This window comes from Actinacidiphila bryophytorum, from assembly GCF_016916835.1.
Lineage (GTDB): Bacteria > Actinomycetota > Actinomycetes > Streptomycetales > Streptomycetaceae > Actinacidiphila > Actinacidiphila bryophytorum.
In genome coordinates this window covers 172128-259005 of the sequence record NZ_JAFFIX010000011.1, presented here as the reverse complement: position 1 = coordinate 259005, position 86878 = coordinate 172128, and the positions used below count along the sequence as shown (strand labels likewise).

74 protein-coding genes and 1 pseudogene (1 of these 75 running past the window's edge) are annotated in these 86878 nt (G+C 72.2%); 47 read left to right on the top strand and 28 right to left on the bottom strand.

The window, feature by feature from the left end; genetic code table 11:
• Window positions 1-106 precede the first annotated feature (106 nt).
• Window positions 107-1327 carry a DUF5925 domain-containing protein gene (locus JT723_RS18825; RefSeq protein ID WP_205045832.1) on the bottom strand — a complete coding sequence of 407 codons (1221 nt, stop codon included), beginning with the start codon at window positions 1325-1327 and terminating at the stop codon, window positions 107-109.
• Window positions 1328-1589: 262 nt separating this feature from the next.
• Between JT723_RS18825 and JT723_RS18820 the strand changes: the two genes are divergently transcribed.
• Entirely contained in the window at window positions 1590-1853 is a 264-nt protein-coding gene (locus JT723_RS18820) for a hypothetical protein (RefSeq protein WP_205045831.1), read from the top strand.
• Window positions 1854-1983: 130 nt separating this feature from the next.
• On the opposite strand, the gene JT723_RS18815 is transcribed toward JT723_RS18820, so the two are convergent.
• The 5 genes from JT723_RS18815 to JT723_RS18795 form a co-directional block, all read right to left on the bottom strand.
• Window positions 1984-3237, bottom strand: a complete 1254-nt coding sequence (locus tag JT723_RS18815) for a type ISP restriction/modification enzyme (RefSeq protein ID WP_205045830.1) — start codon at window positions 3235-3237, stop codon at window positions 1984-1986.
• 14 nt (window positions 3238-3251) lie between these two features.
• The gene (locus JT723_RS18810; protein ID WP_205045855.1) at window positions 3252-4001 is read right to left on the bottom strand and encodes a GntR family transcriptional regulator; all 750 of its coding nucleotides are present in this window, start codon (window positions 3999-4001) and stop codon (window positions 3252-3254) included.
• Between the two features lie 5 nt (window positions 4002-4006).
• Window positions 4007-5314 carry a homogentisate 1,2-dioxygenase gene (hmgA, locus tag JT723_RS18805; RefSeq protein WP_205045829.1) on the bottom strand — a complete coding sequence of 436 codons (1308 nt, stop codon included), beginning with the start codon at window positions 5312-5314 and terminating at the stop codon, window positions 4007-4009.
• Window positions 5315-5404: 90 nt separating this feature from the next.
• On the bottom strand, window positions 5405-6310 hold the full coding sequence (locus JT723_RS35190; protein WP_205045828.1) for an SGNH/GDSL hydrolase family protein: 906 nt from the start codon (window positions 6308-6310) through the stop codon (window positions 5405-5407).
• Window positions 6307-7740 carry an MFS transporter gene (locus JT723_RS18795; RefSeq protein ID WP_205045827.1) on the bottom strand — a complete coding sequence of 478 codons (1434 nt, stop codon included), beginning with the start codon at window positions 7738-7740 and terminating at the stop codon, window positions 6307-6309. The genes JT723_RS35190 and JT723_RS18795 overlap by 4 nt, the downstream gene beginning before the upstream one ends.
• A gap of 163 nt (window positions 7741-7903) precedes the next feature.
• Here JT723_RS18795 and JT723_RS18790 point away from each other — a divergent pair, with 163 nt between their 5' ends.
• The 5 genes from JT723_RS18790 (at window position 7904) to JT723_RS18770 (ending at window position 14391) form a co-directional block, all read left to right on the top strand.
• Complete coding sequence (locus JT723_RS18790; RefSeq protein ID WP_251513820.1) at window positions 7904-8545, top strand: TetR/AcrR family transcriptional regulator; 642 nt, start codon at window positions 7904-7906, stop codon at window positions 8543-8545.
• A 5-nt stretch (window positions 8546-8550) separates the two neighbouring features.
• On the top strand, window positions 8551-9177 hold the full coding sequence (locus tag JT723_RS18785; protein ID WP_205045825.1) for a TetR/AcrR family transcriptional regulator: 627 nt from the start codon (window positions 8551-8553) through the stop codon (window positions 9175-9177).
• A gap of 143 nt (window positions 9178-9320) precedes the next feature.
• Window positions 9321-11561 carry a molybdopterin-dependent oxidoreductase gene (locus tag JT723_RS18780; RefSeq protein WP_205045824.1) on the top strand — a complete coding sequence of 747 codons (2241 nt, stop codon included), beginning with the start codon at window positions 9321-9323 and terminating at the stop codon, window positions 11559-11561.
• A 194-nt stretch (window positions 11562-11755) separates the two neighbouring features.
• Window positions 11756-13243, top strand: a complete 1488-nt coding sequence (locus tag JT723_RS18775) for an aldehyde dehydrogenase family protein (RefSeq protein ID WP_205045823.1) — start codon at window positions 11756-11758, stop codon at window positions 13241-13243.
• Window positions 13244-13308: 65 nt separating this feature from the next.
• A complete protein-coding gene (locus JT723_RS18770; protein WP_205045822.1) occupies window positions 13309-14391 on the top strand; it encodes a Zn-dependent alcohol dehydrogenase in 1083 nt (360 codons plus the stop codon).
• A 65-nt stretch (window positions 14392-14456) separates the two neighbouring features.
• Here JT723_RS18770 and JT723_RS18765 read toward each other — a convergent pair whose 3' ends face one another.
• Complete coding sequence (locus JT723_RS18765) at window positions 14457-15002, bottom strand: DUF402 domain-containing protein (RefSeq protein ID WP_205045821.1); 546 nt, start codon at window positions 15000-15002, stop codon at window positions 14457-14459.
• Between the two features lie 39 nt (window positions 15003-15041).
• Window positions 15042-15710, bottom strand: a complete 669-nt coding sequence (locus tag JT723_RS18760; protein WP_205045820.1) for a TetR/AcrR family transcriptional regulator — start codon at window positions 15708-15710, stop codon at window positions 15042-15044.
• A 126-nt stretch (window positions 15711-15836) separates the two neighbouring features.
• Here JT723_RS18760 and JT723_RS18755 point away from each other — a divergent pair, with 126 nt between their 5' ends.
• A complete protein-coding gene (locus tag JT723_RS18755; RefSeq protein WP_240165803.1) occupies window positions 15837-16997 on the top strand; it encodes an acyl-CoA dehydrogenase family protein in 1161 nt (386 codons plus the stop codon).
• 96 nt (window positions 16998-17093) lie between these two features.
• Window positions 17094-17711, top strand: coding sequence for a TetR/AcrR family transcriptional regulator (locus tag JT723_RS18750; protein ID WP_205045819.1), 618 nt, complete (start codon window positions 17094-17096; stop codon window positions 17709-17711).
• 27 nt (window positions 17712-17738) lie between these two features.
• Here JT723_RS18750 and JT723_RS18745 read toward each other — a convergent pair whose 3' ends face one another.
• Entirely contained in the window at window positions 17739-18203 is a 465-nt protein-coding gene (locus tag JT723_RS18745) for a MaoC family dehydratase (RefSeq protein WP_205045818.1), read from the bottom strand.
• A gap of 66 nt (window positions 18204-18269) precedes the next feature.
• Window positions 18270-19439 carry an LLM class flavin-dependent oxidoreductase gene (locus tag JT723_RS18740; RefSeq protein WP_205045817.1) on the bottom strand — a complete coding sequence of 390 codons (1170 nt, stop codon included), beginning with the start codon at window positions 19437-19439 and terminating at the stop codon, window positions 18270-18272.
• 85 nt (window positions 19440-19524) lie between these two features.
• Between JT723_RS18740 and JT723_RS18735 the strand changes: the two genes are divergently transcribed.
• The 3 genes from JT723_RS18735 to JT723_RS18725 all read left to right on the top strand — a co-directional run bounded on the left by JT723_RS18735 (window position 19525) and on the right by JT723_RS18725 (window position 24033).
• Complete coding sequence (locus JT723_RS18735) at window positions 19525-20352, top strand: helix-turn-helix transcriptional regulator (protein ID WP_205045816.1); 828 nt, start codon at window positions 19525-19527, stop codon at window positions 20350-20352.
• Window positions 20353-20392: 40 nt separating this feature from the next.
• Window positions 20393-21139, top strand: coding sequence for an SAM-dependent methyltransferase (locus tag JT723_RS18730; RefSeq protein WP_205045815.1), 747 nt, complete (start codon window positions 20393-20395; stop codon window positions 21137-21139).
• Between the two features lie 143 nt (window positions 21140-21282).
• Complete coding sequence (locus tag JT723_RS18725; RefSeq protein WP_205045814.1) at window positions 21283-24033, top strand: penicillin acylase family protein; 2751 nt, start codon at window positions 21283-21285, stop codon at window positions 24031-24033.
• Window positions 24034-24533: 500 nt separating this feature from the next.
• Here the strand turns inward: JT723_RS18725 and JT723_RS18720 are convergent, their stop codons facing one another.
• Complete coding sequence (locus tag JT723_RS18720; RefSeq protein ID WP_205045813.1) at window positions 24534-25772, bottom strand: serine-threonine protein kinase; 1239 nt, start codon at window positions 25770-25772, stop codon at window positions 24534-24536.
• A gap of 248 nt (window positions 25773-26020) precedes the next feature.
• On the opposite strand from JT723_RS18720, the gene JT723_RS18715 reads away from it, so the two are divergent.
• From JT723_RS18715 to JT723_RS18700, 4 genes are read left to right on the top strand one after another with little or no spacing between them, the layout of a single operon-like run.
• Window positions 26021-26803, top strand: coding sequence for an SDR family oxidoreductase (locus tag JT723_RS18715; protein WP_205045853.1), 783 nt, complete (start codon window positions 26021-26023; stop codon window positions 26801-26803).
• Window positions 26800-28455, top strand: coding sequence for an AMP-binding protein (locus tag JT723_RS18710; RefSeq protein ID WP_205045812.1), 1656 nt, complete (start codon window positions 26800-26802; stop codon window positions 28453-28455). Before JT723_RS18715 ends, JT723_RS18710 begins: the two co-directional genes overlap by 4 nt.
• A gap of 50 nt (window positions 28456-28505) precedes the next feature.
• The gene (locus tag JT723_RS18705) at window positions 28506-29150 is read left to right on the top strand and encodes a TetR/AcrR family transcriptional regulator (protein WP_205045811.1); all 645 of its coding nucleotides are present in this window, start codon (window positions 28506-28508) and stop codon (window positions 29148-29150) included.
• Between the two features lie 19 nt (window positions 29151-29169).
• Window positions 29170-30153 carry an NADPH:quinone oxidoreductase family protein gene (locus JT723_RS18700; protein WP_205045810.1) on the top strand — a complete coding sequence of 328 codons (984 nt, stop codon included), beginning with the start codon at window positions 29170-29172 and terminating at the stop codon, window positions 30151-30153.
• Window positions 30154-30483: 330 nt separating this feature from the next.
• Here the strand turns inward: JT723_RS18700 and JT723_RS18695 are convergent, their stop codons facing one another.
• Window positions 30484-31698: an acyl-CoA dehydrogenase family protein gene (locus tag JT723_RS18695; protein WP_205045809.1), complete on the bottom strand. Its 1215-nt coding sequence runs from the start codon at window positions 31696-31698 to the stop codon at window positions 30484-30486.
• Window positions 31699-31703: 5 nt separating this feature from the next.
• Complete coding sequence (locus JT723_RS18690) at window positions 31704-32762, bottom strand: phosphotransferase family protein (RefSeq protein WP_205045808.1); 1059 nt, start codon at window positions 32760-32762, stop codon at window positions 31704-31706.
• 121 nt (window positions 32763-32883) lie between these two features.
• Here JT723_RS18690 and JT723_RS18685 point away from each other — a divergent pair, with 121 nt between their 5' ends.
• Window positions 32884-34200 carry a glucarate dehydratase family protein gene (locus JT723_RS18685; protein WP_205045807.1) on the top strand — a complete coding sequence of 439 codons (1317 nt, stop codon included), beginning with the start codon at window positions 32884-32886 and terminating at the stop codon, window positions 34198-34200.
• Window positions 34201-34263: 63 nt separating this feature from the next.
• Here the strand turns inward: JT723_RS18685 and JT723_RS18680 are convergent, their stop codons facing one another.
• Both JT723_RS18680 and JT723_RS18675 read right to left on the bottom strand, forming a co-directional pair.
• Complete coding sequence (locus tag JT723_RS18680; protein ID WP_205045806.1) at window positions 34264-35661, bottom strand: GntP family permease; 1398 nt, start codon at window positions 35659-35661, stop codon at window positions 34264-34266.
• Window positions 35662-35725: 64 nt separating this feature from the next.
• Window positions 35726-36238 carry a gluconokinase gene (locus JT723_RS18675; RefSeq protein ID WP_205045805.1) on the bottom strand — a complete coding sequence of 171 codons (513 nt, stop codon included), beginning with the start codon at window positions 36236-36238 and terminating at the stop codon, window positions 35726-35728.
• A 147-nt stretch (window positions 36239-36385) separates the two neighbouring features.
• Between JT723_RS18675 and JT723_RS18670 the strand changes: the two genes are divergently transcribed.
• Complete coding sequence (locus JT723_RS18670) at window positions 36386-37114, top strand: FadR/GntR family transcriptional regulator (RefSeq protein ID WP_205045804.1); 729 nt, start codon at window positions 36386-36388, stop codon at window positions 37112-37114.
• A 64-nt stretch (window positions 37115-37178) separates the two neighbouring features.
• Here the strand turns inward: JT723_RS18670 and JT723_RS18665 are convergent, their stop codons facing one another.
• The 4 genes from JT723_RS18665 to JT723_RS18650 are packed head-to-tail and all read right to left on the bottom strand — an operon-like array spanning window position 37179 to window position 39122.
• Window positions 37179-37505, bottom strand: a complete 327-nt coding sequence (locus JT723_RS18665; protein ID WP_205045803.1) for a DUF202 domain-containing protein — start codon at window positions 37503-37505, stop codon at window positions 37179-37181.
• Window positions 37502-37915 (bottom strand): YidH family protein, encoded by a 414-nt coding sequence (locus JT723_RS18660; protein WP_251513817.1) that lies wholly within the window; start codon window positions 37913-37915, stop codon window positions 37502-37504. Before JT723_RS18660 ends, JT723_RS18665 begins: the two co-directional genes overlap by 4 nt.
• Before the next feature lie 53 nt (window positions 37916-37968).
• Entirely contained in the window at window positions 37969-38121 is a 153-nt protein-coding gene (locus tag JT723_RS18655; RefSeq protein ID WP_205045802.1) for a hypothetical protein, read from the bottom strand.
• A complete protein-coding gene (locus JT723_RS18650; RefSeq protein WP_205045801.1) occupies window positions 38118-39122 on the bottom strand; it encodes a hypothetical protein in 1005 nt (334 codons plus the stop codon). Before JT723_RS18650 ends, JT723_RS18655 begins: the two co-directional genes overlap by 4 nt.
• A gap of 29 nt (window positions 39123-39151) precedes the next feature.
• On the opposite strand from JT723_RS18650, the gene JT723_RS18645 reads away from it, so the two are divergent.
• On the top strand, window positions 39152-39484 hold the full coding sequence (locus JT723_RS18645) for a hypothetical protein (RefSeq protein ID WP_205045800.1): 333 nt from the start codon (window positions 39152-39154) through the stop codon (window positions 39482-39484).
• A gap of 7 nt (window positions 39485-39491) precedes the next feature.
• On the opposite strand, the gene JT723_RS18640 is transcribed toward JT723_RS18645, so the two are convergent.
• On the bottom strand, window positions 39492-40031 hold the full coding sequence (locus tag JT723_RS18640; protein WP_205045799.1) for an NUDIX hydrolase: 540 nt from the start codon (window positions 40029-40031) through the stop codon (window positions 39492-39494).
• A 195-nt stretch (window positions 40032-40226) separates the two neighbouring features.
• Here JT723_RS18640 and JT723_RS18635 point away from each other — a divergent pair, with 195 nt between their 5' ends.
• Window positions 40227-42011 carry an acyclic terpene utilization AtuA family protein gene (locus tag JT723_RS18635; RefSeq protein WP_240165838.1) on the top strand — a complete coding sequence of 595 codons (1785 nt, stop codon included), beginning with the start codon at window positions 40227-40229 and terminating at the stop codon, window positions 42009-42011.
• A 79-nt stretch (window positions 42012-42090) separates the two neighbouring features.
• Window positions 42091-43062, top strand: coding sequence for a pirin family protein (locus JT723_RS18630; protein ID WP_205045797.1), 972 nt, complete (start codon window positions 42091-42093; stop codon window positions 43060-43062).
• A gap of 84 nt (window positions 43063-43146) precedes the next feature.
• Here the strand turns inward: JT723_RS18630 and JT723_RS18625 are convergent, their stop codons facing one another.
• Entirely contained in the window at window positions 43147-43599 is a 453-nt protein-coding gene (locus JT723_RS18625) for a hypothetical protein (RefSeq protein WP_205045796.1), read from the bottom strand.
• A 656-nt stretch (window positions 43600-44255) separates the two neighbouring features.
• Between JT723_RS18625 and JT723_RS18620 the strand changes: the two genes are divergently transcribed.
• From JT723_RS18620 to JT723_RS18590, 7 genes are all read left to right on the top strand, one after another.
• Window positions 44256-45602 (top strand): nucleotidyltransferase family protein, encoded by a 1347-nt coding sequence (locus tag JT723_RS18620; protein ID WP_205045795.1) that lies wholly within the window; start codon window positions 44256-44258, stop codon window positions 45600-45602.
• Window positions 45603-45696: 94 nt separating this feature from the next.
• The gene (locus tag JT723_RS18615) at window positions 45697-46377 is read left to right on the top strand and encodes an NAD(P)H-binding protein (RefSeq protein WP_205045794.1); all 681 of its coding nucleotides are present in this window, start codon (window positions 45697-45699) and stop codon (window positions 46375-46377) included.
• Window positions 46378-46467: 90 nt separating this feature from the next.
• Entirely contained in the window at window positions 46468-48606 is a 2139-nt protein-coding gene (gene glgX / locus JT723_RS18610; RefSeq protein WP_205045793.1) for a glycogen debranching protein GlgX, read from the top strand.
• Window positions 48603-50756, top strand: coding sequence for an AGE family epimerase/isomerase (locus JT723_RS18605; RefSeq protein ID WP_205045792.1), 2154 nt, complete (start codon window positions 48603-48605; stop codon window positions 50754-50756). The genes glgX and JT723_RS18605 overlap by 4 nt, the downstream gene beginning before the upstream one ends.
• Window positions 50757-50852: 96 nt before the next feature.
• Window positions 50853-52412: a glucose-6-phosphate dehydrogenase gene (zwf, locus tag JT723_RS18600; RefSeq protein ID WP_205045791.1), complete on the top strand. Its 1560-nt coding sequence runs from the start codon at window positions 50853-50855 to the stop codon at window positions 52410-52412.
• On the top strand, window positions 52409-53383 hold the full coding sequence (locus JT723_RS18595) for an NAD(P)/FAD-dependent oxidoreductase (RefSeq protein ID WP_205045790.1): 975 nt from the start codon (window positions 52409-52411) through the stop codon (window positions 53381-53383). The genes zwf and JT723_RS18595 overlap by 4 nt, the downstream gene beginning before the upstream one ends.
• Window positions 53384-53402: 19 nt before the next feature.
• On the top strand, window positions 53403-54638 hold the full coding sequence (locus tag JT723_RS18590) for a low temperature requirement protein A (RefSeq protein ID WP_205045789.1): 1236 nt from the start codon (window positions 53403-53405) through the stop codon (window positions 54636-54638).
• On the opposite strand, the gene JT723_RS18585 is transcribed toward JT723_RS18590, so the two are convergent.
• Together JT723_RS18585 and JT723_RS18580 are read right to left on the bottom strand one after the other, a co-directional pair.
• Window positions 54624-55610 (bottom strand): AMP-binding protein, encoded by a 987-nt coding sequence (locus JT723_RS18585; protein WP_205045788.1) that lies wholly within the window; start codon window positions 55608-55610, stop codon window positions 54624-54626. The two genes, JT723_RS18590 and JT723_RS18585, sit on opposite strands and share 15 nt — an antisense overlap.
• Window positions 55607-57580: an MFS transporter gene (locus JT723_RS18580; RefSeq protein ID WP_205045787.1), complete on the bottom strand. Its 1974-nt coding sequence runs from the start codon at window positions 57578-57580 to the stop codon at window positions 55607-55609. The genes JT723_RS18585 and JT723_RS18580 overlap by 4 nt, the downstream gene beginning before the upstream one ends.
• A gap of 233 nt (window positions 57581-57813) precedes the next feature.
• Here JT723_RS18580 and JT723_RS18575 point away from each other — a divergent pair, with 233 nt between their 5' ends.
• The 6 genes from JT723_RS18575 (at window position 57814) to JT723_RS18550 (ending at window position 61985) form a co-directional block, all read left to right on the top strand.
• Entirely contained in the window at window positions 57814-58260 is a 447-nt protein-coding gene (locus tag JT723_RS18575) for a nuclear transport factor 2 family protein (protein WP_205045786.1), read from the top strand.
• 102 nt (window positions 58261-58362) lie between these two features.
• Window positions 58363-58995 (top strand): nuclear transport factor 2 family protein, encoded by a 633-nt coding sequence (locus tag JT723_RS18570; RefSeq protein WP_205045785.1) that lies wholly within the window; start codon window positions 58363-58365, stop codon window positions 58993-58995.
• A gap of 84 nt (window positions 58996-59079) precedes the next feature.
• Window positions 59080-59502 carry a nuclear transport factor 2 family protein gene (locus JT723_RS18565; protein ID WP_205045784.1) on the top strand — a complete coding sequence of 141 codons (423 nt, stop codon included), beginning with the start codon at window positions 59080-59082 and terminating at the stop codon, window positions 59500-59502.
• 95 nt (window positions 59503-59597) lie between these two features.
• Window positions 59598-59972: a nuclear transport factor 2 family protein gene (locus JT723_RS18560; protein WP_205045783.1), complete on the top strand. Its 375-nt coding sequence runs from the start codon at window positions 59598-59600 to the stop codon at window positions 59970-59972.
• A gap of 16 nt (window positions 59973-59988) precedes the next feature.
• Window positions 59989-61566, top strand: coding sequence for a GMC family oxidoreductase (locus JT723_RS18555; RefSeq protein ID WP_251513814.1), 1578 nt, complete (start codon window positions 59989-59991; stop codon window positions 61564-61566).
• Window positions 61563-61985: a VOC family protein gene (locus tag JT723_RS18550; RefSeq protein ID WP_205045782.1), complete on the top strand. Its 423-nt coding sequence runs from the start codon at window positions 61563-61565 to the stop codon at window positions 61983-61985. The genes JT723_RS18555 and JT723_RS18550 overlap by 4 nt, the downstream gene beginning before the upstream one ends.
• Before the next feature lie 80 nt (window positions 61986-62065).
• Here the strand turns inward: JT723_RS18550 and JT723_RS18545 are convergent, their stop codons facing one another.
• On the bottom strand, window positions 62066-63094 hold the full coding sequence (locus JT723_RS18545) for an aldo/keto reductase (protein WP_205045781.1): 1029 nt from the start codon (window positions 63092-63094) through the stop codon (window positions 62066-62068).
• Between the two features lie 222 nt (window positions 63095-63316).
• Between JT723_RS18545 and JT723_RS18540 the strand changes: the two genes are divergently transcribed.
• The 13 genes from JT723_RS18540 (at window position 63317) to glgB (ending at window position 78848) form a co-directional block, all read left to right on the top strand.
• On the top strand, window positions 63317-63775 hold the full coding sequence (locus JT723_RS18540; RefSeq protein ID WP_205045780.1) for a nuclear transport factor 2 family protein: 459 nt from the start codon (window positions 63317-63319) through the stop codon (window positions 63773-63775).
• A 166-nt stretch (window positions 63776-63941) separates the two neighbouring features.
• Window positions 63942-65183, top strand: a complete 1242-nt coding sequence (locus JT723_RS18535) for an IS701 family transposase (protein ID WP_240165800.1) — start codon at window positions 63942-63944, stop codon at window positions 65181-65183.
• Between the two features lie 195 nt (window positions 65184-65378).
• Window positions 65379-66068, top strand: coding sequence for an NADPH-dependent F420 reductase (locus JT723_RS18530; protein ID WP_205045779.1), 690 nt, complete (start codon window positions 65379-65381; stop codon window positions 66066-66068).
• 92 nt (window positions 66069-66160) lie between these two features.
• Window positions 66161-67648 (top strand): MFS transporter, encoded by a 1488-nt coding sequence (locus tag JT723_RS18525; RefSeq protein ID WP_205045778.1) that lies wholly within the window; start codon window positions 66161-66163, stop codon window positions 67646-67648.
• Between the two features lie 60 nt (window positions 67649-67708).
• Window positions 67709-68266, top strand: coding sequence for a carboxymuconolactone decarboxylase family protein (locus JT723_RS18520; RefSeq protein WP_205045777.1), 558 nt, complete (start codon window positions 67709-67711; stop codon window positions 68264-68266).
• A 21-nt stretch (window positions 68267-68287) separates the two neighbouring features.
• Entirely contained in the window at window positions 68288-68755 is a 468-nt protein-coding gene (locus tag JT723_RS18515) for a TIGR03618 family F420-dependent PPOX class oxidoreductase (protein ID WP_307794004.1), read from the top strand.
• Between the two features lie 92 nt (window positions 68756-68847).
• Entirely contained in the window at window positions 68848-69537 is a 690-nt protein-coding gene (npdG, locus tag JT723_RS18510; protein WP_205045775.1) for an NADPH-dependent F420 reductase, read from the top strand.
• A gap of 210 nt (window positions 69538-69747) precedes the next feature.
• Complete coding sequence (locus JT723_RS18505; RefSeq protein WP_205045774.1) at window positions 69748-70584, top strand: type 1 glutamine amidotransferase domain-containing protein; 837 nt, start codon at window positions 69748-69750, stop codon at window positions 70582-70584.
• A gap of 87 nt (window positions 70585-70671) precedes the next feature.
• Window positions 70672-72348 (top strand): thiamine pyrophosphate-binding protein, encoded by a 1677-nt coding sequence (locus JT723_RS18500; RefSeq protein WP_205045773.1) that lies wholly within the window; start codon window positions 70672-70674, stop codon window positions 72346-72348.
• 49 nt (window positions 72349-72397) lie between these two features.
• On the top strand, window positions 72398-72994 hold the full coding sequence (locus JT723_RS18495) for a DJ-1/PfpI family protein (protein ID WP_033176909.1): 597 nt from the start codon (window positions 72398-72400) through the stop codon (window positions 72992-72994).
• Window positions 72995-73154: 160 nt separating this feature from the next.
• Window positions 73155-75131 carry an alpha-1,4-glucan--maltose-1-phosphate maltosyltransferase gene (locus JT723_RS18490; protein WP_205045850.1) on the top strand — a complete coding sequence of 659 codons (1977 nt, stop codon included), beginning with the start codon at window positions 73155-73157 and terminating at the stop codon, window positions 75129-75131.
• Complete coding sequence (locus tag JT723_RS18485; protein ID WP_251513811.1) at window positions 75128-76537, top strand: maltokinase N-terminal cap-like domain-containing protein; 1410 nt, start codon at window positions 75128-75130, stop codon at window positions 76535-76537. The genes JT723_RS18490 and JT723_RS18485 overlap by 4 nt, the downstream gene beginning before the upstream one ends.
• A 64-nt stretch (window positions 76538-76601) precedes the next feature.
• Window positions 76602-78848 (top strand): 1,4-alpha-glucan branching protein GlgB, encoded by a 2247-nt coding sequence (gene glgB / locus JT723_RS18480; RefSeq protein ID WP_205045772.1) that lies wholly within the window; start codon window positions 76602-76604, stop codon window positions 78846-78848.
• Between the two features lie 24 nt (window positions 78849-78872).
• On the opposite strand, the gene JT723_RS18475 is transcribed toward glgB, so the two are convergent.
• The 4 genes from JT723_RS18475 to JT723_RS18460 form a co-directional block, all read right to left on the bottom strand.
• Window positions 78873-80219 (bottom strand): helix-turn-helix domain-containing protein, encoded by a 1347-nt coding sequence (locus JT723_RS18475; RefSeq protein ID WP_205045771.1) that lies wholly within the window; start codon window positions 80217-80219, stop codon window positions 78873-78875.
• Between the two features lie 231 nt (window positions 80220-80450).
• The gene (locus tag JT723_RS18470) at window positions 80451-82271 is read right to left on the bottom strand and encodes an ABC transporter permease/substrate binding protein (protein WP_205045770.1); all 1821 of its coding nucleotides are present in this window, start codon (window positions 82269-82271) and stop codon (window positions 80451-80453) included.
• The gene (locus JT723_RS18465) at window positions 82264-83310 is read right to left on the bottom strand and encodes a quaternary amine ABC transporter ATP-binding protein (RefSeq protein ID WP_205045769.1); all 1047 of its coding nucleotides are present in this window, start codon (window positions 83308-83310) and stop codon (window positions 82264-82266) included. Before JT723_RS18465 ends, JT723_RS18470 begins: the two co-directional genes overlap by 8 nt.
• Window positions 83311-83776: 466 nt before the next feature.
• On the bottom strand, window positions 83777-84925 hold the full coding sequence (locus JT723_RS18460) for an isoafricanol synthase (RefSeq protein WP_205045768.1): 1149 nt from the start codon (window positions 84923-84925) through the stop codon (window positions 83777-83779).
• 336 nt (window positions 84926-85261) lie between these two features.
• Between JT723_RS18460 and JT723_RS18455 the strand changes: the two are divergent.
• Window positions 85262-86878 (top strand): annotated as a pseudogene (locus JT723_RS18455) (ATP-binding protein) (it continues 1308 nt past the right edge of the window).

Sequence of the window (86878 nt, the reverse complement as noted above, 5' to 3'; positions counted from 1 at the left end):
CGACTCCGACAACGCAGCGAGCGTGCGTGCCAGGCGTCGCGGGGCAGGCGGGACTTCCAAAACCCGGCCTAGTGCCCGCCTCCTGGTGCCCGCGGCGGCCCAATGGTCACAGATACAGGCCGTCGGCGGCCTGGGCGGGCACCGGCAGCGCGGCGTTCGTACCGCGGCGCAGGGCGTACAGCTCGGCCAGCGTCGCACCGTCGCGGCCGATGCCCTCCGCCGTGCCCAGCCAGCTGACGGCCTCCTCGCGGCTGAGCGGGCCGACCTCGATCCTGGCCAGGCAGCGGCCGGGGCGTACCACCGCGGGGTGCAGCCGCTCCAGGTCCTCGTTGGTGGTGATGCCCACCAGCACGTTGCGCCCCTGGCCGAGCAGGCCGTCGGTGAGGTTCAGCAGCCGCGACAGGGCCTGGCCGGTCTGGTGCTTGGCCTGACCGCGGATCAGCTCGTCGCAGTCCTCCAGGAGCAGCAGCCGCCAGCGCCCGCCCGCGCTGCCGTCGTCCTCGCCGATCGCGATGTCCATCAGGTAGCCGACGTCGTTGAACAGCCGCTCGGGGTCGAGGACGCAGTCGACCTGGCACCAGTCACGCCAGGAGCGCGCCAGGGTGCGCAGTGCCGACGTCTTGCCGGTGCCGGGCGGGCCGTGGAGCAGCAGCAGCCGGCCGGCGATGTCGTCCACGCTCAGCTTCATCAGGCTGTCCATGGCCTCGGCGACCGGCGCGGTGTAGTTGCCGCGCAGCTCCTCCCAGGTGGCGGCGGAGATCTGCCGGGTGGTGCGGTGCGGTCCGCGGCGCGGCGACACGTACCAGAAGCCCATGGTCACGCTCTCGGGCTGCGGCTCCGGCTCGTCCTCCGCGTCGTCCACCGACGACCTGAGCACCTGCTCCGCGAGGTCGTCGGTGACGGCGGCGACCGTGACGTCGGCGCCGCGGTTCCAGCGGGAGACCAGGATCGTCCAGCCCTCGCCCTCGGCGAGGGTCGCGCTGCGGTCCTTGTCGCGGGCCTGCCGCAGCACGGTGGCCTCAGGCGGCAGCAGGGTGAGCCCGGACTTGACGGTGTCCAGGGAGGCGCCCCGGGCGAACGGGTGCTCGCCGGAGGTGAAGCGGCTGAGGAAGAGCGCGTCCACCACGTCGGAGGGCGAGTCGCTGTCGTCCAGCCGCAGATGGACGGGAAGGGCGTGCTGCGGTGCGGTCGCTGCTGCGGGCAGGGGCACTGACTGTTCTGCGGGCAGCTTCGCCGCCCGGGCTGCGGGCTGGTGTGCGGACCGGCCCGTCCCTGCTCCTGCGGTGGGCGGCACTGGCCTCCTCGGTTCACGCGGTGTCGCGGACATGTGCCCATGATCGGGCACCCGCGGCCTTTCGGCCCAGTGTTTTTCGGTGCGGCTCCGCGCCGCCGCCGACCGTGGTCAGCGGCGGTGGCAGAACAGGAGTACGGTTCTGCCACTGTTCGACTCCAGCGCCACGAATTCGTCAACACCCTTGAGAAGAAGGTGAATCGGGCATCCGGGTCGGACGTGGGATGCGCACGTGACGCGGCGGGGCGATAGGGTTAGCCTGCCCGGGCCGGGTGCCCTCGTCAGGGTGGGGAGAGTCATGGAACAGATAGCGATGCACGGCAGGCCGCGAGTGCCTGCCATCAGTGCGGGAACGGGTGCGTCCAGTGCGCGTCTCGACCGGCATCTGGCCATACTGGCCGGGCCGGCCCTGCCGCAGCGCGAGACCGAGGAAGCGACCGTGCTGCTGCGGGAGCTGACGTCGCGCAACACCGCCCACACCACGGCGAACCGCGGTGCCAGGGTCTCCCTCTTCGCCCCGCTGCGGCGGCTGCGCAGATCGCTCTTCGGCAACCGCCGCTGAACGGTTTCCGCTGTTCGCGCCGCCCCCTGTGGTGCTTCGGCACGCCCTGGTCCCCGACGCCGCTCCAGCCTGCCCGCCTCTCCCCAGTCGGCCGGCCCCCGCGGTCGCGGACCCTCGTGTTCCGCTGCCCTCACACCAGCGCGAACTGCCCGTCAGGTCCCTCTTCACGGTGGTCGAGTACGGACGCCGGCCTGCGCCTGGCCGCCGGCACCGGTAGGACGCCCGCCGCTCGCAGCGCCGCCGCGCCCAGCGTGCGCCCCGTGCCGTCCGCCAGCCGGCGGGCCAGGGCCTGCCGTGCCTCGTCCAGGTCGGCGAGCAGCGTCAGGACGCTGACCACCTCCAGCAGGTCCGAGGTGGTCGAGCGGGTCCAGCGGGGCGGCCGCAGCGCCTCCAGCGATCCCGGTGCGCCGGGCGCGGTCCGCCGCTCCCACCACGCTTCGAGCACCCGCACCCCGCCGGCGGTACGGTCCCAGGCCGCGGGGGAGACCGGCGAGATCCGGCCCGCGCCGATCCGCAGCTCGCGCTGCTCCCGGTCGTACTCCAGATCCTCGCCTGCCGGGTCCGCGGGAAGCGGCGCCCTGACGTAGGGGCGGCTGCCGCCCGGCAGCCGCGGCGGTCCGCCCGGGCCGCGGCCCGCGGCCGGGTCGGTGAAGCGGGCGCCGCGGGTGTGCAGCCACAGCAGCTGCCCGCCCAGCGCAAGGCCGCGGCTCCACGCGCCCGGCTCTGCGGGCAGCGGCACCTCGCAGCCGCCGGGCCCGGTCCTGGCCGCCGCGGCGATCCAGGCCAGCACCTCCCGTGCGCTGACCTCGGTGGCCAGCCGCGCCGACAGCAGATCGGCCAGGCCGGGCGCGAGGTTGGGGTCCCGGCCGCCGGGCTGCCGGAACAGCGGCCGTATCCGGCCCGGGCGGCCCGCGGGGGCGCTGCCGTCGGGCAGCAGCGCGCTGAAGGCCAGGGCCGGTTCGTCCAGGTCCGGCAGCCAGGGCTGTTCGACGGCGAAGACCTGCTCCTCGTCCAGGACCCGCCACAACTCCGGCCGTGCGGCGTCGATCAGCCGGTGATCGGGTATCAGCCACTGCCGGTCGTAGGGGCCGTGCCGGATCTCGACCGGCTCGGGGCAGCGGCCCTCCTCCCGGGCCAGCGCGGTGGTCGCGGTGCGGTGGCCGGGCAGCTGGGCGACCCGGCTGTGCAGCCCGCGCGCCCGGGTGGGCTGCAGCAGCGCCGCGCGCTCCGCCTCCTCCGGCGCCGCGGTGAGCTGCGCCCAGCGGTCCCGCAGCGTGGCGGCGTCGGGTGCCATGGGCCAGCCGCGGCCGATCCGCAGCGGGCGCACGGACCACGGCATCAGGTCGTGCAGCAAAGGCGCGTCGTCGTCGCTCACCGCATGCATGCTACTGACGCCGCTCAGCGCGCCTCCATCGTCACGGTGAAGGAGAACCGGTCGCCCCGGTAGTGGATCCGCACCACGTCCACCGCCCGCCCCGACTCGTCGTAGGTGACCCCGGTGTAGTGCAGGATCGGGCTCAGCAGCGGCACCTGGAGCAGCCGGGCGGTCTCCGGGGCCGCCAGCCGGGCCTCCACGGTGTCGGTGATCCGGCTGATCCGCACGCCCAGCACGTCGCGCAGCACCTTGGTCATCGGCCAGCGCTCCAGGTCGGCCAGGTCGATGCGGGCGGCAAGCTCGGGGCGGACGAAGTTCTCTGCCCAGTTGGTGGGTTCGCCGCCCTCGTCGCAGCGCAGCCGCCGGTAGGCGACCGCCTCCGCCAGGTCGGGGAAGTGCTCGGCCACCTCGGGCGGCAGCGTCTCCCGGCCGTGCTTGAGGACCGCGGTGCGCCCGCCGGACTGCTGCGCCACGATCGCGTCGACCGACCCGAGCAGCTTGACCGGTGCGCCGCGCAGCGCCGCCGGCTCTATGAAGGTGCCGCGTCTGCGGTGGCGCGATATCAGGCCCTCCTCCTCCAGCTCCTTGAGCGCCTGGCGCATGGTGAGCACGCTCACGCCGTAGTGCCCGGCGAGGTCGTCCTCGGTGGGCAGCCGCAGCGGGTCGTCGGGGCGGCGGCCCAGTATCGAGGCGCGCAGCGACTGCGAGACCTGGTACCACAGCGGCAGTTTGCGGTTCAGGACCAGCGAGTCGGGGGCGAAGGCGGAGGGCACGGAGGTCACATCCTGAAGTTTCTCGCAAGCCCCTCCCACACCGCGTCATACGCCTGCTGCCGGTGGCCCGCCGCCAGGGCGAACTCGGTGGGCACGACCGGCCAGCGGGTCTCGAACATGAAGGCCAGCCCGTCGTCCACCCGCTGCGGCGCCAGCTCGGCGGTGCTGGCCCGGTCGAAGGTCGTACGGTCGGGGCCGTGCGCCGACATCATGTTGTGCAGCGAGGCGCCGCCGGGCACGAAGCCCTCGGCCTTGGCGTCGTAGGCGCCCTCGATCAGGCCCATGAACTCCGACATCACATTGCGGTGGAAGTACGGCGGCCGGAAGGTGTCCTCGCCGACCAGCCAGCGCGGGGCGAAGACCACGAAGTCGGCGCCGGCGAGCCCCGGGGTGTCGGACGGCGAGGTCAGCACGGTGAAGATCGACGGGTCGGGGTGGTCGTAGCTGAGCGACCCCAGCACGTTGAAGCGCCGCAGGTCGTACAGGTACGGCACATGGCTGCCGTGCCAGGCGACGACGTCGAGGGGCGAGTGGTCGTAGCGGGCCGACCACAGGTTGCCGCCGAACTTGTTGAGGACGTCGGTCTCCTCGTCCCCGTCCTCGTAGGCGGCGACCGGGGCCAGGAAGTCCCGGGCGTTCGCCAGGCCGTTGGCGCCGATCGGCCCCAGCTCGGGCAGTTGGAAGGGCCGCCCGTAGTTCTCGCACACGTAGCCGCGCGCGGTGCCGTCGGGCAGTTCGACCCGGAAGCGGACGCCGCGAGGGATCAGCGCGACATGTCCGGGCTCGGCGCGCAGCACCCCCAGCTCCGTCCGCAGCAGCAGCGCGCCCCGCTGCGGCACGATCAGGAACTCCCCGTCGGCGGAGGAGAACACCCTTTGCAGCATGGGGCGGTTGGCGGCGTACCAGTGGATGCCGATGCCCTCACGGCGCAGCACGTCGCCGTTGCCGCCGACGGTGACCAGGCCCTGCACGAAGTCGGTCGGCTCCTCGGGCAGCGGCAGCGGGCTCCAGCGCAGCCGGTTGGGGTCGGGCTCCACGTCCAGGAAGGGGCCGCTGCGCAGCGACCCGTTCGGCACCCGGTGGTAAGGGGGGTGCGCGGCGGACGGGCGGATCCGGTAGAGCCAGCTGCGCCGGTTGTGCGCGCGCGGTTCGGTGAAGGCGGTGCCGCTCAACTGCTCGGCATACAGCCCGAAGGGGGCGCGCTGCGGTGAGTTGCGCCCCACCGGCAGCGCGCCCGGCACCGCTTCGCTGCTGTGCTCGTTCCCGAATCCCGCCATGTAGTCGAGGTCTTTGCCGTCCAGGCCGATGTCCATGATCCGCTCCCCGCGTCGTCGTCCTGATTCCTATGCTGAACCATAGGAATCAGGACGGCAACCCCCGCCTGCGGCCTGTGGACAACCTGCTCAACCGGCCGTGATCTGCCTGCTCAGCGCTCGTATCGTGGCCGCCGCGATCACCGCGTGGCCGCGCGCGGTGGCGTGCACGAGGTCGGCCGAGTACAGGTCGCGGTCGCCGACCGCGGGGTGGTCGTACATCTCGACCAGCACCGCCCCGTGCCGCTGCGCGGTCTCGCGGACGATGCCGTTGAGCAGGGCGACGCCCTCCTCCAGCGGCCCGCCGCGCAGTTCCGGCACCGCGGCGGCCACGTTCGCCAGCGCGAAGGCGAAGAGCGTGCTGCCGGGGGCGGCGAGGCGGCCGAAGAGCAGGTCCATCTCGCGGGCGACCGCGGCGGGGGAGAAGCCAGGCAGCAGCAGGTCGTTGCCGCCGCAGACCACCGCGACCAGGTCGGGTGCGAAGGCCGCCGCCCGGTCCGCCTGTTCCGCGCGGACCTGGGCGGTGGTCAGGCCGCGCCGGCCGAGGTTCGCGTAGACGGTGCCGGGCACCGCGCTGTGCAGCGCCTCCGCGGTGCGGTCCGCCCAGGACGCCGTGCGGTAGCCGGGCAGCGGGTCACCCAGGCCCTCGGCGAGGCTGTCGCCCACCACGGCGAAGCGCTGCCAGGGCGCGCCTCGCAGCAGCTGCTCGCCCTCGCTTTCCGCCAGGCAGTGCGGGTCGGCCGCCTCCGCGGGATACGCGGCGGCCCGGCCTGCGGGCGCCCGGCCTGCGGGTGCCTGGCCTGCGGGCGCCTGGTCCGCGGTGGCCCGGTCGGCGGTGGCGCGGCCTGCGGGTGCCTGGCCTGCGGGTGCCTGGTCCGCGGTGGCCCGGTCGGCGGTGGCGCGGCCTGCGAGGGCCTGCCTTGCGGGTGCCTGGTCGGCGGTGTCCCGGTCGGCCTCGTCGGCCGGCCGCGGCTGCGTGCTCGACTCGTGGATCACGTCAGGACTCCTTCACCAGGGTGCGGGCCATGGCCAGGCCCGCCAGTGCGGCGACCGCGGCCACCAGGCCGCAGGTCAGGAAGACGTCGCGGTACGCCTGCGGCCCGGCGACCCCGTGCGCGGCGAGCACCGACGCGGTGGCCGCCACGCCCAGCGAGCCGCCCAACTGCCGGGCGGTGGTGGTCATGCCGACGCCCGAGGCGAACTGCTGCGGCGGCAGGGACCTGGCGGCGGCGGTCGACAGCGCCGTCAGTGCGGCGCCGAAGGACGCGCCGCCGATCAGGCCCATGGGCAGCCACAGCGACAGGAAGCGGGTGTCGGAACCCAGGTCCGCGAAGGCCCACACGCTCACGGCGGCGAACGCGGCCATGGACACCCCGACCACCGCGGGCAGTTGGTTGCGGCTTGGCCCGCTTGCCCACCGCGACGGCGGCGACGGCCGAGGTCAGCGCACCAGGGGTGACGGCGAAGCCGGCCTTGAGCACCGAGTAGTGCCAGACCGTGGTCAGGAACAGCGGGCTGCTCAGCAGCCACCCGAAGAGCGCGGCGCCGGTGAAGGCCGCGGCGACCGAGGCCACGGTGAAGGTGCGGTTGCGGAAGAGCGCTGTCTCCACCGCGGGCGCGGCATGGCGGGCGGAACGCAGCAGGGCGACGGCGATCAGGGCCGCCCCGCCCGCCACGCACCCCACGGTGGCCGCCTCGGCCCATCCCCAGTCGCTGCCCTTGGTGAGTCCCAGCACCAGCAGGGCGATGCCCGCGGTGACCGCCAGGGTGCCGAGCGGGTCGGGGAGTTGCCGCTGCGCTCCGCTGCGCTCGGGCAGGCCGCGTACTCCGGCGAGCACCAGGGCGGCGCCGACCGGCACGTTGATCAGGAAGACCGCGCGCCAGCCGAAGGCGTCGACCAGGATGCCGCCGAGCGCGGGACCCGCCGCGGTGGCCAGCGAACCGGCCGCACCCCAGGCGCCTATTGCCGCGGGGAGCCGCTGCGGCGGGGTCGTGGCCAGCAGCAGGCCGAGCGCGGCCGGGATCATGCCCGCCGCGGTCGCGCCCTGCAAGGCGCGGGCGGTGATCAGCCAGGGGAGGTCGGGCGCGCATGCGCACAGCGCCGAGGTGAGGGTGAAGCCGGCGAGCGAGGACAGGAAGAGCCGCTTGCGCCCGAAGGTGTCGGCGATGCGGCCCGCGGGGGTGAGCAGGGCGGCGAACAGCACCGCGTAGCTGCTGACGACCCAGGACAGGTCGGAGACCCGGTCGGCGGGGAAGCTCCGCGCCAGGTCGGGGAAGGCGACGTTGACGACGGTGGTGTCGAGGAAGGCGATGAAGGTCGCGCCCGCGCTGAGCAGCAGAACCAGGCCGGGGCGTACGCCGGCGGCGCCGGGTGACGGCCGGCCCGCGTCAGGCGGCGCGGCGGAGGTGGACGTGGGTGAGGACATGGCGGTCCTTGTCTTGGCGACAGAAACATACTGGTGGTATGAAACATACATACCGAAGGTATGTGAGTGTCAAGCACCGCCTTTGGCTAGGGTGGGCAGCGGACCGACGGGAGCGGGGGCAGGGCGGCGCCGGCAGCGGCGCCCAGGTGACAGGAGGGTGGCCGTGGCGACAGCGCATACGGCGGCGGAAGGCGTCGGACGGCAGCCGCGCGTACGCCCGACGCAGCGGGAGCGCTCCGACGCGACCGTCGAGGACCTGCTGACCGCCGCCCGCGCCCTCTTCGCGAGCGCCGGCTACGCCGCCACGTCCCTGGACGCGGTCTGCGAGCGGGCCGGTGTGACCAAGGGCGCGCTCTACCACCACTTCGCCGGCAAGAAGCAGCTCTTCAGCGCCGTCTACACGCGCGAGCAGGAGCGCCTCGCCGCCCGGATCACCGGCGCCTACCGGGCGGCCGCCGCCGACCCGTGGCAAGCGGTCTTCGAGGGGTGCCGGGCCTACCTGGAGGCCTCGCTCGACCCCGAGGTCCAGCGGATCACCCTCTTCGACGCGCCCGGCGCGCTCGGCTGGGAGGCGATGCGCGACCTGGGCGTCAACTGCCGCGAGCTGACGCAGAAGGGCATCGCCCGGGCCATCAGGAAGGGCGCCATCCCCGACCGCCCCGCCGACCCGCTGACCTCGATGCTCTACGGCGGCCTGAGCGAGAGCGCCATGGCCGTCGTCAGGGCGCCCGACCCGCAGGCCGCGCTGGACGAGGTGCTCACCGACCTGCGCAGGCTCTTCGACGCGCTCGCCGCCGGGAGCTGAGCCGGATGGCGGGTGCCGCGGGCGCGGCCGGCGCTACGGGCGCCGACGGCGGGCTGCTGCGCCGCGCCCCCGTGCAGCGGCGCAGCACCGAGCGCCTGGAGCGGATCCTCGACGCCTGCGCCCAACTGCTCGACGAGGCCGGCTACGAACGGCTCAGCACCAGGGCGGTCGCCACCCGCGCCGGTGTGCCGATCGGCTCGGTCTACCGCTTCTTCGCAGACAAACGCGCCATGGCCGACGCGCTCGCCCACCGCAATCTGGACGACTTCCTCGACCGGACCGCGGCGCGGCTGGCGCAGCCCGGCACCGCGGCCGGGTGGCGGGCGGCCGTCGAGGTGCTGGTGGACGAGTACACCGCGATGAAGCGCACGGCCCCCGGCTTCGCGCTGCTGGACTTCGGCGTGCCGGGCGAGAGCAACGACGACCTCGCCGAGCGGCTGCCCGCGCTGCTCGGCGACCGGCTCACCGCCGACCCGGCGCAGCCGCGGCTGCGGCTCGCCCTGGTGGTCGCGGTCGAGGCCGCCGACGCGGGGCTCCGACTCGCCTTCCGCACCGACCCGGACGGCGACCCCCGGGTCGTCGCCGAGACCAAGCAGCTGGTCCTGGCCTACCTCGCCACGGTGTTGGACTGACGCCCCGGCCCACCGGCACCCGGCGGCGGATCGCACGAGCAGGGGCGATGTCAGTACCGCCGAGTAGTGTCGTTGTCCGTACCGATCGGTAGTGTCGAGGACGAACGCGCGCCAGTGCCGCCGCCGTCCAGGGGGAGTCACCGATGACCCGTACCGCTCTGCGCATCTGCCCGCTGTGCGAGGCCACCTGCGGCCTCGTGCTGACCATCGACCAGGAGCGGGTCACGCACGCCCGCGGCGACCGCGACGACGTCTTCAGCGCCGGCTTCGTCTGCCCGAAGGGCGCCTCCTTCGGCGCGCTCGACACCGACCCCGACCGGCTCACCCGGCCGCTGGTGCGCAAGGACGGCCGCCTGGCCGAGGCGAGCTGGGCCGAGGCCTTCGCCGCGGTCGCGGCAGGCATCGGGGCCGTCACCGCGGAGCACGGCGGCGAGGCCGTCGGCGTGGTCCTGGGCAATCCCAACGTCCACACCATGGCCGGCGGCCTCTACCCGGCGCAGCTGGTCGCGGCGCTGCGCACCCGCAGCGTCTTCACCGCCAGCACCCTGGACCAGATGCCCAAGCACGTCAGCTGCGGCTTCCTCTTCGGCGACCCCAACGCGATCCCGGTGCCCGACCTCGACCGCACCGACCACCTGGTGCTGATCGGCGCCAACCCGCTGGTCTCCAACGGCAGCCTGGCCACCGCTGCGGACTTCCCCGGCAAGCTCAAGGCGCTGCGGCGGCGCGGCGGCCGGCTCACCGTGGTCGACCCCAACCGCACCAGGACCGCGGAGGCCGCCGACCGCCATGTGGCGCCCAGGCCCGGCACCGATGCGGCGCTGCTCTTCGCCATGGTGCACGTCCTCTTCGCCGAGGGCCTCGCCGACCCCGGCGAGGCCCTCGCGCCGCACCTGAGCGGAGCGGCGGAAGTCCGCGTCCTTGCGGAGGACTTCACGCCCGAGGCGGTCGCCGCCTATTGCGACGTCCCCGCCGAGGACATCCGCACCCTGGCGCGGGAGCTGGCCGCCGCCGAGAGGGCCGCGGTCTACGGGCGGCTCGGCAGTACGGCCGTCGAGTTCGGCACCCTGGCCAGCTGGCTGGTGGACGTGCTCAACGCGCTGACCGGGAATCTGGACCGGCCGGGCGGCGCCATGTTCCCGCTGTCGGCCACCGCAAGGGCGCCCAGGCCGCCGCGCCCCGGCAAGGGCTTCACGACCGGGCGCTGGCGCAGCCGGGTGTCGGGCCACCCCGAGGTCAAGGGCGAACTGCCCGCCGCCGCCCTTGCCGAGGAGATCGACACACCGGGGGAGGGCCGGCTGCGCGCGCTGGTCGTCGTGGCCGCCAACCCGGTGCTCTCCGCGCCCGACGGGCTGCGCACCGACCGCGCCCTGGCCGGGCTCGACTTCATGGTCAGCGTCGACCCCTACCTCAACGAGACGTCGCGGCACGCCCATGTCGTCCTGCCGCCGCCCCCGCCCGCCCGCAGCGCGCACTACGACTTCGCCTTCAGCACCCTCGCGGTACGCAACACCGTCCGCTACAGCCCGCCCGCCGTGCCGCTCGCCGCCGGCACGCCGGACGAGCCGGAGATCCTCGCGCGGCTGATCCTCGCCGTCCTCGGTCAGGGCGGGCCCGACGCCGACCCCGCCCTGGTCGACGACCAGGCCGTGGCGCGGCGGTTCGGCTCGGAGACCGCCGACCCGCACTCCCCGGTCCACGGCAGGGACGCCGCCGACCTGGCCGCGCGGCTCGGCGGGCGCACCGGCTACGAACGGCGGCTGGACATGATGCTGCGGCTCGGCCCGTACGGCGACGGCTTCGGGGCGCGCCCCGACGGCCTCACCCTGGCCGGGCTCCTCGACCGGCCGCACGGCATCGACCTGGGGCCGCTGGAGCCCCGGCTGCCCGCCGTACTGCGCACCGCCTCCGGCACCGTCGAGCTGGCCGCGCCGGCACTGGCCGCCGACGTACCGCGGCTGCGGGCGGCGGTGGCCGAGGGCGGCGACCGGCAGTCGCTGGTCCTGATCGGGCGCCGCCATCTGCGGTCCAACAACAGCTGGATGCACAATGTGCCGGTCCTGACCGGCGGCAGCAACCGCTGCACCCTGCAGATGCACCCCGAGGACGCCGCCCGGCTGGGCCTGGCGGACGGGGCGCAGGCCCGCATCAAGGGCGACGGCGGCGAGATCACCGCGCCGGTGGAGATCGCCGCCACCTTGCGCCGCGGTGTGGTGTCGCTGCCCCACGGGTGGGGCCACGACCGCAGCGGCACCCGGCTGACCGCCGCGTCCCGCGAGCCCGGCGCCAACGTCAACCAGCTGCTCGACGGCAGCCGCCTCGACCCGCTGTCTGGCACCGCCGTGCTCAACGGCTTCCCGATACAGGTGGAGCCGGCCGGCTGACGGCCCGGCATGTCGGGCGGCGTCTACGGCTGCGCCTTACCGCGCGGCGACCGGCTGCGCCTGGCAGCGGTTTCCGGTACGGGCGAGGCCCGCGGGTGACCCAGGGCACGCGACGGACCCTGGCGACGTAAAACTATCGGCGCTAGTTTGGGCGTCGGACGCAGTGGCGACTCGGAAGGCGGCAGGTGGACGGCATGGCTGACGGCGGCGGCACGGGCAGGGCGGACGGGGCGGACGGTACGGACAACAGGGACCCGGCCCCGGGGAGCGGCGGTGCGATCCACCGCGGCCACCAGGCGCTCTTCATCGGCGGCCAGTGGGTCCCCGCGGCCGGCGACGGCACGATCGACGTCATCGACCCGGCCACCGAGCAGGTCATCGGAACGGTGCCGGCCGGCACCGCGCTCGACGTGGACACCGCCGTACGCGTCGCCCGCGCCGCACTGCCCGGCTGGGCGGCCACCGCGCCCGCCGACCGTGCCGCGGTCCTGGCCGCGGCACGCGACCTGCTCGCCGCCCGCCGTGAGGAGGTCGCCGCCACGGTGTCGGCCGAGCTGGGCGCCCCGCCCGCCTTCGCCGCCGCAGTGCACGCCGGCCTGCCCACCGCCGTGCTGGCCTCCTACGCGGAACTGGCCGCGTCCCACCCCTTCGAGGAGCGGGTCGGCAACTCCCGCGTGCTGCAGGAGCCGGTCGGTGTGGTGGGCGCCATCACGCCGTGGAACTACCCGCTGCACCAGATCGTCGCCAAGGTCGCCCCCGCACTCGCCGCAGGCTGCACCGTGGTGCTCAAGCCCGCCGAGGACACCCCGCTGGTGGCCCAGCTCTTCGCCGACGTCCTGGCGGCGGCCGGGCTGCCCGCCGGTGTCTTCAACCTGGTCACCGGGCTCGGTCCGGTCGCGGGGCAGGCGCTCGCCGAACACCCGGGCGTGGACCTGGTGTCCTTCACCGGCTCGACGGCCGTCGGGCGGCAGATCGGTGCGACGGCGGGCGCGGCCGTCAAGCGCGTGGCCCTCGAACTGGGCGGCAAGTCGGCGAACGTGATCCTCCCGGGCGCCGACCTGGCCCGCGCCGTCAACGTCGGCCTGGCCAACGTCTTCGCCAACTCCGGCCAGACATGCAGCGCCTGGACCCGCATGCTGGTCGACGCCGAGCGCTATGACGAGGCCGTCGCCATCGCCGCGGCCGCCACGGCGAAGTACGTGCCGGGCGACCGGCTCGGCCCGGTCGTCAACGCCAAGCAGCGCGACCGGGTGCGCGGCTACATCCGGCGCGGGCAGGAGGAGGGCGCCAGGGTCGTGGCCGGCGGCCCCGACGCGCCGGAGGGCATGGCGACCGGCTACTACGTACGCCCCACCGTCTTCGCCGACGTGCAGCCCGACATGGCCATCGCCCAGGAGGAGATCTTCGGCCCGGTGGTCGTCATGATCCGCTACGAGGACGAGGAGGACGCGCTGCGGATCGCCAACGGCACGGTCTACGGGCTGGCCGGCGCGGTGTGGGGCGCCGACGAGGAGTCCGCCGTCGCCTTCGCCCGCAGGATGGACACCGGCCAGGTGGACATCAACGGCGGCCGCTTCAACCCGCTCGCGCCCTTCGGCGGCTACAAGCAGTCAGGGGTGGGCCGCGAACTGGGCGCGCACGGCCTGGCCGAATACCTCCAGACCAAGTCGCTGCAGTTCTGAGTCGCGCAAACCACCCCCCGACGAACCGCCCTGCCGACACACAGCCGAACCGATCAGGAGACCCCGTGGTCCGCGCAGCCGTCCTGCCAGCCGTCAACGCCCCGCTGGTCGTCGCCGAGATCGACCTGCCCGAGCCCGGCCCCGGCCAGGTGCGGGTACGGCTCGCCGCCGCCGGCGTCTGCCACTCCGACCTCTCGCTGTCCAATGGCACCCTGCGCCAGCCCGTTCCCGCGGTGCTCGGCCACGAGGGCGCCGGCACGGTCGTGGCCGTCGGCGAGGGCGTCGGCCATGTGGCACCCGGCGACAAGGTGGTGCTGAACTGGGCGCCCGCATGCGGCAGCTGCCACTTCTGCGGGCTCGGCGAGGTGTGGCTGTGCGCCAACTCGGGCAATGCCGCGGCCACGCCCTACGCGTCCCTCGCCGCCGACGGGAGCGCGCTCCACCCGGGCCTGGGCACCGCCGTCTTCGCCGAGGAGACCGTGGTGGCCGCCGCCGCGGTCCTGCCGCTGCCCGAGGGTGTGCCGCTCACCGACGCCGCCCTGCTCGGCTGCGCCGTCCTCACCGGCTACGGGGCGGTCCACCATGCCGCCGCGGTACGCCCCGGCGAGTCGGTCGCCGTCTACGGAGCCGGCGGGGTGGGCCTGGCGGTGCTGCAGTCGGCCAGGATCGCGGGCGCCGGGCGTGTCGTCGCCGTCGACGTCGCCGCCGGCAAGGAGGAGCTGGCCAGGGCAGCGGGCGCCACCGACTTCGTCGTCGCGGGCGAGGACACCGCGAAGCAGGTCCGCCGGCTCACCGGCGGGCACGGCGCCGACGTCGCCATCGAGTGCGTGGGCCGGGCCGACACGATCCGCACCGCCTGGTCCTCGACGCGGCGCGGCGGGCGTACGACCGTCGTCGGCATCGGCGGCCAGGACCAGAAAGTCACCTTCTCCGCGCTGGAACTGTTCTACTTCGGCCGGACGTTGTCAGGATGCGTGTACGGCAACTGCGACCCGGCGCAGGATCTCCCCGTCCTCGCCGGGCACGTACGCGAGGGCCGTCTCGACCTGTCAGGGATGGTCACCGAGCACATCGGCCTCGACGGCATCCCGGCCGCGTTCGAGGCGATGACCGCGGGCCGAGGCGGCAGGGCGCTCGTCGTCTTCTGAGCGCCCCGCCGCCCCGCTCGCTTCCGCCGCCCGGCGCCGGCCGCCCCGCCCCGCAGCGGCCCGGCCTACGCGCCCCTGCCGTCCACCATGCCCAGCCACTCCCGGTGGACCCCGCAGAAGGGTCCCCGGGCCGCGGCCATCTCCTCCATCAGCCAGTCCGCCGACTCCTGCGCCGCCGACACCACGTCGGCCGGGTAGCCGTACCGGACCCGGTGCTCGGCGAACTCGTCCTCGTCCACCAGGACGGGACCGGGCGCGGAGCGCCTGAGCAGCACGTCGAGGTCGAGGTCGACCATGGTGACCTGGTCCGGCGCGGGCCACTGCGGCGGCGTGGTGACGTCGCAGTAGATCTCGGTGCTGCGCGGCGCCGCGTTGAAGGTCGCCGTCCACCATGCCGCGCGCGGGAAGAGCAGCACATGAGCCTCGGGCAGTTCCACCGCGGGGTTGTGCCCCTTGCGCGTCACGCCGCCCGCCGGAAGCCCCAGCCAGACCCCGTGCTCGTCCTCGCCGAGCCGCCGCATGCGCAGGTTCCAGTGCAGAGCCCCGTCGTATTTGCGGTAGTCGACCTGTACGGGCCCGGCTCCCGCCGCCCCTGGTCCCGGTATCGCCATGCCGCCATCCTGCCAGCCGCCGCCCGCCCGCAAGGCGCGTCAGCTCTGCCCGTGTGCCCGCGTGTCCGTCCGCGCGTCCGCGTACTGGAGTGCCAGGCCGTCGAGCAGGGCGCGCAGCCCCGTCTCGAAGGCGCCCTCGTCGACGCGGTCGCGGTTCTGGGCCAGCAGGTGGGCCTGGCCCAGGTGCGGGTAGTCGGCGGGGTCGTAGGCGGTGGCGTCGCCGACGAAGCCCGCGGCGAAGGAGCCGAGGGCGGAGCCGGTGACGAAGTAGCGCATCAGGGCGCCGATGCGGGTGGCGTGGGCGGGGGGCCAGCCGGCGTCGACCATGCCGCCGAAGACGGCGTCGGCCATTCGCAGGCCCGCCGGGCGCAGGCCGGGTCCCGTGGCGAGGAAGGGCACGATGTGGGGGTGCTCGCTCAGGGCGGCTCGGTAGGAGCGGCCCCAGTCGAGCAGCGCCTGCCGCCAGCCCCTGCCGTCGCTGAACATCGACACGTCGACTTTGCCGATCACCGCGTCGGCGACGGCGTCGAGGATCGCGTCCTTGGTGGCGAAATGGTTGTAGAGCGAGGGCCCGCTGACGCCCAGTTCGGCCGCCAGCCGCCGGGTGGACAGCGCGGCAAGGCCCTCGGCGTCGACGAGCGCGAGTGCCGCCGCCACGATGCGGTCGCGGCTGAGCAGGGGCTTGCGGGGGCGGGCCATGCGGCACATAGTAGGGGCTGCCGACCGAAAACTAGCGGTGGTAGTTTCCAGGCTCGGGCACGTACGAGGCGCATACGAGACACGTACGAGGCACGTACGAGACGTGCGAGCACGCGCGGACGAGGGGTGGCTGACATGGCAGTGACGTTCGGGCTGTCCCCGGAGCAGGCCGACATCAAGGCGCTGGCCAGAGACTTCGCCGACCGCGAGATCGCACCGCACGCGGCGGGGTGGGACCGCGCCGAGGCCGTGGACCGGGCGGTCGTCAAGAAGCTCGGCGCGGTCGGCTTCCTCGGCCTGACCATCGGTGAGGAGTTCGGCGGCTCCGGCGGCGACCACCTCGCCTACTGCCTGGTCACCGAGGAGCTGGGCCGGGCGGACTCCTCGGTGCGCGGCATCGTGTCGGTGTCCCTCGGCCTGGTCGCCAAGTCGATCGCGCACTGGGGCAGCGAGCGGCAGAAGCGGGAGTGGCTGCCCCGGCTGACCTCGGGCGAGGCGCTCGGCTGCTTCGGCCTCACCGAGCCCGGCACCGGCTCCGACGCGGCGAACCTCACCACCCGCGCAGTACGCGAAGGTGACACGTACGTCATCACCGGCGGCAAGACCTTCATCACCAACGGGACCTGGGCCGACGTCGTCCTGCTCTTCGCCCGCACCGGCAGCGCGCAGGACGGGCACCGGGGCGTCAGCGCCTTCCTGGTGCCGACCGACACGCCCGGCCTGACCCGGCGGGCCATCCACGGCAAGCTCGGGCTGCGCGGCCAGGCGACGGCCGAGATCGTCCTCGACGGCGTCAGGGTCCCGGCCGACAGCATGCTCGGCCCCGCGGGCAAGGGCTTCTCGGTGGCGATGTCGGCGCTTGCCAAGGGCCGGATGTCGGTGGCCGCCGGGTGCGTCGGCATCGCGCAGGCGTGCCTGGACGCGGCGGTCGGCTACGCGGGGCAGCGCGAGCAGTTCGGGGTGCCGATCGCCGGGCACCAGCTGGTGCAGGAGCTGCTCGCCGACATCGCGGTGGACGTGTCCGCCGCCCGCCTGCTGACCTGGCAGGTCGCCGACCTGATCGACCGCGGGCTGCCGTTCGCGACCGAGTCGTCGCTGGCCAAGCTGCACGCCAGTGAGGCGGCGGTGCGCTGCGCGAACAACGCGCTCCAGGTCTTCGGCGGCTACGGCTACATCGACGAGTACCCGGTCGGCAAGCTGCTGCGGGACGCCCGGGTCATGACCCTCTACGAGGGCACGAGCCAGATCCACAAGCTGCTGATCGGCCGCACGCTCACCGGTGTGTCCGCCTTCTGAGCTCCTGAGGGGGCACCGCTCCCGGACTCTAAGCGCTTGCTCACCCCTCCAGGTAGGGTGTGACCCTGTCAACAGACCGGGTCAGAGGAGCGTGCGATGAGTGCGGAGGCGGCAACCGGCGAGGCGTGGGAGGACATCACTCCCGACGCCGCCAGGCGGCTGGTGGTCGCTGCGGTGCAGGCGTTCGCCGAGCGCGGCTACCACGCCACCACGACCCGGGACATCGCGGGCAGGGCCGGGATGAGCCCGGCGGCGCTCTACATCCACTACAAGACCAAGGAAGAGCTGCTCTACCAGATCAGCCGGGTCGGCCACCTGCGCTCGCTCGCCATGCTCGGCGAGGCGCGGGACGGGGAGGGCGGCGCGGCCGACCGGCTGGCCTCCGCGGTACGCGCCTTCGTCCGCTGGCACGCCGAGCACCACACCACCGGCCGGGTGGTGCAGTACGAACTCGGCGCGCTCGCCCCCGACCACTACGCCGAGATCGTCGTCCTGCGGCGGCAGAGCGAGGACGCGATCCGTACGATCATCGCCGACGGCGTGGCCGCGGGTGACTTCGACGTGCCCGAGGTGTCCGGGACGACGCTGGCCGTGCTGTCGCTGTGCATCGACGTGGCCCGCTGGTTCAACCCGGCCGGACGGCGTACGCCCGACGAGGTCGGCGCGCTCTACGCCGACCTGGTGCTGCGGATGGTCGGCGCGGGCCGGCGGTAGCCGGCGGCAGCGGGTGCCGGCCGGACGTCAGAGGTAGAAGCGGGCCACCGTCTCGGCCACGCACACCGGCTTGTCGCCGCCCTCGCGCTCGATCGTCACCCGGGTGACCAGCTGCAGCCCGCCGCCCGCCTCGGTCAGCTCCGCGACCACGGCGGTCGCCCGCAGCCGGGAGCCGACCGGGACGGGGGCGGGGAAACGCACCTTGTTGACGCCGTAGTTGACGCCCATTCGCACCCCTTCGACCCGGAAGAGCTGCGGGGTCAGCGACGGGATCAGCGACAGCGTCAGGAAGCCGTGCGCGATCGTCGTGCCGAACGGGCCCTCCGCCGCGCGCTCCGGGTCGACGTGGATCCACTGGTGGTCGCCGGTGGCCTCGGCGAAGGCGTCGATGCGCTTCTGGTCGATCTCCAGCCAGTCCGTCCAGCCGAGCTGCTCGCCGACGGCGGCCCGCAGCTCGTCGGGAGAAGCGAAGACGCGGGGCTGCTGGGACATGGTCAAGGCCTCCGGAGGACTAGGTTTCCAAGCGCTTGCTCAGCATGGTTCCGGCGACCGCGGCTGTCAACGGCGCCGCACACCGGCGACCGCGCCCGTCGCGCCGGGGGTGTCGGCTGTGTCCACCGTGTCCGGGAGCAGGGCGTCGAGCGCGGGCCGCAGGGCCACCAGCCGGTCCAGCTGGGCCAGCTGGGCGGGGATGTCGGGAGCCGCGACACGGAGCACCAGGTGCCGCGCGCCCGCGGCCACATAGCGGCCCAGCTGTTCGAGCACCGCCTGCGGTGTGCCGGCCGCGCTCGCCTGGATCGTCTCCATCACCTCCACCGGCTGCCCGTAGTTCGCCCTCGCGTACGTGTCCAGGGCCGCGCGCCCGCCGTCCGCCGCGTCGGTGACCAGGGTGTTCACGAACAGCGCCGGCGCCATGGGGGCGTCCCCACGGCCCGCGCCCGCCGCGGCGGCCCGGACCGCGGCCAGCCCCGTACGGTAGTCGGCCGGGTCCGGGGGATACGGCAGCCAGCCGTCGTAGAGCCGCCCCGTACGGGCCAGTGCGGCCGGAGTGGCGCCGCCCAGCCAGATCGGCGGGCCGCCGGGGCGGAAGGGGCGGGTGGCAGGCAGCACGTCGTCGAAGTGCAGCACCTGGCCGTGGAAGGAGAAGGGACCTTCCGCGGTCCACAGCCGGCGCCACAGCGCCACCGTCTCGTCCAGCCGCGTGAAGCGGTTCTCCCAGGGGGTGCCCGCCATCGCGTACACCGGCCGCCCGAAGCGGCCGGGGAAACCGGCGCCGACGCCCAGCACCAGCCGCCCGCCGGACAGCAGGTCGACGGAGGCGATGGTCTGCGCGGCCTGCACGGGAGTACGCAGCGCGGGCAGCAGCGCACCCGTGCCGAGCGTGACGCGGTCGGTCACCGCGGCGAGTGCGGCCAGCACGGTGAGCGCCTCAAGGCGCGGGGTGAGCAGCGAGTCGGTGGCCCACAGGGAGTCGAAGCCGGTGCGCTCGGCGCGCACGCCGAAGGCGACCGCCTCCCTGGGGTCGGTCCGCGCGCTCCACTGGACCTTGGTGCTGGGGACGAAGACACCCAGCTGTACGGTGTCGGCCGCGGTGCCGCCCGAGCCGGAGTCCGAGCCGGAGTCCGTGCCGGGTCCACAGCCGGGTCCAGAGCCGGGGCCTGTGCCAGCGCCGGGGCCGGAACCAGCCGCTGGGCCTGTACCGGAGTGTGTGCCGGAAGTGCTTGTCATGGTGCCGATCGTGGGCAGCCGGCGGCGTCGCCTCAATTCCCGGCAGGGAATGGCCGCTGCCCGCGCCCCGGGTTAGAAAGGACCGGTGAACGCCACCCGGACCCCCGCACCGGCCGCCGCGCAGCCCTTCCCGCAGGCCCTGCGGGCCAGCCGCAGCCGCCGCCACCTGAGCCAGCTGGAGCTGGCGCTGCGCGCGGGCACCACCCAGCGGCACATCAGCTTCATCGAGAACGGCAGGTCCGCGCCGGGGCGGGCACTGGTCGCCAGGATCGCCGACTCGCTCGCCCTGCCGCTGCGCGAGCGCAACGGCCTGCTGCTGGCCGCCGGATACGCCCCCGTCCACCCGCAGCGCGACCTGGCCGACCCCGCGCTCGCCCCGGCACTCGAAGCGCTCGACCACATCCTGACCGGGCACCTGCCCTACCCGGCGATCGTCGTGGACCGCTACGGCGACCTGGTCGGCGCCAACTCCGCCTTCGGGGTGATGACCGAGGGCGCGGACCCGGCGCTGCTGGGACCCCGGCAGAACATCCTGCGCCTTGCGCTGCACCCGGCGGGCATGGCGCCGCGCATCCGCAACTTCCCGCAGTGGGCGCGCCATGTCATCGAGGCGCTGCGCGAGGAGCAGCGGCGCAATCCCGACGACCGGCTGGCCGCGCTGCACGACGAACTCGCCGGCTATGTGCCGCCGCTGCCGGCTGCGCAAGGCGCAGCCGCGGGGCAGGGCGGTGACGCCCTGCTCGGCTTCACCGTGCCGATGGAGCTGGACTCGGCGAGCCGCGGGCTGCTGCGGCTGATGACGACCGTCGCGGTCTTCGCCACCGCCGCCGACGTCACCATTGCCGAGCTGAAACTGGAGGCCTTCCTGCCGGCCGACCGCGCGACGGCGGACGCGCTGCGCAAGGATGCCTGACGGACCGGCGACAGCGCCGGGCATGTGACAGAGGAGCCGTATGAGCCTGCGCCACCACGAGATCGCCGAGTCCCGGCACCGCATCCTCAACCCCATCACCGAGGAGAAGCTGATGCTGCTCGGTGACATCTGCCGGCTGCAGCCCGGGCAGCGGCAGCTCGACCTGGCCTGCGGCAAGGGCGAGATGCTCACCAGGTGGGCGCAGGCGCACGGCACCGGCGGGGTCGGCGTCGACCTCAGCGAGGTCTTCCTGACCGCGGCACGGGAGCGGGCGGCCGAACTCGGCGTATCCGAAAGGGTGAGTTTCGAACGCGGGGACGCGGCGAAATACCCGGCGGAGGCCGCCGGCTTCGACGTGGTGTCCTGCATCGGGGCCACCTGGATCGGCGGTGGCCTGGCGGGGACGATCGAGCTGCTGCGCCCCGCCCTGCGCCCGGGCGGGCTGATGCTGGTCGGGGAGCCGTACTGGACCGAGCCCGCCCCCGAGGGCGCGCTGGAGGCGATGGGGGCGGAGCCCGACGACTTCACCTCGCTGGTCGGCACGCTCGACCGCTTCGAGGCGGCGGGCATGGACCTGCTGGAGATGGTGCTCGCCGACGGCGACAGCTGGGACCGCTACGCGGCCGAGCAGTGGTTCGCCATCGCGGACTGGCTGCGCGACACCCCGGCCGACCACCCGGACGCGGCCGACATGCGCGAGTTCCTGGACCATGCCAGGCGTGCCCACCTGGAGTGGAACCGCCGGTATGTCGGCTGGGGCGTGTTCGTGCTGCGCGCGGCGGGCTGAGACCCGGCCCGCCGCCCCGGCTCGCGGTCCGGCAGCCGGAACGAGCCGAGTTGTGAGGAATACGAAAACCTGACGCATGTTCATCTTCCGGGGTCGGCGTACCGGCGGTAACCTCCGCGCACCGGCTTCCGGAAGGAGCAGACATGCCGCTACGGACCCCACGACGGATCGGCAGGATCGGCACGCTGAGAACGGCCACCGCAGGCGCCCTGCTGGCGCTCGCGGCGACCCTGGTGGCCCCGGTGCCACTGGCAGCGCACGCCGCAGACGCGGGCGACTACTGCGCAGGGCAGTGCGCCGACATCCTGCCGCCGGGCGAGAACGGCAACGCCACCCTTGCCGACATCCTGGCGAACAAGGCGTTCGGCACCAGGCCCGCGCACACCATGGACCAGCTCGGCCCCTACGCCGACCTGGCGAACGGCTACCAGAACCTCACCGACGCCACGATCACCTCCTTCTTCAACGACTCGTCCTTCGGCGTGCCGCAGGACCAGGTCGCCTCCGTCTCCAGCCCGCGGTCCGACGTGACCATCACCCGGGACAAGAAGACCGGCGTGCCGCACATCAAGGGCACCACCCGGCAGGGCACCGAGTTCGGCGCCGGATACGCGGCCGCGCAGGACCGGCTGTGGCTGATGGACCTCTTCCGGCACGTCGGCCGCGGCGAACTCTCCTCCTTCGCCGGCGGCGCCGCCGCGAACCGCGGCCTGGAGCAGGAGTTCTGGAAGCAGGCACCCTACACAGAGGCCGACCTGCAGGCGCAGATCGACCAGCTCGCCAACTCCAGCGGCGCGCGCGGCCAGCAGGCGCTCGCCGACGCGCAGGCGTACGTCGACGGGATCAACGCGTACATCACCGCGTCGAAGAACGGCCGGTACTTCCCCGGCGAATACGTGCTCACCGGGCACGTGGACGCCATCACCAACGCCGGCACCATCGACCCGTTCAAGCTCACCGACCTGATCGCCCTCGCCTCGGTCGTCGGCGCGCTCTTCGGCACCGGTGGTGGCGGCGAGGTGCAGTCGGCGCTCTCGCTGCTGGCCGCGCAGCAGCAGTACGGCGTCACCGAGGGCACCAAGGTCTGGGAGTCCTTCCGCGAACGCGACGACCCCGAGGCCACCGCCACCGTCCACGACGGCACCAGCTTCCCCTACGCGGGCAAGCCCGCCGCCGCCCAGGGCGAGGCGCTGCCCGACGCCGGGTCCGTCGTCCCCGAGCCGCTGGTCTACGACGCCACCGGCGGCGCCACACAGGCCACCACCGCCAGCCCCGGTGTGCTGCCGGGCAACCTCTTCTCCACCAAGAAGGGCATGTCCAACGCCCTCGTCGTCAGCGGCGCCCACACCGCCGGCGGCCACCCGGTCGCCGTGTTCGGCCCGCAGACCGGCTACTTCGCACCGCAGCTGCTGATGCTCCAGGAGCTGCAGGGCCCCGGCATCAGCGCCCGCGGCGCCTCCTTCGCGGGCCTGGGGATGTACGTCGAACTGGGCCGCGGCCAGGACTACGCCTGGAGCGCCACGTCGGCCTCCCAGGACGTCACCGACACCTACGCCGTCGAACTGTGCCAGGACGCCACGCACTACCTCTTCCACGGCCAGTGCGTCGCCATGGAGAAGCTGGAACGCACCAACTCCTGGAAGCCGACGCTGGCCGACTCCACCGCCGCGGGCTCCTACCGCATGCAGATATGGCGGACCGCGTACGGCCCGGTCGAATACCGCGCCACCGTCGGCGGCAAAGCCGTCGCATATACGCAGCTGCGCAGCTCCTACCGCCACGAGGCCGACTCGATCCTGGGCTTCCAGGAACTCAACGACCCCGGCTTCGTCCATGACGCGGCGTCCTTCCAGCGGGCGGCGCAGGACATCAACTACACCTTCAACTGGTTCTACGCCGACTCGCGGCAGACCGCGTACTACAACAGCGGAACCAACCCGGTGCGGGCGGACGGTGTCGACGCGTCCTTCCCGGTCTGGGCGCAGTCCGCGTACGACTGGCGCGGCTGGGACCCGGCGACCAACACCGCGTCCTACACGCCGCCTTCGCAGCACCCGCAGTCCGTCGACCAGGACTACTACGTCTCGTGGAACAACAAGCAGGCCCCCGGGTACACCTCGGCGGGCTTCGGCAACGGTGCCGTCCACCGCGCCGACCTGCTCGACGACCGCGTCAAGGCCCTGGTCCACACCGGCGGTGTCACGCGCTCCGCGCTCGTCAAGGCCATGGACGACGCCGCACTCACCGACCTGCGCGGCGAGGACGTGCTGCCCGAGCTGCTCCAGGTCATCAACAGCGCACCCGTCACCGACCCGCAGGAAGCCGCGGCCGTGCAGCAGCTGACCGCATGGAGCGCGGCGGGCGCCAAACGCCACGAGACGTCGGCGGGATCCCACACGTACGCGAACGCCGACGCGGTCCGCGTCATGGACGCGTGGTGGCCGCTGCTCGTGCAGGGCGAATTCCAGCCGGGCCTGGGCGGCGGCCTCTACACGGCGCTCACCGCCGACCTCACGGTCGACGAGTCGCCCTCCGCCGGGCACGGGCCGACCGGGTCGCACGCGGGCAGTGCGTTCCAGTACGGCTGGTGGAGCTATGTCGACAAGGACATACGCCAGGTCCTCGGTGCGCCGGTTGCCGGGCCGCTGGCCCGTGCGTACTGCGGCGGCGGGGAGAAGGCCGCGTGCCGGGACGTGCTGCTCAGCACGCTGAAGCAGGCGGCTGCCGTGCCGGCGGCTTCCGTGTACCCGGGTGACGACGGGTGCGGGGCCGGCGACCAGTGGTGCGCCGATTCGATCGTCCAGCGTCCGCTGGGCGGTGTCACGGACGACCGCATCAGCTGGCAGAACCGTCCGACCTACCAGCAGGTCGTCGAATTCCCCACCCACCGCTGACCCGCGGCCGGGGGTGGGCGTCCCCCCGACTTTCCCCCGCCCGGGGGCCGGTGATTGCCCCTTGCGGTGGGCGATCGCCTTCCCCCGGTCGGGGGTTGCGCGTGCAGTTCCCCGCGCCCCTGGGTGGGTGCCACTTGCGGTGGCGTTGCCTTCTTTCCGCCCGTTCGGGCTGGGCGCGCAGTTCCCCGCGCCCCTGAAAAACGCTCACCCTCGCAGGCAGACGCAGCCACAGGAAAAACGCTCGCCCCGCGGGACGGGGGCGCCCACCAGGGGCGCGGGGAACTGCGCGCCCCATCACGACGCACCGAAAGGTGCGAGCGCGCCGCAAGTGGCAACCCCCTGGGGGCGCGGGGAACTGCGCGACAAGCCACCGCGGCGGGGAAGGTGACCGCCCACCGCAAGGGGCAGGACCTCAAGGGGCGCGGGGAACGGCGCGATCAGCCCGCCACCGGGGGAAGGTCCCGGGATCGGGGGGAGGGGCAGGTCGGGGGGACCCCCGGTCAGAGGAGGGTGGCCGCGTGGAGGGTGAGGGCGGCGAGATCGGCGTGGCAGATATCGCTGTGCGCCCCCGACGGCGGACCGCCCGCGCAGACGACCGCGGATGCGTCGACGCTCACGCACGAGGCGGGAAGGTCCGCGGCCAGGGCCGCGGAAAGCGGCAGCGCGGGGGCACCGGGAAGACCGTGGAAACCGTCGTGCCCGAGCGCACCCCAGCGCTCGTCCCCGAGCAGGGACCTGTCGTCGCCGGCCAGCCGCGAGGCGATCGGGTAGAAGACGCCGAGTGCCTGGTCGTGGGAGGAGTGGCAGGCCACGACGGGTCCGCGGACGCGGGCCTGCATGCCGGCGAGGGCGCCGCCGGGGGAGTAGGCGGAGTGCGAGAAGGCGCCCTGGAGCAGGGTCACGGAGGCGACGTTGCGGGTGCCGGGCGGCAGCCCGGCGAGGGCGAAGGAGACCAGCCGGGCGCCGAAGCTGTGCCCGACCAGGTGCACCCGGGTGCCGGGTGCGCGCCCGGCGAGTTCGCCGAGCAGCGGCCCGAGCCCGGCTCTGCCGACGGTCCCGGCACGTCCTTTCATCGCGAAGTACGTGGCCTGGCGCAGCAGTTCCCTCGCGCCCGACCAGGCCTTCTTGCCCAGTGACCCGAGCCCGCCGAGGAGCGCCTGTCCTTCCAGCGCGTCGCCGAGTTCCGCGCATGCGGTGGCCGGGTCGCCGGTCAGCAGGTCGGGCGGTGTGTCGCCCGGGCCGACGTCCTGGGCGAGGAGCGCCGCGCCGGGCGAGGCGCAGCCGGTCAGTGTGCGGACGAGCGCGGCGAACTCCTCCAGCGCCGCCGGGTCCTCCGGCTGTTGCGTGAGGAGTTCCGCGATGCGGTCGGCCGCGTCGTCGTGCCCGGGCAGGACGCGCTTGAGCGTGGCGATGTCCGCGGCAAGCGGGTCGGCCGCGATGGCCGTGAGGTGCGGGAAGTCGGGGATGGGCTCGTCGGAGAAGCGCATGGAGGGCCAGTGGACTCCCGCATAGCCGAGGCGTACGTCCGGCCGGCCGGCGAGCAGCGCGGGGAAGGGCGCGAAGAAGCGGTCGTAGAGGGCGGAGGCGGTGGACAGGTCGTTGTTCCAGCCGTGTGAGAAGACCACGAGGTCGGTACGGCCGGCGGCTTGGCCGAGCAGGGCGTCCCGCTGCCGGGGGTCGGGGTCGCCGCTCGCGTCGAAGGTCAGGTCCCAGTACGGCTGCACACTGGTCACGGCCATGGCTCCCCCTTGCCCCGGCGCCTGCCGGAAGCTCCCTTCCGGCGGCAGCCGAAAGGCCCGCGATTGTCCGCTGTGCGCGCATCATCCCGGTGGGCCGGGGCGGCGTCCATCCCCCCGGCGGGTGAATACGCACCAGCTACGCCGCCGGGCGGTCCGGCCCTTCCGGATCGGGTGACCGACTGCTTAGTATGCCAGCACGGGGGCGGCCAGGAGCGGCCAGGAGTCGAGTCGAAGGAGACACGGTTGTGGTGGAGGCACTGCGCGACGCCCGAGTGGTGGTCACCGGAGCGGGCGGCGGTATCGGCGCCGCCCTGGCCCGCGCCTTCGCGGACCGCGGGGCCAGGGTGGTGGTCAACGACCTCGACGCCGAGGCCGCGCACAAGGTCGCGGACGGCATCGGCGCGGCAGTGGTCGCAGGCGACGCGTCGGGCGTCGTGCCCGCCGCCCGCACCGCGCTCGGCGGCCGTGTCGACATCTTCTGCGCCAACGCGGGCGTGGCCACCGGCGGTGGGGCGGAGGCCGACGACGCGGACTGGGAGCTGGCCTGGGACGTCAACGTCATGGCCCATGTCCGCGCCGCCCGCGCCCTGCTGCCCGAATGGCTGGAGCGCGGCAGCGGCCGCTTCGTGTCCACCGTGTCCGCGGCGGGCCTGCTGACGATGATCGGCGCGGCGCCGTACTCGGTCACCAAGCACGGCGCGCTGGCCTTCGCCGAGTGGCTCTCGCTCACCTACCGGCACCGCGGCATCGCCGTGCACGCGGTCTGCCCGCAGGGAGTGCGCACCGCGATGCTGGACGCCGCCGGTCCCGCGGGCGACCTGGTGCTCGCGCCGAACGCCATCGAACCCGAGGACGTCGCGAAGGCCGTACTGGACGGCATCGCACAGGAGCGCTTCCTGATCCTGCCGCACCCCGAGGTCGCCGGCTACTACGCGGCCCGCGCCGCCGAGCCCGAACGCTGGCTCGGCGGCATGAACAAGCTCCAGCGCGGTTACGAGGACCTGCGGGCGAAGGCGGGGGAGCAGGCATGAGCCGGTACGCCGACCAGCCGTGGCTGCAGTTCTTCACCGAGGAGCAGCGCGCGGAGACCCCCTACCCGCCCTCCGTCCTGCACGGCTTCCTCGCCGCCGCCCAGGCCCGCCCCGAGCACCGGGCGCTGGCGTACTTCGACGGCGGGCTGACCTACGGCGAACTCGACGCCCTCTCCGACGGCCTGGCCCGCCACCTCGCCGCCCGCGGCTTCGCCCCCGGCGACCGGCTCGCGGTGATGCTGCAGAACGTGCCGCAGTTCGTGGTGGCGCTGCTCGCGGCCTGGAAGGCGGGCGGCGCCGTCGTGCCGGTCAACCCGATGTACCGGCGGCAGGAACTGGCGCACGTCCTCACCGACGCGGACGCCGCCGCCCTGGTGTGCTCCGAACGCGCGTGGCAGGACTACGTACGGGCCACGGCCGCGTCCTCGCCGGTGCGTATCGCGCTCACCGCCTGCGAACTCGACCTGCAGACCCGCGACGACCCGCGCGTACTGACCCCGGGCCGGCTGCCCGCCGACGACGCGCAGGACCTGCTCGCCGCCGCCCGTGCCGCGGCAGGACCGCGCCCTGACGTGCCGCTGCCGGCCGCCGGCGACACCGCCCTGGTCAGCTACACCTCGGGCACCAGCGGGCGGCCCAAGGGCGCGCTGAACACCCACGGCAACATCTCCTACAACGCCCACCGCCAGGTGCGCATCCACGAACTGCCGCCGGACGCGGTGATCTTCGCGCTGGCCCCGCTCTTCCACATCACCGGCATGGTCTGCCAGCTGTCCGCGGCACTGGCCGGCGGGCACACCGCGGCGCTCGCCTACCGCTTCGAGCCCGGCGTCGTCCTCGACGCCTTCCGCGAGCACCGGCCCGCCTACACGGTGGGACCCGCCACCGCCTTCATGGCCCTGCTGGCACGGCCCGATGCCACCGCGGAGGACTTCGCGTCCTTCAAACTGATCTCCTCGGGCGGCGCCCCGCTGCCGCCGGCCGTCGTGGAGTCCTTCCGCGCCCGCTCCGGCGGCCTCTACCTCGCCAACGGCTACGGCCTCACCGAGTGCACCGCCCCCTGCGCCAGTGTCCCGCCCGGCTACGAGGCACCCGTCGACCCGGTTTCCGGGACCCTCGCGGTCGGCGTGCCGGGCCCCGGCACCATGGTGCGCATCCTCGACGACGACGGCGCCGAACTGCCCTTCGGCGAGGCCGGCGAGATCGCGGTGAGCGGCCCCATGGTCGTACCCGGATACTGGCGGCAGCCCGCCGAGTCCGACGCCGCCATCCCCGGCGGCGAACTGCACACCGGCGACATCGGCTTCATGGACACCGACGGCTGGCTCTACGTCGTGGACCGCAAGAAGGACATGATCAGCGCGTCCGGCTTCAAGGTCTGGCCGCGCGAGGTCGAGGACGTCCTCTACACCCACCCGGCCGTCCGCGAGGCCGCGGTCGTCGGCGTCCCCGACGCCTACCGCGGTGAGAGCGTCAAGGCGTACGTCAGCCTGCGCCCGGGAGCCGCCGCCGAACCCGGCGAGCTGATCGCGTACTGCAAGGAGCGGCTGGCCGCGTACAAATACCCGCGCCAGGTGGAGGTGCTGGCCGAGCTGCCCAAGACCGCCACCGGCAAGATCCTCCGCCGCGAGCTCAAGGCGGCGGCCGGATAGGGTCCATACCGGCCGGAATGCCGGTGGGCGGCACGAGAGAGGGGCAGGTCATGGCACGCAGCACGACGGGCGACGACGGCGGCACGGGAACGGCCGCGGGCACCGCTTCCGGCGGCGGCCCGGGCACGGCGGTGCCGGAACGGCTGCTCGCCGAGGCCACCCGGCTCTTCGCGGAACGCGGTTACGACCGCACCTCCGTCCAGGAGATCGTCGAGGCCGCGGGAGTGACCAAGGGCGCCCTCTACCACTACTTCGGCTCCAAGGACGACCTGCTGCACGAGATCTACGCCCGGGTGCTGCGGCTGCAGACCGAGCGGCTCGACGCCATCGCCGCCCGCGAGGGGGACGTACGCGAACGGCTCGCGGACGCCGCCGCCGACGTCGTGGTCACCAGCATCCAGAACCTCGACGACACGAAGATCTTCTTCCGCTCCATGCACCAGCTCAGCCCGGAGAAGCAGAAGGCCGTACGGGCCGAACGCCGCCGCTACCACGAGCGGTTCCGCTCACTGGTCGAGGAGGGCCAGCGCGACGGCCACTTCCGGCCGGGGCTGCGGCCCGACCTGGTGGTCGACTTCTTCTTCGGCTCCGTGCACCACCTCGGCACCTGGTACCACGCGGACGGTCCGCTGTCCGCAGAGCAGGTCGCCACCGAGTTCTCCGACCTGCTGCTGCACTCGGTGCGGCAGCCCTGACCCCACCGGGAGTCCCAGCGTGAAGGCATGGCGCGTCCACCACACCGGCGAGCCGCACGAGGCGATGCGGCTCGACGAGGTCCCCGTCCCCGAGCCGGGACCCGGCGAGGTGCTGCTGCGGGTACGGGCCGCCGGGGTCAACTTCCCCGACGCGATGCTGTGCCGCGGCGAATACCAGATCCGTCCGCCGCTGCCCTTCACGCCCGGCGTGGAGATGTGCGGCGAGGTCGCCGCGCTCGGCGCCGGTGTGACCGGCCTGGACGCAGGCGCCCGGGTCATCAGCCCCGCCGCGCTGCCGGGCGGCGCCTTCGCCGAATACGCCGTCGTGCCCGCCGCGGGTGTGCTGCCCGCGCCAGAGGCACTGGACGACGCCGAAGCCGCGGTGCTGCACATCGGCTACCAGACCGGGTGGTTCGGGCTGCACCGGCGTGCCGGGCTGCAGCCCGGCGAGACGCTGCTCGTCCACGCCGCAGCAGGCGGGGTCGGCAGCGCGGCCGTCCAGCTCGGCAAAGCCGCGGGCGCCACCGTCATCGGGGTCGTCGGCGGCCCCGACAAGGCCGAGGCTGCACGCGAACTCGGAGCAGACGTCGTCGTCGACCGCCACGCGGAGGACTTCGTCGCGGTGGTGAAGGAGGCCACCGGCGGTCGCGGCGCCGACGTCGTCTACGACCCGGTCGGCGGTGACGCCTACACCCGCTCCACCAAGTGCATCGCCTTCGAGGGGCGCATCGTCGTCGTCGGCTTCGCCGGCGGTACGGTGCCGTCCCCCGGCCTGAACCATGCGCTGGTCAAGAACTACTCGATCCTCGGGCTGCACTGGGGGCTCTACGCCGCGCGCGAGCCGGGCGCTGTGCGGGGGGCGCACGAGGAGCTGACGCGGCTTGCCGCGTCGGGAGCGGTACGCCCGCTCGTCTCCGCCCGGCTCCCCCTCTCCGCGGCCCCGGCCGCGGTCACCTCCGTCGCCGCCGGCCGCACCACGGGCCGCCTGGCCCTCCACCCCTGACCGGGGGCGCGCTTGCACCTTCCGGTGCGGTGGGGGCGGGTAGGTGATTGCCACTTGCTGTGGCGTTGCCTTTCTTCCGCCCGGCGCGGGCTGGTCGCGCAGTTCCCCGCGCCCCTGAAAAACGCTCACCCTCTCGCGCAGAGGGCGCCGCCTGAAAGCGCCAGCTCTGCGTGAGAGGGCAACCATCAGGGGCGCGGGGAACTGCGCGCAACCCGAGGAGCGGGAAAGAAGCAACGCCACAGCAAATGGCACCCACCCAGGGGCGCGGGGAACTGGGCGCGCAACCCGCCATCGGGGGAAAGACGCGACGCCACTGCAAGTGGCAGCCCCCTACGCGTAGCGGGCGAGCTCGCGCCTGGCGAGAGAACGGCGGTGGACCTCGTCCGGGCCATCAGCGAGCCGCAGGCTACGCGCACCGGACCAGAGCCGCGCCAGCGGGAAATCCTGGGAGACCCCTCCCGCCCCATGCGCCTGGATCGCACGGTCGATGATCCGCTGCACCCCGGCCGGCGTGGCGATCTTGATCGCCTGGATCTCCGTGTGCGCCCCCTGGTTGCCCACCGTGTCCATCAGCCACGCCGTCTTGAGCACGAGCAGCCGCAGCTGCTCGATCTCGACCCGGGAGTCGGCGATCCACTCCTGCACCACGCCTTGCGCGGCCAGCGGCTTGCCGAAGGCGATGCGGGCGTTGGCGCGGCGGCACATGAGTTCCAGGGCGCGCTCGGCCATGCCGATGAGCCGCATGCAGTGGTGGATGCGGCCGGGGCCGAGCCGGGCCTGGGCGATGGCGAAGCCGCCGCCCTCCTCGCCGATGAGGTTGTCGGCAGGCACCCTGACGTCCCGGAAGACGACTTCCGCGTGGCCGCCGTGGTCGGCGTCGTCGTAGCCGAACAGCCGCATGCCGCGGCGGATCTCCACGCCGGGGGTGTCCCGCGGGACGAGGATCTGGCTCTGCTGGCGGTGCCGGTCGGCGGCCGGGTCGGTCTTGCCCATGACGATGAAGACGGCGCAGTCGGGGTTCATGGCCCCGGAGATGTACCACTTGCGGCCGTTGACGACATAGGAGTCGCCGTCGCGTTCGATGCGGGTCTCGATGTTGGTGGCGTCGGAGGAGGCGACGTCGGGCTCGGTCATGGCGAAGGCCGAGCGGATCTCGCCGGCGAGCAGCGGCTCCAGCCACTCCTTGCGCTGGGCGGGGGTGCCGAACTCGGCGAGGACTTCCATGTTCCCGGTGTCGGGGGCCGCGCAGTTGAGTGCGGTCGGGGCCAGGAAGGGGCTGCGGCCGGTGAGTTCGGCGAGCGGGGCGTACTGCAGGTTGGTCAGGCCGGCCCCGTGCTCGCCGGGCAGGAAGAGGTTCCACAGGCCGCGCCGCCTGGCCTCGGCCTTCAGCTCTGCCACCACCGGGGGTACGGACCAGTGGGCGTCGGGTCCCGCCTGCTCGTGCTGCTCGGCGAAGACGGCCTCTGCCGGGTAGATGTGCTCGTCGAGGAAGGCGGCCAGTTCCGACCGCAGCTCCTCGGTCCTGGTGTCGAAGGCGAAGTCCATCGTGGTCAGTCCTCCTGGTGCGATGCCGCCCGGTCGCGGGCGTGGTCCTGGAGTTTGCTCAGCCCGCGTTCGATGAAGAGCGGGACGACGGTGCCGATGCGGTCGAACCCCGGGCCGAGGGTCTGGCCGAGGGTCCAGCGGTAGTGGATGCCTTCGAGGATCACGGCGATCTTGAAGTAGGCGAAGGCGGTGTACCAGTCGACGGCGGAGACGTCGCGGCCGGACCTGGCGGCGTACCGCTGGACGATCTCACCGGCGCGGGGGTGGCCGGGGGCGCCGCCCGCGGTGGGGACGGGGAAGCCGGGGATGTCGTGCTGCTCGCCGTACATGACGAGCAGTCCGATGTCGGTGAGGGGGTCGCCGAGGGTGGACATCTCCCAGTCCAGGACGGCGGTGAGCCGGTCGCCGCCGTCGAAGAGCACGTTGTCGAGCCGGTAGTCGCCGTGCACGACGGTCGGCGCGGGGGAGTGCGGCAGCGCCCTGCCGAGGCCCGCGTGGAGTTCGTCGATGCCGGGCAGGTCGCGGCTGCGCGAGGCGTCGAGCTGCTTGCCCCAGCGCCGCAGCTGCCGGTCGAGGAAGCCTTCGGGGCGCCCGAAGTCGGCGAGTCCGACGCTGCCGGGGTCCACGGCGTGCAGGTCGACCAGGGTGTCGACCAGGGTGAGCGCGATCGCCCTGGTCCGCTCGGGTCCGAGGGCGACCAGTTCGTCCTCGCCGCGGTAGGGGGTGCCCTCGACGAAGTCCATGACGTAGAAGGGGGCTCCGATGACCTCGGGGTCCTCGCACAGCAGCACGGTGCCCGGCACCGGGACGGGGGTGGGGGCCAGTGCGCTGATCACCCGGTGCTCGCGGCCCATGTCGTGGGCGGTGGCGAGCACATGGCCGAGCGGCGGGCGGCGCACCACCCAGGTGGAGCTGCCGTCGGTGACCCGGTAGGTGAGGTTGGAGCGCCCGCCCTGGATCAGCGCGGCCTGCAGTTCGCCGGTCACGAGTCCGGGGCGCCGCCGGTCGAGATGGCGGCGGAGCCGGTCCAGGTCCAGGCCCCGGGGACTGTCGGATTCACTCATGCGTGAATCGTACCGACTGGTCGGTATGTCGTCCAGTTCCCCGCCTGTGCCTGCCGTCCGCGTTGACGGGTAAGGGGTTTCACGCCTACGCTCCGGTCTTATGGGTGAACGTGATTCATATATGCAGACAGCGGACCCGGCGGGTCCATCCGACGCGTTCACGGTCGCCGAGGTGCGGCTGACCCCCATCCTCATCGCCGACCCGCCGCTGCTCAACACCCAGGGCGTCCACCAGCCCTACACCCCCCGGCTCATCATCGAGGTCGTCACCGCCGACGGTACGTCCGGGGTGGGCGAGACGTACGGCGACACCCGTTATCTGGACCTCGCCGCACCCCTGGCCGAGGCGCTGCCCGGCCACCGGGTCACCGATCTGAACGGGCTGTTCACCCTCGCGGAAGCGGTGTGCGGCGACCCCGCCGAGGTGTCGGACTCCGTCGACGTCGGCGGGCTGCGCGGGGTGCAGACCGCCGACAAGCTGCGTCTTTCGGTGATCTCCGGCTTCGAGGTCGCCTGCCTCGACGCGCTCGGCAAGCAGCTCGGCCTGCCCGTGCACGCGCTGCTCGGCGGCAAGGTCCGCGACGCCGTGGACTACAGCGCCTACCTCTTCTACCGGCTCGCCGAGCACCCCCAGGGCCAGGGCGAGGCCGACGACTGGGGCGCCGCCCTCGACCCGGCAGGTGTGGTCGCCCAGGCCCGCCGCTTCGCCGACCGCTACGGCTTCGGCTCCTTCAAGCTCAAGGGCGGCGTCTTCCCGCCCGAGCAGGAGATCGCCGCCGTCCGCGCACTGGCCGAGGCCTTCCCCGGCAAGCCGCTGCGGCTCGACCCCAACGGCGCCTGGTCGGTGGAGACCTCGCTGCGGGTCGCGGAGGAGCTGGGCGAGGTGCTGGAGTACCTGGAGGACCCGGCCAGCGGCACCGGGCGGATGGCGGACGTCTCGGCGGGCACGGATGTGCCGCTGGCCACCAACATGTGCGTGACGACCTTCCAGGAGATCAAGGAGGCCTTCGCGCGCGACGCCGTCCAGGTGGTGCTGTCCGACCACCACTACTGGGGCGGCCTGCGCAACACCCAGCAGCTGGCCGCGATCTGCCGCACCTTCGGCGTCGGCCTGTCGATGCACTCCAACACCCACCTGGGCATCAGCCTGGCCGCCATGACGCATGTCGCCGCCACCGTGCCCAACCTGGACTACGCCTGCGACTCGCACTACCCCTGGCAGACCGAGGACGTCATCACCGAGCGCCATGTCTTCACCGGCGGCGCGCTGGCCGTCAGCGACCTGCCCGGGCTCGGCGTGGAGCTGGACCGGGACGCGCTCAAGGCGCTGCACCAGCGCTGGCTGGACGACGACGGCACGATGCGGGACCGCGACGACGCCGCCGCGATGCGCAAGGCCGACCCCGAATGGCGCACCCCGGCCGTACCGCGCTGGTGACCCCGGGCACACAGGGGCGGCGGGCCGCAACGGCCCGCCGCCCCTTGCGCATGTGCGGACGCGTCACATCACCAGCGACAGCAGCATCACGAACCCGAGCGTGACCACCGAGATGACCGTTTCCATCACCGACCACGTCTTGAGGGTCTGCGGGACGTCCATCCCGAAGTACTCCTTCACCAGCCAGAAGCCGGCGTCGTTGACGTGCGAGAAGAACAGCGACCCGGCGCCGACCGACAGCACCAGCAGCGCGGTGTGGGTGGACGACATGCCCTCGGCCAGCGGTGCCACCAGGCCGGCCGCCGAGATGATCGCCACCGTCGCGGAGCCGGTCGCGACCCGGATCAGCACCGCGATCAGCCAGGCGAGGAAGAGGGCGGAGATGTGCCAGTCCTTGGACCAGTCCAGGATCATCTGGCCGACGCCGCAGTCGATCAGTGTCTGCTTGAAGCCGCCGCCCGCGCCGACGATCAGCAGGATGCCGGCGATCGGGCCGAGCGAGGAGTCCACCGTCGAGGAGATCCTGTCCTTGCTGAAGCCGGCGGCCCGGCCGAGGGTGAACATCGCCACCACCACGGCGGCCAGCAGCGCGATCAGCGGGGTGCCGATGACGTCGAAGACCCGGTAGGCCAGGCTGCTCTGGTCGTCGACGATGACGTCGGCCAGCGCCTTGGCCAGCATCAGCACCACGGGCAGCAGCATCGTGCACACCGTGGCGGCGAAGCTCGGCCGCCGATCGAGGTCGTCGGAGGCGCGGGCCGGCGTCAGGCGCTCCGGCGGCACCACGTCCACCCAGCCGGCCGCGACCCTGCCGAACAGCGGCCCCGCGATGGCCAGGGTGGGCAGCGCGACCAGCACGCCGAGCGCGAGGGTGGTGCCCATGTCCGCGTGGATCGCGCTGATCGCGGCCAGCGGCCCGGGGTGCGGCGGCACCAGGCCGTGCATCACCGACAGGCCGGCCAGTGCCGGGATGCCGATCCTGATCAGCGACTGGCCGCTGCGCCGGGCGACCAGCAGCACCACGGGGATCAGGATGACGATGCCGATCTCGAAGAAGAGCGGCAGCCCGACCAGGCCCGCGATCAGGGCCATGGCCCACGGCAGCCGCTTCTCGCTGGTCCTCGCCAGGATCGTGTCGACGATCTGGTCGGCGCCGCCGGAGTCGGCGAGCAGCTTGCCGAGGATCGCGCCGAGCGCGATCAGCGTGCCGACGCTGGCCACCGTGTTACCGAGCCCGGTGGAGTAGCTGGTGACGGTCTTGGCCAGCGGGGCGCCCGCCACACTGCCGAGCACTCCGGAGCCGATGGTCAGGGCGAGGAAGGCGTGCACCTTCCAGCGGGTGATGAGCAGCACGATGACGGCGATGCCGGCGAGCGCGGCCAGGGCGAGCCGGGTGTTGCCGGCGTCGGCTATCTGCGGGGGCGTGGCGGCGGCCAGCAGCTCGACGCTGAGTGCGGACACGGGTACTCCAAGGGGGGGACGGGGATACGGGGTTACGGAGGCGGCAGGGCGCGGCCCGGCCGGGTCAGCGGGGGACGGCGGCCAGGGCGCGTTCGGTGATCTGCTGCGGGCCGCCGTCGATCGTGACGACGGCGCCGGCCTCGTCGGGGGCCAGCGGTTCGAGCGCGGCGAACTGCGAGTCGAGCAGCCCGGGCGGCATGAAGTGCTGCATCCTGGCGGCCAGCCGGGCGGCGATCAGCTCGGGGGAGCCGTCGAGGTGGAGGAAGAAGACCGGGGTCGTACCGGCGCGCAGCCGGTCGCGGTAGCGGCGGCGCAGCGCCGAGCAGCTGACGACGCCGCCCAGGTCGCCGCGCCCGGTGATCCACTCGGCTATGGCGTCCAGCCAGGGCGCCCGGTCGGCGTCGTCCAGCGGGTGGCCGGCCGACATCTTGGCGATGTTGGCCGCCGGGTGGAAGTCGTCGGCCTCCGCGTAGGGCACACCGAGCCGTTCGGCCAGCAGGCCGCCGACCGTCGACTTGCCGGACCCGGACACTCCCATGACCACGATCACCGGCCGCGGTGCGGGTCCAGCCGTCATTGCGTGTGCCTCCACGTCATCCGTACGTATGTGCCGCGTGCCGCTTCCTGCGGTGCGTGTGGCGACCACTGAACACCTTAAGTACTACTTATTCAAGTGCCTGTGACGTAAAAGTCATATGACTGTGCCGACGCTTAGGCTGTCGTCATGTCACAGCAGGAATCCCGGCGGGACGGGCAGGACGAAGGCGGCGGCCTGCACTCCCGGGTCCTGGCCGAACTCGGCCCGGCCATCGCCTCGGGCGGGTATCCGCCCGGCACGGTGCTGCGCATCGACGAACTGGAGGCCCGCTACGGGGTCTCCCGCACCGTCGTGCGCGAGGCCGTCAGGGTGCTCGAAGCGATGCACCTGGTGGAGACCAGGCGCCGCGTCGGCATCACGGTGCGCCGCACCGAGGAGTGGAACGTCTTCGACCCGGCCGTCATCCGGTGGCGGCTCGCCGGCGCCGACCGCTCCCGCCAGCTGCGCTCGCTCACCATGCTGCGCACCGCCGTCGAGCCGGTCGCCGCCGGGCTGGCCGCGGCGGCCGCCTCACCCGGCCAGTGCCGCGAACTGACCGTGCTGGCAGCCGAGATGGCCGCCGCGGCCCGGGCCGCGGACCTGGACGCCTACCTCGTCCACGACATCGCCTTCCACCGGGTGGTCCTGGAGGCCTCGGGCAACGAGATGTTCGCCCGGCTCGGCGATGTCGTCGCCGAGGTGCTGACCGGGCGCACCGAGCACCATGTGATGTTCACCGCCCCCGACCCGCCCGCGGTCACCCTGCACGTGAAGGTCGCAGAAGCGGTACGCGCCAGGGACGCGCGGGCCGCGGAGGACCTGATGCGCGAGGTCTGCGTGGGCGCCCTGCGCGAACTGGACATCCTGGCGCCCTGACCGGCGGCCCGGGGGCTCGGCGCACCCGGGCCGAGCACTGCTCAGCGCACCCGGGCCGGGCCGGTCACCACACCACCGCGGCGCCGAAGACCGCGAGGGCCAGCATGCACACCACCACCGCCAGCGCGGAGGCGGCGGGCAGCAGGCCAGGGCGGGGCGCGTCGAGCTGGAGTATCCGGCGGTGGGCGAGCCAGAGGAAGACCAGGAAGACCAGCGCGGCCAGGCTCGCCGCCAGGGCCGCGGACGCGCCGCCGGTGTGCAGCACCTGGCGTCCCGCCAGGACCGCGGTGACCGCGCAGGACAGCGTCGTGCGCCGCCAGGCCAGCCGGGTGCGCTCCGGCTGGAGCCCGGGGTCCCGGTCGGTCTCGACCGGGTGGCGTACGGCGCTCATCCGGCCCAGCCGACGAGCACCACCGCGACCATGGCGACCGCGATCACCGCGACCAGCAGCGCGAGGACCGCGGGGAAGCGGGAGACCGGCAGGTCCGCGCCGCGCCGCATGGCGCGCTCGCACCGCACCCAGTGGTTGACCGCCCGCAGGGTGCAGGCCACACCCCCGGCCAGCAGGGCGAGCGCCAGCGTCACCCGCGCCCAGTGCGTCAGGTGGTCGGTGAGGAACTGGTCGACGGCGAAGCCGCCGCCGATCAGGGCCAGCGCGGTGCGGATCCACGCCAGGAAGGTCCGCTCGTTGGCGAGCGAGAACCGGTAGTCCGGTGTCTCGCCCTCGCCCTGGACCCGGCTCGGCGTGAACCACAGCCGCACCGCGTCCCGGCCGGCGCCCAGCTGGTCGAATACGCTCACCCGTCCACGCTATGCGCTGCCGTACGCCCCCACCCGCGGGGCACCGCCCGGCCTCACTTGCGGCGCTGCATCGCCGCGTAGACCAGCACCACCACGGCGACGGCCAGCACCACCGACACCACGACCACCGCCGTGTGGCCGCCGGAGGAGCCCTCGTGGCGCGGGGCGATGTCGGCGAGCAGGACGTCGGTGCGGAACGCTTTCACGCGGTGCCTCCTGTGGTGGCCCGGGGACCCGTCCCCAGGACGAGCATGAGCAGGACGGGGAATTCCAGGTAGGCGTGGTAGCTGGCGAGCGCGGCATAGACCGAGGTGCCCTGGTCGTAGTCGCTGACGAACAGCGCGGCAAGCGCCGCGCCCGCACCCAGGCCCAGTGCCCACGCCCTGCGGGCGTTCAGCACCGGCACCCGGCGCTCGAAGGCCGCGGTCGCGTCGGGGGCGTAACGCGGCATGAACCACACCCACACCAGGTAGTGCATGAGCGCCATGAAGGCGAAGACGGTCACGAAGCGCTGGTCGGTGCCGCCGTGCTGCCAGGCCGGCGGGGTGTAGGAGACCGACAGCCTGGCGGTCCACGCGGAGCCGGAGCCCATCACTCCGTCGAGGGCGCCGGACAGGATCAGCGCCGGGATCACCAGCACCCAGCCGACCTGGACCGCGCGGAAGGCCCGGCGTCCGCGCCGCATCTGCTGCGACCACTCCCACAGGAAGAGCAGCGGCACCACGTTGTGCAGATGGGTGAGCACCACGAAGTGGTAGTCGGGAAAGCTCAGCGACGCCGCGGCCGCCGCCACGATCACGGCGCAGGACGCGGCCAGGACCGCGGGGCGCTGCCGCAGCGCGTGGACGCAGGCGGCGGCCAGCAGGCCGTACGCGAGCAGGATCTCGCCGTCCCTGGTGGCGGTGCCGGCGGGCAGCACACGGCACAGCACGATGCCGCTGATCAGCGCGGCCAGCAGGCGCAGGAAGGGGCCGTGCAGCACCTGCTCGAAACGCCCTGCCATATACCGCAGTTCGAGCACGTTGTGCAGGATCCCGAGGGCCGCAAGACCCACCACCGCGGTGCCCGCGGGCATCCGCAGCGACAGCGCGAGCACCACCGCGGTGCACAGCAGGAAGCCCGCCACCGGGCCGTTGCCCACCCTGCCGATCCCCAGCGGGCGCCCGCCGAGGGCGCCCCCCACATCCGAACCGACCGCACTGGCCATGGCTTCCCTCCCCGTGACACGATCCCGCCGTGCCCTACCCCGCGGCCCTCGCCCTCACCGTCGTGACCGAGGTGCCCGTCTACGCAGCGGCGCTCCGCCTCACCTGCGCCACGGCGCCGGGCCGTACCGCGCCGGCCGCCGCCATGGTCAACTGTGTGACGCACCCGCTGCTGTGGTGGTTCCTGCGCCAGGTGCACGGCGGCGGCTACTGGGCCGCCTTCGCCGCCGCCGAGTCCGCGGTGGTGCTGGCCGAGGGCCTTCTGATGTCCCGTGCGCTGCGGCTGCGCGGCCCGCTGCCCTATGCTGCCTCCGCAGCCGCCAACGCGGTGTCCGTCCTGGCGGGCTTCCTGCTCCTGGCCTGAGCCGCCCTCAGGCCTGCCCCGCCGACCACGCCAGCAGCCGGCGGTAGGCCTCAAGGCCGTCGGGCACCCACTCCCACTCGGTGAGGCGCAGCGCCAGCTCCTCCTCGGTCAGGAAGCCGTACCAGTCGACCTCCGACGGCTGCGGCGACACCGGCAGATGGCAGCGCACCTGGTAGACGGCCGACCACCAGGTGTGCGGCCCTTCCTCGTACAGGAAGCGGAAAAGCGGCTCGGGCCGCGGCAGCCCGCTGACCCCCAGCTCCTCCTCGGCCTCGCGCAGCGCGGCCTCGTCGTAGGACTCGCCGGCGCCCAGCACACCGCCGACGAAGACGTCGTGGAGCGAGGGGAAGACCAGTTTGTGCGCGGTGCGCCGGTGCACGAAGATGCGGCCCGCGCCGTCCCGCACCAGGACGAAGGCCGCCCGGTGCCGCAGCCCGCGGGCGTACGCCTCCGCCCGCCGCACCTGCCCGACGACCCGGTCCTGCTCGTCGACGACGTCGATGATCTCGTCCGCGGACAGCTGCGCCGCCGCATCGCCCTCGCTCATGCCCCGATTCAACCACCCCGCCCGCAACCGCGGTGTGCGCGGTCTTGCGTACCGTCAACCGCGCCAAGGATGATCGTCCGCATCGGCGGCCCGGTACCGGAGTGACGGGAGAGACGGTTGACCGTACGGCGGGAACCCCTGCGGATCGCGAACTGCTCCGGCTACTACGGCGACCGGCTCTCGGCCGCCAAGGAGATGGTCGAGGGCGGCCCGATCGACGTGCTGACCGGCGACTACCTCGCGGAACTGACGATGCTGCTGCTGTGGAAGGCCAGGCAGCGCGACCCGGACACCGGCTACGCGCTGTCCTTCCTGGCCCAGATGCGCGACGTCCTGGGCACCTGCCTGGAGCGCGGCATCAAGGTCGTGGTCAACGCCGGCGGCCTCAACCCGGCGGGCCTGGCCGGGAAACTGCGCGACCTGGCCGCGGCGGCCGGCCTGCACCCCGCCGTCGCCCATGTCGAGGGCGACGACCTGCTCGCGCGGCTGCCCGAACTCCAGGCCCGCGGCCACGACTTCGCCCACCTGGCCACCGGCCGCCCGCTGGCCGGCTCCGGCGTGCAGGTGCTCACCGCCAACGCCTACCTCGGCGGCTGGGGCATCACCGAGGCCCTGCGGGCCGGCGCCGACGTCGTGGTGTGCGGAAGGACCACCGACGCCGCACTGGTCGTCGGCCCCGCCGCCTGGGCGCACGACTGGGCGCTCGACGACTGGGACGCGCTGGCCGGTGCGGTCACCGCGGGCCACATCATCGAGTGCGGCACCCAGGCCACCGGCGGCAACTACTCCTTCTTCACCGAGATCCCCGACCCCGTCCACCCCGGCTTCCCCATCGCCGAGGTCGCCGCCGACGGCTCAAGCGTCATCACCAAGCACCCCGGCACCGGCGGCGCGGTCACCGTCGGCACCGTCACCGCCCAGCTGCTCTACGAGATCGGCCGGCCGCGCTACCTCAACGCCGACGTCGTCGCCCGCTTCGACACCGTACGGCTCGCCCAGCAGGGACCCGACCGGGTCGCCGTCGGCCGGGTCATCGGCGAACCCGCGCCCGCCGACCTCAAGGTGTGCATCAACCACCAGGGCGGTTACCGGAACACCGCCACCTTCGTGCTGACAGGCCTCGACCTGGACGCCAAGGCCGACTTCGCCGAAGCCACCCTGCGCGACGCCACCGGAGGCCCGGCCGGCTTCGCCGCCTACGACCTGCGGCGCGAGCACGGCGGCGGCTGCGACCGGCTGACCCTCACGGTCAAGGACCCCGACCCCGAGGTGGCAGGCCGCCGCTTCTTCACCGCTGTCGCCGGCTCCGCGCTGGCCGGCTACCCGGGCCTGTACCTGGAGCACGCCACCGCACGGGCCACCGAATACGGCGTGTACTGGCCCGCGCTGGTCCCCGCCCACGAGGTCCGCGCGGTCACCGTACTGGCCGACGGCACCCGGCTGCCCGTGCCGTGCCCGCCCACCGCGCACCCCGGCTCGCCCGCCGCCCTGCCCGCGCCGCCCGGCGACGAGGCCGTGCCGCCCGAGCCGCAGCCGCCGGTCGCCGCCGTCCCCGGCAGCGGCCCGCGGCGCACCGGCAGGCCCGAGCCGTACGATCCCGGGCGGGCCAGGACGGTCCGGCTGCCGCTGGGCACCCTGCTGGGCGCCCGCTCGGGCGACAAGGGCGGCGACGCCAACGTCGGGGTGTGGGCACGCGACGACAGGACCTACCTGTGGCTGCGCGACTACCTCGACGTACCGCGGCTGCGGGCACTGCTCCCGGAGAGCGCGGAACTCCCCGTCAGCCGCTACGAGATGCCCAACCTGCGGGCCGTCAACTTCGTGGTGCACGGCCTGCTCGGCGACGGCGTCGCGGCGTCCACCAGTGCCGACCCGCAGGCCAAGGCGCTCGGCGAACGGCTGCGCGGCTGCCTGGCCGACATCCCCGAACATCTCCTGGACCTGCCGCTCGGCCCGTACGCCTCGCTGCCCGACGAGTGAGGTCCCGGCACCGCCCGGCGAGTGACGCCGCCGGGCCGGGCTGCCGCGCGCCGGGGCGGGGCCGGGGCATGATCGGGGCATGAGCAATCTCGATGTGAAGCCGTCCGCCACCGTCTGCGGTGGCCGCCAGGACGTGTCCGCCGCCCCGGTCCGTGAACTGCTCACCGCCCGCACCGTCCAGCTCGGCGAGAGCACCCAGGTGCGGCGGCTGCTGCCGAACCTGGGCCGGCGGATGGTCGGCGCCTGGTGCTTCGTCGACCACTACGGCCCCGACGACATCGCCGACGAGCCCGGCATGCAGGTCCCGCCGCACCCGCACACCGGCCTGCAGACGGTCAGCTGGCTGCACGAGGGCGAGGTGCTGCACCGCGACAGCCTGGGCAGCAAGCAGACCGTACGGCCCCGTGAACTGGGCCTGATGACCTCGGGCCGCGGCATCTCGCACTCCGAGGAGTCGCCCCGCGACCACGCCCGCTACCTGCACGGCGCCCAGCTGTGGGTCGCCCTGCCCGACACCCACCGCGACGTCCCGCCGGCCTTCGAGCACCACGCGGAACTGCCCACCGTCACCGGCGGCGGCGGGCTGCACGCCCGGGTCGTCCTGGGCGAACTCGACGGCGCGGTCTCCCCCGGCACCGCCTACACCCCGATCGCGGGCGCCGACCTGACGCTGGCCGAGGGCACCCACGCCCGACTGCCGCTGCAGCCCGACTTCGAGTACGCGGTCCTGGCCATGTCCGGTGAGGCGGAGGCCGACGGGGTGCGGCTGTCACCGGGCTCCATGCTCTACCTGGGCTGCGGACGCACGGAACTGCCGCTGCGCGCGGACGTGGACAGCTCGGTGATGCTGCTGGGCGGCGAGCCGTTCGCCGAACGCATCGTCATGTGGTGGAACTTCGTGGCCCGTTCAGGGGACGAGATCACCCGGGCGCGTACCGAGTGGGAGGCCGCGGCGGACCGCTTCGGCGAGGTCCACGGCTACGCGGGTCCGCGCCTGCTCGCCCCCGAGCTGCCCCCGACCCCGCTCAAGCCGCGCGGGCGGGAGCGCTGACCCGGCCGGCCCACGGCGCTGTGGGGGGCGGCGCGAGCGCCCGGGGGTGGCGCCCCCCGGGCGGCCCGATACCGCACCGGCGGTTCAGGTCAGCTCGGCGAGTCCGCCGCCTCCGGCGGCGTCGGTGATGGCTCGGATGCAGCGCCAGCCCTTGCGGCGGGCCTGCTCGATGCCCGTGGGGCAGCAGGGCAGGATGCGCGGGTTGCCGACAATGGTCAGTAATCGGCCCCCGCTGCACGGCTCGGAGTACACGAAGCACTGCGAGGGGTCGGCTCCGGTGCCCAGGATGGCCTCGACGACGGCCAGGGTCTTCGCTGTGCCGGGGCATATGCACGGGGGTCGCTCGGCGTCGGCGATGTGGTGGGAGATGGCGAGGTCCATGTCGAGTGGTACGGGCTGGTGGAGCCGGGTGATGGCGACGAGGAAGTCTCCCTGGGTGCGGTGGTGGTCGATGGCGGTGTGCAGGAGTTCCTGCGCGTCCAATGAGAGTGCGGAATGATCCAGATCGAAGAACACCATTCGTTTGGCAGAGTTCACTGAATGCAGCTCCCCCGTTGCGTCCGTCAGTTCATAGTGTTCGGGTCCCGATGTCGACCGCTCCGACGAAGGTACCAATTATGCGCTTCGCAGTGTTCCCTGGAATTGTATATTCCGCTTTAGTTTGTGTGAAAATTGACGTCGCGTGGGACGGGTGAGGCGCCGTACTACCGCAGTTGGGGACGCTGTGCAGGCCAGCCATCACACGGGGTGCGTACCTGACAACTTCACAGAATCGCAAGTGCCCATCCCATATGTCGGACCACTGGGCAACAATAGGTAATTGCGGTCGCGGTGGTGCGGTATGCACCGTCCTGGCGTTGATATTTGTGTTTGTGTGCGTGATGTCGAGGATCGCCGAAAAGGCGTTGGTTGGGCGCGGTCCGCTGGCGGAATTCGGACACCGGTGCCGGGGTCGTGGCCGCGGGTGATTCCCGCCGGTCGCGGGGGTCGGGCGGTGCCGCTACTTACAGGGGTACCGGCGGTGAACTGACTGCCGGGAGCCTGTGATTGGCCTGTGCAACTCCGCAGGCCCGCGCCCGTTTCCGGCGGCGGGGCCGGTGCGCGGCCGCGGTCCACCCCCCAGGACCGTGGTTGACAGGAATTGACAGAGGACGTTACATCGCATTCGACAACGCAGCGACGAAGGGGGCGTCATGGTGCGGGATGTGCAGGAGACCGTCGGCATCATCCTTGCCGGCGGGCGGGGCGAACGGGCCAAACCGATCACCTTGGAGTCCGCAGACCACATCCGCAGCAAGGCGCTGATCCCGCTGGCGGGCCGGCGCCTGATCGAATGGGTCGTGGACGCGTGCCGCGAGCAGGGCATCCGCCGCTTCTTCGTGGTCGCCCAGGGGTTGGAGAACCGCGGGCAGATCAAGGCGGTACTGGGCCACGGCGAGCGGCACGGCGTCGAAGTGCGCTACTCCAGGCCCCGGTTCGACCGCTACAACGTCGGCTCGGGCGCCGCGACACTGCACAACGTCGAGCAGTGGGACCTGCAGGGCAACGCCCTGGTCCTGCCCGTCGACTCGCTCTTCGACTTCTCCCTGCAGGAGATGCTCGACTCCCACCGGGAGCGCCGCGCGCTGGTCACGGTGGCCGCCGTGACGCGCGAACCGGAGGAGATCGCCGGGAAGTACGGCGTCATGGTCACCGGGTCCGACGGATGGGTGACCAGCTTCGAGGAGAAGCCCGACCTGGCGCGCATGCGGGAGATCTTCCCCGAGTCCGCGCGCACCGCGGTCCCCGGGCTGCCGACCAACGCCGGCATGTACCTCATCGACTGCGGTCGGCTGCGTGCGGTCGCCCGCCGCCCGCCGCTGCTGCGGCTGGCCCACCAGCGGCTCGACTGGGGCGGCGACCTGCTGCCCTGGCTGGTCAGGCACGGTGCGCCGGTGACCTTCCACTCGATCAGGTCGCTCGGCGACCTGGGCAACGTCCAGGACTACCTGGACACCCTCACCGACGTGCTGGCCGGCCGCTACCCGCAGATCAGCCGGATGCTGGGCGAACCCACCAGCGAGCGGCCGCGCTACTGGATCCACGAGAGCAGCCTGCGCACGACCGACGACCTGACCGGCACCACCCTCGCGCAGAAGATCGCCGAGGGCAGCGTGCACATCGGCGAAGGGGTGCGGATCGGACGGCACGTCACCATCGGCGAGGGCGTGAGCCTGGCCTACTGCGACATCGGTGACGGTGCGGACCTGCGGGAGGGCGCCCGGTTGGAGCGCACCTTCTGCGGTGACGCGGCCATGATCGGGCCGTGCGCCTGGGCCACCGACGCGTACATCGGGCCGATGGCCGAGGTCCAGTCCGAGGCGGGCCTGACGACCCGGCTGAACCGCTACACCGCGGTCGGCGACGGCGCCCGGCTCTCGGCCGGCAGCCGGCTGGAGGGCGTCAGGGTCTACCCCCGGCTCGCCGTCCCCTCGCTCGACCACGTGCCGGTCGGCACCGAACTCACCAGCTCCAACGACGTTCTGCGCTGGGTCTCCTGACATGTGGACACCCGCAGCCGGAACGCCGGTCCCGGCGCGTACGACACCACCCATGACACGTACGACGCCCCTTACGGATACCGAGGAGGAAGACGTGACGAACACCGTCGCGGTCATCGGCGGCACCGGCAGGACCGGCCGATTAGTGGTCCAGCGCCTGGTGCAGCAGCACAACGTGGTGCGCGCGGTCGGCCGCCGCGCCGGGCCGGTGCGCCCGGTCGCCGAGGGCGCCAGCTTCCACCGGGCCGACGTGCGCGACCCCGCGACGCTGGGCTCGGTGCTCTCCGACGTCGACGCGGTCGTCTACTGCGTGGAGCCCGGCACCGACGACAAGGGCCCCGACAGCCCGCGCGCGACCATGCACGACGGCCTGCTCAACGTCCTGGCCGCGGCGGGGCGGCGGCCCCGGGTGGTGCTGGTGAGCCAGATCCAGGTCACCCACCGCGGGCACCCGCTGGACGCCTTCGGTGGCCTGCTGTCGTGGCGGCTGGCCGGCGAGGAGGTGCTGCGCAGCTCCGGCCTGCCCTACACCGTGGTCCGCCCCGGCTGGCTGACCGACGAGACCGAGGGGGCGCCCGGCGTCCAGCTGCGGCAGGGCGACCGCGCCGCCGGCAGCCTGACCCGCGCCAACCTCGCCGAGATCTGCGTGCAGGCGCTGCGCAGCAAGAACGCGCCCGGCACCACCTTCGAGGCGTTCGACAGCCCCTATCCCTCCCCGGCCACGTGGGAGCAGACCTTCGGGGCGCTCGACCCCGACCGGGTGGCCGTCGCCTGACCCACCGGGAGATCCCTCCCTCGCCCCGCCGCCAGACCGCTCCTCCCTCTGCCTGCTCCATCCGTGTCGGCCCAGAGAGATGACAACCACATGACGACGAGCGACTTCAACGCACAGGCCGCCATAGGCGCAGACGGGGCAGTGACACCCGGCCATCCCCAGCCGCTGGGCGCCACCGTGACCGCGGAGGGCGTGAACTTCTCGCTCTTCTCGGAGCTGGCGACCCGGGTCGACCTGCTGCTGTTCGACAGCCATGACGCCGCCCAGCCCAGCCGGGTGATCACCATGGACGCCGAGCACCACCGCAGCTTCCACTTCTGGCACTGCCATGTGGCGGGCGCCCGCCCGGGCCAGGTCTACGCCTACCGGGTGGACGGCCCGAACGACGCCCGGGAGGTGGGAACCCGGTTCAACCCGCGCAAGGTGCTGCTCGACCCGTACGCGCGCGCCAACATCAACTCGCTGTGGGAGCGGACCTCGGCCCTGGGGCCCGAGGACAACTGCGCCCACTCGATGCGCAGCATGGTGGTGGACACCGCGTCGTACGACTGGGAGGGCGACCAGCCGCTGCGCACCCCGCAGGCGGACACGATCATCTACGAGATGCACGTGGGCGGCCTGACCGCGTCGCCGACCTCGAAGGTGGCCTCGCCCGGCACCTTCTCCGGGGTGGTGGAGAAGATCCCCTACCTGCAGGATCTGGGGATCACCGCGGTCGAGCTGCTGCCGGTGTTCGACTTCGACGAGCGCCAGGTGCTGCGGATCGGCCCGGACGGGCTGCCGCTGCGCAACTACTGGGGCTACGACCCCTTCGGCTTCTTCGCGCCGCACACCGGCTACTGCTCCGACCCGCACAACTTCACGCACATCACCGAGTTCCGCGACATGGTCAAGGCGCTGCACAAGGCCGGGATCGAGGTCATCCTCGACGTGGTCTTCAACCACACCAGCGAGGGCAACGAGCACGGCCCGACGATCAGCTTCCGCGGCCAGGCCAACGAGGTCTTCTACCATCTGTGGCCGGGCGACCGGCGGCAGTACATGGACTTCACCGGCTGCGGCAACGCCGTCAACGCCAACCACCCGGCGGTGGCGAAGTTCATCATCGAGTGCCTGGAGTACTGGGTCACCGAGCACCACGTGGACGGCTTCCGCTTCGACCTGGCCTCCGAGCTGTCCCGGGGCGCCGAGGGCTACGAGATGGACGTGCCCCCGGTGCTGTGGGGCATCGAGCTGTCCAGCATCCTGGCCGAGACGAAGATCATCGCCGAGCCGTGGGACGGCGGCGGCCTCTACCAGGTCGGCCGCTTCCCCGGCCGGCGCTGGTCGCAGTGGAACGGCCCCTTCCGCGACGAGATGCGGCGCTTCGTGCGCGGGGACCGCGGGCTGGTCGGCACCGTGGCCACCCGCATCGGCGGCTCGCACGACCTCTTCCACCGCACCGGCGAACTCGCCACCAACAGCATCAACTTCATCACCTGCCACGACGGCTTCTCGATGAACGACCTGGTGAGCTACAACCACCGGCACAACGAGGCCAACGGCGAGGCCAACACCGACGGCGCCGCGGAGAACTACAGCTGGAACTGCGGCGTCGAGGGGCCGAGCGAGGACCCCGTCGTCGAGGCGCTGCGGATCCGGCAGATCAAGAACCTCACCGCGCTGCTGCTGCTCAGCCGCGGGGTGCCGATGCTGCTGGCCGGCGACGAGTTCCGCAACACCCAGTTCGGCAACAACAACGCGTACTGCCAGGACAGCCCGGTCTCGTGGCTGGACTGGGAGCAGGCGGCCAAGGAGACCGAGATCCACGGCTTCTTCAAGGCGATGATCGAGTTCCGCAAGCGGCATCCGGCGCTGCGCAACCCGCAGTTCTTCTCCGAGCGCCGCAACGAACGCGGCCTGCCCGACGTGACCTGGCACGGCGTGTGCCTGGAGCGGCCCGGGTGGGACGACAGCGAGGCGCGCGTCCTTTCGTACACCCTCGCGGGGTTCGGCGACGCGCAGGACCTGCACGTGATCCTCAACATGTACGACCAGGCACTGGACTTCGAGCTGCCGCAGGTGCCCGGGCACCGGTGGGCGCGGGCGGTGGACACCGCCGGCGCGGGCGGGCAGGAGTACGCGCCGCCCGGCAGTGAGCCGTTGGTTCCCGAGTACACCTACCACGCGCAAGGCCGCAGCGTCGTCGTGCTGATCGCGCTGCCCGAACAGGAGGTCACCCCTCGATGAACGACCGTGACTCCCGGCGGACATACTCCGACACCATCGCCGGATACATCACCCGCTACGAGCCCGCCCACGAGCGGTTCGGGCTGCGGACCTCGGACGGACGACTGTTCACCGTGCACCTGGGGGACTCGCTCAGCTCCCAGGTCGTACGCAACCTCGGCGACCCTCCGCGCGACACCAGCGGCCAGAGCCGCGACATGCTCACCGAGGGGCGCTACGTCTTCGTGTACGGCATCCTCTACCAGTTCGAGGGCGGTGAGCGGATCGAGGCCCGCTCGCTGATCTTCCCCGAGGAGCGCCGCGGCCGGTACGTCTTCGAGCACCCCGACTGGTGGGTGCAGCAGGCCGGCGAGATCGCCGACTTCTACCTGCGCGGCCACTTCCCCGACGGGGTCTACGACTGGCGCAACTTCCGCACCAGGCTGACCCTGCACGGCACGCACGTCGCCGAGACCGCGGGCCAGGACGTGCGCCAGGAGACCGACACGATCTCCCGGCTGGTCTACGGCCTGGCGACCGCGTACATGCTCACCGGCCAGGAGCGCTTCCTCGAAGCGGCCGAGTCCGGCACCGAGTACCTGCGCGAGCACATGCGGGTCGACGACCAGCGCGAAGGCATCGTGTACTGGTACCACGGCATCGACATCACCCCGTCGGGGCAGCGCAAGGTCTACGCCTCGGAGTTCGGCGACGACTTCGACGCGATCCCGATGTACGAGCAGATCTACGCGCTGGCCGGCCCGACGCAGACGTACCGCATCACCGGCGACCCGCGCATCATGTCGGACATCGACCGCAGTGTCGCGCTCTTCCAGCGCTACTACCGCGACGACCGGCTCGGCGGCTTCTTCTCGCACCTGGACCCGATCACCTTCGACCCGCGGTCGGACTCGCTCGGCCCCAACAGGTCGCGCAAGAACTGGAACTCCGTCGGCGACCACGCCCCGGCCTACCTGATCAACGCCTACCTGGCCACCGGGCGGCGGGACTTCGCCGAACTGCTGGAGGAGACGGCGGACTCGATCACCGCGCACTTCCCCGACGAACCCGACAGCCCCTTCGTCCAGGAGCGCTTCCACGAGGACTGGGCGCCGGACCGCACCTGGGGCTGGCAGCAGGACCGGGCCGTCGTCGGCCACAACCTGAAGATCGCCTGGAACCTCACCCGGATCAACAGCCTGGTCAGCAAGCCCGAGTACGCCCGGCTCGCCGCGCGCATCGCGGAGATCATGCCGGCCGCGGGCGGCGACCAGGACCGCGGCGGCTGGTACGACGTGGTCGAGCGGCGTCCCGACCCCGAGACCGGCGGCCACCGGCTGGTCTGGCACGACCGCAAGGCGTGGTGGCAGCAGGAGCAGGGCATCCTCGCCTATCTCATTCTCGCCGGCGTCACCCGCGACCCCGAGTACCGGCGGCTGGCGCGGGAGTCCGCGGCCTTCTACAACGCCTTCTTCCTGGACCACGACGACGGCGCCGTCTACTTCAACGTCCTCGCGAACGGCATCCCGTACCTGGTCGGCACCGAGCGGCTCAAGGGCAGCCACGCGATGGCGGGCTACCACTCGCTCGAACTGTGCTACCTGGCAGCGACGTACACCACGCTGCTGGTCAACTCCTCGCCGCTGACGCTGCACTTCAAGCCGCAGCCCGGCGCCTTCGCCGACCGCGTCCTGCGGGTCGCCCCCGACCTGCTGCCGGCCGGCTCGGTGGAGATCGCGCGGGTCTGGATCGACGACGAGGCCTACGAGGACTTCGACCCCAAGCAGCTGACGGTGCAACTGCCCGACAGCGACCGGGCGCTGCGGGTGCGGGTCGAACTGGAGCCGGCGCAGATGCCGCTGCGGATCTCGACCAGCACAGCGGACACCACCCTCAGCGTGCGGGTCGAGGGCGTCATCGACGACGAGAACCTGGAGAAGTTCCGCTCCAACCTGGCGACGGCACTGGCCTCGCACCCGCGGCGGGTCGAGTTCGACCTGTGCAAGGTCACCGAGATATGCCAGCCCGCCATCAACGAACTGCTCTTCCAGCGCGCCAAGGCGGGCCTGGACGTCGACTTCGTGATCATCGGCAACTCGCTGCCCGAGGTCACGGCGGCCCTGGTCGCCACCGACGCCTTCGTGCTCGACAACTCCCACACCTGCCGCTGACCGGCACCGGCACGCTCCACCGCGCGACCTGACCGCACCGGACGATCGGCCGCACCCGGACGACCCCGGCAACCGCGTTGCACGGAAGGGAACCCCATGACCGACGCTCTCCACTCCACGGCACCGCTCGACGGGTCCTCGGCGGACCCGTCGGGCGCCACCGCCGACCGCCGCGGGCGCAACGTCGCGGGGTCGTCCGGCCTGGTCATCTTCGGCGTCACCGGTGACCTGTCCCGCAAGAAACTGCTGCCCGCCGTCTACGACCTGGCCAACCGCGGCCTGCTCCCGCCGGACTTCGCGCTGGTCGGCTTCGGCCGCCGCGACTGGAAGGACGCGGACTTCGCCCAGGTCGCCTACGAGGCGGTCAAGAGCCACGCCCGCACACCGCTGCGCGACGAGGTGTGGCAGCGGCTCGCCGACTGCTGCCGCTTCGTGCAGGGCGACTTCGACGACGACGACGCCTTCGTCCGGCTCCGCGAGACCGTCGAGGAGCTGGGCAGGAAGCAGGGCACCGGCGGCGACTTCGCCTTCTACCTGTCGGTGCCGCCCCGCGCCTTCCCGCAGGTGCTGCGCCAGCTCAAGGCGCACGCACTGGCCGACCCGCCGCCCGGAGCATGGCGGCGTGCCGTCATCGAGAAGCCGTTCGGCCACGACCTGGCCGGCGCGCAGGACCTGGGCCGGATCGTGCACGAGGTCTTCCCGCCCAACGAGGTCTTCAGGATCGACCACTACCTGGGCAAGGAGACCGTCCAGAACATCCTGGCGCTGCGCTTCGCCAACACCATGTTCGAACCCCTGTGGAACCGCTCCTACGTCGACCACGTGCAGATCACGATGGCCGAGGACATCGGCATCGGCGGCCGGGCCGGCTACTACGACGGCATCGGCGCGGCCCGCGACGTCATCCAGAACCACCTGCTGCAACTGCTCGCGCTGACCGCGATGGAGGAGCCCGACTCCTTCCACCCCGACGCGCTCAGCGCCGAGAAGCTCAAGGTGCTCTCGGCCGTGACCCTGCCCGCCGACCTCGGCCGGCACACCGTGCGCGGGCAGTACACGCACGCCTGGCAGCGCGGCCAGGAGGTGCCGGGCTACCTGGAGGAGGACGGTATCGACCCCGCCTCGCGCACCGACACCTACGCTGCGGTCAAGCTGGAGATCAACAACCGCCGCTGGGCCGGTGTGCCGTTCTACCTGCGCACCGGCAAGCGGCTCGGCCGCCGGGTCACCGAGATCGCGGTGATCTTCAAGCCCGCGCCCTTCCTGCCCTTCGAGTCCTCCGCGACCAGCGAGCTGGGGCAGAACGCCCTGGTGATCCGGGTCCAGCCGGACGAGGGCGTCACGGTGCGGTTCGGCTCCAAGGTGCCGGGCAACTCGCTGGAGGTCCGCGACGTCGCCATGGACTTCGACTACCGCGACTCCTTCACCGAGGCCAGCCCGGAGGCGTACGAGCGGCTCATCCTCGACGTGCTGCTCGGCGACGCGAACCTCTTCCCGCGGCACCAGGAGGTCGAGCAGTCCTGGCGCATCCTCGACCCCGTCGAGCGCTTCTGGGACAGCCACGGCAAGCCCGCGCAGTACCCGGCGGGGTCCTGGGGGCCGGCCGAGGCCGACGAGATGCTCGCACGGGACGGCAGGAGCTGGCGGCGGCCATGACGACACCACACACGGCCGCCCACGCGGCCCGCACAGCCCATGCCCACCGGATCCCCCAGGAGACCGACGCCGCCGTGGTCGGCGGTGGCCCGGCCGGCCTGTCGGCGGCGATCTGCCTGGCCCGCTACAACCGCCGGGTGCTGCTGTTCGACACCGGGCGCGGCCGCTCGACCCACCACCAGATCAACCGCAACTACCTGGGCTTCCCCGGCGGGATCGCGACGGTCGACCTCAGGAGCGTCGGCCTGAAGCAGCTCGCCGACTACCCCGAGGCCACCGTCGTGCACCACACCGTGACCCATGTCGACGGCGACGCGCGGACCGGCTTCACCCTGCACAGCCAGGGCGGCTCCTGGCGGGCCAGGACGCTGGTGATCGCCACCGGCACCCTGGACCACTTCCCGCACTTCGAGGGCTGGGAGCCGTACGTCGGCCGGTCGATGTTCTGGTGCATCGCCTGCGACGGCTACGAGAACCGCGGCAAGCGCATCCTGGTCGTCGGCCACACCGACGCGGCGGCCGGCGAGGCGCTGCAGATGCGCAGCCTCAGCCCCCATGTGCAGCTGCTGACCAACAGCCACCACGAGGACTTCAGCCCGCTCTTCCGCGAACGCCTCGCGGCGGCCCGCATCCCGGTGCTGCACGACCAGCTCCGGCAGGCCGAGGGCGCGGACGGGCAGCTGCACGCGGTCACCACCCGCGGCGGCCTGCGGATCGCCCTGGACTCGCTGTTCAGCATCCAGGGCGCCACCCCGGAGACCCGACTCGCGGAACAGCTCGGCGTGGAGCTGGCCGCGACCGGCTACATCGCCGTCGACGTGGAGCAGAAGACCAGCGTGCCCGGCGTCTACGCGGCGGGCGACGTCACGTCGCTGCACTCGCACCAGGTGAGCGCGGCCGTCCACGAGGGCTCGCAGGCCGCCTCGGCCGCCAACTACTTCCTCTATCCGGAAAGCCTCAAAGCCGGCTGAGCGCCGCAGGAGGTACGACATGTCAGGCGGAACGAACGAACGGGTGACACGAAGACCCCGACCGGCCGCCCGGCTCCGGGCAGAGCACGCCGCCTCGTACGTCGAGGGCAAGCGGGTCAGCTGGGTCGAGCTGTTCTACGACCTGGTGCTGGTCTTCGCGATCACCAAGGTGACCCATGAACTCTCCGACGACGTCACATGGTTCGGGCTGCTGGACGCCTGGGTGGTCTTCACCCCGTTCTGGTGGTCCTGGGTGGGCGCCGGCATCCTGTCCAACCTCACCGACCTCGACCATCCGCTGCGCCGGGTGCGGCTGTTCGGGATGATCCTCATCACCTCGATGATGACCATCGCGGTGCCCATGGCGCTGGACGGCGACGGCCTGCTGTTCGCCGTGCTCTACCTGCTGCTGCGGCTGCTGCTGCTGTGGTGGGCGGTCGACGGCTTCGGCGCGCTGCGGCTGAACCCGTTCTCCATCTCGGCGGTCTTCACCGCGCCGATGCTGGTGGCCACCTCGATGCTGTCCACCCCGCACCAGCGGATCGCCTGGACCGCGCTGATGAGCGTGGAGCTGTCCACGACATGGCTGCTGCGCAAGCGGCTGAGCCACATCAGGGTGGACGTCTCGCACCTGCCCGAGCGCTTCGGGCTCGTGGTCATCCTGGCGCTCGGCATGGCGCTCGCGGACTCGGCCGAGAGCATCCCCAACAAGTTCACCACCTGGCACGCGGCGGGCCTGGTGAGCGTCTTCCTGCTGGTGACCGGCATGTGGTGGATCTACTTCGACATCACCCACGGCGCCATCTCGCACCGGCTGAGAACCGAGAACGACCACAGCCGGGTGGTGCGCGAACTGCTCGCCTACGGCCACTACGCGCTGTTCGCCTGCATCTGCGCGGTCGCGGTGGGCATCCGGCTGATCCTCGCCGACCCGCGCAGCCCCGCGGAGCCGGCCAGTGCCGTCCTGCTGTGCGCGGGAACGGGCCTGTACCTGGCCGCCTTCGTGTGGTCCCGCTGGGGGCTGCCGCGATCGCTGTCCTGGATCCGCTTCGCGGGGGCCGCGGCCGTCGTGCCGACCGGATTCCTGCTGCACCGCCAGTCGGGCCTGGCCCTGATGAGCGGGCTGGCGGTCCTGGTGTGCGTGGCCGCGGGCATCGAGTTCGTGATGCTGCGGGCCGAGGACGAGCTGGAGACGCCGCAGGAGGGCGGGCCCGTACTCGAGCCCGCCCCCCTCGACGGATCACGCCTGGGGTAAGGCCACCAGCGCAGCGAGGTAGCTGACGGAGGCGGTGCCCAGCGTGGCGGCCCGGCCGGCGGAGTCATCCGCCGCCGGGCCGCAGCACACCACCCGCTGCAGCGACGACAGGTCGGCGCCCGCCGTCGGTGCGGCGGCGGCCAGTTCGGCCAGCGTCGCCGGGCTCAGCAGCGCCGTCTCGACGCGGTGCCGCTCGATGGCATCGAGCAGCGGCTCGGGGTCGGAGCCGTCCGGCACCACCGTGGTGGCGCCCGACGCCAGGCTGTGGTGCAGCAGCAGTTCGGTCTCGCCGGACTCGGCCCACGGGGCCTCGGCCAGCACCCTTTCGCCCACGGCGAGCGGCAGGCTGTCGGCCAGGACCTCCAGCGCACCGGCGATCTCGGCGTGCGTCAGGCGTACGGTCTGCACGCCGCCGCCCTGGCTCACCCGGCGGGTGATGACCGCGGTGTCGGTGGCGGCGTCGATGGTCACCGCGGGGGCGGGGACGGTCGAGCCGAACAGGTCGACGATCGAGCGGCGCGAGTCGTTCGGGTGGAGCGTGAGGATCTCCTTGAGCGGGGACACGCCCGCGCCCAGGTTGCGCTCCGCGGTGCCCGCGACCGGCAGCAGGCTCTCGGCCGACACCATCAGGTGCACGCTGTTGCGCGCCAGGTGGGCGACGAGTTCGCCGACGGTCGCCTGCGCGCCGATCGGCGCCAGGGCCGCGCCGATCCGGCTGACGGCGTAGAAGACCGGCGCGTACGCCGGGTGGTTGGGGGCGAAGATGCAGACGGCGTCGCCCTGGGCGACCCCGGCCTGCGCGAAGCCGGCCGTCAGCTGGTCGACGGCCATCTGCAGCTCCGCGTAGGGGACTTCACGGCCGGTGCCGCCGTCGATCATGGCGATCACCTCGGCGCGTTCCGCGGTCCTGCCCAGGACGGCGTCCGGCACCGTGGCGAGAGTGCCGTCGGCGGACGAGAAGTGGGATGTCACAGTCGGTCTCCTATGTGAGGGGCGGAGGCGGGCTCCAGCAGGTCTCCCAGCTGGCGCAGGAACTCCTCCCAGCGTTCCTCGAACCGCGGGTCCCGCGGACTGAGGCCGGTCGTCATACGGGTGATCTGGGGGAGCAGTCGGGGGTAGTTGGCCAGGGCGAAACTCAGCAGCCCGAGCAGGTCGGCGTCGAGCCGGCCGGGCAGCGAGCCGCGCCGCTGGCGCTCGCGGATCTCCGCGATCCGGGCGTCGAGCACCCCGGCGCGGTCGCTCTCGTGCGGCACCTTCCGGTCGCCGTAGGCCAGCGCCTCCCGGGCCAGATAGGTGATCCAGGGCGCGTCCTGGTGCGCGACGCGGAAGTTGTGGACCCAGTACGAGCCCAGGCCCTCGGGCGCCTCCTGGTCCTGGTGGCGGCGCTCCCGGGTGACCTTCTCCAGGTCGTCCTGGAACTGCCGGTCGCCGACCCGGCCGCCGGTCATCAGGAACAGCGAGTACGCCACGCCCGCGGTGTGGCTCTGCACAGGACCCAGCAGGGCGTTGCCGGAGCGCGCGCCCTCCTGGCGCGGCAGCCGCGTCACCATGAAGGCCGCTGCCAGCGTCGCGGCGGCGGCCAGCGGCAGCACCTTGGCGAAGGCGGACGCGTAGTCGTGCGGGCTGCTGCCGTTGCCCAGGACCGAGAAGAAGACCAGGCTCTGCACCGCGACACCGGTGGCGTTGCCGACCTGCAGCGTGGTGGTCACGACACCGGCCCCGGCCCCGGCCTGGGCGGGGGACAGGGTGGAGATGATGGTGCCGATCAGCGGGGTCATCCCCAGGCCCTGCCCGAGGCCGGCGAGCAGCAGCGGCGGCGCCAGCTCCCAGCCCGACAGCCCGGTGCCGGCGGCTGCCGCCGTGGCGGCAGTGGCCAGCAGCCCGATGGCCGCCACCGTGTAGCCGAGGGTCAGCACATGCCGTCCCAGCAGCGGCGTCAGCCGGGCCGCGAGCAGCGAGCTGGTCAGGAAGCCGATCGCGTCGGGCGTGTAGACCAGCGCCGCGTGCAGCGGGGTGAAGTGCAGCCCGGTCTGCAGGTAGATCGCCAGCAGGATCATGAACCCGACGTAGGAGAAGGCGAACATCGCCGCGATCGGGACGCCCCGTGCGAAGCCCCGGTTGCGGAAGAGTTCGGCGCGGATCAGCGGGGTCCTGCCGCGCTCCGCCACCCGCCGCTCGTGCCGCATCAGCCAGAAGCCGGCCGGCACGACCGCGGCCAGGCTGACGAACATCCACACCGGCCAGCCCTCGGTGCGCCCCATCAGCAGCGGCACGGTGAACATCGCCAGGGTGACCGCGGACAGCACGGACCCTCCCCAGTCCAGATGGGTGCTGTCCTCCTGCGGTTCGTCGGCCGGCAGCACGAACCAGGTGGCGACGATCGTGACGACCCCGATCGGCAGGTTGACCAGGAAGGTCGGCCGCCAGCCGAGGTCGAGCGGGTTCCAGGCCAGCAGCAGGCCGCCGATGATCTGCCCGGCGATGGCGCCGATGCCGACGACCCCGCCGAAGACCCCCAGCGCCCGGCCGCGCTCCTTGCCGGGGAAGGCGATCTGGATGATCGCCAGGACCTGCGGGTAGAGCATCGCCGCACCGAGCCCCTGCAGGGCGCGGGCACCGATCAGCACATGGACGTCGGGGGCGGCGCCGCACAGCGCGGAGGCGGCGGTGAAGACGCTCAGACCGATGAGGAACATCCGTCTGCGCCCCAGCAGATCGCCGAGGCGGCCGCCGGTCACCAGGCAGCTCGCGTACAGCAGCGTGTAGGCGGTGACGACCAGTTCGACGGCGCCGAAGCTCGCGTGCAGATCCTCCTGTACCGACGGCATGGCGACGTTCACGATGGCCACGTCGAGAATGGCCATGAAGGCGCCCGCCATCACCACGCACAGTGTGATCCAACTGCGTCTGCTACCTCCGGCCTGCGAAGACTCATCGCTCATAACGAGAACTCCCTTGTCCGGACACAGGCCCGCGGCCGGTGATTCTCCGCGGGGTTCGCCCGAGTCTCGGCTGTGCGGGGGAGCAGCGTCCCGAACTTTCCGCAGTGTGCGTCAGGCAACCGCAAGTCGTCGCTTGGGCCGTATCGGCCCCGCTTCACTGATGCCGATGGCGGTCAGCGGCCTGTCCGTATCCGCCGCCGTCCCCCATCCCCGCAGTGCCGAGAGGAGATGCCGTGCCGCGCGACGAAGAGCAGGAAAAGCGCAATGTGGCGCTCGTGGAGAGAATGTACGAACTCTTCAACCAGGGCGATCTCGACGCCCTCAAGGAGGAGGTCTTCGCGCCCGATCTGGTATGGACGCTGCCGGGCCGCAACCCGGTCGGCGGAGTCAAGAACGGCCCCGACGAGGTCATCGCCTTCTTCGGCGGCCTGGTGGCCTCCGGGATCAAGGTCGACCTGGTGAGCATCGACGCCTGGGGCGAGAACACCGTCGTCGAGGTGCACCGAGGGCACGGCGAGTCCCGCGGGGCACGCCTGGACGCACTCAACTGCACGCACTACCGCATCCGCGACGGCCGGATCGCCGTGGTTCAGGTCTACCTGAGCGATCAGTACGCGGCGGACAACTTCTTCTGGGCCGCATACGACCTGGCGCCGATTCCGGACCGCTGGGCCAAGTGAGAAAGGCCGTGCAGACGGCCGTCACGAAGGCAGCGAAGAAGGCAGTGAAGAAGGCAACGCGCAACGCACCGCAATCCACTGGCTACTGAGGAAGGCGAAGACATGCCTGTCATCCGTACGACCATCCTTGAGGGTTTCGCCACGGCGGAGCAGCGTTCCGAGATCACCACCCGGCTGGCCGACACCCTCGTCGACATCTTCGGCGACGTCACCCGGCCGTACATCTTCTCCATCGTCGACGAGATCAAGCCCGGCGCGTGGTCCATCGCCGGCTCCGTCGCGAACGAGGAGATGATCGCGGGCGGCCGGCAGATCTCCCAGGAGTCGCTGGCCAAGAAGCTCACCGTCTCCCGGGTGGGCGCCGCCTACGACGCCCTCGCCACCGGCGACCGGGCGAAGATCGAGGAGTACTGGGACGCCGACATCACCTGGCTGGTCCCCGGTGAGACCTCGGTCTCGGGCACCAAGACCGGTCTGGACGACTTCCTGAACTTCATGAAGGAGGTCGGCGGTCTGTCCGGCAACTCCTTCAACATGGAGCGCACCGGTGTCTTCATCAGCGGCGACCAGAGTGTCGACCTGAGCCTGAACACGGCCACCCGCGCGGGTGACCCGAGCCGGACCCTGTCGATCGACGTGGCCCACGTGCTGCGCTGGCGCGAGGGCAAGATCATCGAGGGCCGCGGCGCCATCTTCGGCACCGGCACCACCGAGTACAACCAGTTCTTCGCGTGATCCCGCGGCCGGGCCCGGCCCTGGTGGCCGGGTCCGGGCCCGGCCGTGGTCCCAGGACGGCACGAACCCAGAGGGGAGACAGCAGTGTCCAACACGGATCTGGTGCTCAAGATGTACGAGTACTTCAACTCGGGCCAGCTGGACCGCATCCAGCAGGAGATCTTCCACCCCGACATCGCCTGGCGGATGCCCGGACACCACCCGCTGTCGGGTGAGATGAAGGGCGCCCCGCAGGTCATGGCCTTCTTCGGCGAGCTGTTCAAGGCCGGCATCGTCGTGGACGGCGTGCACTTCGGCGAGCTGGACGACGGCACCGTGGTCGAGAAGCACATGGGCCACGCCTCGGCGAGCGGCCAGGAGTACCTGTTCCCGACCTCCACCACGTACGGCATCAGGGACGGCCGCATCGCCGACGTCCAGGTGCACACCGCGGACCAGCACAGCGTGGACCGCTTCATGTGGTCGGTCTTCGCGCTGAAGGCGATCGACGAGCGCCTGGCGGCCTGACCGCACGCTGCTCCGGCTCCCGCGGGGGCCGGAGCGGCCTCGCGCGGGCCGCCCCAACCGGCACCACCGGCGGAGCTTACGAGACGGAGGCAGCAGTGGATATCAGAGACGTGGTGACGCGCTACTACGAACTGGCGAACCGGGGTGACTGGGACGCCTGGACCGACCTGTTCGCCGCTGACCAGGTGATGGACGAGCAACTGGCGGGCCATGTCGAGGGGCGCGAGGTGCTCCGCGAGATGATGCGGGGCTTCCCGGCCCTGTACGCCTCCTTCCAGAACGTCCCGCGGCACATCGTGATCGAGGACGACAACGCGGCCGTCGTGTCGCACATCTCGGCCGTCGCGCACTCGGGCGAGCCGGTCGAGGCGGACGTCGTCAACTACTTCCAGGTCGTCGACGGGCTCATCGTCTACATGGCCAACTACCACGACACGGTGCCCTTCCGCCCTGTCTTCGCGTCCTCATAAGGCACCGGGAGCGGCTGTGGAAGAGTTCGACTACATCATCGTGGGAGCCGGCACCGCCGGCTCGGTGCTCGCCCACCGCCTCAGCGCGGACCCGGACACCAAGGTCCTGGTCCTGGAGGCGGGCGGCAACCGCATACCGGCCAACGTGGACATCGCACCGCTGTGGTTCACCCTGCTGGGCTCCCCGGTCGACTGGGGCTACCAGAGCGTCCCGCAGCGGGGCCTGGGCGGCCGGTCGACGTACGAGCCGCGCGGCAAGATCCCCGGCGGCTCCAGCAACCTCTACATCATGATGCACGTCCGCGGCCACGCCTCGGACTTCGACGCCTGGGCCTACCAGGGCGCGGCCGGCTGGTCCTACCGGGACCTGCTGCCGTACTTCCGGCGGATGGAGGACCAGGAGGACCCCACAGGTCCCGACACCGGGACCGGCGGTCCGCAGATCGTCACCAACGCCGGTGCGCACGACCCGAACCCGCTCTCGGAGACCTTCATCCAGGCCTGCACCGAGCTGGGTTACCCCAGGACCGCGGACTTCAACGGCCCGCAGATGATCGGCGCCGGCTGGCACCACCTCAACGTCAGGGACGGCCGCCGGGTGGCCGCCCTGGCCTCCTACCTCGAACCCGCCATGAGCCGGCCGAACCTGACGGTACGCACCGGTGCGCAGGCGATGTCGCTGGAGGTCACCGACGGGCGCTGCACCGGGGTGACCTACCGCCAGCAGGACCTGCCGGACGTCGGCGAGGCGCGCGAGCTGGCGGGAGCGGCGCCGGGCGAACCCGGCGAGCACACCGTACGCGCCAGGGCCGAGGTGCTGGTGTGCGCGGGCGCCATCGAGTCGCCCAAGCTGCTGATGCTGTCCGGCATCGGCGCCCCCGACCAGCTGCGCCCGCTGGGCATCGACGTCACCGCGGCGCTGCCGGGCGTCGGGCAGAACTTCCACAACCACGTCCTGGTCGGCCTGATCGCCGAGACGGTGGAACCGGTGCAGCAGGGCCGGCAGAACCTGTCGGAGTCGGCGCTGTTCACCACCTCGCAGCCCGGGATGATCGCCCCCGACCTGCAACTGGCCTTCGTGCACGTGCCCTTCGACGTGATCGTCGGGCAGCAGCACCCCAACGCGGTGAGCATCCTGCCCGGTGTGGTGCGGCCCAACTCCCGCGGCTCGGTGGCGCTGGCCAGTGCCGATCCCTTCGCCAAGCCGCTGGTGGACCCGAACTACCTCGGTGACAGGTCCGACGTGGAGCGGCTGGTCCAGGCGGTCAGGATCAGCCGGGACGTCTTCGCCGCGCCGGCCTTCAAGGGCCTGCTCAAGGGCGAGCTGATGCCGGGCGCCGACGTGCGCACCGACCGGCAGCTGGAGCGCTTCGTCCGCGAACGCGCCGACAGCTACCACCACCAGGCGGGCTCGTGCCGGATGGGCATCGACGACCTGTCAGTGGTGGATCCGCAGCTGCGGGTGCACGGGGTGGCCGGGCTGCGGGTGGTCGACGCCAGCGTGATGCCGTCGGTGCCCTCGGGCAACTGCAACACCGCCATCGCCGCGATCGCCGAGCGCGCCGCGGACCTGATCAAGGGGGACCGCGCATGACTCTCGTCTGGTCTCACGTGGCGCTGAACTGCCACGACCAGCGGACCACCGAGCGTTTCTACGGTGAGTTCTTCGGCTTCCGCCGGGCACGTACGGTGTCGCTGGGCGAGGAGGAGATCATCTTCCTGCGCAAGGACGACGTCTACCTGGAGCTGTTCCACTCGGCTGTCGCGCCGATCGCCAAGGCCGAGGGCGACGGGCACGCGCACCAGGGGACCGCCCGCCATCTGGCCTTCCAGACCGACGACCTGGACGCCTTCCTCGACCGGATCGGCGACCAGGTGCCGGTGAGCCTGGGGCCGCTGCACTTCGACGACTTCATCCCCGGCTGGCGCAGCGTGTGGCTGACCGACCCGGACGGCGTCATCGTCGAGGTCAGCCAGGGCTACCGCGACGAGGAGACCGCCGCCTCGTCCTGAAAACCCGCGCGCCCGGTCCCGACCGGGGTGGTGGAAGGGCCTCTCCGCCACCCCGTGGGACCGGGCGCGCGACTGTTGTCTCAGCGCAGGCCGCGGCTGATGGTGCGCTGGTTGGCCGGCCCCATCACCCAGGCCGACGTGTCCTTGATGAAGTCGCCGGGGAAGCCCAGCTTGAACTCGGTCGCGTCCTCAAGGCGCTTGACCAGCTCGTCGGGGATCACCGTGTCCAGCGCCCCGAGGTTGTCCTTGAGCTGCTCCACCCGGCGCGCGCCGAGGATCGGGTGCACGGCGGAGGACTTGAGCATCGTCCAGGCCAGGGCCACCTGGGCCGGCGTCTTGCCCAGCTCGTCTGCGACCTTCTGGACCGCCGTGGCGACCGCGTGGTCGTGGGCGGACAGCGAACCGGCGGAAAGGCGGGTCGGCAGACCGGCGCCCGCGCTGCCGCTGGTGTACTTGCCCGACAGCACGCCGTTGCTCAGCGGGCTCCAGGCCGCGACCGAAAGGCCCAGCGCCTCGGCGGCCGGCAGCAGTTCGCGCTCGATGTCCCGGTTGAGCAGGCTGTAGGGGACCTGGAGCGCCGCGAACTGCGTCCAACCGCGCCACTCCGCAAGGGTGTTGGCCCGGGCGAGCACCCAGGCCGGCACGTCGGAGATGCCGACGTAGAGCACCTTGCCCGAGCGGACCAGGTCGTCGAGCGCCCGCATCGTCTCCTCGATGGGCGTCTCCTTGTCCCAGATGTGGACCCAGAAGACGTCGAGGTAGTCCGTGCGCAGCCGGCGCAGGCTGGTCTCCAGCGACAGCGTCATGTTCTTGCGGTGGTTGCCCGCCGCGTTGGGGTCGTTGCCGTCCCGCGACACCGTGTATTTGGTGGACAGGACGAACTGGTCCCTGCGGCCTTCGAGCAGTTCGCCGAGAATTGTCTCGCTTGCCCCGCCCCGGTAATTGACAGCGGTGTCGATGAAGTTGCCGCCCGCCTCGGCGAACGTGTTGAGCATCCTGCCGCTCTCTTCGGGTGAGGCGCCGACGCCGCCCTGCTCACCGAACGTCATAGCGCCCAGGAATACCTCCGACACCCTCAGACCGGTCCGGCCCAGCAGGCGATAACGCATGGAATATCCTCCTCGTGACTTTTCGTCGTACGATATGCGGATTGCCGCGAGTCGATAGGTCCGCACCGTCTCAGCGAGCGGACTACGTCAAGTCGGTGCCGGGGGAGGCGGGATGATTGACCTGCCGCAGTCCATCCAGTGCTGAGCCATGTCGTTGTCCTGCCGCGCGCGGGCACATCAGTCTGGCCACTGTACCGACGGAATCGACTGAGGAGGTTCGTCATGAGTGAAACCAGTGTGCCGCCTGTGTCTGCGGGTGAGCAGGCTGTCCGTGACCTGGTGAAGACCTGGTACGAGGCGCTCGACCGGCACGACCCGGTCGAGCAGGTGCTGCCGTACCTGGTCGAGGAGGGGCTGGAGATGGTGTTCCCCGAGGCGACACTGCGCAGCATCGAGGAGTTCAAGGGCTGGTACGAGGCTGTCACCCACCGGTTCTTCGACGAGATCCACGAGCTGGTCAGCGTCGACCTGACGCCTCTTGCGGACGGTTCCGGCGACGAGGTGAAGGTGGTCGTCAACTGGCAGGCGCACATCTGGGACCGGCCCGAGCCGCACAGCAAGTGGCTGGGCTTCGACGCCTACCAGACCTGGGTGGTCGTCAGCGATGAGCAGGGTAAGCCCCGGGTGAAGACCTACAGCGTGGACCGGCTGGCACCGATGTCGGGGTCGGCCGCCCTCTGAGGTGTCCCGGCAGGTCTGGTGGGCGGGATTCCCCTGGGGTCCCGCCCACCGGCAAATGGCAGTGGACTGAGTTAACTCTAGAATTGACAAATATTTACAGGAGTGGTTAAATGATTGCAGTCAAGGTAATCAACCGGTTATCGGCAGAGTCGGGGGTTGTCGTTCCATGACCGCGTACCTGCAATCTTCATCCGGGGGTCCTGACGGCCTCTCCGAATACTGTGCACGGCTCTTCTCGCAGTTCACGCGTTCGGATCAGCGGCGCTGGGGTGAGGTCTACATTCGCGGCCTGCTCGACGCCGACGGCCGCAAGACGCCGGCGAGGATCTCCGAACACGTGCTGGGCCACAAAGCCCCCCAGCAGCTCCAGCAGTTCGTGAGTCAGAGCCCGTGGGACTACTCCTTCGTACGCCGTCACCTCGCGGAGTGGGTGGCCTCGGCCATGCCGCCGGCGGTCTGGTCCGTGGACGAGGTGATGTTCCCCAAGAACGGCACCCACTCGGCAGGCGTGGGGCGGCAGTTCGTCTCCAGCGAGGGACGGACCGTCAACTGCCAGTTAGCCCTGGCGACCTCGCTGGTCAGCGAGGCCGGCAGCGTACCCGTCAACTGGCGCCTGCTGATGCCGCCGCACTGGGACGCCGACCCGGCGCTGCGCAGCGCGGCGCGCATCCCGGAGACCGAGCAGTATCGTCCCCGCTGGCAGCACGTGCTGGCGGCCGTCGACGAGATGGCGCGCGACTGGGCACTGGCACCGGCGCCGGTGCTCGTCAGCTGGAAGTACGAGGCCCAGGTCGGCCGGCTGCTGGGCGGTCTCGAAGCCCGCGGTCTGCCCTACCTGGTGGAGATCGGACCGGGCACCCCGGTCACCGGGCGCAGTCCCCGGCCGCGCGGCCGGGTCGCCTCCGCGGTGAGCGGACAAGAGGTACCCTGCACCGCCGCAGAACTCGCCCTCGCCGCCCGGCACCACAGCGGGCGGGCCACCCTGGCATGGCGCGAGGGCGTCGAAAGCTACGTCCGCAGCTCCCAGTTCATGGCCGCGCAGGTTCCGCATGCCGGCGACGCCATGACCTCCGAGGGGCACGTACGGCGGCTCGTCCGCCCCCGCCAGCTGCTCATGGAATGGCCCGAGGGCACCACGGAACCCAGCTCATACTGGCTGACCAACCTGGGTTCGCGCCGTATGCCCGAGTTGGTGAGCGCGGCCAAACTGCGCTGGCGCTCGCGGTACGACCTGGCGCGGCTGCGCGAGGAGTGCGGGCTGCTCGACTTCGAAGGCCGCTCGTTCCGCGGCTGGCACCACCACGTCACTCTGGCATCGGCGGCGCACGGCTTCCGGGTACTCGGACGGGTCGGCGACAGCCGCACCGCCGCCTCGGAGCGCCGGACGCTGGTGGCCTCTTCTTCATGAAGTAGGGGCGCCGACTTTACGCAGTACACGTCATGTTCGGTCTGGACGCATGCTTGCTCGGTGGTCCTGGTTCACTACTCCGAGTGCAGTTCGGCTGCACAACCACGGGGCCGTCCGACCCTCGACCGCTGTGTCCGACCGGCGTGCGACCTACGCCTATTCGGCAAGAGAGCATGAGAGAAGGATGGTGCAGAGATGCGTTTCGGAGTTCTGGGCACCGGGTGGGTCGGAAAGGCCATCGCCACCAAACTCATCGAGGTCGGGCACGAGGTGCGACTGGGCTCGCGCCACACCGACAGCCCCGTCGTCGCACAGTGGGTCAAGGAGAACGGCGACCGCGCGAGCGGCGGCACCCTGGCTGAGGCCGCCGAGTTCGCGGAGATCGTCTTCAACTGCAGCGCAGGCCTGGGCACCATGGAGGCCCTGGAGGCGGCGGGCGCCAACAACCTGGCTGACAAGATCATCATAGACCTTGCCAACCCCGTCATCGCCTCGGGCCGCATCGAGCCGCCCACCCTCGACATCGCCAACATCGACAGCCTCGGCGAGCGCATCCAGCGCCGCTACCCGGCCAGCCGGGTCGTGAAGACGCTGAACACCATCAACTTCAACGTGATGGTCAACCCCGACCTCGTCCCCGGCGACCACGTGGTCTTCGTCAGCGGCGACGACCAGGACGCCAAGGACCAGACGGCCGCGATCCTCGGCGAGTTCGGCTGGCCGGCCGACCGCATCGTGGACCTGGGTGACATCACGACCGCCCGCGGCGTCGAGATGTACATCGGGCTCTTCTCGCGGCTGTTCCTGAAGTACCGCCACGTCAACTTCAACATCACCATCGTGAAGGACCCGGACGCGGTGCCGATCCTCTCCCCCGACTCCTGACCGGCACCGCCGGACAGGTGCACGATCCCCGGCCTTCCGAGGCCGGGGAGTACCACTTCCATAACCGAAGATCCGAATACCGAGGCCCACACATGTCAGAACCCGTTTCCATGGACAGCAGGCGCTGGTACGTCCTCGCGCTGCTTGCCATGACGCAGTTCGTCGTCATCCTGGACATCACGATCGTCAATATCGCATTACCTGCGATCAAGGACCACCTCGACTTTTCCGAGAAGGGCCTTCCGTGGGTGGTCGACGCCTACATGCTCACTTTCGGCGGTTTCCTCCTCATGGGTGGAAGGGCCGCCGACCTCTTCGGCCGCAAGCGCATCTTCCTCAGCGGACTCGTCCTGTTCGGACTGTCCTCGCTGGCCTGCGGCCTGGCCAACAACGCGGGTGAGCTGATCACCGCCCGCGCCTTCCAGGGACTCGGCGGCGCGATCCTCTCGCCGGCCGCGCTCTCCCTGGTGGCCGTCACCTTCACCCGGGACGAGGAACGCAACAAGGCGATGGGCATCTGGGGCGCCGTGGCCGGCGCCGGCGGTGCCACCGGCGTCGTCCTCGGCGGTGTCCTCACCGACGGCCCGGGCTGGGAGTGGGTGTTCTGGGTCAACGTCCCCTTCACCCTCGGCGGCGCGCTGATCGGCACCCGGCTGCTCGTGGAGCACATCGACTCCTCGACCGTCCGCAAGTTCCGTGAGTTCGACCTGCTCGGCGCCATCCTGGTCACCGCGGGCCTGTCCGCACTGATCTACGGCCTGGTACAGATCGGCGAGTCCGGCTCCGGCTCGGCCAAGGCCGGGATCGCCCTGGGCGCCGCGGTGCTGCTGCTGGTCGCCTTCGTCATGACCGAACTGCGCACGCCCTCCCCGCTGGTGCCGTTCGGCATCTTCCGCAGCCGCTCGCTGACGGCCGCGAACGTGGTGATGCTGGCCTTCGCCGCCGGCGTCGTCGCGATGAACTTCTTCGTCACCCTCTACCTGCAGCAGGTGCTCGGCTACAGCGCGCTCGAAGCCGGCCTGAGCTTCCTGCCGATGGCCCTGGGCCAGATCGTGTTCTCCACGCTGGCCTCCAAGATGCTCGGCAAGATCGGACTGCCCCGGGTCATGCTGATCGGCCTGGCCGCCTCCGCGGTGGCCCTCGGCTGGTTCGCGCTGATGCGTCCCGACGGCTCCTTCCTGGTCGACGTCCTCGGCCCGGCCGTCCTGCTCTCCGTCGGCGGCGGCTTCAGCTTCGTGGCCGTCGTCGTCTCCGCCATCTCCGGGGTCCAGCCGATGGAGCAGGGCCTGGCCGGCGGTCTGATCAACATGTCCCAGCAGGTCGGCGGCGCCCTCGGCCTCGCCGTCCTGTCCTCGCTCGCCGCCTGGCGGACCGACCACCTGGCGGGCAACGGCCCGATCAGCTCCACCGACCTCAACAACGGCTTCCGGCTCGGCCTGATCGTGGCCGCCGTGCTGATCGCCGTGGTCGCGGCGGTGGGCCCGTACGCCGTACGCCCCAAGGCTGACGCCGCGGGCGGCGGCGGTGAGGCGGCACCGACCGAAGACAGCGAGTCGGCCGGCGAGACCGTCACCTCCTGAGCGCCGACCGGCTTCAGGACGGCTGAATCCCAAGGAACGCCCGAATCCCAAGGAGTAGCCATGCGCCTGGAAGAGCTCAACCCTCCCTACGAAGGCATCGACGCCGAGCGGATCGCCCAGTGGGTCCCGCCGGACGCCGAGGTCGAGCCGCTGCACACCGTGCGGATGTACCTGAAGAACCACCCGCTGCTGGCCGAGAGGATGCGGCCGCTGGCCTGGTTCCTGCTCGACCCGTCGATCAGTTCCCTCGACGTGCGGGCTCGTGAGCTGGCCGTCGCCCGCACCTGCGGGCGCACCAACTGCGAGTCCCAGTGGGGTGTGCACCAGGCCGTCTACGGCGAGGTCGCCGAGATCACCGCTGAGCAGCGGCTCTCGACGGTCAAGGGCTCGCCCGAGGACGACGTGTGGAGCGAGCGCGACCGGGTGATCCTGCGTGCGGTGGACGAGATCATCGACACCCACGGGCTCTCCGACGAGGCGTGGGCCGCGGTGCGCGCCCACCTGGACGAGGCGCAGACCCTGGAACTGCTCGTCCTGACCGGTTGGTACCTGCTCAACTGCATCACCACCAACGTCATCCAGACGCCGCTGGAACCCTTCGCCCTGCGCTTCCCGTAACCGCATGTCCGCGCAGCACCGATGAGACCGAGAACCCACGCACGAGAACGGAGGCGCCCCACAATGAGTGACAAGTTGTCCGACCCGGTTCGCGCTGCTCTCACCGCAGGGAACCTTGCGCACATGGTGACGATCAACCCGGACGGCAGCCCGCAGGTGGCCTGCGTCTGGGTGGCGCTGGACGAAGAGGACCGGGTGGTCTCCGCCCACCTGGTGGAACAGCAGAAGATCCGCAACCTGCGGCGCGACCCGCGGGTCGCGCTGTCCATGGCTCCGGGCGAGAAGAGCCCCGACGGGCTCGCGTACCACTTCGTGGTGCACGGGCACGCCGAGGTCATCGAGGGCGGAGCCCCCGCGGAGCTCAGCCGTATCGCGGTGCCCTACCTGGGTGCGGGAGTCCAGTGGCCGCCGGCGCAGTTCGCCGACGCCTCGGGCTTCGTCATCCGCATCACGGTGGACCGCGTCGCCGGCTTCGGCCCCTGGGAGTAGCCCTTGCGGACCGGCGGCGGTGCATCCGGGGAACCGGACGTACCGCCGCCGGCCCATTTCCGCACCACAGGACTATCCGAGGGAGACCCGGCATGCGGAACATCGGCATCATCGGTGGGACCGGCCCCCAGGGAAAGGGCCTGGCCCACCGGTTCGCCCGCGCGGGCCACCCGGTGGCCATCGGCTCCCGGTCCGCCGAGCGCTCCGCGCAGACCGCCCAGGAGCTGAACACCCGGCTCGGCGGCGGCACTTCGGTCCGCGGTACGACCAACGCCGGCGCCGCGGGCTCCTGCGACATCGCGGTGCTCGCGGTGCCCTTCCAGGGGTTCGCCGAGGTCCTCAGGAACCTGGAGGCCGACCTCGCGGACAAGATCGTCATCTGCTGTGTGAACCCGCTCGGCTTCGACCGGCAGGGCGCACACGGCCTGTACGTGCCCGAGGGCAGCGCCGCCGAGCAGGCGGCCGCCGCGCTGGGCGGCTCCGCGGTCGCCGCGGCCTTCCACAACGTCTCCGCGGTCCGGCTGCGCGACGAGCCGGGGCCACTGGACGACACCGACATCCTGGTGGCGGGCGACGACCCGGACGCCAAGAGCGCCGCCATGGAGCTGTCCGCGGCGGTGACCGGGCGCACCGGGATCGACGCCGGCGCGCTGCGCAACGCGCGGGTCCTGGAGCAGTTGACCGCCGTGCTGATCTCGGTCAACAAGAACTACCGGGTGAGCGCCGGTATCGCGCTCAGCGGCCTGGCCGCGGACGTAAGGGACCGCGCCGGCGCGGCCTGACCGGTGGGCGGGGACACGAGCGGCCGGGGGCGCAGCCTCCGGCCGCCGGCATGTGCGCAGGCCACCGGCCGACCTGACACAAAATGCGGCCGGACCTGACGTTTCCGGGCCATGCGGCCGATTTTCTTTCCTCAGCACTTCGGTCCGCTGATAGACATGCAGAGGAAATTGACTACCCGAATGACTGCCTGTCATGAAGGAGCTTCACGGATGGCGAAAAAGCGCATTCTCATCGTTCTGTCCGAGTACGGATTCTGGGGTGAGGAGCTGATCGGCCCGCTGGAGACATTCGACGAGGCCGGGTACGACATCACCTTCGCGACGCCGACCGGCAAGCGGCCGGTGGCACTGCCGCCGAGCATGGACCCCGAGTACATCGACCCGCCGCTCGGCCGCTCCGTCACCAGCACCGAGATGGCCGGCAAGGTCCGCGCCATCGACCGCTCCGAGCGGCTGGACAACCCGCTGGACCTGTCCGCCTGGCTCCCCGACCGCCCCTACCGCTCCCGCAACGACTTCCTGCGGGCCTGGGAGGGCTACGAGAACCACCGGGCGGAGGTGCAGGCGCAGATAGCCGACCGCTTCGACGCACTGCTCATCGTCGGCGGCAGCGGCCCCATCGTGGACCTGGCCAACAACTGGCGGGTGCACGACCTGATCCTGGCCTTCCACAACCTCGACCTGCCGATCGCGGCCGAGTGCTACGGCGTCGCGTGCCTGGCCTTCGCCCGCGAGCAGGACAACCGGGCCAGCATCATCAGGAACAAGCACGTCACCGGGCACTGCATCGAGTACGACTACAAGGACGGCACCGGCTTCATGGGCACCGACTTCGTGATCGGCCCGCCGCCGTACCCGCTGGAGTACATCCTGCGCGACGCCACCGCACCCGAGGGCGCCTACCACGGCAACTTCGGCAAGGAGACGTCGGTGATCGTCGACTACCCGTTCATCACCGGCCGTTCCACCCCCGACTCCTACCTCACAGGGCAGAAGGTCGTCGAGGTCCTGGAGCACGGGCTGCGCACCTGGGGCTTCACCGCCTGACATCCCCACCGGGGTTCACGCCCGGCGGCTGCGGCCACCCCGGGCCGCAGCCGCCCGCAACCGGCACACCGAGAAAGGCAGGAGTCCATGGCAGCCAGCCGACCCGCACGTGTGGCCTTGCTCGAACAACTGCAGGCCGACGGTGTCACCCACATGTTCGGCAACCCAGGCACGGTGGAACAGGGTTTCCTCGACGAACTGCGCAGCTTTCCCGAACTCCAGTACGTACTGGCGCTGCAGGAGGCCGCCGTCGTCGGCATGGCCGACGGCTACGCCCGCACCACCCGCAAGCCGGCTGTCATGCAGCTCCACTCCGGGGTGGGCCTGGGCAACGGCATCGGCATGCTCTACCAGGCCATGCGCGGCCACGCACCGCTGGTCGTGCTGGTCGGCGAGTCCGGCCTCGCCTACGACAGCATGGACGCCCAGATGGCTGCCGACCTGGTCGCGATGGCCGAGCCGGTGACCAAGTGGGCGACCCGGGTGGTCGACCCGCAGTCGGTGCTGCGGGTGCTGCGCCGGGCCATGAAGGTGGCCGCCACCCCGCCGTACGGGCCGGTGCTCGTGGTGCTGCCCGCCGACGTGATGGACGAGAACACCGAGGAGCCGGCCGTACCGACCTCGTACCTGGACACCGGCAGTGTGCCGGGCACCGGCTCCGTCGCCCGGGCCGCCCGGCTGCTGGCCGGGGCGCGGCACCCGATGGTGATCGCCGGCGACGGCGTCCACTTCTCCGGGGCGCAAGGGGAGCTGGCCCGCCTGGCCGAGCGCTGGGGCGCCGAGGTGTGGGGCGCGGACTGGGCCGAGGTCAACCTGCCCGCCGACCACCCCGCCTACCACGGGCAGCTGGGCCACATGTTCGGCGCCGTCAGCCGGCTGACGACGGCGCAGGCCGACGCGGTCCTGGTGGTCGGCACCTATGTGCTGCCCGAGGTCTACCCCGCGCTGGAAGGGGTGTTCGCGCCCGGCGCGAAGGTCGTGCACGTCGACCTGGACACCGGTGCGATCGCCAAGAACTTCCCCGTGGACCTGGGCCTGGTCGCCGACCCCAAGCAGACCCTGGGCCTGCTGACCGCCGCGCTGGAACGCGAGATGACCCCGCAGGACCGGGCCAGGGCCGCGGAGCGCATCCAGCTGTGGGGCCGGGAGAAGGCCGCCGCCCACGCCGAGGCCGTCGCCAAGGACGTCCGGGACGCCGAGACGCAGCCGCTGAGCATGGCGCTCTTCGCCCGGGAACTGGCCCGGCTGCTCCCCGAGGAGTCCGTCGTCTTCGACGAGGCGCTGACCTCCTCGCCCGCGCTGGGCCGCTACCTGCCGCCCAACGTGCCGGGCAACTGGATGTCGACCCGCGGCGGTTCGCTGGGCGTCGGCATACCCGGTGCGATCGGCGCCAAGCTGGCCCGCCCGGACGCCACCGTCTTCGGCTTCACCGGCGACGGCGGCAGCATGTACACCCCGCAGGCGCTGTGGACGGCCGCCCGCTACGACATCGCGGCGAAGTTCGTCATCTGCAACAACGGCCGCTACCACCTGCTGGACCAGAACATCGCCGAGTACTGGCGCAGCCAGGGCATCACCGCGCACGACTTCCCCGACCTGTTCGACCTGTCCCGCCCCGCCATCGACTTCGTGCGGCTGGCCGGCTCGCTGGGCGTACGGGCGGTGCGGGTGGAGAAGGCGCAGGAGGTCGTGCCGGCGATCGTGGACGCGCTCGCGCACGCCGGCCCGTTCCTGATCGACATGGTGATCGACCGCGACATCTGACGGCCGCGTCTCGTCGGTCTCATCGACCCTGCGTGAAGGAGTGGGCAGCGTGCGACTGAAAGGTCAGAAGATCGCGGTCCTGATGGAGAGCGACTTCTACGAACCGGAGATCTTCTACTACCAGCGCCGGTTCGCCGAGGAGGGCGCGGAGGTCCACTTCCTCACGCGCCTGTGGGGCAACGAGCGCATCGTCTTCCGCGGACACGAGTACCGGGTGCCGTTCGAGGTCAGCGAGTCCTTCGAGGAACTCGACGAGTTCGGGCTCAAGCAGTTCTCCGCGGTCATCGTGCCCTCGGGAATGGTGGCCGACCGGCTGCGCTACACCGAGGAGGTCGACGAACTCCCGCCCGCCGTGGCCTTCCTGCGCAGGGCCTTCGCCGACCCGGCGATCGTCAAGGGCATCATCTGCCACGGCATGTGGCTGGCCGCCCCGATACCGCAGGTCATCAGCGGGCGGCGGGCCGTCGTCCACAACAACCTGCTGGGCGACCTGAAGAACATGGGCGGGGTCTACCAGGACAGCGACGTCGTCGTCGACGAGGACCTGGTCACCGCACGCACCGGCAACCACTGCCACGTCTTCGCCCGGAAGATCATCGACCTGCTCGCCGAGCGAGCCGAGCGCCACCAGGCCTGGGCGGCCTGAACCGCGCCCTATCCGCCGCCCCGGTCACCGTACGACCACCGCACGACGCAAGGGACCGGACAGCAGGACAGCAGAAGAGGGGACCCCAGTCATGGCCACCGCGATCGACCGTACCGCGCTCACCACGTCGGGCCCGCCCGCGACCGCCGCGGACGCCACCCTGATCGGCCGCATTCCCGTCCTGGACGTCGCCCCCGTGGTCGACGGCGGACGGCGCCCGGCGAAGGCCGTGGTGGGCGAGGCGTTCGAGGTCAGTGCCACGGTCTTCCGCGAGGGCCACGACAAGGTCGGCGCCAACGTGGTGCTGCGCGGCCCGACCGGACGGCACGGCCCGTGGACGCCGATGCACGAGCTGGCGCCCGGCTCCGACCGCTGGGGCGCGCAGGTGGCGGCGCCCACCCCGGGCCGCTGGACGTACACCGTCGAGGCCTGGAGCGACCCGGTGGGCAGCTGGCGGCACCGCGCCCGGATCAAGATAGCTGCAGGCATCGACACGGAACTGCTGCTGGAGGAGGGGGCGCTGCTGCTGGAGCGCGCCGCCGCCGGGGTGCCCAAGACCAAGGGCAGGGCGGCCGTGCTCGACGCCGTCACCGCCCTGCGGCAGACCGGGCTCGACCCGGCGGAGCGGCTCGTCGCCGCGCTCGCGGAGCCGGTGGTGCGCATCCTGGACCGCTACCCGCTGCGGGAGTTCGTCTCGGCGTCCGCGCCTGCCGCGCTCCAGGTGGACAGGGAGAGGGCGCTCTACGGCTCGTGGTACGAGTTCTTCCCCCGCTCCGAGGGCGCGAGCGTCGACCCGGTCGGCCACCGGCCGCCGGTCAGCGGCACCTTCACCACCGCTGCCCGGCGGCTGCCCGCGGTGGCCGCGATGGGCTTCGACGTGGTCTACCTGCCGCCCATCCACCCCATCGGCCGCACCTTCCGCAAGGGTCCCGACAACAGCACCGAGGCCGGCCCCTTCGACGTCGGCTCGCCCTGGGCGATCGGCTCGCCCGACGGCGGCCACGACGCGGTCAACCCGGAGCTGGGGACCCTCGACGACTTCGACGCCTTCGTCGGCCGCGCCCGTGAGCTGGGCATGGAGGTCGCGATGGACTTCGCCCTGCAGTGCTCGCCCGACCACCCGTGGGTGGCGCAGCACCCGGAGTGGTTCACCACCCGGGTCGACGGGAGCATCGCCTACGCGGAGAACCCGCCGAAGAAGTACCAGGACATCTACCCGGTCAACTTCGACCTCGACTTCGACGGCCTGGTCGCCGAGACGCTGCGGCTGCTGCGCTTCTGGATGCGGCACGGGGTGCGGATCTTCCGGGTCGACAACCCGCACACCAAGCCGGTCGTCTTCTGGGAGCGGGTGCTCGGCGAGATCGCCCGCACCGACCCCGACGTGCTCTTCCTGGCCGAGGCCTTCACCCGCCCCGCGATGATGCGGACACTGGCGAAGATCGGCTTCCACCAGTCGTACACCTACTTCACCTGGCGCACCGGCAAGCAGGAGATCACCGACTACCTGACCGAGCTGTCGCAGGAGACGGCCGCCTACATGCGGCCCAACTTCTTCCCCAGCACCCCCGACATCCTGCACGCCTACCTCCAGCACGGCGGCCGGGCGGCCTTCGCGATCCGGGCGGTCCTGGCCGCGACGCTCAGCCCCAGCATGGGCATCTACGCGGGGTACGAGCTGTACGAGGGCGCCGCGGTCCGCGAGGGCTCGGAGGAGTACGCGCGCTCGGAGAAGTACGAACTCAGGCCGCGCGACTGGAGCACCAGCGACACCCTGGCGCCGCTGCTGACCACCCTGAACCGGCTGCGCCGCAAGCACCGGCCGCTGCAGCTGCTGCGCAACCTGCGCTTCCACGACACCGACAGCGACCAGGTCCTCGCCTACTCCAAGACCGCGGACACCGCGGACGGCGGCCGGGAGACGGTGCTCGTGGTCGTCAACCTCGACCCCCACACCACCCAGGAGACCACCGTGCACGTCGACTTCGGCGACGACCCGGACGTGGGGGAGCACTTCGACGTGCGCGACGAGCTGACCGGCTCGGTCTACCACTGGGGGCGGCACAACTACGTGCGGCTCGACCCGGACCGCCAGCCGGCCCACCTGTTCACGGTGCACCCCGGGAGCGGGCAGTGACCACGGCATCCGACCGCACCGCGTGCGCCCAGGACCCGCAGTCGGCGGGCGCCGCGCTGCGCACCCACCGGCTGCTCGGCCCGCTCGCTCCCGCGCTGACGCCGTGGCTGCTGAGCCGGCGGTGGTTCCCGCACGACGACGGCTGCGGGCACGACCTGCGACCCGTCGCGTGCAGCGTGCTGCACGAGGAGGACGGCCTGGCGCTGGTCCACGCGATCGTCGAGGACCGGCAGGCGGCGGGGCGGTCCCGGCGCTGGCAGCTGCTCGTCGGCGTCAGCCGGGTCCCGCCGCAGGCGGCGGACGCGCAGGTCTTCGGCCGGGCGGAGCAGGGAGCCTGGCACGGCTGGTCGCTGTACGACGCCACCGCCGACCCGCGGCTGATGACCGCCCTGGTGCGGCGCACCCTGCAACCCCGGGGCGGCGAACCGCGGTTGACCATGGCGGAGGACTTCGGCGACGACGCGCTGGACGGTCTCGCGCCGCGGGCGCTGCTGGCCGACCAGAGCAACACCAACGTGGTCTTCGGTGACCGCTTCATGTTCAAGCTGATCCGCAGCCCGCAGGAGGGCGTCCAGCCGGAGACCGAGATCCTCTCCGCGCTGACCCGGCTGCCCGGCCCCAACACCCCGCGGCTCGCGGGCTGGCTGCACACCGCCGACGGCGGCGCCAGGCCCACCGTGCTCGGCGTCCTCACCGAGTTCCTGCCCAACGACGGCGACGCCTGGCGGCTCGCCCTCACCCAGGCCGACCGCTTCACCCTGCACGCCAGGTCGCTGGGCGTCGCGGTCGCGACCCTGCACACCCGGCTCGCCGAGGCGCTCGGCAGCAGCCCGGCGACCGCGGGGCAGATCCGCGACCAGACCGCGGCCATGGGGGAGCGGCTGCGGGCCGCACTCGCCGAAGTGCCGGAACTGGCGCCGTACGAGAGCCGGCTGACCGCACTGCACAAGGACTACGGCCGGTGCGCGGGCGCCGCCGCGGGCGACGTCCAGCGGATCCACGGCGACCTGCACCTCGGTCAGATCCTGCACACCCCGGACGGCTGGCGCTTCATCGACTTCGAGGGCGAGCCGGCCCGCCCGCTGGCCGAACGAGCCCGCCCCGAGCACCCGTTGCGCGACGTCGCGGGGATGTTCCGCTCCTTCGACTACGCGGCGGCGCAGGTCCTGGCGTCCGGGCCGCCCGCGGACGCCGCCCGTGCACGCACCTGGTGCGCGGTCAACCAGCGGGAGTTCGCCCGCGGTTACACCGCGGCCGGCGGTATCGACCCCGGTCTGCACCCGGTGGCGATGCGCGCCTTCGAGGCGGACAAGGCGGTCTACGAGGCGCTGTACGAGGCGCGTCACCGGCCGGAGTGGCTGCCCATCCCGCTGGCCGCCATCGAGCGCGCCCTGTCGGGGTCCTGAGCCGGTCCCGAGCCACCCGCCGCGCGCCCACCCGGGTTCCACCGTCCCGTGAGGAGAACGCACCATGGCCGCACCGACCCGCCGCTCCACCGCCAGGCGCACAGGCAGAGCGGCACAGCTGTCCCTCGAACCCGCCCGGCCCGCCTCGCCGTTGCCTCCGCAGGAGGCGGCGGCCCTGGTCGAGGGCCGCCACCACGACCCGCACGCGCTCCTGGGCGCCCACCCGGTGCCCGGCGGTGTCCGCGTCAGGGCGCTGCGCCCGCACGCCGAGCGGGTGGTCGCCGTGGTGGACGGCGCCGGCCACGAACTGGCCGCAGAGGGCGACGGCCTGTTCGCCGGCGTCGTCCCGGCCGACGACGTCGTGCCGTACACGCTGCGGGTCACCACCGACGGGATCGAGCGCGAGGAGCAGGACGGCTACCGCTTCCTGCCCACCCTGTCCGACCTCGACCTGCACCTGATCGGCGAGGGCCGGCACGAGCAGCTGTGGAAGGCGCTCGGCTCGCGGGTCCGCACCGTCGCCGGCGTCGGCGGCACGACCTTCGCGGTGTGGGCGCCCAACGCGGGCGGCGTGCGCGTCGTCGGCGACTTCAACGGGTGGAGCGGGGTGGCGCACCCGATGCGCTCGCTGGGCTCGACCGGTGTGTGGGAGCTGTTCGTACCGGGCGTCGCGGAGGGTGCCCGGTACAAGTACGAGATCGCCACCCGCGACGGCCGGATGCTGCGCAAGGCCGATCCGATGGCCCGCTCGGCCGAGGTCCCGCCGGCGACCGCCTCGATCGTCCACACATCGGCGTACGCATGGCAGGACGGGGAGTGGATGGCGGCCCGCTCGGGCCGTGCGCACGACGCGCCCATGTCCGTCTACGAGGTCCACCTCCCCTCCTGGCGCCCCGGGCTGACGTACCGGGAGCTGGCGACCGAACTGCCCGCCTACCTGCTGGAGATGGGCTTCACCCACGTCGAGCTGATGCCGGTGACCGAGCACCCCTTCGGCGCGTCCTGGGGCTACCAGGTCAGCGGCTTCTACGCGCCCACGTCCCGCTTGGGCTCGCCGGACGACTTCCGGTACCTGGTGGACGCGCTGCACCGGGCGGGGATCGGGGTGATCATGGACTGGGTGCCGGCGCACTTCCCGAAGGACGACTGGGCGCTGGCGCGTTTCGACGGCGAGCCCCTGTACGAGCCGGCCGACCCGCGGCGGGCCGAGCACCCGGACTGGGGCACCCTCGAATTCGACTTCGGCCGCACCGAGGTGCGCAACTTCCTGGTTGCCAACGCCGTGTACTGGTGCGAGGACTTCCACATCGACGGCCTGCGGGTCGACGCGGTCGCCTCCATGCTCTACCTGGACTACTCGCGCGACGGGGACAACTGGCTGCCCAACGCCCACGGCGGCCGGGAGAACCTGGACGCGGTGGCCTTCCTGCAGGAGATGAACGCCACCGTCTACCGCCGCTGCCCCGGCGTGGTCACCGTCGCCGAGGAGTCCACCGCCTGGCCGGGGGTGACCCGGCCCACCGACCAGGAGGGTCTGGGCTTCGGCCTGAAGTGGAACATGGGCTGGATGCACGACTCGCTGGAGTACATGCAGCGCGAACCGGTGCACCGCAGGCACCACCACCACGAGATGACGTTCTCGATGGCGTACGCCTACAGCGAGAACTACGTGCTGCCCCTCTCGCACGACGAGGTCGTGCACGGCAAGGGCTCGCTGGTGCGCAAGATGCCGGGGGACTGGTGGCAGCAGCGCGCCAACCTGCGCGCCTACCTGGCCTTCATGTGGGCGCACCCGGGCAAGAAACTGCTGTTCATGGGCCAGGAGTTCGCCCAGGGCACCGAATGGGACCACGACACCGGGCCGCAGTGGCCGGTGCTGGCCGACGAGTGGCCGGCCGCCGCCGACCACCGCGGGGTCCAGCAGCTGGTGCGCGACCTCAACGGCCGCTACCGCGAGACGCCCGCCCTGTGGCGCGGCGACACCGACCCGGCGGGCTTCGACTGGATCGACAACAACGCGGCCGAGGACAACGTCTTCTCCTTCGTCCGCTACGACGAGGCGGGGCACCCGCTGGTGTCGATCAGCAACCTCGGCACCGCCCCGCGCACCCGCTACCGCGTCGGCCTGCCCGCCCGCGGCTCGTGGGAGGTGGTCCTGGACACCGACGACGTGCGCTACGGCGGCAGCGGGGCGCTCGGCGGCGCCACCGCCGTCGTCCCCGACGGCCTGCCCTGGCAGGGCCATCCCACCAGTGCGGAGGTCACGCTGCCGCCGCTGGCCACGGTGTGGCTGCGGCCGCCGGCCCGGTGAGGTCCGGCGGCCGCAGCGCCGGGGCTACTCGAACGCGTTGGACGTGCACTTGAGCTGGTTGCCGCCGCGCAGGCCCAGGTCCTGCAGCGCCCGCTGGAAGGCCGTCATGGCGGCGTCGGACTTCCCGCAGCTCTGGTAGAGGTCGCCGAGCCTGCGCCAGGCCAGCGCCGTCTGCCGGGACGGCGTGACCTGCCGCAGGTCGCGGGCCGCCGTCATCAGGGTCTCCTCGGCCAGCGCCTGGTCGCCCATGGACAGCTGCGCCTCCGCCAGCGTCGCCCTGGCCTGCACGGTCAGCCAGCGCGGCTCGTTGTGCAGCAGCCCAAGGGCACGGCTGGCGTGCCGCAGCGCGTCGTCGACCCGGCCGAGCCGGATGCTCGCCACCCCCAGGTCGTTCTCCAGCCGCGCCTGTTCCGCCGCGGTGCCCACCTGGACCAGGATGTCGTGGGCCTGCGTGAACAGGTCCCAGGAGCGCTCCACGTCCGGCGGGTCGGACTCCATCAGCAGCGAGCCGTGCATCGCGGTGAGCAGTGCCCGGTGCCGCAGGTTGTCGGTGGCGGCCATCAGGTGCAGCGCCCGCTCGGTCAGGGCCAGCGCGTCGGCGGTCGCGCCGCGCGCGTGCGCGACCTGGGCCGCGTTCCAGTAGACACCTCCCCTGGTGACCTGCGACTCGGCGTCCTCGGCCGTCGCCACGAGCCGGTTCGCCAGCAGGTGCGCCCTGGTGAGGTCGCCGCGCATGCTGTAGGTGCCGATCAGCATCGAACCGAGCTGGATGTAGTCGTCGGTCGCCTCAAGGCCGAGCTGGTCCAGCTGCTGCAGCGCCTTCTCGCCGACCTCCGCGCTGAGCGCCAGGTCGCCGCACTCCCGGTAGCAGCGGCACAGGGAGGCGGCGATCTGGCTCCACTCCTGCGAGCCGACGACGGTGGCCGGCGCCTCGTACAGGTCGGTCAGCAGCTGGACCGCGGCGGACAGCGACCCTATCTTCTCCAGCGCGAGCGCCAGCCCGATCTGCGCCCTGCGCACCGAGGAGTCGGCCAGCAGCGGCTTGTCGGCCAGGGCCTCGCTGAACGATTGCAGCGCCTCGCCGTTCTCCCCGTTGCGCAGCGCCATCTCGCCGAAGGCGATCTTCAGCTCAAGTTCCTTGATCCGATTGTCGTCCCTGCCGGACCGCAGATATTCGACCGAGCAGCCGAGACGGTCCGCCAGGGCCTGCAGGACCGCCTTCGACGGGGTGCGCTTGCCGGTTTCGATTAGGGACACATAGCTGACGGAGAACTCGTCACTGGCCAGATCCTGTTGATGGAGGCCACGAGCTCGGCGCAGTTCACGAAGACGGGGTCCGATACCGGTGCTGTCGTCCTGCGGTAGCTTCATGGACTCTCCAGCCGCTGAGCCGTGCATTGATGTGACCGTTACAATCAGTCATTTTTACCATGCCCGTCCGCGCGGCCGCCCAATAGGTCGCCACTTGGTTCCCGATCCATGACGCCGCGGACGGTCATCCTTTACACGGTAGTTGATTTTCGTTCAACTCGGAATAACTTCGTGTCAAGTGACTTTGCGGGGCGAACACGGGGTTGTTGTTCTACGCCGTTCGTTTCTTTTTCAGCCGCCGGCGCCCACCGGGGCCATGGTGTCGAGCACCCCCGGGTGGGCGGCGACCCACTGCCGGACGCCCTGGGCGGTGTTGCCCTGGCCCGCCGCCTGGATGGCGGCCTCCAGGGAGCCGAGCTGCGGCTCCGTCATGTGGAAGCCCCGCATCCACGAGCTGACCTCGGGAAGCCGGGCGGCGGAGGCCTTGTTGGCGAGGTCGTGGATGGAGTCGCCGGGACCCCACAGGGACTTCGGGTCGGACAGCTTGGTCAGGTGGTAGGTGCTGTAGGCCCAGTGCGGCGACCACAGCACGACGGCGACCGGCTTCCTGGCGGCGTAGTCGCGGGCGAGTTCGGCGAGCATGCCCGAGGTGGAGCTGCTGACCAGCCGGTAGTCCTTGTCCAGGCCGTAGCCCGGCAGCACCTTGTCCTTGAGCAGGCCCATCTCGCCGGCGCCGGGCTCGATGCCGACGATCCTGCCGCCGAACTCCTTGCTCCGGCCCTTGAGGTCGGCCATCGTCGTGACCCCCTTGACGTAGGAGGGGACCGCGACCTCCAGCGAGGTCCTTTCGTACCACTTACCCAGATCGGTGTAGTCCTTCCCGTACTGCTTCAGATACGCGGCATGCGTCGTCGGCAGCCAGGCGTCGGTGAGGACGTCGATGTCGCCGCGGGCGAGCCCTGTGAAGGCAGCACCCGGGTCGTACGTCTTGACCGCCGCCTTGAAGCCGCGGGCGTCGAGCGCGGCCTTCCACAGGTTGGCCGAGGCGATGGACTCGTCCCAGTTGAAGGACCCGATGGTGACGGTGCGTCCCTTGCCGACGTCGCTGCCCGCCGCGACGGGGGCGCTCGGCTGCCCGTCGCCGCCGAAGACGCCCGTGCCCGCGGCGACCAGCGCCAGCGCGACGACGCAGGACAGGCCCACCGCCGGGCGCGGCCGGTAGCGCAGCACCGCGAAGCCGCGCAGCCGGCCCCCGGTGCGGGCGCGGGCCGCGGTCCGCCGGCCGAGCGCCGAGACCTGCTCGCCCATCGCACCGGTGATCCGGTCCAGGTAGACCGCGAGCACGACGACGGACACGCCGCCCTCGAAGCCGAGACCGATGTCGACCTGGCTGATCGCGCCGAAGACGGTCGAGCCCAGCCCCTCGGCGCCGACCATGCCGCCGATGACGACCATCGACAGGGCCAGCATGATGACCTGGTTGACGCCCGCCATGATCGTCGGCAGCGCCAGCGGCAGCTGGACCCGCAGCAGGGTGCGGGCCGGTGCCGTACCGAAGGCGTCGGCGGCCTCGACCAGTTCGGGGTCGACCTGGCGGATGCCCAGCTCCGTCATCCGCACGCCCACCGGCATGGCGAAGACGATGGTGGCGATGACGGCGGGGACCGTACCGAGGCTGAAGAAGATGATGGCCGGGATCAGGTACACGAAGGCGGGCAGCGTCTGCATGACGTCGAGCACCGGGCGCACCAGTGCGCTCGCGACCCGGCTGCGGGCTGCCCACACCCCCAGCGGCACCGCCAGCAGCAGCGCCACCGCGGCCGAGACGACCACCAGCGACAGCGACTGCATCGCCTGGTCCCACTGCGCCACACCGTCGATGAGCGCGAACCCGGCGAAGGCCGCCAGTGCGGTGGGCAGGCCGCGCATCCAGAAGGCGAGCGCGGCCAGGATGCCGGCCATCAGCAGCGGCGAGGGGCCGCCGAGCACCCATTCCACCCCGTCGTAGAGGTGGTTGACGACGCTGCTGACCGCGTCGAAGAGCCAGGAGAAGTGCCGGGTGAGCCAACTGACGACGTCCTCGGCCCAGTTGCCGAGACGGATCCTAGGCACGGTGGGCCTCCTTCACCGGCTGGTCGCCGAGCGCGGCGAGCAGGGTGTCCCGCGCGATGACGCCGCTGAGCCGCCCCTCGTCGTCCACGACGGCCAGCGGCTGCCGGGTCCGCGACGCGGGAGTGAGCAGCTCGGCCAGCGGTGTGTCGGTGTGCGCGGTCACGCACTGCGGGTCGCTCAGGTCCACCGCCACCGGCGGCTTCTGCATGATCGAGGCGGCGGTGAGCACCCGGGAGCGGTCCACGTCCTGCACGAAGCTGGCGACGTAGTCGCTCGCCGGGTCGACGAGGATGTCCTGCGCGGTGCCGATCTGCACGATCCGGCCGTCGCGCATGACGGCGATCCGGTCGCCCAGCCGCATGGCCTCGTTGAGGTCGTGGGTGATGAAGACGATGGTCTTGCGCAGCCGCTGCTGGAGGGTGAGCAGCTGGTCCTGCATGTCCCTGCGGATCAGCGGGTCGAGCGCGGAGAAGGACTCGTCCATCAGCAGCAGGTCGGCGTCGGTGGCCAGCGCGCGGGCCAGACCCACCCGCTGCTGCATGCCGCCGGACAGCTCGTCGGGCCAGGAGCGCTCCCAGCCGGCCAGGCCGACCAGTTCCAGGGCCTGCGCGGCCCGCTCCTCGCGCTCCTGCCGCGGCAGCCCCTGCACTTCGAGGCCGTAGCCGGCGTTGTCCAGCACGCTCCGGTGCGGGAAGAGCGCGAAGTGCTGGAAGACCATGCTGATCCGGTGCGAGCGCAGGTGCCGCAGGTCCTTCGCGGCCAGCGACGAGACGTCCCTGCCGTCGAAGAGGACCCGGCCCGAGGTGGGCTGCGCCAGGCCGTTGAGGGTGCGCAGCAGCGTCGACTTCCCGGACCCCGACAGGCCCATCACGACGAAGATCTCGCCCTGCTGAACCTCGAACGAGGCGTCGATCACGGCGGCGGTGGTGCCTTCCGCACGCAACTCGTCGCGATCGGTGCCCGCCTGGATGCGGCGGACACCTTCCTTGGGCCTTCGTCCGAAGACCTTGAACACGTGCTCGGCTACGAGCTTGGACACAGCTGCCTTTCGGGCCGACGACAGGGCGGGGACCGGCCCCCCCGCGGTCCGCCCACCGAACCTAACGGGACGCCACCGCCGCTTTCAGGTGGCCGCCGGCGCCGCCCCCGCGGCGCCCCGCGCACCGGCTCCGCGGCCCTGAGGGCCGGTCACGGCGTGGAAAGCCAGGCGGGCGCGCGATCGTGGAACAGGTCACATCCGCGGCGCCGCTGGGCGCGGCTGACGCCCTGATTCAGTGGCTTATGCAACCTGTCGCCCGCGTGACGGCCCGGGTGCGCAGCGTGCCGGAGCGGCGACTCGGCACCGGACCGCCTTCGTTTGGAAGGCCCGTGACAGGGTCCGTGGGATGGGGTGGTTTGCGACGATATGACGGGTGTTGCATCGTAATGGAACCGTGCCCGGAATTTCTCCGAGCTGTGGCCCGCCCCGAGGGTTGAAGCGCGTCGCGCCGCGGAAGAAGGGCCGGTCAGACGGTGCTTCCGTGCTGCGGTGCGGCAGGGCCTGCGCGGTGCGGTGCGGCGGCGCCGCCCTCCGCCGCCAGTCCGCCCCAGGGGCGCCGGCGCCCGCCGCTCACCGCCGCGACGCCGGTCGCGTCGTACCGTGCGGTCGCCAGCGACCACGTCAGGTTGCCCGCCATGACATGGCGCATCCCGTCCACGTAGTGCGCCACGTGATCCCGCGTCTCGCGCCCGACCCCGCGCAGCACCAGGGCCTCGGGCAGCGCGGCGGCCAGCCGTACGAAGCGGTCGGTGCGCGCGTTGGCCAGGCCGCTGACGTGCTCGACGGACTCCTCGACCGTGCAGCCCTTGTGCGCGCGGTGCACGACCACGCTGTTGTTGACGTCGCCGGCCGCCAGCTCCTTGACCAGCGAGACGATGTCGTTGACGAAGATCACCACGTCGCCGGTGATCTGCCGCATCTCCCGCAGCGCCGGCAGGCGGTACACCTCGTCCGGCAGCGCGTAGCCGCCGCACCGCTCGGCGAAGTCCAGGCAGGGCCTGACCCCTATCGACTCCCGCCGCACATCGAGGAAGCGTTCGAGCGACGGCAGGCGGTCGGCCGTACGGTGCCGGGCCTCCGCCTCGTGGGCGGCCATGTACGCGCGCCAGTGCGCGCCGAAGCGCAGCCGCCAGCCCCGTTCGGCGCCCGCGGTGGAGCGCCGCCAGATGTCGCGGAAGGCGTGCACGAGCGGGCCGTCCCCGGGGCGCACCGCCTCCGCCGCCTTGTCCGCCGCCTCATCCGGTGCCATGGCGGCGGCGAGGTCGGCCACCAGCTGCCGGATCCGTGCGGGCCTGGTGCCCAGGTCGGCGTCGAACTGGTCGTCGAAGATGAAGAACCAGGCGTTGAAGTCCGCCGCCAGCTCCAGGTCCGCGGCCCCGGCGTCGGGGTAGAAGTAGGCCATCAGCCGGTCGAGGCGCAGGGCGTCGTACTCGGCGGTGGCGGCGTCCCCGGTGAGCAGGCCGGTGCCCTGCGCCCACTGCAGGGTGTGCTGCCTGGCCCGCTCGGCGTGCAGGTTCAGCCGGGCGGGGAAGGGGATCCTGACGGCCGCGGTCTGCCGGGTCGGATCCGCGGTGCGGCCCTGCGGTGTGCTTCCCCCAGCCGTCTCGTCCGACATGCGCCCTCCAGGGTGCCGCGAAGCCCGGTTGTCCGATGGGCGATGCCCGAGTGCCGTGCAGGAAGCGTAGGCGCAGCGTCCGCCGGCGGACCGTCGTCTGCGGGCGCCCGGAGGTGCGCGACCGGCGCACGCGGGCTCGTGTGCGCCCCCCGGGGCGACCCCCGAGGGCGCTACCGGAAGCCGGGAGGGTAGCGTTCCCCGGCCCCCGGCGGGCCGACTCCGGCCAAGCTGCCGGAGAAAGCCGCGCGGCAGACCACATATCGTGCGCACGTGCGTACGCTGTGCCTACCCGGAGGGACGGGTGCACGGGGACACCGCGCTTTCGAGGGACATGACATGGGGTACACCGCAGACCAACCGCCGCGGCACAAGCGGCTGCTGCTGGAGCGTGAGACCGAGATGGCAGCCCTGGAGGCGCTGCTGGCGGAGCTGAGTGCGCCGGCGCAGGGGGCGGCCGCGTCCGGCACCGGCGGACTGCTGGTCTTCGCGGGACCTGCGGGCCTCGGCAAGACCACGCTGCTCGGCGAGGTGCGCAGAAGGGCCGTCGCCCGCGGCTGCACCGTGCTGTCCGCCCGCGGCGGCGAGCAGGAGCAGGGCGTCGCCTTCCAGGTCGTACGCCACCTGGTGCAGCCCCTGCTGGCGACCGGCACCGAGCAGGAGCACCGGGAGGCGCTGGGCAGCTGGTACGACATCGTCGCCCCCGCCGTGGGCCTGGTGGCGGGCGCGAGCGGCGGATCGCCCGACCCGCAGGGCGTACGCGACGGCCTGGACTGGATCGTGACGCGCTTCGCGATGCAGCGCGCCCCGCTGGTGGTCGTGCTCGACGACGCCCACTGGGCCGACGCGGAGTCGCTGGCGTGGCTGACCGGCTTCGCGCCGCGGGTCACCGAACTGCCGATGCTGCTCGTCGTCGCCTACCGCCCCGACGAACTGCCGCGCGACGCCCTGGCGTTCGGCCGGCTGGCCGAGCGGCACGGCTCGCGCACCCTGGACCTGGCGCCGCTCACCCCGGGCGCCGTCAGCCGTATCGTGCGCGACACCCTGGGCGAGGACGCGGACGAGGCCTTCTGCCGGGAGACCTGGGCCGTCACCGGCGGCAACCCCTTCGAAGCCGTGGAACTCGCGGCCCGGGTCGCGGACCGCGGCCTGAAACCCCAGGCCGTCCACCTGCCGGAGCTGCGCGAGCTGGCCTCGGCGGTCAAGGGCGGCGGCCTGATCGAGCGCCTGGAGCGGCTCGGCACCTCCGCGGTCCGCTTCGCCTGGAGCGTCGCGGTGCTGGGCGCCGACGCCTCCCGCAGCCGCGCGGCCGGTGTCGGCGGGCTCGGCGAGGCGGAGTCCGCGGAGGCGGTGGCCGCGCTGCGCGAGGCCCGCATCCTGGCAGAGCCGCCCCGCGGCGGGCTCGAAGCGGCCGACAGCAGGCTGGAGTTCTTCCACCCGCTGGTGTCCACGGCCGTCTACCGGGCGATCCCCGCGGCCTTCCGGGTGGCCATGCACGGCCAGGCCGCCGCGGTTGTCACACAGTCCGGGCTCGGCGTGACCGCAGCCGCCCGGCACCTGCTGGAGACCCACCCGGAGAGCGACCCGTGGGTGGTGCAGCAGCTGTCGGAGGCGGCCCGCGAGTACCTGCGGGCCGGCGCCCCCGACGCGGCCAGGCGCTGCCTGGCCAGGGCGCTGCGCGAGCCGCCCGCGATGGAGGACCGCGCCCAGGTGCTCTTCGAACTGGGCTGCTCCGCCCTGCTGACCGAGCCCGCGATCACCGTCAACCACCTGCGGGCCGCCCTCGACGAACCCGTACTGGCCCCCGAGCTGCGGGATGCGATCGTCTACCGGCTGGCGCAGGCGCTCGGCCACTCCGACCGGATGGCGGAGGCGGCCAGGACCGTCGCGGAGGCCGCCCGCCGGGCCACCGACCTCAGGACCCGGCTGCACCTGCAGGCCGAGCAGTTCATGTGG

Excerpts from the sequence above, each read along its gene's own strand:
- JT723_RS18825 (WP_205045832.1), bottom strand. The coding sequence starts at position 1,327 with ATGTCCGCGACACCGCGTGAACCGAGGAGGCCAGTGCCGCCCACCGCA.
- JT723_RS18650 (WP_205045801.1), bottom strand. The coding sequence starts at position 39,122 with ATGGCCAGTGCGGTCGGTTCGGATGTGGGGGGCGCCCTCGGCGGGCGC.
- JT723_RS18515 (WP_307794004.1), top strand. The coding sequence starts at position 68,288 with ATGAGACCGAGAACCCACGCACGAGAACGGAGGCGCCCCACAATGAGT.
- JT723_RS18745 (WP_205045818.1), bottom strand. The coding sequence starts at position 18,203 with ATGTCCCAGCAGCCCCGCGTCTTCGCTTCTCCCGACGAGCTGCGGGCC.
- JT723_RS18685 (WP_205045807.1), top strand. The coding sequence starts at position 32,884 with ATGCAGACAGCGGACCCGGCGGGTCCATCCGACGCGTTCACGGTCGCC.
- JT723_RS18505 (WP_205045774.1), top strand. The coding sequence starts at position 69,748 with ATGGCGAAAAAGCGCATTCTCATCGTTCTGTCCGAGTACGGATTCTGG.
- JT723_RS18500 (WP_205045773.1), top strand. The coding sequence starts at position 70,672 with ATGGCAGCCAGCCGACCCGCACGTGTGGCCTTGCTCGAACAACTGCAG.
- JT723_RS18740 (WP_205045817.1), bottom strand. The coding sequence starts at position 19,439 with ATGACAAGCACTTCCGGCACACACTCCGGTACAGGCCCAGCGGCTGGT.
- JT723_RS18605 (WP_205045792.1), top strand. The coding sequence starts at position 48,603 with ATGAACGACCGTGACTCCCGGCGGACATACTCCGACACCATCGCCGGA.
- JT723_RS18725 (WP_205045814.1), top strand. The coding sequence starts at position 21,283 with ATGCCGCTACGGACCCCACGACGGATCGGCAGGATCGGCACGCTGAGA.
- JT723_RS18710 (WP_205045812.1), top strand. The coding sequence starts at position 26,800 with ATGAGCCGGTACGCCGACCAGCCGTGGCTGCAGTTCTTCACCGAGGAG.
- JT723_RS18550 (WP_205045782.1), top strand. The coding sequence starts at position 61,563 with ATGACTCTCGTCTGGTCTCACGTGGCGCTGAACTGCCACGACCAGCGG.
- JT723_RS18525 (WP_205045778.1), top strand. The coding sequence starts at position 66,161 with ATGTCAGAACCCGTTTCCATGGACAGCAGGCGCTGGTACGTCCTCGCG.
- JT723_RS18730 (WP_205045815.1), top strand. The coding sequence starts at position 20,393 with ATGAGCCTGCGCCACCACGAGATCGCCGAGTCCCGGCACCGCATCCTC.
- glgB (WP_205045772.1), top strand. The coding sequence starts at position 76,602 with ATGGCCGCACCGACCCGCCGCTCCACCGCCAGGCGCACAGGCAGAGCG.
- JT723_RS18775 (WP_205045823.1), top strand. The coding sequence starts at position 11,756 with ATGGCTGACGGCGGCGGCACGGGCAGGGCGGACGGGGCGGACGGTACG.
- JT723_RS18535 (WP_240165800.1), top strand. The coding sequence starts at position 63,942 with ATGACCGCGTACCTGCAATCTTCATCCGGGGGTCCTGACGGCCTCTCC.
- glgX (WP_205045793.1), top strand. The coding sequence starts at position 46,468 with ATGACGACGAGCGACTTCAACGCACAGGCCGCCATAGGCGCAGACGGG.
- JT723_RS18670 (WP_205045804.1), top strand. The coding sequence starts at position 36,386 with ATGTCACAGCAGGAATCCCGGCGGGACGGGCAGGACGAAGGCGGCGGC.
- npdG (WP_205045775.1), top strand. The coding sequence starts at position 68,848 with ATGCGGAACATCGGCATCATCGGTGGGACCGGCCCCCAGGGAAAGGGC.
- JT723_RS18520 (WP_205045777.1), top strand. The coding sequence starts at position 67,709 with ATGCGCCTGGAAGAGCTCAACCCTCCCTACGAAGGCATCGACGCCGAG.
- JT723_RS18705 (WP_205045811.1), top strand. The coding sequence starts at position 28,506 with ATGGCACGCAGCACGACGGGCGACGACGGCGGCACGGGAACGGCCGCG.
- JT723_RS18815 (WP_205045830.1), bottom strand. The coding sequence starts at position 3,237 with ATGCATGCGGTGAGCGACGACGACGCGCCTTTGCTGCACGACCTGATG.
- JT723_RS18530 (WP_205045779.1), top strand. The coding sequence starts at position 65,379 with ATGCGTTTCGGAGTTCTGGGCACCGGGTGGGTCGGAAAGGCCATCGCC.
- JT723_RS18820 (WP_205045831.1), top strand. The coding sequence starts at position 1,590 with ATGGAACAGATAGCGATGCACGGCAGGCCGCGAGTGCCTGCCATCAGT.
- JT723_RS18460 (WP_205045768.1), bottom strand. The coding sequence starts at position 84,925 with ATGTCGGACGAGACGGCTGGGGGAAGCACACCGCAGGGCCGCACCGCG.
- JT723_RS18765 (WP_205045821.1), bottom strand. The coding sequence starts at position 15,002 with ATGGCGATACCGGGACCAGGGGCGGCGGGAGCCGGGCCCGTACAGGTC.
- JT723_RS18475 (WP_205045771.1), bottom strand. The coding sequence starts at position 80,219 with ATGAAGCTACCGCAGGACGACAGCACCGGTATCGGACCCCGTCTTCGT.
- hmgA (WP_205045829.1), bottom strand. The coding sequence starts at position 5,314 with ATGGACATCGGCCTGGACGGCAAAGACCTCGACTACATGGCGGGATTC.
- JT723_RS18580 (WP_205045787.1), bottom strand. The coding sequence starts at position 57,580 with ATGAGCGATGAGTCTTCGCAGGCCGGAGGTAGCAGACGCAGTTGGATC.
- JT723_RS18675 (WP_205045805.1), bottom strand. The coding sequence starts at position 36,238 with ATGACGGCTGGACCCGCACCGCGGCCGGTGATCGTGGTCATGGGAGTG.
- JT723_RS18785 (WP_205045825.1), top strand. The coding sequence starts at position 8,551 with ATGGCGGGTGCCGCGGGCGCGGCCGGCGCTACGGGCGCCGACGGCGGG.
- JT723_RS18755 (WP_240165803.1), top strand. The coding sequence starts at position 15,837 with ATGGCAGTGACGTTCGGGCTGTCCCCGGAGCAGGCCGACATCAAGGCG.
- JT723_RS18690 (WP_205045808.1), bottom strand. The coding sequence starts at position 32,762 with ATGAGTGAATCCGACAGTCCCCGGGGCCTGGACCTGGACCGGCTCCGC.
- JT723_RS18750 (WP_205045819.1), top strand. The coding sequence starts at position 17,094 with ATGAGTGCGGAGGCGGCAACCGGCGAGGCGTGGGAGGACATCACTCCC.
- JT723_RS18695 (WP_205045809.1), bottom strand. The coding sequence starts at position 31,698 with ATGGACTTCGCCTTCGACACCAGGACCGAGGAGCTGCGGTCGGAACTG.
- JT723_RS18635 (WP_240165838.1), top strand. The coding sequence starts at position 40,227 with ATGGTCGAGGGCGGCCCGATCGACGTGCTGACCGGCGACTACCTCGCG.
- JT723_RS18595 (WP_205045790.1), top strand. The coding sequence starts at position 52,409 with ATGACGACACCACACACGGCCGCCCACGCGGCCCGCACAGCCCATGCC.
- JT723_RS18590 (WP_205045789.1), top strand. The coding sequence starts at position 53,403 with ATGTCAGGCGGAACGAACGAACGGGTGACACGAAGACCCCGACCGGCC.
- JT723_RS18630 (WP_205045797.1), top strand. The coding sequence starts at position 42,091 with ATGAGCAATCTCGATGTGAAGCCGTCCGCCACCGTCTGCGGTGGCCGC.
- zwf (WP_205045791.1), top strand. The coding sequence starts at position 50,853 with ATGACCGACGCTCTCCACTCCACGGCACCGCTCGACGGGTCCTCGGCG.
- JT723_RS18780 (WP_205045824.1), top strand. The coding sequence starts at position 9,321 with ATGACCCGTACCGCTCTGCGCATCTGCCCGCTGTGCGAGGCCACCTGC.
- JT723_RS18620 (WP_205045795.1), top strand. The coding sequence starts at position 44,256 with ATGGTGCGGGATGTGCAGGAGACCGTCGGCATCATCCTTGCCGGCGGG.
- JT723_RS18760 (WP_205045820.1), bottom strand. The coding sequence starts at position 15,710 with ATGTGCCGCATGGCCCGCCCCCGCAAGCCCCTGCTCAGCCGCGACCGC.
- JT723_RS18545 (WP_205045781.1), bottom strand. The coding sequence starts at position 63,094 with ATGCGTTATCGCCTGCTGGGCCGGACCGGTCTGAGGGTGTCGGAGGTA.
- JT723_RS18540 (WP_205045780.1), top strand. The coding sequence starts at position 63,317 with ATGAGTGAAACCAGTGTGCCGCCTGTGTCTGCGGGTGAGCAGGCTGTC.
- JT723_RS18665 (WP_205045803.1), bottom strand. The coding sequence starts at position 37,505 with ATGAGCGCCGTACGCCACCCGGTCGAGACCGACCGGGACCCCGGGCTC.
- JT723_RS18640 (WP_205045799.1), bottom strand. The coding sequence starts at position 40,031 with ATGAGCGAGGGCGATGCGGCGGCGCAGCTGTCCGCGGACGAGATCATC.
- JT723_RS18720 (WP_205045813.1), bottom strand. The coding sequence starts at position 25,772 with ATGGCCGTGACCAGTGTGCAGCCGTACTGGGACCTGACCTTCGACGCG.
- JT723_RS18570 (WP_205045785.1), top strand. The coding sequence starts at position 58,363 with ATGCCTGTCATCCGTACGACCATCCTTGAGGGTTTCGCCACGGCGGAG.
- JT723_RS18795 (WP_205045827.1), bottom strand. The coding sequence starts at position 7,740 with ATGTCCTCACCCACGTCCACCTCCGCCGCGCCGCCTGACGCGGGCCGG.